At 66.1% G+C, this 115,343-nt stretch carries 92 protein-coding genes and 3 pseudogenes (2 of these 95 cut by a window edge); 40 read left to right on the forward strand and 55 right to left on the reverse strand.

Going from position 1 to position 115,343, the window contains the following annotated elements:
- On the reverse strand, nt 1-12,719 hold the 5' portion of the coding sequence (locus tag NA5_RS41780; RefSeq protein ID WP_157110341.1) for a helix-turn-helix domain-containing protein. The gene continues 4,204 nt to the left of window position 1, outside the view; the window shows 12,719 of its 16,923 coding nt (coding positions 1-12,719); it begins with the start codon at nt 12,717-12,719; its stop codon lies beyond the left edge, outside the window.
- A gap of 9 nt (nt 12,720-12,728) precedes the next feature.
- Nucleotides 12,729-14,276 carry a hypothetical protein gene (locus tag NA5_RS11520; protein ID WP_062984840.1) on the reverse strand — a complete coding sequence of 516 codons (1,548 nt, stop codon included), beginning with the start codon at nt 14,274-14,276 and terminating at the stop codon, nt 12,729-12,731.
- Between the two features lie 243 nt (nt 14,277-14,519).
- Between NA5_RS11520 and NA5_RS11525 the strand changes: the two genes are divergently transcribed.
- On the forward strand, nt 14,520-14,954 hold the full coding sequence (locus NA5_RS11525; RefSeq protein WP_062984842.1) for a hypothetical protein: 435 nt from the start codon (nt 14,520-14,522) through the stop codon (nt 14,952-14,954).
- A gap of 39 nt (nt 14,955-14,993) precedes the next feature.
- Here NA5_RS11525 and NA5_RS11530 read toward each other — a convergent pair whose 3' ends face one another.
- From NA5_RS11530 to NA5_RS11540, 3 genes are all read right to left on the reverse strand, one after another.
- Complete coding sequence (locus tag NA5_RS11530; protein ID WP_062984844.1) at nt 14,994-16,250, reverse strand: tryptophan 2,3-dioxygenase; 1,257 nt, start codon at nt 16,248-16,250, stop codon at nt 14,994-14,996.
- A 31-nt stretch (nt 16,251-16,281) separates the two neighbouring features.
- On the reverse strand, nt 16,282-17,310 hold the full coding sequence (locus tag NA5_RS11535) for an aminotransferase class V-fold PLP-dependent enzyme (RefSeq protein WP_218020077.1): 1,029 nt from the start codon (nt 17,308-17,310) through the stop codon (nt 16,282-16,284).
- Between the two features lie 91 nt (nt 17,311-17,401).
- Entirely contained in the window at nt 17,402-18,136 is a 735-nt protein-coding gene (locus tag NA5_RS11540) for a tryptophan 2,3-dioxygenase family protein (RefSeq protein ID WP_062984848.1), read from the reverse strand.
- Between the two features lie 418 nt (nt 18,137-18,554).
- On the opposite strand from NA5_RS11540, the gene NA5_RS40295 reads away from it, so the two are divergent.
- The 3 genes from NA5_RS40295 to NA5_RS11550 all read left to right on the forward strand — a co-directional run bounded on the left by NA5_RS40295 (nt 18,555) and on the right by NA5_RS11550 (nt 20,424).
- A complete protein-coding gene (locus NA5_RS40295; RefSeq protein ID WP_157110342.1) occupies nt 18,555-18,728 on the forward strand; it encodes a hypothetical protein in 174 nt (57 codons plus the stop codon).
- 137 nt (nt 18,729-18,865) lie between these two features.
- The gene (locus NA5_RS11545; RefSeq protein WP_062984850.1) at nt 18,866-19,264 is read left to right on the forward strand and encodes an ImmA/IrrE family metallo-endopeptidase; all 399 of its coding nucleotides are present in this window, start codon (nt 18,866-18,868) and stop codon (nt 19,262-19,264) included.
- Complete coding sequence (locus NA5_RS11550) at nt 19,261-20,424, forward strand: MAB_1171c family putative transporter (protein WP_062984852.1); 1,164 nt, start codon at nt 19,261-19,263, stop codon at nt 20,422-20,424. Before NA5_RS11545 ends, NA5_RS11550 begins: the two co-directional genes overlap by 4 nt.
- Nucleotides 20,425-20,501: 77 nt before the next feature.
- On the opposite strand, the gene NA5_RS11555 is transcribed toward NA5_RS11550, so the two are convergent.
- On the reverse strand, nt 20,502-21,245 hold the full coding sequence (locus NA5_RS11555; protein WP_245672193.1) for a helix-turn-helix domain-containing protein: 744 nt from the start codon (nt 21,243-21,245) through the stop codon (nt 20,502-20,504).
- 236 nt (nt 21,246-21,481) lie between these two features.
- On the opposite strand from NA5_RS11555, the gene NA5_RS11560 reads away from it, so the two are divergent.
- On the forward strand, nt 21,482-22,744 hold the full coding sequence (locus NA5_RS11560) for an FAD-dependent monooxygenase (RefSeq protein WP_062984856.1): 1,263 nt from the start codon (nt 21,482-21,484) through the stop codon (nt 22,742-22,744).
- Nucleotides 22,745-22,897: 153 nt separating this feature from the next.
- On the opposite strand, the pseudogene NA5_RS11565 reads toward NA5_RS11560, so the two are convergent.
- Nucleotides 22,898-23,227, reverse strand: a pseudogene (locus NA5_RS11565) (transglycosylase family protein); the annotation flags it as partial.
- Nucleotides 23,228-23,409: 182 nt separating this feature from the next.
- On the opposite strand from NA5_RS11565, the gene NA5_RS11570 reads away from it, so the two are divergent.
- Nucleotides 23,410-23,979 carry a hemerythrin domain-containing protein gene (locus NA5_RS11570; RefSeq protein ID WP_062985223.1) on the forward strand — a complete coding sequence of 190 codons (570 nt, stop codon included), beginning with the start codon at nt 23,410-23,412 and terminating at the stop codon, nt 23,977-23,979.
- 46 nt (nt 23,980-24,025) lie between these two features.
- Here the strand turns inward: NA5_RS11570 and NA5_RS11575 are convergent, their stop codons facing one another.
- Complete coding sequence (locus tag NA5_RS11575) at nt 24,026-24,424, reverse strand: hypothetical protein (protein WP_157110343.1); 399 nt, start codon at nt 24,422-24,424, stop codon at nt 24,026-24,028.
- Between the two features lie 142 nt (nt 24,425-24,566).
- The gene (locus tag NA5_RS11580) at nt 24,567-25,343 is read right to left on the reverse strand and encodes a GTP-binding protein (protein ID WP_062984861.1); all 777 of its coding nucleotides are present in this window, start codon (nt 25,341-25,343) and stop codon (nt 24,567-24,569) included.
- A gap of 147 nt (nt 25,344-25,490) precedes the next feature.
- Here NA5_RS11580 and NA5_RS11585 point away from each other — a divergent pair, with 147 nt between their 5' ends.
- From NA5_RS11585 to NA5_RS11595, 3 genes are all read left to right on the forward strand, one after another.
- Nucleotides 25,491-25,913, forward strand: a complete 423-nt coding sequence (locus NA5_RS11585; protein ID WP_174555228.1) for a Zn-ribbon domain-containing OB-fold protein — start codon at nt 25,491-25,493, stop codon at nt 25,911-25,913.
- Nucleotides 25,906-27,108 carry a lipid-transfer protein gene (locus NA5_RS11590; RefSeq protein ID WP_062984862.1) on the forward strand — a complete coding sequence of 401 codons (1,203 nt, stop codon included), beginning with the start codon at nt 25,906-25,908 and terminating at the stop codon, nt 27,106-27,108. The genes NA5_RS11585 and NA5_RS11590 overlap by 8 nt, the downstream gene beginning before the upstream one ends.
- A 164-nt stretch (nt 27,109-27,272) precedes the next feature.
- Nucleotides 27,273-28,778, forward strand: coding sequence for an FGGY-family carbohydrate kinase (locus tag NA5_RS11595; protein ID WP_281201705.1), 1,506 nt, complete (start codon nt 27,273-27,275; stop codon nt 28,776-28,778).
- Between the two features lie 138 nt (nt 28,779-28,916).
- On the opposite strand, the gene NA5_RS11600 is transcribed toward NA5_RS11595, so the two are convergent.
- The 4 genes from NA5_RS11600 to NA5_RS11615 form a co-directional block, all read right to left on the reverse strand.
- A complete protein-coding gene (locus tag NA5_RS11600; protein ID WP_062984863.1) occupies nt 28,917-30,188 on the reverse strand; it encodes a sugar ABC transporter permease in 1,272 nt (423 codons plus the stop codon).
- The gene (locus NA5_RS11605) at nt 30,185-31,009 is read right to left on the reverse strand and encodes an ATP-binding cassette domain-containing protein (RefSeq protein ID WP_062984864.1); all 825 of its coding nucleotides are present in this window, start codon (nt 31,007-31,009) and stop codon (nt 30,185-30,187) included. Before NA5_RS11605 ends, NA5_RS11600 begins: the two co-directional genes overlap by 4 nt.
- A 30-nt stretch (nt 31,010-31,039) precedes the next feature.
- The gene (locus NA5_RS11610) at nt 31,040-32,134 is read right to left on the reverse strand and encodes a substrate-binding domain-containing protein (protein ID WP_062984866.1); all 1,095 of its coding nucleotides are present in this window, start codon (nt 32,132-32,134) and stop codon (nt 31,040-31,042) included.
- A 77-nt stretch (nt 32,135-32,211) separates the two neighbouring features.
- A complete protein-coding gene (locus NA5_RS11615; protein WP_062984868.1) occupies nt 32,212-33,273 on the reverse strand; it encodes a zinc-binding dehydrogenase in 1,062 nt (353 codons plus the stop codon).
- 195 nt (nt 33,274-33,468) lie between these two features.
- Between NA5_RS11615 and NA5_RS11620 the strand changes: the two genes are divergently transcribed.
- A complete protein-coding gene (locus NA5_RS11620; protein ID WP_062984870.1) occupies nt 33,469-34,443 on the forward strand; it encodes a sugar-binding transcriptional regulator in 975 nt (324 codons plus the stop codon).
- Between the two features lie 140 nt (nt 34,444-34,583).
- Here NA5_RS11620 and NA5_RS11625 read toward each other — a convergent pair whose 3' ends face one another.
- Complete coding sequence (locus NA5_RS11625; RefSeq protein WP_062984872.1) at nt 34,584-35,135, reverse strand: dihydrofolate reductase family protein; 552 nt, start codon at nt 35,133-35,135, stop codon at nt 34,584-34,586.
- A gap of 572 nt (nt 35,136-35,707) precedes the next feature.
- Between NA5_RS11625 and NA5_RS11630 the strand changes: the two genes are divergently transcribed.
- The 3 genes from NA5_RS11630 to NA5_RS11640 all read left to right on the forward strand — a co-directional run bounded on the left by NA5_RS11630 (nt 35,708) and on the right by NA5_RS11640 (nt 39,656).
- Entirely contained in the window at nt 35,708-37,072 is a 1,365-nt protein-coding gene (locus tag NA5_RS11630; RefSeq protein ID WP_062984874.1) for a hypothetical protein, read from the forward strand.
- Nucleotides 37,073-37,197: 125 nt separating this feature from the next.
- Complete coding sequence (locus tag NA5_RS11635; protein WP_062984876.1) at nt 37,198-38,436, forward strand: AAA family ATPase; 1,239 nt, start codon at nt 37,198-37,200, stop codon at nt 38,434-38,436.
- Nucleotides 38,433-39,656, forward strand: a complete 1,224-nt coding sequence (locus NA5_RS11640) for a vWA domain-containing protein (RefSeq protein WP_062984878.1) — start codon at nt 38,433-38,435, stop codon at nt 39,654-39,656. The genes NA5_RS11635 and NA5_RS11640 overlap by 4 nt, the downstream gene beginning before the upstream one ends.
- Nucleotides 39,657-39,734: 78 nt before the next feature.
- Here NA5_RS11640 and NA5_RS11645 read toward each other — a convergent pair whose 3' ends face one another.
- Nucleotides 39,735-40,211: a GNAT family N-acetyltransferase gene (locus NA5_RS11645; RefSeq protein ID WP_157110344.1), complete on the reverse strand. Its 477-nt coding sequence runs from the start codon at nt 40,209-40,211 to the stop codon at nt 39,735-39,737.
- Between the two features lie 410 nt (nt 40,212-40,621).
- Between NA5_RS11645 and NA5_RS11650 the strand changes: the two genes are divergently transcribed.
- Genes NA5_RS11650 through NA5_RS11670 form a run of 5 tightly spaced genes read left to right on the forward strand, consistent with a single transcriptional unit; the run spans nt 40,622 to nt 47,807 of the window.
- Complete coding sequence (locus tag NA5_RS11650; protein ID WP_062984882.1) at nt 40,622-41,131, forward strand: hypothetical protein; 510 nt, start codon at nt 40,622-40,624, stop codon at nt 41,129-41,131.
- Entirely contained in the window at nt 41,131-42,507 is a 1,377-nt protein-coding gene (locus NA5_RS11655; RefSeq protein WP_062984884.1) for a hypothetical protein, read from the forward strand. Before NA5_RS11650 ends, NA5_RS11655 begins: the two co-directional genes overlap by 1 nt.
- Nucleotides 42,508-42,536: 29 nt before the next feature.
- Nucleotides 42,537-43,883, forward strand: a complete 1,347-nt coding sequence (locus tag NA5_RS11660; RefSeq protein ID WP_062984886.1) for a vWA domain-containing protein — start codon at nt 42,537-42,539, stop codon at nt 43,881-43,883.
- Between the two features lie 13 nt (nt 43,884-43,896).
- Nucleotides 43,897-45,015 (forward strand): ATP-binding protein, encoded by a 1,119-nt coding sequence (locus NA5_RS11665; protein ID WP_062984889.1) that lies wholly within the window; start codon nt 43,897-43,899, stop codon nt 45,013-45,015.
- Nucleotides 45,012-47,807 (forward strand): DUF5682 family protein, encoded by a 2,796-nt coding sequence (locus NA5_RS11670; protein ID WP_157110345.1) that lies wholly within the window; start codon nt 45,012-45,014, stop codon nt 47,805-47,807. The genes NA5_RS11665 and NA5_RS11670 overlap by 4 nt, the downstream gene beginning before the upstream one ends.
- Here the strand turns inward: NA5_RS11670 and NA5_RS11675 are convergent.
- Nucleotides 47,788-48,396 carry a helix-turn-helix domain-containing protein gene (locus NA5_RS11675; RefSeq protein WP_062984891.1) on the reverse strand — a complete coding sequence of 203 codons (609 nt, stop codon included), beginning with the start codon at nt 48,394-48,396 and terminating at the stop codon, nt 47,788-47,790. The two genes, NA5_RS11670 and NA5_RS11675, sit on opposite strands and share 20 nt — an antisense overlap.
- Before the next feature lie 110 nt (nt 48,397-48,506).
- Between NA5_RS11675 and NA5_RS11680 the strand changes: the two genes are divergently transcribed.
- From NA5_RS11680 to NA5_RS11690, 3 genes are all read left to right on the forward strand, one after another.
- Nucleotides 48,507-49,325, forward strand: a complete 819-nt coding sequence (locus tag NA5_RS11680; protein ID WP_062984892.1) for an MBL fold metallo-hydrolase — start codon at nt 48,507-48,509, stop codon at nt 49,323-49,325.
- 288 nt (nt 49,326-49,613) lie between these two features.
- Nucleotides 49,614-50,273: a class I SAM-dependent methyltransferase gene (locus NA5_RS11685; protein WP_062984894.1), complete on the forward strand. Its 660-nt coding sequence runs from the start codon at nt 49,614-49,616 to the stop codon at nt 50,271-50,273.
- Nucleotides 50,274-50,565: 292 nt separating this feature from the next.
- Nucleotides 50,566-50,814 (forward strand): aromatic-ring hydroxylase C-terminal domain-containing protein, encoded by a 249-nt coding sequence (locus NA5_RS11690; RefSeq protein ID WP_062984896.1) that lies wholly within the window; start codon nt 50,566-50,568, stop codon nt 50,812-50,814.
- 95 nt (nt 50,815-50,909) lie between these two features.
- Here NA5_RS11690 and NA5_RS11695 read toward each other — a convergent pair whose 3' ends face one another.
- Nucleotides 50,910-52,511, reverse strand: coding sequence for a DUF6882 domain-containing protein (locus tag NA5_RS11695; RefSeq protein WP_371856400.1), 1,602 nt, complete (start codon nt 52,509-52,511; stop codon nt 50,910-50,912).
- A gap of 5 nt (nt 52,512-52,516) precedes the next feature.
- Nucleotides 52,517-52,990: a MarR family winged helix-turn-helix transcriptional regulator gene (locus NA5_RS11700; RefSeq protein ID WP_062984900.1), complete on the reverse strand. Its 474-nt coding sequence runs from the start codon at nt 52,988-52,990 to the stop codon at nt 52,517-52,519.
- A 41-nt stretch (nt 52,991-53,031) separates the two neighbouring features.
- On the opposite strand from NA5_RS11700, the gene NA5_RS11705 reads away from it, so the two are divergent.
- Nucleotides 53,032-53,943, forward strand: a complete 912-nt coding sequence (locus NA5_RS11705; protein WP_062984902.1) for an alpha/beta hydrolase — start codon at nt 53,032-53,034, stop codon at nt 53,941-53,943.
- Between the two features lie 48 nt (nt 53,944-53,991).
- Here NA5_RS11705 and NA5_RS38780 read toward each other — a convergent pair whose 3' ends face one another.
- Genes NA5_RS38780 through NA5_RS11720 form a run of 3 tightly spaced genes read right to left on the reverse strand, consistent with a single transcriptional unit; the run spans nt 53,992 to nt 58,099 of the window.
- The gene (locus NA5_RS38780) at nt 53,992-55,989 is read right to left on the reverse strand and encodes a serine/threonine-protein kinase (protein ID WP_084484052.1); all 1,998 of its coding nucleotides are present in this window, start codon (nt 55,987-55,989) and stop codon (nt 53,992-53,994) included.
- Between the two features lie 53 nt (nt 55,990-56,042).
- The gene (locus tag NA5_RS11715; protein ID WP_062985230.1) at nt 56,043-56,696 is read right to left on the reverse strand and encodes a response regulator; all 654 of its coding nucleotides are present in this window, start codon (nt 56,694-56,696) and stop codon (nt 56,043-56,045) included.
- Nucleotides 56,697-56,743: 47 nt separating this feature from the next.
- Nucleotides 56,744-58,099, reverse strand: a complete 1,356-nt coding sequence (locus NA5_RS11720) for a sensor histidine kinase (protein WP_084484053.1) — start codon at nt 58,097-58,099, stop codon at nt 56,744-56,746.
- 158 nt (nt 58,100-58,257) lie between these two features.
- Between NA5_RS11720 and NA5_RS11725 the strand changes: the two genes are divergently transcribed.
- The 3 genes from NA5_RS11725 (at nt 58,258) to NA5_RS11735 (ending at nt 61,891) form a co-directional block, all read left to right on the forward strand.
- A complete protein-coding gene (locus tag NA5_RS11725; protein ID WP_062984904.1) occupies nt 58,258-58,611 on the forward strand; it encodes a hypothetical protein in 354 nt (117 codons plus the stop codon).
- Nucleotides 58,612-58,685: 74 nt separating this feature from the next.
- Nucleotides 58,686-59,402: an ABC transporter ATP-binding protein gene (locus NA5_RS11730; protein WP_062984905.1), complete on the forward strand. Its 717-nt coding sequence runs from the start codon at nt 58,686-58,688 to the stop codon at nt 59,400-59,402.
- The gene (locus tag NA5_RS11735; RefSeq protein WP_062984907.1) at nt 59,399-61,891 is read left to right on the forward strand and encodes an ABC transporter permease; all 2,493 of its coding nucleotides are present in this window, start codon (nt 59,399-59,401) and stop codon (nt 61,889-61,891) included. The genes NA5_RS11730 and NA5_RS11735 overlap by 4 nt, the downstream gene beginning before the upstream one ends.
- Nucleotides 61,892-62,070: 179 nt before the next feature.
- On the opposite strand, the gene NA5_RS39200 is transcribed toward NA5_RS11735, so the two are convergent.
- Nucleotides 62,071-64,224, reverse strand: a complete 2,154-nt coding sequence (locus tag NA5_RS39200) for a serine/threonine-protein kinase (RefSeq protein WP_062984909.1) — start codon at nt 64,222-64,224, stop codon at nt 62,071-62,073.
- A 263-nt stretch (nt 64,225-64,487) separates the two neighbouring features.
- Here NA5_RS39200 and NA5_RS11745 point away from each other — a divergent pair, with 263 nt between their 5' ends.
- The gene (locus NA5_RS11745; RefSeq protein ID WP_062984911.1) at nt 64,488-65,375 is read left to right on the forward strand and encodes a serine hydrolase; all 888 of its coding nucleotides are present in this window, start codon (nt 64,488-64,490) and stop codon (nt 65,373-65,375) included.
- Here NA5_RS11745 and NA5_RS11750 read toward each other — a convergent pair.
- Nucleotides 65,372-66,037: a response regulator gene (locus NA5_RS11750; protein WP_062984913.1), complete on the reverse strand. Its 666-nt coding sequence runs from the start codon at nt 66,035-66,037 to the stop codon at nt 65,372-65,374. The two genes, NA5_RS11745 and NA5_RS11750, sit on opposite strands and share 4 nt — an antisense overlap.
- A 140-nt stretch (nt 66,038-66,177) precedes the next feature.
- A complete protein-coding gene (locus tag NA5_RS11755) occupies nt 66,178-67,398 on the reverse strand; it encodes a sensor histidine kinase (protein WP_371856401.1) in 1,221 nt (406 codons plus the stop codon).
- A gap of 168 nt (nt 67,399-67,566) precedes the next feature.
- Between NA5_RS11755 and NA5_RS11760 the strand changes: the two genes are divergently transcribed.
- The 4 genes from NA5_RS11760 to NA5_RS11775 all read left to right on the forward strand — a co-directional run bounded on the left by NA5_RS11760 (nt 67,567) and on the right by NA5_RS11775 (nt 71,937).
- Entirely contained in the window at nt 67,567-68,301 is a 735-nt protein-coding gene (locus NA5_RS11760) for a hypothetical protein (protein WP_062984917.1), read from the forward strand.
- On the forward strand, nt 68,298-69,767 hold the full coding sequence (locus NA5_RS11765) for an alpha/beta-hydrolase family protein (RefSeq protein WP_084484054.1): 1,470 nt from the start codon (nt 68,298-68,300) through the stop codon (nt 69,765-69,767). Before NA5_RS11760 ends, NA5_RS11765 begins: the two co-directional genes overlap by 4 nt.
- 60 nt (nt 69,768-69,827) lie before the next feature.
- Nucleotides 69,828-70,274 (forward strand): SRPBCC domain-containing protein, encoded by a 447-nt coding sequence (locus tag NA5_RS11770; protein ID WP_062984919.1) that lies wholly within the window; start codon nt 69,828-69,830, stop codon nt 70,272-70,274.
- 421 nt (nt 70,275-70,695) lie between these two features.
- Nucleotides 70,696-71,937, forward strand: coding sequence for an SGNH/GDSL hydrolase family protein (locus NA5_RS11775; RefSeq protein ID WP_218020078.1), 1,242 nt, complete (start codon nt 70,696-70,698; stop codon nt 71,935-71,937).
- 19 nt (nt 71,938-71,956) lie between these two features.
- Here NA5_RS11775 and NA5_RS11780 read toward each other — a convergent pair whose 3' ends face one another.
- Complete coding sequence (locus tag NA5_RS11780) at nt 71,957-72,544, reverse strand: TetR/AcrR family transcriptional regulator (protein WP_062984924.1); 588 nt, start codon at nt 72,542-72,544, stop codon at nt 71,957-71,959.
- 107 nt (nt 72,545-72,651) lie between these two features.
- On the opposite strand from NA5_RS11780, the gene NA5_RS11785 reads away from it, so the two are divergent.
- Nucleotides 72,652-73,530 carry an SDR family NAD(P)-dependent oxidoreductase gene (locus NA5_RS11785; protein ID WP_062984926.1) on the forward strand — a complete coding sequence of 293 codons (879 nt, stop codon included), beginning with the start codon at nt 72,652-72,654 and terminating at the stop codon, nt 73,528-73,530.
- A 64-nt stretch (nt 73,531-73,594) separates the two neighbouring features.
- Here the strand turns inward: NA5_RS11785 and gatA are convergent, their stop codons facing one another.
- Together gatA and gatC are read right to left on the reverse strand one after the other, a co-directional pair.
- Nucleotides 73,595-75,067, reverse strand: a complete 1,473-nt coding sequence (gene gatA / locus NA5_RS11790) for an Asp-tRNA(Asn)/Glu-tRNA(Gln) amidotransferase subunit GatA (RefSeq protein WP_062984928.1) — start codon at nt 75,065-75,067, stop codon at nt 73,595-73,597.
- Nucleotides 75,064-75,363, reverse strand: a complete 300-nt coding sequence (gene gatC / locus NA5_RS11795) for an Asp-tRNA(Asn)/Glu-tRNA(Gln) amidotransferase subunit GatC (protein WP_062984930.1) — start codon at nt 75,361-75,363, stop codon at nt 75,064-75,066. Before gatC ends, gatA begins: the two co-directional genes overlap by 4 nt.
- Nucleotides 75,364-75,624: 261 nt before the next feature.
- Here gatC and NA5_RS11800 point away from each other — a divergent pair, with 261 nt between their 5' ends.
- Entirely contained in the window at nt 75,625-76,275 is a 651-nt protein-coding gene (locus tag NA5_RS11800) for an ACT domain-containing protein (RefSeq protein ID WP_062984932.1), read from the forward strand.
- A gap of 68 nt (nt 76,276-76,343) precedes the next feature.
- On the opposite strand, the gene NA5_RS11805 is transcribed toward NA5_RS11800, so the two are convergent.
- From NA5_RS11805 to NA5_RS11815, 3 genes are all read right to left on the reverse strand, one after another.
- Entirely contained in the window at nt 76,344-76,853 is a 510-nt protein-coding gene (locus tag NA5_RS11805; RefSeq protein ID WP_062984934.1) for a GNAT family N-acetyltransferase, read from the reverse strand.
- A 41-nt stretch (nt 76,854-76,894) separates the two neighbouring features.
- A complete protein-coding gene (locus tag NA5_RS11810; protein WP_062985235.1) occupies nt 76,895-77,239 on the reverse strand; it encodes a hypothetical protein in 345 nt (114 codons plus the stop codon).
- A 104-nt stretch (nt 77,240-77,343) separates the two neighbouring features.
- Complete coding sequence (locus NA5_RS11815) at nt 77,344-78,588, reverse strand: AAA family ATPase (RefSeq protein ID WP_062984936.1); 1,245 nt, start codon at nt 78,586-78,588, stop codon at nt 77,344-77,346.
- 174 nt (nt 78,589-78,762) lie between these two features.
- Here NA5_RS11815 and NA5_RS11820 point away from each other — a divergent pair, with 174 nt between their 5' ends.
- The gene (locus tag NA5_RS11820; protein WP_157110346.1) at nt 78,763-79,128 is read left to right on the forward strand and encodes a hypothetical protein; all 366 of its coding nucleotides are present in this window, start codon (nt 78,763-78,765) and stop codon (nt 79,126-79,128) included.
- Here the strand turns inward: NA5_RS11820 and NA5_RS11825 are convergent.
- From NA5_RS11825 to NA5_RS11870, 9 genes are all read right to left on the reverse strand, one after another.
- Nucleotides 79,115-80,206 (reverse strand): S-adenosylmethionine:tRNA ribosyltransferase-isomerase, encoded by a 1,092-nt coding sequence (locus tag NA5_RS11825; protein ID WP_062984944.1) that lies wholly within the window; start codon nt 80,204-80,206, stop codon nt 79,115-79,117. The two genes, NA5_RS11820 and NA5_RS11825, sit on opposite strands and share 14 nt — an antisense overlap.
- Nucleotides 80,203-80,901, reverse strand: a complete 699-nt coding sequence (locus tag NA5_RS11830; RefSeq protein ID WP_062984945.1) for an SDR family oxidoreductase — start codon at nt 80,899-80,901, stop codon at nt 80,203-80,205. Before NA5_RS11830 ends, NA5_RS11825 begins: the two co-directional genes overlap by 4 nt.
- 82 nt (nt 80,902-80,983) lie before the next feature.
- Nucleotides 80,984-83,098, reverse strand: a complete 2,115-nt coding sequence (gene ligA, locus NA5_RS11835; RefSeq protein ID WP_062984946.1) for an NAD-dependent DNA ligase LigA — start codon at nt 83,096-83,098, stop codon at nt 80,984-80,986.
- Between the two features lie 89 nt (nt 83,099-83,187).
- Nucleotides 83,188-84,222, reverse strand: a complete 1,035-nt coding sequence (locus NA5_RS11840) for a methionine synthase (protein WP_245672194.1) — start codon at nt 84,220-84,222, stop codon at nt 83,188-83,190.
- Nucleotides 84,219-85,340 (reverse strand): tRNA 2-thiouridine(34) synthase MnmA, encoded by a 1,122-nt coding sequence (gene mnmA / locus NA5_RS11845; RefSeq protein ID WP_062984947.1) that lies wholly within the window; start codon nt 85,338-85,340, stop codon nt 84,219-84,221. The genes NA5_RS11840 and mnmA overlap by 4 nt, the downstream gene beginning before the upstream one ends.
- Nucleotides 85,340-86,566, reverse strand: coding sequence for a cysteine desulfurase family protein (locus NA5_RS11850; protein WP_062984948.1), 1,227 nt, complete (start codon nt 86,564-86,566; stop codon nt 85,340-85,342). The genes mnmA and NA5_RS11850 overlap by 1 nt, the downstream gene beginning before the upstream one ends.
- A gap of 1,017 nt (nt 86,567-87,583) precedes the next feature.
- Nucleotides 87,584-89,992, reverse strand: coding sequence for an FAD-dependent oxidoreductase (locus NA5_RS39210; protein WP_169811282.1), 2,409 nt, complete (start codon nt 89,990-89,992; stop codon nt 87,584-87,586).
- A gap of 81 nt (nt 89,993-90,073) precedes the next feature.
- A complete protein-coding gene (locus NA5_RS11865; protein WP_063813310.1) occupies nt 90,074-91,234 on the reverse strand; it encodes a polyprenyl synthetase family protein in 1,161 nt (386 codons plus the stop codon).
- Nucleotides 91,218-92,630, reverse strand: coding sequence for a family 2B encapsulin nanocompartment shell protein (locus tag NA5_RS11870; protein ID WP_062984953.1), 1,413 nt, complete (start codon nt 92,628-92,630; stop codon nt 91,218-91,220). The genes NA5_RS11865 and NA5_RS11870 overlap by 17 nt, the downstream gene beginning before the upstream one ends.
- A gap of 396 nt (nt 92,631-93,026) precedes the next feature.
- Here NA5_RS11870 and NA5_RS11875 point away from each other — a divergent pair.
- Nucleotides 93,027-93,402, forward strand: a pseudogene (locus NA5_RS11875) (IS3 family transposase); the annotation flags it as partial.
- A gap of 269 nt (nt 93,403-93,671) precedes the next feature.
- A pseudogene (locus tag NA5_RS42155) lies at nt 93,672-93,860 on the forward strand (hypothetical protein); the annotation flags it as partial.
- On the opposite strand, the gene NA5_RS11880 reads toward NA5_RS42155, so the two are convergent.
- The 6 genes from NA5_RS11880 to NA5_RS11905 all read right to left on the reverse strand — a co-directional run bounded on the left by NA5_RS11880 (nt 93,857) and on the right by NA5_RS11905 (nt 101,095).
- Nucleotides 93,857-94,822 carry an antibiotic biosynthesis monooxygenase gene (locus tag NA5_RS11880; RefSeq protein ID WP_062984954.1) on the reverse strand — a complete coding sequence of 322 codons (966 nt, stop codon included), beginning with the start codon at nt 94,820-94,822 and terminating at the stop codon, nt 93,857-93,859. The pseudogene NA5_RS42155 and the gene NA5_RS11880 sit on opposite strands and share 4 nt — an antisense overlap.
- A gap of 10 nt (nt 94,823-94,832) precedes the next feature.
- The gene (locus tag NA5_RS11885) at nt 94,833-97,547 is read right to left on the reverse strand and encodes a molybdopterin-dependent oxidoreductase (RefSeq protein ID WP_062984955.1); all 2,715 of its coding nucleotides are present in this window, start codon (nt 97,545-97,547) and stop codon (nt 94,833-94,835) included.
- The gene (locus NA5_RS11890; protein ID WP_062984956.1) at nt 97,544-98,371 is read right to left on the reverse strand and encodes an FAD binding domain-containing protein; all 828 of its coding nucleotides are present in this window, start codon (nt 98,369-98,371) and stop codon (nt 97,544-97,546) included. The genes NA5_RS11885 and NA5_RS11890 overlap by 4 nt, the downstream gene beginning before the upstream one ends.
- A gap of 297 nt (nt 98,372-98,668) precedes the next feature.
- A complete protein-coding gene (locus NA5_RS11895) occupies nt 98,669-99,955 on the reverse strand; it encodes an MFS transporter (RefSeq protein WP_084484056.1) in 1,287 nt (428 codons plus the stop codon).
- The gene (locus tag NA5_RS11900; RefSeq protein WP_062984960.1) at nt 99,942-100,487 is read right to left on the reverse strand and encodes a flavoprotein; all 546 of its coding nucleotides are present in this window, start codon (nt 100,485-100,487) and stop codon (nt 99,942-99,944) included. The genes NA5_RS11895 and NA5_RS11900 overlap by 14 nt, the downstream gene beginning before the upstream one ends.
- Before the next feature lie 134 nt (nt 100,488-100,621).
- A complete protein-coding gene (locus NA5_RS11905; protein ID WP_062984962.1) occupies nt 100,622-101,095 on the reverse strand; it encodes a cupin domain-containing protein in 474 nt (157 codons plus the stop codon).
- Nucleotides 101,096-101,181: 86 nt separating this feature from the next.
- Between NA5_RS11905 and NA5_RS42835 the strand changes: the two genes are divergently transcribed.
- Nucleotides 101,182-101,316 (forward strand): hypothetical protein, encoded by a 135-nt coding sequence (locus NA5_RS42835; RefSeq protein WP_281201706.1) that lies wholly within the window; start codon nt 101,182-101,184, stop codon nt 101,314-101,316.
- 13 nt (nt 101,317-101,329) lie between these two features.
- On the opposite strand, the gene NA5_RS11910 is transcribed toward NA5_RS42835, so the two are convergent.
- The 3 genes from NA5_RS11910 to NA5_RS11920 all read right to left on the reverse strand — a co-directional run bounded on the left by NA5_RS11910 (nt 101,330) and on the right by NA5_RS11920 (nt 104,721).
- Nucleotides 101,330-102,334 (reverse strand): lysophospholipid acyltransferase family protein, encoded by a 1,005-nt coding sequence (locus NA5_RS11910; RefSeq protein ID WP_245672195.1) that lies wholly within the window; start codon nt 102,332-102,334, stop codon nt 101,330-101,332.
- A gap of 5 nt (nt 102,335-102,339) precedes the next feature.
- The gene (locus NA5_RS11915) at nt 102,340-103,167 is read right to left on the reverse strand and encodes a GNAT family N-acetyltransferase (protein WP_062984964.1); all 828 of its coding nucleotides are present in this window, start codon (nt 103,165-103,167) and stop codon (nt 102,340-102,342) included.
- A 282-nt stretch (nt 103,168-103,449) separates the two neighbouring features.
- On the reverse strand, nt 103,450-104,721 hold the full coding sequence (locus NA5_RS11920) for an NAD(P)/FAD-dependent oxidoreductase (protein WP_062984966.1): 1,272 nt from the start codon (nt 104,719-104,721) through the stop codon (nt 103,450-103,452).
- Between the two features lie 111 nt (nt 104,722-104,832).
- Here NA5_RS11920 and NA5_RS11925 point away from each other — a divergent pair, with 111 nt between their 5' ends.
- Entirely contained in the window at nt 104,833-105,690 is an 858-nt protein-coding gene (locus tag NA5_RS11925) for a LysR family transcriptional regulator (RefSeq protein WP_062984968.1), read from the forward strand.
- Nucleotides 105,691-105,727: 37 nt separating this feature from the next.
- On the opposite strand, the gene NA5_RS11930 is transcribed toward NA5_RS11925, so the two are convergent.
- The 5 genes from NA5_RS11930 to NA5_RS11950 all read right to left on the reverse strand — a co-directional run bounded on the left by NA5_RS11930 (nt 105,728) and on the right by NA5_RS11950 (nt 110,192).
- The gene (locus NA5_RS11930) at nt 105,728-106,489 is read right to left on the reverse strand and encodes an ABC transporter permease (RefSeq protein WP_062984970.1); all 762 of its coding nucleotides are present in this window, start codon (nt 106,487-106,489) and stop codon (nt 105,728-105,730) included.
- Entirely contained in the window at nt 106,486-107,508 is a 1,023-nt protein-coding gene (locus tag NA5_RS11935) for an ABC transporter ATP-binding protein (RefSeq protein ID WP_218020080.1), read from the reverse strand. The genes NA5_RS11930 and NA5_RS11935 overlap by 4 nt, the downstream gene beginning before the upstream one ends.
- Nucleotides 107,509-107,564: 56 nt before the next feature.
- Complete coding sequence (locus tag NA5_RS11940) at nt 107,565-108,185, reverse strand: PadR family transcriptional regulator (protein WP_063813312.1); 621 nt, start codon at nt 108,183-108,185, stop codon at nt 107,565-107,567.
- 155 nt (nt 108,186-108,340) lie between these two features.
- On the reverse strand, nt 108,341-109,297 hold the full coding sequence (locus tag NA5_RS11945) for an electron transfer flavoprotein subunit alpha/FixB family protein (RefSeq protein ID WP_062984974.1): 957 nt from the start codon (nt 109,295-109,297) through the stop codon (nt 108,341-108,343).
- Nucleotides 109,298-109,406: 109 nt separating this feature from the next.
- The gene (locus NA5_RS11950; RefSeq protein WP_062984976.1) at nt 109,407-110,192 is read right to left on the reverse strand and encodes an electron transfer flavoprotein subunit beta/FixA family protein; all 786 of its coding nucleotides are present in this window, start codon (nt 110,190-110,192) and stop codon (nt 109,407-109,409) included.
- Nucleotides 110,193-110,384: 192 nt separating this feature from the next.
- Between NA5_RS11950 and NA5_RS11955 the strand changes: the two genes are divergently transcribed.
- Genes NA5_RS11955 through NA5_RS11965 form a run of 3 tightly spaced genes read left to right on the forward strand, consistent with a single transcriptional unit; the run spans nt 110,385 to nt 113,976 of the window.
- Nucleotides 110,385-111,188 (forward strand): class I SAM-dependent methyltransferase, encoded by an 804-nt coding sequence (locus NA5_RS11955; protein WP_245672196.1) that lies wholly within the window; start codon nt 110,385-110,387, stop codon nt 111,186-111,188.
- Nucleotides 111,185-112,711, forward strand: a complete 1,527-nt coding sequence (locus tag NA5_RS11960) for a 1,4-alpha-glucan branching protein domain-containing protein (protein WP_062984979.1) — start codon at nt 111,185-111,187, stop codon at nt 112,709-112,711. The genes NA5_RS11955 and NA5_RS11960 overlap by 4 nt, the downstream gene beginning before the upstream one ends.
- Before the next feature lie 11 nt (nt 112,712-112,722).
- Nucleotides 112,723-113,976 (forward strand): glycosyltransferase family 4 protein, encoded by a 1,254-nt coding sequence (locus NA5_RS11965; RefSeq protein ID WP_062984984.1) that lies wholly within the window; start codon nt 112,723-112,725, stop codon nt 113,974-113,976.
- A gap of 3 nt (nt 113,977-113,979) precedes the next feature.
- Here the strand turns inward: NA5_RS11965 and NA5_RS11970 are convergent, their stop codons facing one another.
- Together NA5_RS11970 and NA5_RS11975 are read right to left on the reverse strand one after the other, a co-directional pair.
- Entirely contained in the window at nt 113,980-114,525 is a 546-nt protein-coding gene (locus NA5_RS11970) for a DUF1697 domain-containing protein (protein WP_062984986.1), read from the reverse strand.
- 88 nt (nt 114,526-114,613) lie between these two features.
- Nucleotides 114,614-115,343: the 3' portion of an acyltransferase gene (locus NA5_RS11975; RefSeq protein WP_062984988.1), read on the reverse strand. 20 nt of this gene lie beyond the right edge of the window; the window shows 730 of its 750 coding nt (coding positions 21-750); its start codon lies beyond the right edge, outside the window — the gene reads right to left on this strand; the stop codon is at nt 114,614-114,616.

A 115,343-nucleotide genomic window follows, 5' to 3' on the forward strand; every position in this document is an offset into this window, starting at 1 on the left:
AGGATCTCTTCGACGACATGGGCGCGCACCTGCGGATGGTCGAACCCCACCATCGTGAGATACGGATACTTCAGGTTGAACACCTCGACCAACCGCGCCTTGGCCGCCACATCGTCACTGCGCCATTCGTCGTCGAGCCCCGCACGATGCAACATCTCCCAGGGGGTGGGCACGGCGTGCCGTTCGATCTGTGCCAGCGCTGCCAAGTACCCGCGGTGCATGTCGAGCAGCACATCTCGGTGTTTCTCGGGAGCCGGATAGCTTTCGATCCACGATTCGAGGTAGGTCACCCGCTCGCGAATGTCCTCGACCGCCCACCTCGGCACGGTGTTGTCCAACCACACCTCGCGGCCATCGACACGTTTGACGAACTTCGCCGCGAACACGCCGGTCGGCGTGGCGTCGACGTCGGATCGGGCGCGCCCGCCCATCACGTCGTCGTGGGGACCCATACTCCACTCTCGCCCGGTCCGATTCGTTCTGGTCACCGCATCGAACAGGCCGAGCAGCACGGCCGAGGACGAGTCCAGAATCTCCGGGGACAAGACATCGAAACTATGCCCGGGCCGCCCGTGGGGCGTGAGTTCCCGATAAACGCGGTCGTCTTCCAGATTCAGCATCGCGTGGGCGACCGGAGCACCCATGACAGCGGCGAGCTTGGCCTGCAATACCTGGATGTCCGCTTTCAGCGGATCGGAATATGTCTCCGCGAACACCCGCAAGCCGTTGCAGAACGTTATCTCCTCGACCCGCAGCCCCAGCGCATCCTCCACCAAGAACCGTTCCGCGATACCGGAATCCAGACCCGCCAGCACCGACTCCTCGAACCCGGGACCAGCAAACGCACGCTCACCAGGCGAACCCTCGAACGGCCTGCTGCCGACGAAACCGCGCTCATCACCTCCCACCGGCCGGTTGCCGATCAGACCACCCGGGTTCGGGCTGCCCTCGCCCGACTCGGGATCAGCGCTCTGTACCGGCAGCTGATCCTGCTCCGCCCCCGCCTCGGTCCCCGGAGTGAGCGTTGCCGGACCTCGCTCGCTCGCGGCCACCTCCCCCGATCTCCCCGGATCGAACGCATCGCGCAGCCGCGCAACAGCATCGGCGAAAACCGCACCCGCGGTCGCGACCGGCAACGCCACTCGTTGCGCAACCTCGGCCAAGGGCACGCCCTCGACCAGATGCAGCATCACCAACCGCTCAGCGGCATCCGGATCAGCCATATCAGCAAGCGCGGCACGAACTGCCGTCGCGAAATCGGTATCGGAAGGCCCGATGGCAGCAGCCGGATCGTCCACTCGGTGCACGGTGGGCCGAGTCAGAATCGTCCGCGCCAGCATGACATCGGCCATTTTCAATCTTGTCGCGCGGGCAATCTCGGTGTTGTCGGGAGCCGCACCCGCGGCAACCATCCGGTCGATCTGTGCTCTTACGGCGATGACTTTCCGCAGGGTGCGATCGTTCAGCTCCGCGAACTGATGCTTGTGGTGGTATCGCCGAATTGCTCTGTTACCGCTGGCCCACGCATGGGGGGCGAACGGCGCGGCGGGGACGTGGTCGTCGATCGCGCTCAGAATCCCCATCCACGCGGCCTCCCCCGCCTCGTCTCGGGTATCCGGAGACTCACGAAGCGCCAAGGCATTCCGTACCCAGATGAACCTCTTGCAGATCTCGTCCCGGACCTCGCGCTCCTCCGGCGAACCCACCCTGCTGACGACATATCGATTGAACAGATCTACTTCATATCGATCACCGGACGGCACGAAACGATCGCGATCGTAGAATCGCTCGACGGCCTCCAGCAATACATCTCCCCCGACACCCAACGCCGCACAGAGCTGCCGAAACTTCCGCAACCGTGGACGAAACCGTTGGTTTTCGATCTGGGAAATGGAATCCCGCGGCATCCGCGCTCGGCGCGCAAGCTCGCCCCCCGACATACCTGCGTCATTGCGTAGCGCCGCAATCCAGCTTCCGGGCGACCCAGGGTCGTGCGCGGCGGGCTCGATATCGAGATTGATATCCGAATAGAAGTGACGGGCGGCGGCCCGCAGCAGTTCGTCACCGACCCCCAGCACATCGCAGATTCGCCGGAATACCGCGAATGTCGGCCTGTTCCTCCCGGATTCGATTCGGTAGAGATGGCCCTTACCGGAACCGATCGCCTTCGCGACCTCGCTCTGGGATATGTCCCGGTCATGTCGCAGCGCCACGAACCAACTGCCGGGCGATGCGGGATCGTGCGCGGCGGGATCGAGGTCGAGGTTGAGCTCCCGATAGAAATGGCGTGCGGCGGCTGCGAGTACTTCCGGCGCAACTCCCAGTGCCCGGCAGATCCGCAAGAAGACGAACGAATTCGGAGTGTGTCCGCCCTCGATTCGGCTGACAGATGTTTCCGGTATGCCCGCGATCCGGTCCAACTCGGCTCGAGATATGTCCTGGTCATAGCGCAGTGCCGCAATCCAACTTCCGGGCAACCCAGGGTCGTGCGCGGCGGGGTCGAGGTCGAACTCGATGTCCCGATAGAACTCGCGAACCGCCTCCGCCAGCACTTGCTGCTCTACCCCCAGAACTCGCGCAATGCGCAAGAAGAGACCAGGGCGCAGACTCTCCCGGTTGTTCTCGTAGACCCCGATGCGCACGGGATCCACACCGACCGCGTGTGCAAGGACCGACTGGGTCATCCCCTTGCTGTTACGAACAGCGCGCACCCAGTCACCGGGCAACCGATGGGCAGCTACACCGGTATCCAGCGGGACATCCGAATAGAACTGTCGGACAGCGTCATTCACCGCGTCGTCGTCCAGTCCGAGTGCTCGGCAGATACGTTGAAAGGAGCCGACCCGCGGCTTCCGCTGCCCGCTCTCGATAGCGGGCAGCGCGCTGTTCGCCAGGCCCGCCGCTTCCGTGAGCTGTTTCCGCGTCATCCCCCGCTCGAGTCGCAACGCCTTGATCCACGCACCCCGCGCGGCATCCGAATGCGAATCGTCCTCATGTGGCCTGCTACCGATCAGATCACTCGGACCGCCACTCTCACCCGTCGCACGTTGGTCGTCATCTTCGTCCGGCTCGGTATCGTTGCCGCGCGTCGACCGGCCGGACTCCGTCGTCGACACGGCCCACGGTGTCGACAGTGCCGGGTGCGCTTCGCCCGCGGGGACTTCCGCGGATGGACTGTGGTTGAAACCATCACGCAGCCGCGCAACAGCATCAGCGAGAACCTTGGCCGCGTCCGCAACCGATATCCGCAACCGTTCGGCGGCATCGGCCAGGGGCACACCCTCCACCAGATGCAGCATCACCAACCGCTCCGCAACACCGGGATCAGCCATATCGGCCAGCGTGGCACGAACCGTCACCGCGAAATCGGTGTCGGAAAACTCCGCGGCAGCAGCCGGATCGGCCAAATCCCGAGGAAGCGACCCGTCCGTGCCTCCGGTCGGCATATTCAATTGCACGGCGGGCCGAGCCAGAATCTCCCGCGCCAATACGACATCGGCCACCGTGTAATTCACCGCGCGCGCAATCGCCGCATCGTCGTACGGCTCGCCCGCGGCAATCATCCGGTCGATCTGCGCTCTTACTGTGCTGACTTTCTTCAGGGTGGGGTTGTCGAGATCCGGGAACGCACGCGCGAGACGGTAGCGCAGAATTGCTCTCTTACCGCCGCCCCAGGCATGGGCGGCGAACGACGCTGAGGGGACGTGGCTATCGATCGCGCTCAGAATCCCCATCCACGCGGCCTGCACCGCCTCATCGCGGATATCTGGAGATTCACGACGTGCCAACGCATCCGGGACCCACGCAACCGTGGCGCAAATCTCGTCCCGGATCGTCTTCTCGTCAGGTGAACCCACCCGGCTGACCACATATCGATGGAAAAGAGCTACTTCCTCCGGGGCACCGGAACGCTCATAGCGATCCGCATAGAATTGCTCGAGCGCCTCCAGCAGGACATCACCACCCACACCCAACGCTCCACAGAGCTGCCGCAATCTCCGCACCGGCGGAAAGCGCGTCCCGAGTTCGACGGCGGAAATGTAGGGTTGGGACATCCGCGCGCGACGCGCAAGCTCTTTCTGCGTCATCCCGCGCTCGAGTCGCAACTCCTTGATCCAACCACCCAGCAATGTGTGCGGAGGAGGATTGATGTCGAGCTCCGGATAGAAGTGGCGGGTGGCGGCTCGTAGGAGTTCGTCACCGACCCCGAGCACATCGCAGATCTGCCGGAACAGCGCGAATTCCGGCCTGTTCCTTCCAGATTCGATATCAGACAGATCCGAGCCGTACCCGATCGCGTTCGCAACCTCGCTTCCGGACATGCCCTGATCGTGTCGCAGCGCCATGAACCAGCTACCGGGCAACGCGGGATCATGCGCGGCGGGATCGAGATCGGGATTGACACCTCGATAGAAATGACGAACGGCGGCGGCGAGTACTTCCGGCGCAACTTCCAGTGCCCGGCAGATCTGAAGGAAGACAATCCAGTTCGGAGTGTGTCCACGCTCGATTCGGCCGACAGATTGTTTCGGTATGCCCGCGGTCCGGGCCAGCTCGGCCTGAGACATGTCCCGGTCATAGCGCAAGGCGGCAATCCAGCTTCCGGGCAACTCCGCGTCGTGCGCGTCGGGATCGAGAGCGAACTCGATATCCCGATAGAACTCGCGAACCGCCTCCGCCAGCGCTTGCTGCCCTACCCCCAGAACTCGGGCGATCCGCAAGAACAGACCAGGCAGCGGGTACACGCCATTCTCTATTTCCGTGACGCTCGTCGGCACAATATCGACCGCACGTGCGAGATCAGCCCTGGTCATACCCTTGCTGTTACGAAGAGCCGCCACCCAGCCACCCAGCGAATCATGGGCGGCCACAGCGGTTTCCACGTCCACGTCCCGATAGAACCGCCGGATGGCCTCGGTCACAGCTTCACCATCGAGCCCGAGTGCCCGGCAGAGCTGCTGAAAGTTGCCGAGCCGTGGCGTCGACTTCCCGCTCTCGATCATGGACAGCGCGCTATTCGTCAGGCCCACAGCTTGCGCAAGCTGTTTCTGCGTCATCCCCCGCTCGAGCCGCAACGCCTTGATCCACGCACCCCGCGCGGCATCCAGCTGCGCATCGGGCTCATGTGGCCTGCTGCCGATCAGCCCACCGGGGCCGCCCGAATCCGGATGATCCTCATGCGGCGGGAGATCGACCTCGAGATCCGCCGTGACCCGCGGCGGCCGACCGGTGGTCACGTACTCATGAATCGCCCACTGCGGCGACCCGGCCGCCGCGCTGTGAATGTCGGCCTCGGCGAACCCGACAGCGAGCGCCTCCACATCATCGAGAACCGTCTTGGCTTCGTTGACGAAGGCGTATCTCGGCAGTCGAGTGAGCCAGGTCCACCAGGACTCCTCGATCAGTCCGTCATCGGACAGCTGTCCCCAGGTCTGCGACAACATCCGTTGCAAATTCTTCGACAGCCCCTCCACGGCATCGATCGCGTGCACGAACTCGTGCACGGCGTTGTGGTGAAATGGCCTGTCGCCGACCGGGTTCAAGCCGAATTCGAGAAACCGGATTCCGCGTTTCACAGTCTGTGCCGGGTTGGCCGCATCGCGCAGGCTGAACCGCATACTCAGCGTCCGGCCCGCCGCTGCGGGGTCCGCATAGTTGTGCGTTCTGGGGCTGTTGGCCTCCCAGTCGGTGTAATCGATCCGCAGTTCGCGGATATTGGTCCGGCCCGGGAACCTGGTGAACATCTCATCCAGCCCGCCCAGGATCTCCGCGACGACATCGGCGGGCACGTCCGGATGATCGAACCCCACCACCGCGACGTGCGGATAGTCCAGAGCGAACACTTCGACCAACCGCGCCTTGGCCTGCGCTTGCGCATCGAGCCCGGCGCGATGCGCTCGCTCGCCGAAGGTATGCACGGCATGCCGTTCGACCTGCGTCAGCGCGGCCATGTATGCACCGTGGATATCGAGCAGTGCCGCTCGGTGTTTCTCGGGCATCGGAAAATTCGAGATCCAGGTATCGAGGTGCGACACCTGCTCCCGGATGGCCGCGACCTCCCACGTCGGCATGGCGTGGTCCAACCACACCGGACGACCGTCGATACGCCGCACGAACGACGACGCGAACACACCGGTATGGCTGGCGTCGACATCGGATCCGGAACGTCCGGCCATCACCTCGTTGTCGGCCATACTCCACTCGCGCGCCGTCCGGTGCGTCCCGGTCACCGCATCGAATAGGCCGAGCCGCAGGGCCGAGTCCGAGGCCAGAACCTCCGGGTCCACAACCTCGACGCTGTCCCCGGGCCGCCCAGGGGTGAGTTCCCGATAAACGCGGTCGTCCTCGATGTTGAGCATCGCGTGGGCGACCGGAGCACCCATGATGATGGCGACCTTGGTCTGCAATACCTGCACCAGCGCGTCCATCGGATCGGCATACGTCTCCTTGAACACCCGCACGCCGTTGTCGAACGTCAACTCCTCGACCCGCACCCCCCGCGCATCCTCGACCGGGAACCGTTCCGCGATACCGGATTCCAGGCCCGCAAGCACCAACTCCTCGAACTCCGGACCAGCAAAGGCACGCTCATCAGGCGAATCCTCGAACGGCCTGTTGCCGATCAGTCCACCGGGACTATCGTTGCGGCCGATCTGATCATCCGGTGCCCATGCGTCACCGGTATCGGCCGTCATACTTTTCGCGAGTTTGCGCGCGCTGGCCGGGGTTGCTCCTGCCCGGTGGAGGCGGGCGAGGATATCGGGGAGGGGGCGGCTCGTCTTGGTCCACTTGCCTTGGATGTTGTGGATGAGCTGTCGAGTGGCGGTTGCGGCGGCACTATCGATGGCTGCGCGTATGTCGGCTCGGCCGACGAACTCCCTGGCCTGCTGCTCGGCCTCCTCGGGTGGCAGGTCAGCCAAAGCGGTCCGGCGCTGCGTTTGAAAGGCTGCCTGTTGTTTTTGTCGATATTCCTCGTAGCACGACATGACGAATCGTTTCGCGTCCCGTGTGATGTCCGGACTCGATTCGACTCGGTGGATCAAGGCGAATGCGTGCTGCAGGTTCCGCGCGTTCGCCGTATTCGCTTCTGCCAGATATAGATCGGCGAGAGTGCCGGGAAGACTGACCTGTACACGGTCGGCATAATGGGCCATATCGCTGACGAGTGTGGCGGCCCTGCGAGCGGCCGCGGCGTCGATGGCATGGCGCATCTCAGCGCTGCCCATGTATTCCCTACCGGCCTGCTCGGCCTCCTCGGCTGTCATCCCGAGTTCGTTCACCAGGGCGGTCGAGCGCCGCTCCCGTAGTGCCGCTTCCTCTTGCTGTCGGTATTCCTCGTAGCACTTCGTCACGAAACGCTGTGCGTCCCGCGTGATCTCGGGACTGCTCTGGAAGCTGTCGACCACGGCGAGGGCCAGGTGAAGGACCTCCGGTGCGGCCGAAGCCTCGTGTTCCTGCCGGGTTTCGAGTGTGGGCTCGACCGGGTCGGGGATGTCGTGCGGGTGGCCGCCGATGCGGGCGGGTTCGGCCGACGGGGGAATGTCCGACTTGTCGAGCGGGTCCGCGTCGGTCCTCGACGGCAGATCAGCTGGGCCCTCGCCATCGACCGGCCAGCCCGGCTGTATCGCGTTGATTTCCTGCACCAGTTCCGCACTGACCTCAGCCTCCTGGGATCGGGGCGGGGTTTCGGTGACGAGTGCGTCGCGGTGCGAACTGCCGACGAGGTTGCCATCGACGTCGAATTCGATGGTCTCGAATCTGCGTTTGTCGGCGGGCAGTTTGCCGATGAACTTCTGCTGCTCTTGGCGCCAGGTGTCGAACGGAACGGCCTTGGCCAGCAGCGTGCGGCGGTTGCGGAGGTCTTTCGGGCCGTAGTCGGTGCCGATGTCGCCGTCTCGCGAGGCCGCGAGGTCGACCACGACCAGTTTCGGGGCCTCGCCCGGCTCGCTGTCGTTGACCACCAGCACCATGTGGTCGTCGGCGATGCCCGTGGCGTTGGGGCTGCCGGTGGCCGGGGTGCCTTTCCATTTGTAGACCAGGACGGTGATACCTCCCGGCCGAGCTCTCAGCGATTCGGCCACACCATCCAGCGATCCGGCATTCTCGAGTGGGGCGCCGAACACATTCGCGACCGCATCGCGGCCGTGGCCCGCCAGTGTGCGGGACGGCATCTCGATGTCGCGTCCGCTCAACACCCGCATGCCGGTCACAGCATTGTTGACGCAACTGTTGGGGCTGCGGCGGTGGATCCGCATGACCAGGTCGAGCAGGGCCGCAGTGGCCAGATAGTGCGATGCCGCGGCGATAACGTCCTGGGCTACCGGATTCTCGGCTACCCGGTCCGCCGATACGGGGTTCGCCGAGATGGAGGCGGCATCGTCGCGGGCGGCATCGTCGCGGGCGGCATCGTCGCGGGCGGCATCGTCGCGGGCGGCATCGTCGCGGGCGGCATCGTCGCTGGTGGCCGACTCGGTGGTGGCCTCGGCGGACAGGTGGTGATCGACTGCTTCGCCCAGGATGTCGCGGGCTATGGCGGGCGTGATGTCGGAGGCGGGATAACCCAGTGTTTTCGCGAGATTGTTTCTGGCTTCGGTCAGCGCGGGGTCGATCGTGCGCATACCTTCGGCGCCCTCGATGGCCTCGGTGTCCCAGCCGAGTTTCTCGGCCAGACGGTCCCGCTGCGGCACCAACTGATCCAGCGCCTGCTCGTCGGTGAGCCCCGCGTACTGCTCAACCGTTCCGCGTGCGGTCGCCTCGACATGCTGCCGCAACGCCTCCACCGCGGCGGGCGGCAGGCCCGTCCGTTCCAGCAGACCGCCCAGCGGGTCGGCAGCGCCGTCCTGTTCGAGTGCGGCGATGGCTGCGGCGGGGATCCCCAGCACCCCCGCCAGGCGCGCGGCCGGGCCCGGCGAGTAGTCCGGCTGACCGACGTCCGTACTGCCCTGGTAGCGGAACGCCTCAGCGGCGGCGAGAACGGCGGCCGGGTTCTCGGTGAGGTAGGCGTGGTGGCGGATGAAATCGGCGGTGGCGTGGCGGAGCGCGCGCTGTTGCAGTTCAGGCACCAACGAGCCGAGGTCGTGGCTGGCCTCGACGAGGTTGTGATGTTTTTCCGGGGTGGGGTCGCTGCGATGAGCGGCGGCGGCTTGGTCGTAGCGGACCGCCGCCTCGCGTACCCCGTGCAGGTGCATTGCCTTGCGGATCAGCGCGTCCTGCGGCGACATCAGCGCCTGCGCGGCCCCGCGGTCCCCGTTGCGGGCGGTGCGGTTCTTGGCCTGCTCATGAATGTAGGACTGCTCGGGGACTTCGGTCATCCACACGAACATGCCGCCCTTGGCCTGCACCGCCTCCGATACCGCGATATCGACACCGCGCTGGCCCTGCCGGTTGATCACCAGGATCTTGCCCTGCTCACCGGCGGCATCGAAGACCTTCTGCAACTGGCCTTCCCACTCCGCGCCCCACCCGGCGATCCGGTCGGCGTCGACCGCCTCGATCGCCTCCCTCGGCACCCCCTTGCGCACCAACGCCTGCACCTGCCTGTCGACCAGGTCGTTGCGATGACACAAGATTTCCTGGGACCTGCCCCGGCCTCCCTGCCACACTCTGTGCGCGCCTTCGGCGATCGCGCTCAGCTTGGCGCGGGTATTCGCCACCACCTCGGGGGCGCCCTCCATCAACCGCTGCTCCTTTGCCCGGTCGACTCGGTGCGCTTCTTCCAGACCGTAGATCTTTTCCAGCACGGGGTTGAGGTCCGCGAGCGTGCCGGAGGCGCCGGTGACCTCATCGAAAAACCGGTCCTGCGGGCGTCCTCCCGTGCGATAGATTTCCACCGCGTTGATGGTCTTGGCCGAGTCGGCGTCGGCGCGCACCACGATCTGATGCTGCTCGGCGCTCATGTTGATGGCCTCGGCCGCCCGAATCTCCTTGGCCTCCACGGCCTGAGCCAGGCTCGCCTTACCCTGCTCGGCGCTCCACCGTGATTCGCTCGAGGTCGTCGGGTTGCGTTGCAGACCGTGTTCGCCCTGATCGATGATGACGATCTTGCCCGCATCCATCACGTAGTGGGTGCTCTTGCGGCAGGTGAATTCCGCAGCGGCGGCCATCTCGAGCCGCGACAACCCCATCCCTGCCAACCACTGTTTCCCGCCGGGAAGCGCCTCGACCTTCTCCCGTCCCCCCGGCGTCAATTCCGCCCGACCGTCGTACCAGAACTCGTGCTCAGGAGTTCCGTCTGGATACTCGCCGACTTCTTCGATGATCCGCGTGAGACCGAAATCCTCATGCGACAGCGTCCCTTTCGCCAGCGCCTCGGCGAGGAAATCGTGCGCGGCGAACACCTCGCGTGCCGTCGCCTCTGGCGCGGCCCGCTCCACCCCTTCCGACCGGAGGAACTGCCTCTCACCACGGTCGATGATCCCGTCCATCTCATCGATCAACGCGTGGCGCGGCGGCCGGTGACCGGCGTTGCACAGATGCCCGACCGTTTCGCCGGTGGCCACCACGACGGCCGGGCGACCGTCGGTGACCGGCCCGAAACCGCGCTGCTGGTCGGCACGGAACACGTCGATCCCGAAATCGGCCAAAAGCTGTCGATACCTGGTGAATTCGCGGTGGGCCAGCCCATCGGTCGTCGTCACCAGAAGACAGTCACCGTGACGCACCGCGCGCTGCATCGCCGCCGCCATGAACATCAGCGACTTGCCTTCGCCCGGCTTCATCTCCACCGGACGCCTGTCCAGCGCGTGCAACCCCTCCGCCTGCTCGACCCGTAATACCATCCCCCCGGGTACGGCGTCGCTGATCGTGCCGCGCCGAATGATCTCCGTCGTCGCGATCATCGACTTTCGCGCGTCGGTGTCGAACAATCCGGCCCTCAACACCTCGTCCGGAAGGTTGCACAGCCGCAGCTGCTCCGGAACCTGATCACCAGAACTGGCGTGGAAGTCGGCCAACAACTCCACCGCGTGGTCACGCGCGCTCGGCGCAGGCGAACCGGCACTGTCGACCGGATCCGCGGCCGGGGCGGCCGACACCTCGTCGCCCGTTGCATCAGCCAGGACGCTCCGCTCCGCCGTGAGAGCGTGCTCCTCGTTGCCCGGCAACCGGTGTTCCCCCGCGGCAGGGGTTTCGGCGTCGCCGGTGCCCGTGGCCGGGCGGGCGTCAACCGGGGTCTGGTGGCGGGTTTCATCCTTCCCGGTGTTGCCTTGCTCGTGGTTCGCTGATGATCGGTGTTCGGCGGCGGCAGGTGTTTCGGGCCCCGTGCCGACCTGACGGGTCGAAACCTTCTGCGGCGCAGAGGTTTCCGCGCCTGCCCTGATCGGTCGTGGCGCTGTCGCATTCGTGTGGGCAACCGGTTCGCCCCGCTGTGGACCCGTCTCAGAACGCGCCGCCGACCCGGCCGCAGAGTCGACTCCGACCTGAGGACGGCCAGTCGCCGCATTGTGTGGCATCGAGCTCGATGCCGCGGGCGGCCGCGATTCGCCGGACTTGACCGGCGCGGTGTTTTCGCGCACTCCGGCCGCTGGCACTTCCGGCCGCGTGCCCGCGGCGGCCACCGGATCCGGAGTCGACGCCCACGCCGCCTTCGCAGCCTCCCACGCCTGCTTCGATTCCGCGGATACCTCGACCGGCGGCAGAGCCGCGGTGTCCTCGCCGCGTACGGCTGCGGGCCGGTCGGGCCGGGTGAAAGCGCCACCGCCGTCGATCATTGCCCCCGTCGGCGCACCCGATCCCGGGCGAGCCAGGGCGTGAGCGTGCACGACCCCAGCGAAACCGCCGTTGAGCAACGGTGCCAGCACATGATCGAAATGGTCCGGCCAGCCGGTCACCAACGCCGCCGCACCCAAACCGGCCACCGCGCCCGCAGTGCCGTGCACCAATCCGAGCGCCAACCGGCTGCCCTCGATCCGGGGAATCATCTTCGGCGCGAACCGGCCCGCGACCATGCCGCCCACCGCACCACCCGCACCAGCCAGGGCCGCGACTTTGATCGATGTCAGATCGATGCCAGTCGGATTCTCGCCGTTCGAGCCGATCACGGCGAGGGTTCGATCACCGGAGGCGGCCTGCAGCGCCTGCACACCCGCGTCGACACTCACCGGAAGCGCGGCGGCCTTGGCCAACGTGACAGGCAACTGCAGCGGCCCCAGTGCCGACAGCCGGGCGGCCGTCCGCGTCGCGCCGGTTCTGAACGCCTGGTCCAGGCCCGCACGCATCACCGCGACAGTGCCGCGCCCCTCGATCAGCATCGACTCCGCCACCGGCACCGCCGCCACTTCCCCGGCAGGACCAGCCGCCGCGGCAGCGGACAGCACACCGAAGATCCGCCACGCCAACTCGATACCGAAAACGAACATCACACACAGCGTCTTCTCCGCATCGTTGGCGGCCGCCTGCACCTGATCGGCCAGGGCCAGCGCGTCGTCACCGAGCCTGGCCGCACCATCCCGGTGTAACCCCAATGTCTCGCGCAGCCGTTCGCCGAGGATGCCCACCGAGTCCTCGTGTGCCAGAAGCTCTTTCGTATCCTCCGAGCGATCGCTCAGCGCGGCTGCCTGCGCACGGAACTCCGCGGCCATCCGACGCATCCCGGAAATATCGGCACGCGGCAGCTCTCCCCCGAACACCACCATCTCGATCGGACGGCGCACCACAGCAGGCAGGCTCTCGAACGAATTCCGCAGCTCCACAACAGGGTTCAGCGACAACGAACCGTCCACCGGCACCGCCTACCCCGGCCGAGAAGCCGCGTCGACCAGTACCGCGTGCAGTGTCTTCGCTTGGATGCGGGCCGCAGTTCCGCGCAGCACCACCTCGGCGAATGCGGCGCCGAATGCCCTACTCACGTCGAACCCGCCTGCGGCCGTGGGATCCCCGGTCAACTCGGCACGCCAGTGCTGATAACCGCGCACCACCTCGGCGAGTGTGCGGTGTCGTCCCGGTTCCAGACGCAGGTACTCCGCCACCAGGACGCGCTGCGCCCGCCTGCGCGCGAAACCGCCACCGGCGCCATCGAGTGCCGGGCCGAACTCACGTAACGTCGCCGCGTAGATATCCGACTCGGTTCCGGTGACTTCGCTCGGCTGCTGCGCGGTCCGCTGGTCGAGAGTGATCGAGCGAGCTGGGCCCCCGGGGCCGTGTGGTTCGGAACTCCACCGCACCAAGCCCGCTTCGGCGCCGAGTTCGGCCACCGCGACGACATCCAGGACGATCACCGGGTAGTCGGTAAGCACCCGGTCCACCGCGGCCACGAACTCACGCACCGCCGACACCTGCAGGCCGGGTGTATCGAATCCGGCCACCCGCACACCGTGGTGATCGGCCAATCTGCGTGCCAGCCATCCGACCACGGGATCGGAAACCGGTCGGCCTTCGGAACCGCGCCGATCACGCCCGCGCGGTTCGTCGGTGGGCTTGTTCGGTCGCGGCGGGGAACCGTACCGAGGGCTGGGGGAACTCGGCTGAGCGCCCGCGGCCGAGCCGGGTGTCGGGGGCCGTTGCCCGGTCCACGGGGTATCTCGCCGCCCGACATCGGCCGCTGGCCACGGTCCAGATGCCGCGCCCAGGGACCGGGCGGCGTTCCGGGTGGCAGCCGGGGGCAACGACCAAGAGGACGGGGGCGACACCCGGCGACCGGACTCACCGGCTGGGTCGCCGGGTTTGCCTCTGCCCTCTCGACCTGCCCGATCCGACCCCTGGGCTGTTCGATCCGAAGAATCCGGGCGCCGCGGACCGCCCTGCGGTGTTGACTGTTCCGCGGCAGCCTCGGGCGACCGCCGCCCGCCGGGCGCGGACCGTTCGGTCGGCTGCGCCCGGTCCGTGGGATGCGCTTGGCCTCCCACTGCCGAAGAGGTCGCCGCCGGATCGTATGTCCCGGATGAATGCTCGTCGGCGACCGCTGGCGTGCCGACGGGGTCATCCGACCGCTGCGCAGCAAGACGCCCGATGTTCGGCTCGATGTCCCCGGCTGTGGCGCCTACCCGGCTGGCAAGATAGGCGTCCTGCGCCTCGAATTGGCGTGCGGCGTCGATGATTCCGGCGGCCGTGCCGTGCAGGCTCTCCGCCATTTCCCGCACATTCGCCAGCAACTGCTCGGCGTGCGGCTTGAACTCCTTGGCGAATGCCAGGCCGATATCGTCGTCGCCCCAGCTGCCTTCGGACTGCACCACACAGTCCCGCAAACTCGCATAGGTCTGCCCCACCTGATCACCGAGTCCGGACAGCCGCTCTCCCCGATTTCGCAGACTATCCGGATCCAACCGGACCTCAGCGTTCACGTCCCACCCCGTCGGTCAGACTCGGCCGCTGCTACGCATTCGGAACCGTCGCGGTTGCCCCACCTGTTCTCCCTTCGGAACCCCCGCCCGCGCATGACGCCAACCACGTCAACATATGTGACGGTGGCGTCGAATCTCATTCACACCAGTTGATACCCCGATTGCACCATGCCTGTCATTGTCTGTCAACGGGCGTCAAGCGATAATGGTTGGGAACCATTCCAGTTGACGGAAAGGCGATCGGTGGAGGAAGACGAAGCACCCTCGACGTTGGCGTCGAAATTGACCCATCTGTTCGACGTCGTACGCAGGCCCGACGGTCGCGAGTTCAGCAACGAGGAGGTCGCCACCGCGGTCACCCGCGACCAAGAGGTGAAGATGTCGGGCTCGTATGTCTGGTATCTGCGCACCGGCCAACGAGACAACCCCACCTTCCGACACCTGAGCGCACTGGCCCGATTCTTCGGAGTTCCCCCCGCCTACTTCTTCGACGACGAAACCAGCCGCGAAGTCGATGCCGAGCTAGGCCTACTGGCCGCCATGCGCGACGCGGGCGTCCGCGATGTGGCACTACGAGCCGCCGGACTATCCGCCGAAAGCCTGGCCGCGGTCACCGACGTCATCAACCGATTCCGCCGATTGGAGCGACTACCCGCAGGCCGTACCAACGACCAATAGCTGCCATGCGGACCCGGGGGGTCGGCGAATCGTGAAGTGTCAGACCACAATCGGGTTGTCGGGAGCCACGTTGTCGACGGGCTCGACGGTGGTGAAAACCGGAATCGTGCGCGAGGCCGCCAAATAGGGGGTGCCCTCGGTATATCCGGTGCCACTGGCACCGCCGAGCATGCGCACTGCCAGTCGATAATGAGTGGTGCGCCAGCGGAGCAGAGCGGCCGAGAAGTTTGCCATCACTTCCGCCAGCCGGGCCAGCTCGGGTCCGGCGATGTCGCCCGAGCGGCTGGCAATGGTGAAGGCATCGTCGAGCGTGCATCCCTGACCGGCGAGAACCCGGTCGCGAACCTCAGGCACCGAGTGGTATGCGGGTGACTCGACCCGCTCGGCGTCCGGACGCCGACACAGCGACTCGACGAGCTTGTAGCTTCGCGACTGGATCGCGCTGGCGCCCTCGGTGAACTGACGGAAAGTCCGGAAGGACTCGATCTGCATCGTGGCAAGCATCGAGAACAGCGGTGCCGCCTCGCGCAGTGCAGTCGTCGAGTTGCTGATGAAGTGGATAGCTCGGCTCACGTCGCCGGCGGTCAGCGCTGCCACAGCACCGCGCAGGTGCATGGCCACAAGCGTGAAGATTGTCTCGAAGGTCTGCAGCACCCGAAGAAACAGGTACTCGTCGTGCATGGTGTAGACCGGCAGGATACTCAGCTCGAGCACCCGCCGCTCGGCAAAGGACATGTCGGCGTGCACGAATGCGCTGACTTGCTGCGCCCGCTCGACTGGCTCGTCGGCGGTCAACCCGCGATCCAGTGCCAAGCGCGTCAGCGCTGGCCGGAGCGCACGCAATCCATGCCGAATCCGCTTGTCGACCACATTCCGTGGCGGACGCATCGTCGGCAGCAGTGTGGTTCGGTCAGCTATCGCGGCCAGTTCGAAGGCCAGAACATCCGCGAGAAGTTGCACAGTGCGCCGATCACACCGAGACCGCGCGAAAAGCGCCTGCTCTATCGGGTCATCGATGACGGGCAGTTCGAGCAGCCGCAGCGCCAGGTAAGTCGGATAGCTATATCGGTTGTCCCGTTTATCCAGCGCACAGTCCAGAAATGCGGTGAGGACTCGTATCGGTGGCCAAGGACCACCGAGCCGGGGCAGTACCGCGCGGGCCTGGTCGAGTAGTTCCAACGTGTCGGTGGGCACGAAATGCTTGCCGACACTGTGATACCCGCCGAGAACCGCGTCGTAGGGGAATCGTTCAGCGGCTGGCACGCATAGCCACGACTCGAGTTCAGCGGTCGACATCAGAGCCTTTCCGTCTATGCAAAAGAAAAATTCAGAACGTACGCCGGATTTCGCGCAGGGCTGCACATAGGGCGGTGATGTCCGCATCATTGCTGTAATAGTGAAATGACACCCTGACCACGTCATGACGTGGGCTGACCGCGATGTCATGTCCGGCCAGTCGGCGACCCAGTCCGGCGGGATCGCCGTCGATAATTCCTATATGTGCTCCACGGCGCTCGATCGGGACGGCGCACACACGCTCACCTTGTGCGCTCAATTGCTCGCGAGCCAGTTCGCCCAGGCGCCCTACATGATTGCGAACAAGTGCGAGATCCAGATCACCGACAAGCTGTAGCCCCGCCACGGCGGCATAGCATGCCGACACGGCCGGTGTACCGGTTTCGAATCGCGCCGCCGATGCCGGGAAGTCCAATTGGAAGGGGTTGAAAGCATACGGGTCGACTCGCCCGAACCACCCTGTCAGAGTCGGTATGCGGTCGGAATTCTCAGGCGCACGGGCGTAGAGGAAAGCGAGGCCGGGCAAGCCGAGTAAGTACTTCGAAGTCCCCGCAACGAGGAAATCGCAGCCGAGGCTTCCGACGTCCACGGGATCCACACCGATCGCCTGATAGGCATCGACGAATACTTCGGCACCGGCCGCGTGCGCAGCCTGGACCACTTCCATGACCGGTAGCCGGGCGGCGTGCTGATAACTGATCAAAGGCACCGAAACCAAGCGGGTTGTCCGGTCGATGAGCGCCGTGAAACTATCCACGGTATGACCGGCGTCGACAACCTCGGCGCCGCATTGCCGCTGGGCACGCCAGACATGGGCAATAGACGGAAATTCGGCTGTTGTGGTAACGATACGAGGGCGAGCTTGCCAGCTTCGCGTAGAAGCGACCTGGAAGGCGCCGATCGATGCGTTGGGAACTACCGCCACTTGGTCCAACCGCGCACCGATCAGTGCCGCAAATCGCTTTCTTGCCATACTGATCTGGTTCTCGAATGCCTCCCAGGCCGCGCCGGGACGGGTCATCTCCTCCAGCATCCGCGCCAACGCACCATCGAGCTCCACCGAACGAGCCCCAACGCTGCAACTTGCCAGATGTACTGCGCGTCGCAAAATCGGAAAGTGAGATCGGAATTCCTCGGGAGCGATCGGCCGACTACTCATCGCCGAACTTCCCGGGCAGATCGGCATTCGGCTGCGCCATCGGCCCGGTCTCCGTGAGGAAACTTCTGATTTCCCATAGTTCGGGAAAAAGCCGGTGCGAGATCAGTTTGGTCAGCATTGCGACCGGCGTGCCCTGCGTGCCGGTGGCATGATGTCCGATCAACCGTGCGGTGATCTTGAAGTGCCGCACCCGCCACAAAGAAACCCGCTCATCCCATTCGATCATGGCCTCGGCCAGGCGGTGTATTTCGGAATGCTGCTCGGCCCGATATACCTCGATAAGTTCGATACCCCGATTCTGCACGAACGTGGTGAACGATTTCCCGATAGCCCGACTATCTCGCCGCACCGAAAGCCAGCCCGGAGAATCGGATCCCGAACCGTGGCCGAGAATGGTACGGATAGTTTGGAAGTCCCATGGTGACAGATGGCGCATCATCTCCAACTGGTCGGTAATGAGATCCATTGCCAGACACGCTCGGGTCAATAATGCGATTGCGTTGTTCAGATCGGCATTATCGATATGGTCGGCTGCCTTGCGTAACTCGGTGCAGGCCAGCTTCAGCCACAACTCGGTCGACTGATGGACGATTTGGAACAGTAATTCGTCACGGTGCACCATCTCGTCCGGACGACGCTGCAGATCCAGAAGTCGATCGGTACGCATATAACGGGTGTAGTCGTTATCGCCCTCGCCACTCAATATCTGCCGGGAGTAGTCCTTCATCGCCACACCTGGATGCCACACACGGCGCCGACGCATCGCCGTCCAGGCTGATTTCCACCTGGTGTTTTCCAGGCGATCGAGTCCAGCTCGAGCTGCGGCCGGTCCTGCCCGGCAGCGGCGCGGGACTGTGTCGCATCGGGTGGACAACCAGGACCGCGACCTTCTCGCGCCGGTGACGAGCAATGTCGCGATGAACCAAGGACCTGCCGACGATCGGCCTCCGGGGTGCTTCTGCCCACTGCCGGTCCTCTCGCCAACACATAACGCATCTATCAGAGTGTCAACCGGTGTGATTGCGATGGGCGAACCATCTTCACATCAGTTGACGCGCCTGATTATTGCCACGCTTGGCGTGTCCTGTCAACGGTTGTCAAGCGATAATGATTCGCAACCATTCCAGTTGACGGAAAGGCGATCCGTGGACGACACAGCCTCGACGTTGGCGTCGAAATCGACCCACCTGTTCGATGTCGTACGCAGGCCCGACGGTCGCGAGCTAAGCAACGAGGAGGTCGCCACCGCGGTCACCGACGTCATCAACCGATTCCGCCGATTGGAGCGACTACCCGCAGGCCGCCCCAACGACCAATAACACACGAACAACCCCAACCAGCAAGGACTGCCATGCGGACCACTGATTTGCGGAAGCGCTGCGAAAGGCGAATCGACGCACTCGAGCTACCAGTTCGTTTCGGTATCGGCGAAGTGTGTGAGCGTCTGGAGAGTCATGTGGGCAGACGGATCGAACTGATCCCGATGGCCTTGCCGCCAGCGAGTCCACTCGGCTTGCTGATCACCGACGAACGCGGGCATTCCGTCATCTATGAGGAGTCCGCCAGCCCGATTCACCGCCAGCAGATCATCTTCCACGAATTCGCGCATCTACTCTTCGGTCACCGCGGTCAGCCGATCGGCGATGATCGACAGCACTGCATGTTCGTGCACATCGCCCAGGAGATCCAAGGACAGGTGCTCGCCAGATCCTGCGGATCGACCGAGCAGGAAACCGAGGCCGAGATGACGGCGACATTGCTCCTGCAACGCGCGCACCGGTCGAGCCAGCCGATCACCGTCGCTGCCGATCCGGCGATCGCCGACATAGTCCGCCGCTTGGACAAGTCACTGTGACCCCCGACCCGATTCTGCTCATCCTGCTCACCGCGTTCGCATGTGGCGCCGTCCTGGCTATCAAGGCTCGCGACATCATCCGGGATCCGGACAACGGGATGCACCGTGCGAGCGCGCTTTTCGCCGCCGCGATCCTGGCGACCATGATGCTATGGCTCGAATCCGACGCCATCGACCAGCACACTCACGTTCGAACAGTCGGCATCCTGCTCAGTGACATCACGGCGATGCTCGCGGTGTGCGCGAGCCAGATATGGTTTGTGTACCTTACGACACGGACCGAGATCGCGCGGCGCAGATCCCCGCTGTGCTACGCGGGATTCGTAGTTGTCGTCGGCGCTGTCGTCTTACTGTTCGCCGCCTTCCCACCGGCCTCCGCGAATGATGCCCGATACCGGTATCTGTTCATCTGCTACGTCGGTGTCAGCGCCGTCGCGGCGGTAGTGTTCGGGTTCCGCTACGCCGCGCTCACCGCGAAACCCTGGCTGCGCATCGGATTCCGGGTAATCGCATTGGGCGGCATCGCCGTGATCGCACGCCTGGCCTTCCTCGGATACGTACTGGTCGCAGCCGATCTCGGCCACGCACCCCGGCCCGTGTATGCCACCGTGGACGGACTACTCACCGTAGCCGGACTGCTCATCGTCATCACCGGGATGGCACTGCCATCGGGGGGCGAGTTTCTGGGAGCGCTGCTGCACGCTTACCGATGCCACCGAGCCGAACGACAACTCAGTGCGCTGAGCGGGCACCTGACATCCGCGACCGGCACGACGTGCGTTGTGCCGCTGCCTGCCAGCCGCGAATGGAATCCCTTGCGGGACGCCGAATTTCGGCTCTGTCGCCGGGTCATCGACATTCGGGACGCGCAACTGGCGTTACGCGGGTATGCCGATCCACGGGCGCGACAACTCGCCGCCGATCGATACGACGCACTCGGCTTGCCGGACCATGAGCGGGGCCCGATGATCGAGGCGGCCGTCATCGCGTCCGCGATCACGGCGAAACAAGCAGGCCACCCGCCCCGCCACAACACGACGATGACCCTGTCCACTGAACAAGGCGGCACCGACACGTTGCTCGACGAAGCCAGATGGCTCGGACGTGTCAGCCGCGCCCTGCGATCTGCCGAGATCGTTAGGCGCAACGCTGAGGTCTAGCTGCCGCGTCCGAGAACGGCGCAACCTCAGCTTCATCGGCTGCGCTCATCGGCGAACGCGCCACCAGGCCGCTGATTTCAATTCGTCTGAGGCAGGGCAGCTCGTTGCGGCCATGCGAGGTCGTCGACGGCCAGCCAGGATTCGCGGGCTACGGCCGTCGGCGTGACGCCCGCGAACGCGACGATATCGCGGTGCAGGTGGGATTGGTCGGCGTAGCCGCCCTCGGCCGCGACCCGGGCCGGGTCGATTCCGGCGGCGAGGCCATGGACGGCACGGTCGAAGCGAATCAATGTCGCCGCTCGCTTGGGCGGCAAACCGACTTGCGCTCGGAATCGGGACCACAGGCGTTTGCGGCTCCAACCGACCTCATCGGCCAAGGCATCGATCCGGACCAGTCCGTGCCCTGCCCGGATCCGCCGCCAGGCCCAGATCACTTCCGGCTCGGCCGACGGTTCGGCCGCCCAACGGCTGGCCAGCAACATCTCGATGAGCGCGAAACGCTCTGTCCACGAGGGAGTTTCAGCCATCCGCTCGCGGATACGCGCCGCCTCCCGGCCCCACAGGTCGTCCAGAGGTACAACGGCGTCGGTCAATTCGGCGAGGGGGGCGCCGAGCACGGCACCCGCGATCAACGGTGACAACCGCACTTGCACGCATTCCATCTGCTCGCCGCGCACGCGCCGCGTCCGGGCTCCGAGACCGGTGGCGAGGCTGCCCCGCCACTGTCCGGTGCTGTCGTCCACGACGGGCGAGCGGGCACCGAAATCCAATACCAGTGTCGCAGCGGGATGCGGAAGTGTCCGCTGGTCAACAGGATTCACCCCGTGATCGCGGAACCCCGCCATGACTACGCCGGGGATCCTGCTGGGTCGCGACGGACAGACGACATCCCACACAGGTTCCGGCCGTGTGAAGCGCACCCTCACATGCTGGAGGCTCGGGAGCATTTGTTCAAGACATTGTTCCGCACCAGCGGCGACAGTCGAAGCGCTGGTGATCTTCGGTGAACAGGATCGCCGGTGGCGCTCCCCGACCTCGACCAAATAAGGAAATACTCATGCGGATTCTCATTTCCGGTGCCAGCGTCGCCGGTCCGGTATTGGCATATTGGCTCACCCGGCACGGCTTTTCGGTCACCGTCGTCGAGCGCGCTCCGGTGCTGCGCAAGACCGGCGGCCACGCGGTCGACCTGTTCCGGCCCGCGATGGACATCTCGGAGAAGATGGGCGTGCTCCCACGCGTCGAGGAGCGGGCGACCGGCACGAAGCGGATGACCCTGTACCGCGAGGGCGCACGACGTTGCGTCGGGGTGGACTTGGCCAAGATCTTCGGCGCCACCTCCGACCGGCACGTCGAGATCATGCGTGACGAGTTGAGCGAGATCTACTACGACGCCGCGCGCGACGACGTCGAGTATGTCTTCGGCGACTCGATCACCGCGATCTCACCCGATGGCGAAGTGCGGTTCGAGAACGCCGCGCCGCGCCGCTTCGATCTGATCGTCGGCGCGGACGGGCTGCACTCCAACGTGCGCAGCCTCGTCTTCGGCGACGAGTCCCGCTTCAGCGCCTTCATCGGGGCCTACCTCGGTGTGCTGACCCTGCCCGAGGCCTTCGGCCTCGACCGTGAGGTCCGCATCCACGTCGGCGTCGGACGCACCGCGGGCATCTACGGCGCACGGCACCTCGACGACGCGCGGGCGTTGTTCCTGTTCCGCAGCGAGCACCAGCTCGACTACCACCACCGTGACGTGCCCCGGCAGAAAGACCTGCTGCGCAATGCGTTCGGCGGCATGCACGCCGACGTGGACCGCTGGCTGGACGAACTCGACCGCACCCCCGCGTTCTACTTCGACTCGATCACCCAGCTCCGCATGGACAGCTGGTCGCGGGGGCGGGTGACACTCGTGGGCGACGCGGGCTACTGCCCCGGCCCGGCCGTCGGCGGCAGCACCACCCTGGCCGTCGTCGGTGCATATGTCCTCGCCGGGGAACTGGCCCGCGCGCGCGGCGACCACGAGCGCGCCTTCCCCGCCTACGAACGCGCGATGACCGAGCACGTGCGCGGCAGCCACGCGGGCGCGCTGAGCGCGGCGAAGACCCTGATCCCGACATCCCGCCTCGGCGTGTCAGGGTTGGTCCAGGGCACCCGCCTGATTTCCGCGCTGCCCGCGGGGCCTAGCCGCGCCTTCGTCCGTCTCGCCACCAAAAGCGCGCGCCTATACAACTCCATGACCGTCGACGACTATCCGCCGTCGTCCGCCCCGACAGATCGGGTCGGCCACGCGGGCGACCCCGGAAGCGGGCTCGGGGTGGAGTAAAGAGCGCTCACCGGTATCGCTAGGGCGGTCGCTCTTCCCACTGACCGTCGTGGCTACTCCGCGAGGTGTCGACCGTGGCGGGCGGCGTTCACGTGGACCTACGACAGTGGCATCGCTCGGTCGGACCCGATGTACAGCTGGGCTGTCTCACCGGAGGCCGAGCGCTGCCGAACAACCTGGCCACGGCCCCCAGCCCTGAACGGCGAGTATCCGCTCGGCGACGGCGATCTGCTGCTCACGGGTGGCTTTGTCGGCGGTCTGCCCATACGCGGCACCGCCATATGCAGCCCATGTGCCCGGCGAGAATTGCAGGCCGCCCTGAAATCCGTTGCCGGTGTTGCTGGTCCAATTACCACCCGACTCACATGCGGCGAGGCTGTCCCATTCCTGATCGGTAGCGGCAGACGCTTGGCCGATGTATGCCATGCCGGTCCCGCCGATAATCGCGCTGGTGATGACGATTTTCTTGAGTGGAGTGCCCAGAGTGCCCAATTCACAGTTCCTTTCGAGTCAGCAAACCTATACAGGTGTCCAAGCATGAAAGGTGATCACTGGATCTTTGGAGCCGTTCGAGTCTGTGCCGGGCGCGGTGAGCCGAAGTGACAGTCCTCGATATCGTGTCCACATCGAAATACAAACCCGCGTGCGGTATCAGGGAGGAAATTATGGACATTACCGAGCTGATCCTCGATGACCACCATGAACAGCGGCGGCTATTCGCGATACTGGAACAGATCGATCGCGCGGAGACCGGCGTGCTTTCCGCGATTTGGGACAGGCTCGCCGCCTTCCTCGAGCTGCACGCGCAGGCGGAGGAGGAGATCTTCTACCCCGCACTGCTGCAGGCGGGTATCGCGGCCCGGCGCGCGGCTGGGGTGGAGGACGAGACGCTCGACGCTATCCACGACCACAACGAGATCAGGGACGCGATCGCCGAAGTGGCGCGTCATCAGGTCGGCACCGATGACTGGTACGCGGCCGTGGCGGCGGCGAACCTGGCCAACAGCGATCACATGGCCGAGGAAGAACGCGAGGGCCTCACCGACTTCCGCCGCCTGACGGGGCTGCCGCGCCGCCATCAGCTGGCCGTGGCATTCGCCGCTTACGAGGCGCGCAACTACGCCGGAGTCCAGCCCGTGGACAAGGATCCCGTCGGCTACGTTCGTGCGGAAGAGAAGAAGCTGCGGACCGCTGCGAGCGGATCGCTGAGTGTCGGCACCCTGAAGCGGCACTGACCCAGATGCGCTGTGGCTCAGGACTTCCCGCTCATGCCGACCTGGGTCAGCGGCCAGGGTAGAGATTGCAGAAATCTTCGGGTTGGAGAAGGCTGCCCTCGCGGGCGATGCGAGCCTGCTCCTGGCTGATGCACTCCTGATACCGCAATCGCCGATCCAGATCGTTTTCGGGGTTCTCACTGAAAAATCCGGCGATGAGCCAGGCCAGCACGAAGACCACTGCGCACACGATGGCGACCAACCGTGCCGTCGGCACAGACGCCAGGGGTGCGGGCACCTTGCTGTCCTGCAGTGGCGAACCATCCGTCGACAGTCGGCGGTCGGATGTATCGCTTGCTGTCACCACATCGTCCGGGCGATCCGAACCATTCGTTGGGTGGGAGTAGGTATATCCGTCGACGTCTCGATCCTGATGTTCGAAGTCATCCATCGCGATGAATCCCATTCGCCGATTCCGTTGTGCCGGAATCACTATCGTGGACTCGACCTGGAAAATCCTGAACAAAACCTTGTTAACCCGAGTCATAACCATTGAATGGCAGTCGATCTCGCGGAAGTGCCGAAGTCGTCGCCGATGACAGCGTCCGTCAATGGTCGAGAGCGTGTTCCGGTTGACAGACGTGCAGGGGAGACGGCAGATATCGGACGATGGCGTCCAGCAGCGGGGCGACATCGTCACTCCATGGCGCCGCATCACAGAGGACGGGCACAGCGTCGCCGAGGCGTGTGCGGCAGCGGATGCGCTCGTGCAACTGTTCGGGTGGGATCTCTCGCAGGCCGAGCGAATCCGCCGCGTCCTGTTCCAGCACCGCCGCCACGAGGTGGCGATACCACTGCTCGGCGACTTTCCAATGGCTGCCGTAGAATTCGACGGCCATCGGTTCGAGCGCCCACATCGGAACCAGATCGATGACGCCTTCGAACTCGGTGCCGATGCCGATAGGAATCTGCAGCGTCAACGGCACCGCCCCGCGCGTCTGGGCGATCGTGCGGACGCAGCGGTCGAAATCGGCGGCGGGATGGTCGAGTGCGGTCACCAGACACAGCCGTGCGACCTGGTGGTCGTCGGCAACCCGCAGTATCGTCTCGAGCCGCGGGGTGCTCCGCACGGCAGCGTTCACGACCGCGATCACCCCGTCGGCTACCCGGATCGACTGTTCCAACTCCGCGATGGGCGCGTGGCTCGACAGCTCGGCGATATGGATTGTGTGATCGACGCGGCCCATCACCCAATGGACCGTGTCCGCCGCGCCGGTCCTGGCGAAACGGCGGCACAGGCGGTGGGCGACTCGTGTCGTCTCGTCGGGGTCCCCGATGATCATGACGTTGCGGATCGACTGCGGGTGAATGGCTTTGGTGCCCATCGGTACTCCAGGTCGACTCGAGGTCTCGTCGCGTCCTCGATTCGCCTCACCGTACCGCCGCGGGTACATCGCCGGTGCCGAGTTCCGCGCCAAAATAGAACATGTTCCTATAACGTCGGGTTTGTGCAGAAAGAACAACGCCCCGCGGTGACGGATTGGTTCACCGCGGACGACGGCGCGGTACGTCTCATGGGAAGTCGCTGCGATGTGTGCGGCACACCGTATTTCCCGCAGAACACGCTGGCCTGTCGCAACCCGCGGTGCGCAAGTCCGAAGGACGGCTCCGAGCTGGTCGAGTACCTGTTCTCCACGCGTGGCCGGATCTGGTCATACGCGGATGCCCGGTACAAGCCGCCCCCGCCCTATGTCTCCCCCGACCCGTTCGAGCCGTATGTGGTCGCGGCGGTGGAGCTGGAGGTCGAGCAGATGGTGATTCTCGGGCAGGTTGTGCGTGGCCTAACGGTGGACGACCTGGCCGTCGGCATGCCGGTGGAACTGACCGTCGGCGTGCTGTACGAGGACGAGGAAGCCGAGCACACGGTGTGGATGTGGAGGCCGGTCGATGCCTGACACGAATGATCGCGACATTGCCGTGCTCGGTGCGGGCATGCACCAATGGGGCAAATGGGGGCGCAATTTCGTCGAATACGGGCTGGTCGCGGCGCGCGCGGCACTGGCAGATGCCGGGGTGGACCACCTCGACGTCGGCTACATCGCCGGTGCGGACACGATCCGCAACGGATACCCCGGTTTCGTCTCCGGTGCGACATTCGCCCAGGCGTTGGGCTGGTCGGGTGCGCGGATCTCGAGCAGCTACGCCGCCTGCGCCTCCGGTGCGCAGGCCATCGCCAATGCGCGCGCCCAGATCCTGGCCGGGTTGACCGATGTAGCGCTGGTTATCGGCGCGGATGCCGCCCCGAAGGGCTTCTTCCAGCCGGTCGGCGGTGAACGCCGCGACGACCCGGACTGGTTGCGCTTCCACCTGCTCGGTGCGACCAACCCCATCTATTTCGCGCTCTATGCCCGCCGACGGATGGCTCTGCACGGCGCCACGCTCGACGATTTCGCCGCGGTCAAGGTGAAAAACGCCAAGCACGGACTGAACAACCCGTACGCCCGCTACCGCAAGGAGGTTTCGGCCGAGGAGGTCGCTGCCTCGGCGATCGTCTCGGACCCGCTGCGGCTGCTCGACATCTGCGCGACCAGTGACGGCGGTGCGGCACTGGTACTGACGTCGATGGAATACGCACGCCGCCACGGCGTCACCGACCCGGTCCGTATCCGGGCGCTGTCGACGGTCACGCCGACATTTCCGAAAACCGTCCTCGACCTACCGGATTTCGCGACGGACTCCGCCGTGGCCGTCGAGGCACCGCCGCACACGTTCCGTTCCGCCATCGCGCACGCCGCGTACGAGGAGGCCGGGCTCGGGCCCTCCGATCTGTCCTTCGCGGAGGTCTACGACCTCTCGACCGCCCTGGAATTGGACTGGTACGAGGACATCGGAATCTGCGACACCGGCGACGCCGAGGGACTATTGCGCAGCGGCGCAACAACTTTGGGTGGACGCGTGCCGGTGAACCCCAGTGGTGGCCTGGCCTGCTTCGGTGAGGCGATCCCCGCGCAGGCGATCGCTCAGATCTGCGAGCTCACCTGGCAATTGCGCGGCCGAGCCGATGGCCGCCAAGTGGAGAACGCCCGTGCGGGCATCGCGGTGAATCAGGGCCTGTTCGGTCACGGCTCGGCAATCATCGCCACCCGCTGAACCGAGGCCGATCCACGCCGCGAGAGGCCCTGGCTCGCGCGCAACGGGCCTGAGTGTGCACGACGAAGTACCAAAACAGAACTGGACGACCGGAACCGTCCGCTATCGGCCGCCCGACTCCATTACCCTGATGCCGAACGCGCGGGAACGATGTGGAAGTGCGGGTGACTGGGTTGTCGGATCTGCTGCTCGGTGTCGACATGGGTACGGGCAGCACCAAGGGGGTGCTGACAACCAGCGACGGCACGATCCTCGCGACAGCGGTCCGAAAACACGGCATGAGCCTTCCTCGGCCGGGCTGGGCAGAGGTAGATGCAGAGACCGTCTGGTGGGGCGATCTGGTCGAGGTATGCCGGGAACTCGTTCCCCATATCGCAGAGCATCGTCTAGCTGGCATATGCGTCAGTGGCGTCGGTCCATGCCTGCTGCTGTGTGACCAGGATTTGCGCCCGGTCCGGTCGGCGATTCTCTATGGAATCGACATGCGAGCTACCGCGGAGATCACTGAACTCACCGACCGACTCGGTGCCGACAAAGTGCTGCAGCGTTGCGGTAAAGCTCTGTCGACCCAAGCAGTGGGACCGAAAATGCTGTGGGTGGCGCGCAACGAGCCCGACGTGTGGCGGCGGGCCAGCCGGTGGTACAACTCCAGCTCATATGCCGTGGCGAAACTGACCGGGGCCTATGTGCTCGACCACCATACGGCCAGCCAGAGTGACCCGCTGTATGACCTGCGCGGCCAAGATTGGGCCCAGGATTGGATCGGCGATATCACCGGGCATCTCGAGATGCCGCAAATCGTGTGGCCACATGAGGTGGTGGGCGCAATAACGTCCGCCGCCGCACAGCAGACGGGTCTGCCCGCCGGGACCCCCGTCTGCGCGGGCACCGTCGACGCCTGGAGTGAGGCGTTCAGCGCCGGGGTCCGGCGACCCGGGGACGTGATGCTGATGTACGGCTCGACGATGTTCTTCGTCCAGGTTCTGCCGACGCTGCAAACCCACCCGCTGCTATGGACGACCTCTGGCATCGAGCCGGGGCAGTTCACGCTCGCCGCGGGAATGTCGACCTCGGGGTCGCTCACGTCATGGGTTCAGCAGCTGACCGGGGACGTGCCGTTCGAACAGCTCATCGCCGAGGCCGCTGCTGTGCCGCCTGGATCCGACGGCCTGGTACTGCTGCCGTACTTCGCTGGTGAGCGCACGCCGATCTTCGACCCGAGAGCGCGTGGGGTCGTCGCCGGACTCAGTCTGCGGCACGGGCGCGGCCATCTCTTCCGTGCCGCATACGAGGGCATCGCCTACGGCATCCGGCAGATCATCGAGTTTCTCGACAGCGAGCAGACCCCGATCGAACGGCTCGTGGCTGTCGGCGGCGGAACGCAGGGTGGCTTGTGGACTCAGATCGTCAGCGACGTCGTCGGCCGACCCCAGGTGGTGCCGACCCAAACCGTAGGCGCGAGCTACGGCGACGCACTGCTCGCCGCGATCGGAACCGGCCTGGTCCCACCGGAGACCGACTGGGCGACAGTCGGTCAGCTCATCGAACCCAATCCCCGCACCCGGGCACTTTACGACGACCTGTTCGGCGTCTACGACAGCCTGTACGGAGCGACGAAGCCGCTCGTGCACACGCTGTCCGCCATCCAGGAATCCCCCTTCACGGAGTGACTCCGCGCATGCCGGACGGATATTCGCGGAACATGCATGACGGGGCCCTGCTTACCTCTGCGGAGGATTCCGGACACTGGCGCGGATCTCATGCCTGTCCGTGCGAGACGCGGGATCGTCGCGCCAATGAATCGATCCTCACGCCTGTCCGTGCGAGACCCGGGATCGTCGCGCCAAGGAATCGATGAGTACCGCCAGGGCGAGCACAGCACCGGTGATCATGAACCGCGGCGCCGACGACAGATTCAGCAATGTCAGTCCATTCGAAATGGACTGGATCACAAGGATTCCCAGCAGAGCCGAATACGCCGATCCTCGACCGCCGAACAGGCTGGTGCCGCCGATGACGGCTGCGGCGATGGCATTGAGATTGACGTCACCGGTGCCAGCACTCTGGCTGGCCGAGGCCAGCCGAGCCGCCATGAAAATACCTCCGAGCGCCGCGAGCGTGCCGGTGAGGACGAACGCAGACATATAGACCCGGTTGACGTTGATACCGGCCCGGCGCGCGGCCTCGACGCTACCGCCGACCGCGAACATATGCCTTCCCCAACGGGTCCGAGTCAAGCCATAGTTCGCCACCACGACCGCGATGACGAAGACCATGAACATCCACGGCACTCCATTGTCCTGGTTGAGGTACCAGGCGGCGGCGAGCAAGACGACCAGGAGCGCACCGCTGTTGATCAGCCGGGATTGCACGGACGGCCGGGATAGATTGGCCCGGGCCCGTTCTCGGATGTTCGCCAGACCCGCGACGAGCACACCGCCCGCGGCGACGACGCAGATTACATAGGCCACAGCGGGTGGGAGGAACTGCTGCTGGCCGAAGGTCACCAGCTGCGAACCGTACGGAAGGTTGATCGACCCATGGCTGCCGAGCAGCTGAAGCTGAAGTCCGAGGAAGGCGAGCAGGCCAGCCAGAGTCACAACAAAGCTCGGCATACCGAATCGGGTATAGACCAGTGAATAGAGCAGCCCGATCAGCGCACCGCTGAGCAGAGCCGCTAGGACGGCCACCGGCATGGGCCAGCCCTTGTTGACCCACAAGACCCCGAGGAACGCCGCCGACAGACCACTCAGGGAACCCACCGACAGGTCGATTTCCCCGAGAATCAGGACCAGCACGATGCCCAGGGAGATCATGCCGACGGCCGCACTGTCGTACAGCAGGTTGACCAGGTTCGTCGAGGTGAGGAAGACCGGGTTCAGGGTCTGGAAAACAACGGCGATGCCGACCAGACCGACGAGGACAGGCAGCGCTCCCAGATCACCGGAGCGCACGCGGCGACCGAATCCGGTGATCATCGCGCCGACCCCGCCCACACCGACGGTTACTCGGCTGTCCTGGCGGTCGAGTTCAGTGCGCTCGGCCGCCTCGGATTTCGTGGACGTTTCCGTCTGACTCATGACAGCTCCTCTGCGGTGTTCGCCACAGCCGCGTCGACCGCGACCGCTCGCCGGGCCGATCGACGAGCGACGACATTGTCCGTGGCGCCCGTGATCGCCGCGACGAGCTCGTGGTTGCTCGCATCCGGACCGAAGGTTCCGCTGTTGCGACCGAGCCGCAGCACCACGATCCTGTCCGCGACCGCCCGAACGTCCTCCATGTTGTGACTGATCATGATGACTCCGAGCCCCTTGGCGCGCACCCGTTCGATCAGGTTGAGGACTTCCGCGGTCTGTGCCACCCCCAGGGCGGCAGTCGGCTCATCGAGCATGATGAGCCGCGGGTTGACCAGCAGCGACCGGGCGATAGCGACGGTTTGGCGCTGACCACCCGACAGCGACGCGATGGGGACGCGAACGCTCGGGATCCGAGCCGATAGCTCCCCGAGCAGCTCCCAGGACCGGGTCTCCATCTCGACCTCGCTGAGCCGCGTCCTACCGAGCTCTCGACCGAGAAACAGGTTCGCGACGACGTCGAGATTCTCACAGAGCGCCAGATCCTGGAACACAGTCGCGATGCCGAGTTCGAGTGCCGCGTTCGGCGAGGGAATCGTGACGGGCTTGCCGTCGAAGAACAGCTCACCGGAGTCGGGCTGATGGACACCGGACAGAACCTTGACCAAAGTGGACTTACCGGCCCCATTGTCACCGACGAGGGCGACCACTTCACCGGCGTGGACTTCCATGTCGATGTCGGCCAGCGCGGAGACCGCGCCGAAAGTCTTGCCGATACCGCGAAGGCTGAGCACCGGCGTCGTGGGCGATGTTGCCGTGGCTGTCATAAGAACTCTATCGATGAGGTGAAGGCGGTTTCAGGAGATCCCCAGTGCCGTGCATCCGGCGGCATAGGCACCAGTGCACAGCTCCGCCGCAGTGTTGATCTTGGCGTCGACAATATCGGCCTTCAGGTTGTCCCGCGTGACGACCTTCGGCACGAAGAGCATGGTCGGGGCCGTGAAGACGGTTGTCAGATTGCCGCCACCGACGGCCTCGACCGGCTTGCCCTCGACGAGATCCACGACGACTTCAGCTGCTGCGGCAGCAACGATCTCGCTCGGCTTGGAGATCGTGTTGTACTGGTCACCCGAGATCACCAGCTGCAGCCCAGCGTTTGTCGCGTCGTTACCGGTAACCGGTGGAATAGGCTTGACGTTCGCAGCCTTCAACGCGGCAATGGCGCCACCGGCCGTCCCGTCGTTGGCCGCGACGATCCCGCCGATCTGCCCACCGAACCGGGAGACCTGGCCCGCGACCCACTGCTGAGCAGCGGTCGGCGCCCAGTCAGGGGTGTCGTACTCGGCGAGCGTCGCGTACCCGCCGCTGGCGAGGCCTTCGTGAATGCCCTTCTTGATCAGACCGGCTGCCGCGTCGGTCGGTGAACCGTTGACCTCCAAGATCCCTTTGTCGGTCGGGACGCCGGTGTCCTTCATATGCTTGACCAGCGATTCGGCGATCGCCTTGCCGATGGCCTCGTTGTCGAAGGACACGTAGTAATCGACCTTCGCATCCGGGATGGGCCGATCGTAGGCAACGACCTTGATTCCCCTGGCCTGCGCACGTGACACCATGGAGGCCGCGGCCGTGGAGTCGACCGGATCGATCACAATGGCCTTGACGCCCTGCGAGATGGCGGCGTCGAACTGCTGCTGCTGTTTCGCCGCGTCAGCGTTGGCATTGTTGTAGAGCACCGTACAGCTCGCGCACACCTTGCCGAGCGCAGCCTTGAAGCCCGGCGCATCGTGCTGCTCATACCGGGTCGATGCCTGGTCCGGCATGAGGAAGGCGACCTTCGCGCCATCGATACCGCCGGTAGCGGTTTTGGCGTTCTTGCCCGAGCTACACGCCGCGAGCGGCAGGGTGAGGGCAAGAGCGACGACAATGGCGGCCCGGGTGGTCTTAACGTTCATAACGAGGTCTTTCCGATCTGATGTGATGTCCGGGTGGCAGTGGGCGAGCACGGTTCGGCCAGTCGCGAGCCGACCGATCAGGGAATGAGTGAAACCTTGATCGACTCCTTGCCCGACGCGACTAGGTCGAGTCCGCGCGCGAACTCCGCGATCGGCAGCTGGTGGGTGCAGATGTCGTCGAGCGGGAGCTTGCCGCCTTCGATGAGTCGGATCGCAGCAGGCCAGCAGTTCGGTCCTAGATGGGCACCGCGCACGTCGAGTTCCTTGTCATCGCTGATGATCGTCCAATCGACGGTCACCGCCTCCTTGAAGACGCTGTATTCGATGAAGCGACCGAGCTTGCGCAGCAGGTTGAGGCCCTGGATCACCGCCGACGGGTGCCCGGTCGCCTCCAGGTAGACATCGGCGCCATATCCACCGGTAAGTTCACGAACGCGGGCAACGGGATCTTGCTTGCTGATGTCTATCGTCATCGTGGCCCCGGCGCGCGCCGCAAGTTCCAACTTGCGCGGCTCCATGTCCAGCGCAATGACCTGGGCCGCAGACTTCGCCGCCGCACCCGCGACCATGCCGAGGCCGATGGGCCCGCACCCGGCGACGACAACCACATCGGAGAACGTGATGTCGGCCCGTTCGACGGCGTGGAGTGCGCACGACAGCGGCTCCGCGAAGGCCGCGTGCGCGGGGGGAATGTCAGCGCTGATCCGATGGACCAGAGAACCCGGCGTGATGACCATGTACTCCTGCATGCCGCCGTGGGTTGCGCGCTTGAAGCCATAGATGTCGTGCACCTGACACATGTGGTAGTTGCCCTCGGCACAGTAGCGGCAGTTCCAGCATGGAACGATCTGCTCGACGACGATGCGATCGCCTACCTCGACGCCCCAGCGCTCGCGAGCGGCATCGTCGAGCTCGACGATCCGCCCGGTGATCTCATGCCCCGGTACGACCTCGGTCTCCGCCCATGCCGCCCGGTTTTCGTCACCCCAGAACTTCGATGCGCCGTGGTAGCACTTCAGATCGCTCGCGCAAATGCCGACGGCCTCGACCCGGATGAGTGCCTCTCCCGGTCTCCGCGACGGGACCGGTAGCTTCTCCAGCCGGTAATCAGCGGGACCGTGACACACGACTGCCTGCATCGTGTCACCAGCGCCAACGGCTGACCGGGTGTCTTGTCGATCAGTCACGAGTGACTCCTTCTGCCTGCCGCCTCCCGAAGGGAGCGTGTTCTATGTCACTATAGACATCGGTGAACAAATGTACAGCACAAATGTTCAGACTCGATCCAATACTCTGAACATCTGCACACCGATTCGCACGGAAGGAGGATGCCGATGAGAGACCGAGCAGCCGGGAGTATCGATGCGGCCACCCGCCGCCGGTTTCCTCCCGGGCTGGTGTACCAGGCGGCGCGGCTGTACTACCTAGACAACGCGACTCAGGCCGAGATCGCCCACCAAATCGGCACCAGCCGTGCGACCGTGAGTCGTCTCCTCGCCGAGGCACGCGAGACCGGCATCGTCCAAGTCACAATCCGTAACCCGGAGAAGCGGGCGCTGACCGACCTCGAACACGATCTCCGCCAGGCGCTCGGACTAACCGCGGCATACGTGACACCGGAGTCCCCAGGCGTGGAATTGGGGACGCTGCTCGCTCCCCGCGTCGCCGACGCGCTCACCGAATCGCAACTGCGCCCCGGCGATACACTTCTAGTGTCAACTGGCGCAACGGTATTCGCAGTCGCACGGCACGATCTCCCGCCGCTGCCCGGCGTCGTACTGTGCCCGACAGTCGGCGGTATGGAAGAGCCGGAGGCGCACTACCAGTCGAACGAGATCACCCGAGCGCTGGCGCTGCGGGTCGGCGCGGTCCCCGTCATGCTGTACGCCCCGGCCATGCCGACCCCGACCCTGCACGAAGCGTTGATGAGTGACCCACAGATCCAACGGGTCCAGCAACTGTGGCGGTCCGCGCGCGCCGCACTACTCGGGATCGGAGCGCCACCGCTGCACCGCTCGTCGTTGCCGAGCGTCATCTCGGCGCGGGAGGCAACGCTCGAGCACGCCGTCGGTGACATCTGCGCCCGGCCCTACGGACCCGACGGAGCGCCGATCGAGTCCAGTGGGTTCGAGCGCCTCATCGCCATCCCGCTAGAGGACCTCCCGCGCATACCGCACACGATCGGCGTGGCCATCGGCCAAGACAAAGTGGATTCCATCCTCGTGGCGGCGCGCGCGGGCTACGTGAACACCCTCGTGACCGACAGCCCGACGGCGGAGGGTCTGCTCAGAGCGGCTGCCGTCAGATAGACGACGGCCACGACGGCACATCGGTCCGAAAGGTTGCCCGAACAGTTCGTGCACACGTTCGGATCTACTTTGTGGACCTCGACGATCGCACCGCTGCGGTGACGGTCGCGCTCGAAGGGGCTGCTGCGGTTGAACGGACCTCAATCGGCGAGGTAGCGCAGCATCACCACGGTGTTGAAGTGCCTCGTCTCGGCCAATCGGAGCTGGATGCGCTTGTCCAGTGATGGGAACAGCGGTGTGCCGCCGCCGAGTACCACGGGCGAGAAGAACAGCTGGTACTCGTCGATGAGCCCGTGTGGCATCAGCGAGGCCGCCAGGCTCGCGCCACCGACCTCCATGACGCCATCGCCTCCGGCCTTGAGCCTGCGGACCTCCTCGACCGCGTTGTCACTGACCAGGGTGCTGTTCCAATGCACCTCGGTGAGCGTCCGGGAGAAGACGACCTTGGGTTTCTCCGTCCAGAGCGCGCCGAACTCGCGCTCGATGCGCGACGCGTCCTCGGGCACGTGCGGCCAGTACTCGGCCATCAACTCATACAGGCGACGACCGTGCAGCGAGACCTCGATCTCGCGATACCTGTCGTTGTGGAACTGGTGCAGCTCCTCGTCCGGGACAGTCCAGTCGATGCTGCCGTCACGGTCGTTGATGTAGCCGTCCAGGGATACGCCGAACGTGTAGATCAGTTTCCTCATGACCGAGTAGACCCCCTACGCCCTCCAAACTCATCGGACCATACCCGGCGTTCAGCCATATCCGTTGGTTTTCGGCGATCTCACCAGTCGGCGACCCATGTCCGACAGCCGGGTACGGCAGATTCCGGCGAGGTCGTCGGCCCCGTCCCGCGCCAGCTCGCATAGTGCAGGGACCGCCGGTAGTCACCAAATGACCAGCGCACAGCCTCCAGCGATATCGACCACCAAGCTAGCGGACTGCCGTGCCCTTGGCAGGCCGCGACGGCGGCACGAATATTCCCAAGACTATGCATACACAGCGCTGAAAGCCGCTGCGGCACTGATGAAGTCGCCGTAGTGGCAATGCGCCTCGAGGTCGAAATCGCCGCCACGGACCAGGTCACCGGCCAATAGGAACCGCCGACGATCTGCCTGCCTGCACTCCTTTGTCCACGCACGATACGAAGTCTGTCCGATGGTGACCGGTCGCGAGCCCGTGTTTGGCGAGGTTCGGCGACACGCTCTATGATCGGCGCGATGATGATTCCTTGCGATCGCAGATTGGGGGTCCCGTTCGTCCAAGGTGAGTGCTGATGCTCGCTGCGAAGACGAATGCGGACGATTCCCGCCTTTCCTTCTGGCCGCGCGTGCGCGAGTTCGCCGTGCCGCCCTCCATGATCGAGACAGCTACCGCTCGGCGTCGCGCCGGAGATTGGGCCGGGGCCTGTGCGGCCGCCGGTTTCGATGTCGATCTCGATTTACGTTCTATGGCAAGGGCTTACGGCCGGGAGTTGGTGGCCGAGGTCCGGTCCGATCTCCGGCATTTGGCCCCGGATCTACTGCGCTGGCACCTGCCGAGGGTTGCTCCGGATGGTTTGCTCCGGCCGGGATTGACGATCACGCTCGCTCGTTACCCCCGTGGCAGAGCCGGTTTCGTGCATCTAGTGGTCCGAACCGCGCCAGCTTGGGCGGATGCCGGGCAGCGGGTCGGCCTTGCGCTGTGGGATGGGCCCGGAACCGCAAGCGGCTTGCATCCGCATCCCCGGCCGGACCGGCGTTTCCGGATGGATCTGCACCGTCACCTCTGGGATGCGCGCAGGGCCGACGAGCTGAGAGTACGGTGCGGAGCCGAACCGGGCGCCGACCGGTCGGCGCTGGACCCGGCTCTCCTGGAGATTGTGCCGCCCGATCGCGGCTACGCCGTTGATCGCTGGGGCGCCGAGGCGCGAATCCTGCTCGATTCCGAAGCGCGGCAGGAGAATACGTTTCTGGTGCGGCTGGGTGCCCGACAACGGGTGATCGCCCAACTGGGGCCTGCTGGCGTGCGGATCGCGGCGGCATATCCGGCCGGAGCTGTCTCCGCGCTTCCGGTGCTGCCCGACGCCGCGACCTGGCAACCACCCGACCTGGAACTGCTTCGCACCGACGTGATCTCGCTCGATCCGCTGCATCCGCTGGTCGCCGCGGCGCTGGCGCCGGACTATTCGCCGAGCGAATTCCTCCGGGGACCAACCCGAGCGGAGCGAACGCACCTGGTGGAATGCGGCGGCGAGCAACATCGAATCGGCCTGGTCGACGGTGCGCTGACCGCGCTGGACCACGACCCAGGCGAGATCCGGCGCGAGGAACTCCTGGCCGCCTTGACCGGCACCCCGCTGCCCTGCCTGCAGGCCATCGATCTGGCACACCGCCAACCGGACTGCCTCACAGGCGTTCGCGAACGTCTCGCACATGGCGACGTCGCAGGCGCGATCTGCGTCGTCGAAAGCCTGCTCGGTCCCCAAGCGATCCTGCGCGACGGCGCTCTCCGGGATGAACTGACAGCCACCGCGCAACAGCGAATCACCCACGGGCTCTATCGATCCGGGCTGTCCGAATCGCAACTCGCCCCGGACTACCCCGGCGCTCGCCGTCCACGGGATCGCCGCGCGCACCCGCGCAACGCGACGACCTACTAACCGCCAGAGCAAAGCGCTCCGGACTGCTTCCCGATCTTTGCGACTACTGCGCACCGCCGCGCGGCACGACCGCCTACTTCTCACAGCCGTATCCGTTAATCCTCCTCCAACACAAGGTGATTCATATGTCTGCTGCTGTCACGCCCGCCACCAACTGCGCGGCTCACGCCTCCCAACTCGATATCGCCGCCGATCTGCTGACACTGCTCGGCGAGGCCACCACCGAACCGCGCCTCAACATCCAACTGGAGGCCCTAACCCTGGCGGTGGCCGCTGACCTGCCGGTGCTGCTGTGGGGTGAGCCGGGAATCGGTAAGACCGCGGCCCTCACGCAGCTCGCCGAAACCTTGGATCTTCCGCTGACCACGGTGATCGCGAGCGTCCATGAGCCGTCGGACTTTTCGGGCCTGCCGATCATCGGCGACAACCCGTCGGAGCACGGTGTTCCGATGGCGCCACCGGACTGGGCGGTGCGATTGGTCCGGGCGGGCCGGGGCCTGCTGTTCCTCGACGAGCTGTCCACCGCGCCGCCCGCCGTGCAGGCTGCCCTGCTGCGGCTCGTGCTGGAGCGGCGGATCGGTGCACTGAAGCTGCCGCCCGGCGTACGGATCGTGGCCGCAGCCAATCCGCGCACCTCGGCGGCCGACGGCTGGGAGCTGAGCCCGCCGCTGGCCAATCGGTTCGTGCACCTGCAATGGGTGCACGATCACGATGTGGTCGTGCGGGGTCTCGGCGGCACCTGGCCGCGTGCGACACTGCCGCAGCTCGACCCGGAAAAGCTCACGGAGGCAGTGGCATTCGCGCGTCGCGCGGTGTGCGTGCTGCTCGCGGCGCGCCCGAAGCTCGTGCATCAGATGCCGAGCAGTGAAGCGCGCCGGGGTGGCGCCTGGGCTTCGCCGCGCAGTTGGGAGATGACCCTGCGGCTGATCGCATTCGCCACCGCCGCGGGGTCTTCCAGGGATGTGCTGTCGCTGTTGGTCCGGGGCGCGGTCGGGGATGGACCGGGTTTCGAATTGCTGACCAGCATGGACCGGATGGACCTCCCGGACCCGGAGACGCTGCTGGCCGATCCGGCGGGCGCTGAGCTACCCGAGCGCGGGGATCTGCGCCAGGCCGTGCTCGACGCTGTGGTCGCGGCGGTGCGTAAGCGCCCGGAGCGATCCCGCTGGGATGCGGCGTGGGTGCTGCTGGTCAGGGCGGTCGAAACCGGCGCGCCGGATCTGGTGGTCATCCCCGCGACCACGCTCGCCACACTGCGCCAAGGAAATTGGGAAGTCCCCGCGGCGATCGAGAAGCTGGCGGGCGTGGTGTCGGTGTCGCAGCGCGCGGATCGCGCCGCCGATCTCGTGCGGGCGGCCCGATGACGGTTCAGAAATTGGATCTGGAGAAGCTCTTCGCCGCCCGGCTGTACGCCGTCCGCGTCCGGCCTTACTTGGCGACCGCCCTGTTCGCTCTGCACATCGTCGAATCGCACCGCGTCCCGACCATGAGTGTGGACCGGTACTGGCGCTGCTACGTTTCGCCCGCGTTCGTGAACAGCATGCCCGTCGAGGAATTGGCCGGGGTCTTGGTGCACGAAGTCTCGCACCTGCTGCGTGACCATCACGGCCGCGGTGAGCGCTTCGCCCGCGAGCACGAGCTCAGCGGCCCTGGGGAACGGCTGCGTATGAATATCGCCGCGGATTTCGAGATCAACGACGACATCTTCGGCGACGGACTGGTCCGCCCGGAGGGCGCGATCCTGCCCGCCGACATCGACTTGCCCGCAGGCAAACTCATGGAGGAGTATCTGCGGGAGTTCCGGTTCGGGTCATACACGCCGGGCATGGCGTGGCTCGATTGCGGCAGCGGTGCCGACGGCCTGGAACGCGAATGGGAGCTGGGCCCACTCGCCGCGGATGGCCTCAGCGAACAAGAACGCGATGGCGTGCGCTTCCGGGTCGCGCAGGGCATCATCGGCCGCCCGGGCAACGTGCCCGAAGGGTGGCGGCGCTGGGCGCAGGAAGCATTTCATCCACCGCAGCCGTGGCGCGACCTACTCGGCGCGGCACTTCGGTCTGCCGTCTCCGCGCCCGGGGTCGGCGAGGACTACACCTACGGCCGACCCGCGCGACGCTCGGCCGGTGTTCCAGGTGTCATCTTGCCGAGCCTGCGGCGCACGCCACCTCGCGTAAGCGTGATCATCGATACCTCCGGTTCGGTCAGCGACGCCGAACTCGGCAGCGCCCTCCTCGAAGTGACCGCCATCTGCCGCGCCGCGGGCGGCCGCCGCGACCTGGTCACCGTCTTCTCCTGCGACGCGGCCGCCCGGATCGCACACCCGCTCTGCGCGGCCGAGGGCATACCGCTGGTGGGCGGCGGCGGAACCGACCTACGCACCGGCTTCGCCAAAGCCCTTCGCGCCCAACCTCGTCCGGATGTCGTCGTGGTCCTCACCGACGGTCAAACGCCCTGGCCCGAGACCAAGCCGAGTTGCCGCACCGTCGTGGGCCTGTTCCGCCGGGCCGTGTCGTGGAGCGAACGCGATCCCGACTACGTTCCGGACAGACCACCAGCGTGGGCGCGAGTCGTCGAAATCGGCTAGCCCGGTACTGCTACATCCGCGGCCCCGAGGGCATCATCATCGGGCTGGTCGAGGAGCTCAACTGAAGTAGATTGCCAGTCAGCGCAGGACGAATATGTTGTACTCGGCGCCGTCGGTGGTGGCGTTGAACGTGGAAACGTACTCGAAGCCAAGGGATTCCACGACGCGGCGGGCGCGGGTGTTGAAGGCCGCCACTGTCACGCGAAAGGCCGCGGGGCAGAAATGCTCGCGACCATAGGCCAGCCCTGTCGCGATCGCCTGCCTGCCCAAGCCCCTGCCGAGGCCGGTGAGGTCGGGCCGCAGGCCGCCGCCGGTATCGAGGGCCGAGTCGTCGTACGCGCCGCCAGGGACGCGGCCGTCGAGGCCGAAGGAGCGGAAGCCGAGCAGCGCGCCCTCGTCGTTCACGAGCGCGCGGAAGCCATTCGCGGGATCGGTGAAGTAGGCCGGATCGGCACCGATGAGGTCATAGGAACGATACGGCGGTGGATAGCGCCACGTGGTCATCTCGGCCGCGAACTCGGAGGTCATCTGGACGATGCGCACGCGCTCAGCCAACCCGCTCTCATTTCTGCCCGTCAATGCCTTTCCACCTTCTTCACGGTGCGTGGACCGGGTAGCCCAAGGCTGCGCCCTTACCCAACTCAGTGCTGGACCAGCCCGCCGACGGGAACAGCTGTGGTGCGTGCGAGTGATCCCCGTACCCCGGCGGACGCACCGGATTTGCGGGGTCGTCCCACGGGTGTGCTGGTCGGGCGGCGCGGTCGCTGACGCCACTTGCATCGCAAATGCATTGCGGGGAACGGGAATAGGGCATTTTCGTGCGCGACGCTCGCAGTTCATCGTGATCCGGCAAGTAGGCCTGGAGGGCGCGAAGTGTTGCTCACCAGCCGATTCGGGCTTGGGACCGCACTTGTCGGTGCCCTCACCTATCTTGGGCGCATCGTGATCGATCGGGAGGGAGAACGATGGCCTCGAATCCGAGTGCCACGCCGGATGATTCGGCATGGGAAAGCGTTTCTGTCGTGCGGGTTCTGCCCGCCGTCGCACCGCGCAAACTGAACAAGGTGCCGTTCGTGGAGCTGGCCGACGGACGCCTCCAGGGTGTGGTGTCGAGTGGCTCCGATATTTCACGCGTGTACGTGGCGTCGGTGACGGCTGCGACGCATGGGCTGAGCTGTAGCACCAATAACAACCGGCCGTGCGGTGGGTTGAACCAAGGGTGGGTCTGCAAGCATCTGGACGCACTCATCGACGAAGCGGTGCTCCAGTACGGGCAGGACCGGGTGGCGCGCTTCCTGCGTGTCGAGGTCCCTGAGGGCGTCCGAGTCGCGCACTGCCTCAATGGAACTCGGGACCCGGCTCCGGCCGCCGCGGTGTTCAGCCGGTTCCTGCGGCATCTGACCTACCTGGAACTGCCGGGTAGCGCGACGCCGATCCCGGAACTGCACTGGTTCCCGGCGGGGGTGGGTCGCTGATGCAGGCTGTACAGCTAGCCGCACTGGCGGATGCGCCCGCTGGCGTCGCGGCGGCCCTTGACGCGGTGAGCGGCTTCGATACCGCGCTGGTCAACGGCTTCGCCCGGGTTTCCGAACCGCAGCGCGCGGCACTGGCGGCGCTGGCCGCAGCCGTGGCGGGTTCGCCACTGGCCGAGGCGGTGGCGGCGGCGGTGTCGAAGGTGAACACAGGGGCGATCGGCACGGATGAGCTGTCGGGGCTGGCTGCCGCCCGTGCCGCCCTGCTGGGCGCGGTGCACGACGCATTGGTCGACCAGGCCGATAAAGCACTGGGCCGCAATCGATCCGAGTGGACATCCGCGCCGGAGGTCGCCACCCCGAGCCCGCTCGCGGCGGGTTCCCGCGCCTGGCTGGGCGAACTGGCCATCGCCGGATGGCGCGGCGTGGACCAGGACCTGGTGGCGGCCGCCGACCAAACCGTGGAGTCGCTGCTGGCAGACCCCGAGCTGCGACGGCTGGCGACGCTGCTGGACGGCTTCACCGCCGAACTGGGCGCCTGCACACCGATCGCCACCATGGACCGAGTGCCCGCGCGACGCTGGGCCGATCTGTGGACGCGTGCACTGCTGCTGTCCTGGCGCGGCGCGGAATCCGCTGTGACCGAGTCGGTTTCAGGTCGGCTGCTGCCGCTGGGCGTGGACCTACACGAGCACGGGACCGCCATCCAGGCCCAGGTGCACGGCGTGCTGGAGATCGCGGGCGCACCGGCCCGTCGGGTGCGGGTATCGGTGGCCGCAGCCAAAGTGGACACCATTGTGGGACCGGCGGTTTGGCAATTGCTGGGTGCGCACCGGCAGTTGCTCACCGCGCTGGCCGAGCAGCGGGCACTGGAACTCACCGACATGCCGCTGACGGCGACCGGTGACCTGCTGTGGGATGACGATCGGGCAAAGGCCGGGGAGGCCGCCGATCCGTTCGTCACCGCCACCGTGCAGCTGCCGCAGGCGCAGGCCCCGGCCGTCGCGCCGCTGGATCGCGATCCGGTGCACATCGCCGAACCGGTTCTGCTCGAGGGGTACCGATTCCGCGATGGCACAATGGAATTGGGCGAGCAGCGGATTCGAGTGGAACTGGACGCGCTGCCATCCGCCGGTCCGCTCACACCAGCCGCGGTGACCGCCTCCAGCACTCTGATCGGATTGCTGCGCTGGGATACCGGCGGCTGGTCGGTGCGACCGCTGGCCATGCGGCGCAAGGTCAAGAGCGCACTCACCGCCTTCCACAACGGTGACTGGGCGCTAGGACCGACCGATCCGAAAGTCGCCAAGGCACAGGCCAAGTCGGGCGATGCCGTGGCGGTGTTGCGCGAACGCGCGGGACGGTTGCTGCGCAATTGACTACTACATCGCGAAGCGATTCCATCGGGATGACGGCTGGGCCGAATCACGAGACGCGCCGACAGATCCTGTACTGGCGTCTCCTGGCCGGTGTGTTCACCGGGGATCAGCAACCGACGCTCGAACAGGCGAGCGCGGGCATCGTCGACGATCTGGGGCTACCGCTGGCCGTGCTCGATCCGGGCATTTCCATCGACAATGTGGTGCAACGCTATCCGGAGATGAAGGCGGAGTTCGAAAGCCTCGACTTCTCCGAGGCCGTCGACTCCGCAACCGAGACCGTAGATTCCGCAGCCAGGACCGATGCCGTGGCCGATTCGCCCCGGCGCGTTGGCGTGGCCGATGTCCGTACCGCCGCACTGGTTTCCAAGCTGCTGCTGAACGTCTTCGCCACCGGCTCCGGCCAAGTCAGCGCCACCCAACTGGCGGGCTGGCAGTCCGACGCCAACTGGCTGCGCCGCAGTCTGGGCGAGGAGCAGGCCTGCGCCGTGCAGGGCGTGCTCACCGGTCTGGAAGGCGAACTGGTGTCCCGCATGCGGCTGCGCGAAGTGCTGGCCGATCCGCACCTGGCCGCCCAGCTCACTCCGAGCATGTCGCTCATCGAGCAACTGTTGCGCGACAAGCATAATCTGTCCGGCGTGGCCCTGGCCAATGCCAAGCGCCTCATCCGCCGCTACATCGACGAGATCGCCGAAGTCCTGCGCACCCAGGTGCAGCAGACCAGCGTCGGTTCCGTCGACCGCACGGTCGCGCCCAAGCGGATCCTGTCCAACCTGGACGTGGACCGGACCATCTGGAAGAACCTGCCCAACTGGAATCCCCAGGACGAGCGTCTCTACGTCGACCGGCTCTACTACCGCCAGACCGCCAAGCGCACCGTCCCCGCCAGGATGGTCGTGGTGGTGGACCAGTCCGGTTCCATGGTCGACTCCATGGTGAACTGCACCATTCTGGCGTCGATATTCGCAGGCCTGCCCAAGGTGGACGTGCATCTCATCGCCTACGACACCCGCGCCCTGGATCTGACCCCGTGGGTGCACGACCCGTTCGAGGTGCTGTTGCGGACCAATCTCGGCGGCGGCAACGACGGCCCGGTCGCCATGGCCATGGCTCAGCCCAAGATCATCGACCCGAAGAACACTGTGCTGGTGTGGATTTCGGACTTCTACGAGTTCGACCGCTCCCAGCCGTTGTTCGAGGCCATGGAGGCGGTGCACCGCTCCGGGGTGAAGCTCATCCCGGTTGGCTCGGTGAACAGCTCCGGCCACCAGAGCGTCAACCCGTGGTTCCGTGAACGGTTCAAAAACCTTGGCACCCCGGTGATTTCCGGACGCATCCAGAAGCTCGTGCACGAACTCAAGAACTTTCTCGACTAGGAGACCAGCCATCATGAACGACGTTTTGCGCGCGCCCGCCGAGGTCAAGTACGCCGAGGAACTGGATTGGCTGGAGTCCATCGACGACGGCCCCAAGCCGTTCGCGTGGCGGCTGAGCCCGAAGATGGTGCGGCTGTTCATTCTCGGCTCCGAACGCGCCGACGGACTGGACCGCCAGGTGGAGCAGAAGTGGTTCGGCGACCGCAGCTTCGTCGAGCGCAGCATCGTCACCCTGGCCTCGGACCGGGGCCTGCTGCTCATCGGTGATCCGGGTACCGGCAAGAGCTGGCTGGCCGAGCTGCTGTCCGCGGCTATCAGCCGCAACTCCACGCTGGTGGTGCAGGGCACCGCAGGCACCACCGAGGACCACATCAAGTACTCGTGGAACATCTCCATGGTCATCGCCAAGGGCCAGTCCCGGGAGTCGATGATCCCGTCCCCGATCATGACCGCGATGGAGCAGGGCGTGATCGGCCGCTTCGAGGAGCTCACCCGCTCCACCAGCGACGTGCAGGATGCGCTGATATCCATCCTGTCGGAGAAATACGTCTCCATCCCCGAACTCGACGACGACAATGTGGTGTTCGCGCAGCCGGGCTTCTCCATCATCGCCACCGCCAACAGCCGCGACCGCGGTGTGAACGACCTGTCCTCGGCGCTCAAGCGACGCTTCAATTTCGTGCGCATTCCGGTGGTGTCCAACAAGAAAAGCGAGGCGGAGATCGTGCGCTTCCGCACCGCGGAACTACTGGGCCGCCATTCCATCGAACTGGAACTGCCGCCCACGCTGCTGGACATCCTGCTGGAGAGCTTCGCCGATCTGCGCGCCGCCGCGGCCGCCGCCACCAGCGACGAGGACAAACTGGAATCGGCGCTGTCCACCGCCGAACAGATCGGCGTGCTCGAGGACGCCATCCTGCACAGCCAGTTCTTCGGTGCGAAGGAATTGCGCGCCGAGACCCTCGCCGGTTCGCTGGTCGGCTCCCTGGCCCGGCGCACGCCCGAGGACCTGGCCATTCTCAACAAGTACCTGCACGGAGTCGTCGAGCCGCGCACCAAGGACAAGAAGGGCAATGCCGCCTGGGGCGAATTCCTGGCGGGCGGCCAGGCGGCGATCGCGAGGCTGTCGTGATCGTCTCCGATGCCCGGCCCGCGCCGAATACCTTTGCCGCGCTGCGGGATCAGCTGACGGACGCGGCCGTGGCGTTCGCCGGGGCGGCGGGCGACATCCTGGCGGGCATGGTCGACGATGTCGACCGGGCGCTGTCGGAGCGACTGGAGATCTTCCCGGTGTGTCACCACTCGCCCGCCTCCGGTCTGGCCATGGTGCGGCGGCTGCGCGAGAAGCAGCCGAGCGTCATCTACCTGGAACTGTGCGAAGACATGCGGCCACTGCTGGAGGAAGTGCGCAACTGCCGGTTGCCGGTTGCCTTGCAGGCCTTCGCCACCGATATCGATGGCTTCCCAGCGGAATGGGCGCCGCTGTCGGTGGTCGCGCCGATCACCGAATCATCGGCCGAATACCAGGCCATCGCCTACGCGCTCGATACACCGGGCGTCGAACTGGTGCTGGTGGATCGGTCCACCGATCACGTCTTCCAGTGGGCTCCCAAAGCGGCGAAGTCGGAAACATCCCCTGACGGCGAGCAGCCCGAGGACGACGGCCTGCACGGCGAAGCGGTCGGCATCGAAATCGGTGATCTGCGACCGCGTTTCGCCGAGCTGGAAGAACATCTGCTCCACCACGGCAAGGTCCGGCACTGGTCGGAATGGTGGGACCAGTACGTCGAGCAGCCCCTTGTGGACGCCGACTACGACACCTACCGCCAGGTCATGGTGATGATCGGCAGCCTGTTCCGGCGGCTGCGGCGCGGCAGCACCGTCGAGGACGAGGATCGCGAGCGGTACATGTGGACCCGCATGCGAGAACACCTGGCCGCCAACGGCATCGATCCCGCACAGGCGTTGTACGTATGCGGCGCGGCCCATGCGGCCAGCCCGGTCGACCAGTTCGGGCTCGGATCGGACGCTCCGTTCGAGATCTCGCCACGTTCGGCCACCAAGTGGCACTACGGGTTGATCCCATCCAGCCACTCCGCCATCGAGGCGCAGTTCGGGCTGGCGGGCGGCGCGGTGTCGATCGCGGCGGCCACCTGGGCGAAGGGATTGCGACGCGGCAAACTGCAGTCGTTCCGGCTGGAAGGCCAGCAAGGGACGAAGAAGCGCGCCAAGAAACTGGCACTGCCCTCGGGAGAACCCGAAGTCGAAGTGGCAGACCGGCTTTCGATCTTCCTGTCCCGGCCGCCGGTACTCGACCCACTCGATGAGGCTGAACTCCTGGAATGGTCGGTGGATATCGTCCGACTGGCCCGGCGCAACGGCTACCTGGCCAGCACCGCCGACGCCATCGCCATCTTCGAGACCTCGATCCTGTTGGCGGGCTTGCGCAATCGTGCTCGTCCGACGCCGTACGACTTCCAGGACGCGGCCGTCACCTGCCTCGAGAAGGACCGGGTGCCGGGGCGGCGCGATGTGCGGCGGCTGTGCGAAATCCTGCTCGGCGGCGACCGCATCGGCCAAGTCGGCTACGCGGCGCTGCCGCCGCTGGCCCGCGACGCACTCGACCGGCTGCAACCGCTGGGATTAGACCTGTCCAAGCGGACCCTACAGCGCGCTCTGCTGGACCTGAAGGCGAATCCGGACCTGCGGCCGTGCTCGGATCTGCTGTGGCTGCTGCGCAGGTTGCTGCCGCAGGACGCGCTGCGGCCCATTATGGGCTCGCGCGGACTGGGTGAGACCTCGATCCAGGAGAGCTGGGATATCGGGCTAGGCAAATATCAGCGCTCGCTGGTGGAGCTCGGCTACGAGGGTGTGTCGGTGGAGCAGGTGCTCGAGCAGCGCCTGCGGCGTGCGGTCGCCGCGCCGGACGCGACAGCGGCCGTGGCGCTCGGCGCGGTCGAGGATGCGCTCGTTTATCTGAGATCGGTCCGGCTCGCCGACGAGCTGGGCAATCGCGCGGTCGAACTTCTCGCCGCCGAACGAACAGTAGACGACGCGCCCGTGGTGCTACGACGTATCCGGTTACTGCTCAACTACTTCCGCTCCACCGAAGACGGCTTGCCCTCCTGGTGTGAACGTTTCGTGACCGCCGGGTATGCGCACTACTGCACACTGCTGCCCACCGCCTTCGCCGCCGAGGAGACCGGACCGACGCAGGTGGCGGCCATGCTGGGCTTCCTGTTCGGGATGGAGAACCTGGCGCTGTCGCTGGGCTGCGATCACACCCAGTTGGAACTGGCAGTGCTGCAATCGCATCCGGAGGTGCCTGCCAAGGTGGCCCTGCTGTGGGCGGCCCGGTTCCAGCTCGGCATGCTGACCATGGCCGAACTGCGCGAGCGGTGCGACGGGATGCTGACCAATCCGCTTGTGCTGCCGACGGTTCCGCAGTACGTAAGCGGTTTCGTGCAGGCCATCGACCCCGCTCCCGCCCTGAAACCCTTTGTGGTGGAGCTGTTGTCGAAGGCCTTCGGCACGCTGCCGGACACGGTGCTGCTGCCGTGGCTACCGAAGCTCATCACCACACTGAAGGACCAGGCGGGCGACCTGATCCCGGGCCTGATCCGGGAAGCGGGCCGCACCTTCCCCGGCGCACTGCCCGCCGTGGACACCTTCGTGCCGCCCTGGTCAGTCGAATCCGCCACGGCCGCAACGCCCGTGGCGGCGGCACCGCGCGGACCGGTCACCGAACTACTGGCCGCCCACCCCACCGCCTGCGGCGCGCTCGCCGGACTGCTCGGCGTCGAGGGCGGCTGGCAGGAGACCGGAAACCGCGAGGTAGCCGGTTTGCTCGACCGATTCCCCGCGACCGCCGCCGCGCTGGCTGCGCAGCGATGGCTGCAGCCGATCAGGTTCGGCGCGAGATGACCATGATGTATTCACAGGGAGCGTTCGTTCGGTTGGCGAAGCCGTGGTCCGCGTCGGCCTGGAAGAACAGGGAGTCGCCTGTGTTCAGGGTCTCGCTGATCCCGCCGATCGCGACGGTGAGGGTGCCTTCGAGCACCACGAGTTGTTTCTCCGTGCCCGGCGGATACGCGGGCAGCAGCCCGGTAGAGACCTGCGCGGGGAGGTAGTGGACGACCATCTCGGCTCCCCCCGCGCCCGGGGCCGCTGACACCATGTGCCGTTCGAAGCCCGTTTCCGGGTCACGGAAAACGGGGCGATCGTTCTTGCGCATGACAACGGCCACACCAGACGCGGCAGCAGCCGCCCCACCGATCAGGTCCGAGAGCGACGCGTCGAGCGCGTGGGCGATCCTGGACGCGACGCCGATCGTCGGGCTCTTCTCACCGCGTTCGACCTTGGACAGCATCGCCCGGCTGACCGACGACTGTGTGGACAGCTGCTCCAGCGTCAGGCCCGCCTCCTCGCGGCGTCGCCGCACGTTACCGCCGAACGCGCCGGCCAGGTCGTCACCGTGCTGTGGTTCGGTCGCGTTTCGGTTTTGCTCGACCACCGTGCTCCTCGATCGATTGGTATTTCGCTGCCCACAGTGTATGTTTCTCCTAAAGAAGAAAACGTCTTCCATCGGAGACGAGCCGTAGGCGCCAACACGACGGAGGTTCCATGCGTTTGATCTCGAGTGGCCAGCACCATGCCACGTTCGAATTCGGCGATCTGCAGGTGATCTCGTTGCGAGACGGGTACATCGACATGCCGCCGACCCGGCTCCGCGACGAGGATGGGCGCGCGCTCGATGAGCTGCCAGCCGCCGTGCCGCTGGCCGGTGACAACTTGCGGCTGTCGGTCAACGCCTTCTTCGTCACCGACGGCACGCGGTCGGTTCTCATCGACACCGGCGCGTCAAACGCCTGGCACGACCCCACCATGGGATTGATCTACGACGCGCTCGACGAAGCGGGAATCGACCGCGCGCATGTCACCGATGTGGCCATCACCCACAAGCACGAAGACCACGTGAGCGGCCTGATCGCGCCGGACGGTTCAGAGGCGTTCACCAAACTCGAGCGCGTGTGGATCGGCGCGGGCGACACCTCGGTATTCACCGGACGGCTCGAGCCGATCCGCGACCGGGTCGTACCTGTGTCGGAGCAGATCGCGATCAACGACTGGACCACCGCGATCCCGACACCGGGCCACACACCCGGTCACACCGTCTACGACGTCAGGAGCGGCACCGGCCACCTTCTGGTCTGGGGCGACACCGTTCACGTTCCCACGCTCCAATTCGATCAGCCGAAGGTGTCCTGGGAGCTCGACGGCGACCAGTCCCAGGCCCGCACCGCGCGAGCCGCCCTCCTCGAACAACTGACCCGACCACACCACTTCGTAGCCGGCGCCCACCTCGACTCACCCGGCATCGCCCGCGTAACCCGCTCCGGCGATGGTTATGCGCTGGAATACCTTGCACCACCGATCGGCTGATCGAGCTGTCGGCTCCGGGCTGCGCTCGCGATGGCAGCCAAGGCTCGTAGCCATCCAGGTAAATGAATGCCGCATCCGCCAGTGGCGACAGGTCGGCACGCTCCAAACTGGCGACAACGCCCGGCAATTGGGCGAACCAGGTGCGGGTGTGCTGGTCGCCAATGCCGTTGGCAATCAGCAGGCAGAGCGGGTGGCATCGGCGGCGGGCATCACCAGGCCGCGCGCTTACCATCGGCACGGCGGGGGCACAGTGAACCAGGGGGCGGGCCTGAGCGAAGAGGACAGAGCATGAGCGGACGTACCCCCAGCCAGTGGGAAGAGCTCACCGCCGCCGACCCCGCGCATTCGACGTGGTACGTGGAGCGGTTCCGAGCATTGGCGGCCGAGGGCACGGATATTGTCGGGGAGGCGCGGCTGGTCGACGCGATGCTCGACCGCGGTAGCCGAGTTCTGGATGCGGGGTGCGGTCCGGGGCGTGTGGGTGCCTACCTGCACCGAGCTGGCCACGTCGTGGTCGGTGTCGACGTCGACCCGGTGTTGATCGCTGCGGCGGAGCAGGACTATCCGGGTCCGACCTGGATAGTCGGCGATCTCGCCGAACTGGACTTGCCGGGCAGTGGGATCGCTGGCGACTTCGATGTCATCGTGTGCGCGGGGAACGTGATGACGTTTCTCGCGCCGTCCACCCGGGAGTCGGTGCTGGCCGGGTTCGCCCGCCATCTCGCCCCAGCCGGTCGGGTGGTTGTGGGGTTCGGCGCCGATCGTGGTTACGAGTTCCCGCAGTTCCTCGCAGACGCCGAGGATGCCGGGCTCACGGTGGATTTGCGGCTGTCGACGTGGGATCTACGTCCATTTACCGACGAGTCCGACTTTCTGGTGGCGGTGTTCTCGCGCGCCGTATCACCGCATATCACCGAGAACTCGGCCTCGACCCAACCGCATGGCTGACAGCACGGCCAGCACCACATGTGGGATGTGGTAGCGGTCGCGCACTCTTCGACGCCGCAGCGTCATTGCCTGAGCACATCGAGATCATCGGCTTGGACCTCGTCGACTACTTCGCCGGACCCGCCCACCCAAAAGTCGAGCTGATGACCGGCCGGTGCTGACATGGCAGCCGCAGGCGCCCGTGGACCTCATCACTGCCGTCCACGTCGCTGGACGCCCTGGCAATCAATCGAGCGAACTCCCCTCCCTTTCAACATATATCGCTTGTGGCAAGAGCCGGTGGTGCCGCACAATGGGCAGCCGATGCCAGGACCTGCGGAAATCCGGAATCACCGAGACCGCGTACACACGCGGCCGCGCGCTGACGACGGGGACGCACGGCGACTGGGCGGCAGAGAATGGATGTATCACCGATCCCACTGCGGCACTGGATTTTCCGGCGATCTTGCTACGCCCCGACGGCCACGTCGGCTGGATCGGCGAGCACCAGCAGGACCTCAACGACCACCTATCCCGCTGGTTCGGCAAGCCCGCCAACTGATTTCACCTGCGCAACCGAAAGCGCAGGCGACCACGCCTGTCTCGGGGTGAGATCGGCGGCATCTCGGTCCACCGGACTCGCTCACGTCCGCTGGGCTACCGCTGCCCGGCGAATGCCTGCCCGATCAGACCATATCCGGTACGGCTTACCGCGCCATCGACATCGAATTCAACACGTACTTCGTAGAGGCCGAAGTGACCCATCAATAGCTGCGGTTCACCCATGAAAAGCGTTGGGATGCCATAGTGTCGGAAATAGCCGACCACCATCTCGCGCATTGTGCGATATCGGTTCTCGGGATCGGTCAGCGGATGCAATAGATTCGCTGTTGCGTCGAATACTGCGCAGGCTTTGTCCGGGTCCGGTCGGGGCACGGTGATGCGTTCGTCGGTCAGGGCCAAGGCGCGGTAACCATCGTTGTCGGGAGCGAATGCCCAACCGACCCCGCCGCCCAGCTGTACCGCCGCGGACGATAGGAGGTCAGCGATATTCTCCGGGGCAAAGGCCACGGGGGTGAGGTCCACGTGGTCCGAGGCGAGATGTTCGGCACCGTATTCGTGTGCCATCCGACGGACCTCCGCACTGCCCCGCCAGTTGTTGTCGGCCCACGTCCACACTCGGGTGCCGCGGTCGTACCGGCCGATCTCCGTAGCGGCAATCGAGAGTTCGGGCAATTCTACGAAGCCGAACCGACCGTGCATCGGGTCCCAGGTCGAATGCGGTCGCTCCACATCACGTAGTCCCTCTGCGAAGTCGAGCAGTCCGCCTTTGAGCCCCATGGCGACAGCCGTGGCAGGGCCGAGTTCGGCGAGTAGGGCGTCGGGGATGAATGGAGGCAGACGTCGAGCGGACTGGTGTGGCGCAGACCCGGCCGGTTCGTACGGAGCCCCGTCCGGGCCGACCATCCTCATGTCGAGGATGTTGTCGCGCGCAGTGATTCGCGCGATCAGTTGGTAGCCGCCCGGCAGAATCAGCTCGATCCCATCCGGTATCGACTGAGTCGACAACCCATGCAACTGCGCGTATCCCGTGATCACATCCCGGGTGCCGTCGCCGGGCAGTAGTAGGGCAGCGATCCGCAGCGACTCGGCCACTCGCTCCGGAATGGGTTCGGCGTATGCCAAGTCCTCGTCATCGGTGACCAGGTAGGTGTACGCACGTCCACCGTGATTGAACTTCAGCGACCCGCGCGCCCTCAACACTCCGAGCGCGATGAGCGACAGATGATCGGCGGCGAGTTTCGGATCCGGAAATCCCTTCAGATCGAGCAGGCCCTCGGTGAATTCCGGAATTCCCTGCAGCACACCGATATCCCGCAGCCGTATCGAATGCTCGACGCCGGGCATCCCGGCGAGCTCAAATTTGGCCCAAGCCCACATAAAGGTCAGATCTTCGGCGAAAGTCCCCAACTCCCCGGACCGACCGAGCGCACGATCCCCGACCCACGCCGTCCCGGTCTCATGGTCGATACGCATAGGCCCGTTGGGTACCTGCGTCTGAAACACCGAATATTGATCGATTGCCCCACCCAGATATCCCCGTGCAAAGGACAGCAACGCATCACTGAAAGTGTCCACGCCACAAGCTATCAGAGCGTTGCAATCGCTCCGGCGCTTCAACGCGTCAAATAGAATCCATCTGCTGGCATTAGTTTGGGCAACCCCGGACCGACTGTTGAGCTGCGGGTAGGTGGCCATGCCGATCAACCTGCGGGCAGGCCGACCTGGTCACGTTCCAGCGCGCCCCGCAGCTGCGAAAGGGCCTGCGCGACAGTCGATAACGAGGATTCCGAAAGAGTGCTGCCGAGCAGTTCGTTCAGCCGCTCGGTGAAGGTTGCCTCCGCCGCCTCGACCAGTCGCGCACCGTCGTCCGTCAGCGCCAGCAAGGACGACCGGCGGTCCGATGGATTCGGTTGCCGCGCAACCCATCCCTGGTTCTCCAAACGGTCTACACCCTTGCTCATCGCACCGACACCCGCGGCGAACTCGCTCGCGAGATCGGCCACCCGAGCCCCGGGGTGCTCACGCAGAAAGCGCAGGGACTCGAACTGCGAGGTGACGATTCCATGTCGCTCACGGAGGTGGTCGTTGAGCGCGTTGTACAGCCGCGTCTCGCACCGGACGAGATCGGCGAACAAGCCCGGCGGGACGATGGCACCGCCCGATTTATATTCCATGGCATATACTGTAACGGAAGATACTTCTTGGGAAGGTACACATGAGCAAGAAACAACGGGCGAAGATCGACGCACTGCTGCGACAGTCGCGCCCCGCAGGGCCTCGATCGGTGGAGGAGATCCGCGCGGGATTCCGAGCGCTGATGGCCCACATGAACGTGCCGCCCGAGGTACGCACCCGGACCACGTCCCTCGGCAGCCGCCGCGCCGCGCTCGTCGAACCGGCGAACAGTGCGCGAGCCGGGACGATCCTGTACTTCCACGGCGGCGGCTTCGTCTACGGCTCGCCCGAGACCGCGATGTCGCTGACCGCGAACCTGGTGACCCGCACCAGATTCCGCGCCTTCTCGGTGGACTATCGGCTAGCGCCCGAACACCCGTTCCCGGCCGCGATCGAGGACACGCTGAGCGCCTACCATGCCCTGCTCGACAGCGGCGAACACCCCTCGTCCATCGCGTTCGTCGGCGACTCCGCGGGCGGCGGCCTGACCATCACCACCTGCCTTGCCGCCCGCGACGCGGGGCTGCCCCTCCCTGCCGCGATCGTGGCGTTCTCACCCGGGCTCGACATGACCCGGGCGGGCGAAAGCATGGACACCAAAGCGGGCGTCGACCCGTTGTTCACCCGGGCAAGCCTGGAACACACCGGTGCGATGTATCTCGCCGGACATGACCCGCACCAACCCCTGCTCAGCCCGGCGACCCTCGCCGACCTCAGCGGCTTCCCTCCGATGCTCCTGCAGGCAGGCACCAACGAAATGATCCTCGACGACTCCACCCGGCTGGCCGCCCGCGCGCGAGCGGCAGGCGTCGACGTCATCCTGGACATCACCGCCGAGGTACCCCACGTGTTCCAGTCCTTCACCGGCATGCTCGACGAAGCCGACGAGGCCCTGGACCGCGCAGCACACTTCCTCGGCCAGCGCATCCGGCATCGGTACACCGAGAAGTAGCCGGAAGCGGGAAATAGGCCGCCGCCGCTACGACACCGGTTGCCCGCGTCAATAGACGTAGACCACCGCGTTTTCACCGCCGGTGCAGGTGACCAATTGCCCGTCCGCTACACAGTTCATGGTGTAGGTGCGGCCGGTGACCGGGCTTGTGGCGACCACTGAGCGCGATGAGCGTGAGACGTTCGTGGCGGCGGATTCGGCGTAGGCCTTGCGCACTGCTTCCGCGAAACCGCAACTGGTGACCGCGGATCCGGTGGCGGATTGGGTGTAGCTGCCCGAAACGGGTTGGCCGTTCGTGCAATTCGTCGCGCCCGCGGGCAGAGTGACCGAGGTGGGGGCGGCCTTGGTGGTCGAGGTCGACGGCGGTCTGGTCGCACCGCCGGTGGTGCCGGTGGCGGCCGTCGTGGTCACCTGTGCGCCCGCCTGAACATTCGAATCCCCGGATTTGCCGGAACTGAGCACCTGCCAGCCTATGGCGCCGCCGACCGCGAGCACCACAATGACGAAGACGGTGACCATGATCGGCAGCATGACCGATCGATCCTGTCGATACGGATCCACGGCGGGATCCTGCTCGTAGTAATCGTCTTCGTGGTCGGGCGCGACATAGCCCTGCGGCGAGTACTCGGCCGGTTGCGGCGAGGGCCGGTAGGGGTTGGGCGTCGCATGGGCGGGGCCGCGCGGCGGCTCGAACGGCGGTGTGCCGGAGAAAGACTGCGGCAACGGGACACGGCGTGTCTCCGGAGCGGACGAATCCTCTTGCACGCCATACTGTTCCGCGTACCCAGCCGACTCCGGATACCGCTGGGTCCGCTCGGCCTGCGAGTACGGCGGTTGTTCCGGGTAACGCTGGGTCGGCGGAGCCGCCGGATCACCCGGGTACCGCGGTGACGGCAAATGCTGCGGAACCTCCGGCGGGGACTCCTCGTACAGATGCGCATCCGGAAACGGGCGCACCGGCCGACCGACCCCGGGCGTCCCGAACGCCGGACCGGCGGGCTGCTGCGGTGGCAACGGGGTGAACTGCAGATCGGCAAGCGACACGACCGTCGGCGCGGTCGGATGGATCACCGCGGGAATCGTTCCCGTCGACTCGGCGGGCGCCGCCGGACTGCGGTGCACCACAGCCTGATCCGACGGACCCCGCGACGGATCGGGCGGCCGCACGATCAGTGTCGGCGTATTGGCGGCGGGCGCCGTGCCGAGTGCGGCTCTGGCCGCGCGCGCCAGATCAGTCGCGGTCGGGAAGCGATCGGCGGCCTCCTTGGCCATGCCGCGGGCGATCACCTCGTCCATTGCCGGGGGAACTCCCGGTCGCTGCACGCTCGGTCGCGGCGGCGCCTCGGTGAGATGCGACCGGATCAGCACACTCATGCTCCCGGCCGGGAACGGTGTTGCCCCGGTGAGGCATTCGTGCAGTACACAGGCGAGCGAGTAGATATCGGCGCGACCGGTCACCGGTCCGGAATCGAAGCGCTCGGGGGCCATGTAGGTGTAGGAGCCGATGGCCGTGCCCGCCTGGGTCACGGCGCTGTCGCCCTCGGTGTGGGCGATGCCGAAGTCGACCAGGTAGGCGAAATCCGCCGCGGTGACCAGGATATTGGCCGGTTTGACATCGCGGTGCACCAGACCGTCGGCGTGCGCGGCGTCCAGAGCGGCGGCGATCTGCTCGATGATGCCGATCGCGCGCTCGGCGCTCATCGGGCCCTGATCGCGCAGTATTTCGCGCAGATCGGTGCCGGGCACCAGTCGCATATCAATGAACAACACACCGTCGATCACGCCCCAGTCGTGAATCGGGATGATGTGCGGTTCGGCCAGCCGGGCGGCCGCCTGCGATTCGCGACGGAAGCGCACCTGATAGACGGGGTCCCTGGCGAGTTCGTCGGACAGCAGTTTCACCGCGACCACGCGGTCCTTCACCGTGTCGTACGCCTCGTAGACCTCGCCCATACCCCCTTTGCCGAGCAACGCTCGCAGCTCATACGGCCCGAACCGACTACCGACTCTCCATCCAGGTCCGTCCACCCCGTCAATCCTCCACATCCCGGGCAAGATCGCCCATCACCAGCTCCGGGTATGCGCGATCCGGCTGCCCGTCAACCCGTGGATTGTCCTGGTGCAACCACCCCGTGGTCAAACGCGAACACGATCGCGGCGGCCCGGTCCCGCAGCTCCAGTTTGCCGAATATATGCCCGACATGGCTCTTGACGGTGACTTCCGAGATGCCGAGTTCGCGTGCGATCTCGGCATTGACGCGGCCGCGGCCGATCAATTCGAGCACTTCGTACTCGCGCGCCGTGAGTTCGGCGAGTCGGCGGTCGTCGCGAGCGACGGCGGGGCGAACCGTCCGGTAGGCCGAGAGCACTCGACCGGTGACCGACGGGTCCAGCCACGCCCCGCCGACGGCGACCGTTCGGACGGCCCGGATGAGATCCTCGGCGGGGGAATCCTTCAGGATGAATCCGGCGGCTCCGGCCCGCAGCGCGCCCGACAGCAGCTGGTCGTCGTCGAAGGTGGTCAGCACCAGCACCGGCGGTGCACCGTCGCGCGCACGCAGCATCCGGGTCGCGTCGATGCCGCCGACGCGCTTCATGCGCAGATCCATCAGCACGACATCGGGTCGGTTGGCCGCGATCGCGGCGGGCACTTCATCGCCGTCGGCGCATTCGGTGACCAGGAAACCGTCACGCCGTCGCAGAATGCGCCGCAGCCCGCCGCGAACGAGTTCCTGATCGTCGACGACCAGCACGGTGACGGGCTCATCGCCACCGGCCGCAGCCCCTGTCGTCACGCGCCCTACCCCACCGCGCCGTCGCGGCGCATCGCATTCGCGGCCCCGTGGATCACGTCGGGCAAGCCGCACGACATCGACCAGGCCCGCGCGCCGCTCAGCGGGAATTCGGCTCGTACCGTCCAGCCGTCGTCGTAGGGACCGGTCTCGAGGCGGCCACCGAGCAGTTCGGCGCGCTGGCGCATACCGGATAGTCCCATCCCGCCGCCGAGATCCGGCGGCAATCCCCTGGGCAGCGAATTGTTCACGATGAGCCGGGCCACCGACGAGTCCACCTCCAACAACACGGTCGCGGTCGCGCCGGGCGCATGTTTGATCACATTGGCCAGGGACTCCTGGCCGATCCGATAGAGCGCGAGTCCGACCGCCGCGGATACCGCGGACAGATCCTCGGTGCGGGTGTAGTGAACATCCAATCCGGCTCCGGCGAAGTCCCCGACCAGGTCATCGATATCGCGGATACCGGGCTCCGGAACAAGTTTGGACGGCCGGGCATCGAGCAGGCCGATGGTGCGGCGGATATCGGCCATGGCCTGCCTGCCGAGTCGCTCGGCGTCGACCAGCGCGTCCACCGCTTCATCCACGTCGCGGTCGGTCTGCAGCGCATGCCGGGCGGCGGTCAGATGCAGCAGGGTGATGCTCAGCGAATGTGCGATGACATCGTGTACCTCGCGCGCGATCCGGCTGCGTTCCGCGTCGGCGGCGCGTTCGGCACGGATCTGTTGACTCTGGCGTTCCTGATAGAGGAATTTGCGCTGGTACTGCAGCATCACGCCGACCAGCCAGCCGAGGGCGATCCCGACGATGTACATCTGCAGGCCCTGCAACCGCTGACCCGTGACGCTCCACATCAGGTGACCGGCCGCGTCGAAGGCCATCAACTCGAGCACCGCGATCACCGCGAACAATGCGCTGAAGCGTTTTCGGACGATGGCCGCAACTTCGCCGACCATCACCACCAAGATGAACGGGGAGAAGTCGGACGAGACCGGCTGGGTGAGCATTATCGCCGTCGCGACCAGGCCGGAGACGGCGAGCAGGACCGGGCTCGGTGTGACGCCGAAGAAGCAGAACAGCGGCACCGAGGCAAAGACCAGGACGAGCGCGAGAATCGGCAGTGCGGTCGGAAAATATTCGTGCCGCTGGATGACCGCGCCGACCCCGACCACGAGCAGCGCCGCATCGGCGCTGATCATCACCGACGGCGGGTAGTCGAACGGCAACTCTTCGAGATTGCGGCGCAAGACGGCGACCGGGCTGCGCACAAAGGCCCCGAACCGATCCCGGACGCGCCCACTCTCGCGGAACGGTATCGCCGGTTGGGCGCCCGCCGACGAGCCGATGGCGTGGGTCACATCCATCTTGTAAGGCTAACCGCCAGGTCGGGGGCGGTGCATCGTGCTCGGAGCGGGCCGCGGCTCCTACCGCGGTAGGAGATCGATTCGCTTCCCTGGCACGAAGACACCGAATTTTGCCGTCCGTAGCGTGAGATCTACCAAATCACGGAAGGGCATATGCGATGTCCGAACAATTCGAGCGACACGTCAGTCGCAATGGATGGGAAGATCACCACCGTCGAACCGAGGTCGTGCACACCGTGCTCACCCGCGCGGCCATCGACCCGGCCAGTCCCGACCTGTTCGCGGAGATCCCGGAACTGGACCGGCTGTTCGGCGGACCGGATGGCCTCTTGCTCGCGCTGCGATATCGGTGGAATATCCACCTCGACGTGAAATTGGACCAGGCGCTGGTGCAGGGCCAATCCGCGGTCGAGGCCTATCTCGAACTCGCTGCCGAACAACCGGTCCTGCGCGCCGTGCTCGACGCGCAATATCGCCGCAAGGCGCAGGCAGCCGAGGCGATGGCACGATAACGCGCCGGTGCGACACTGCGGTGCAGCACAATCGACCAAGATCGAATAGTTGAGAAAGAGGGTGGGGGACCGCCATGTCGAACCAGGCCATGCTGGAACTGACGGATATCACCAAGGAATATCGCGTCTGCGAACAGGCGGTGCGCGCACTGGACGGCATCAGCCTGCGCATCGAATCCGGTGAATTCACCTCGATCATCGGACCGTCCGGCTCGGGCAAGAGCACGCTGCTGCATCTGCTCGGCGCGCTCGATACCCCCGACTCCGGATCGATCCGCTTCCAGGGCGAGGAGATCGGCGGCCTCGACGATGAGCGGCAGTCCGAATTCCGCCGCCACCGTGTCGGTTTCATCTTCCAGTTCTTCAATCTGCTGCCGACCCTCACCGCCTGGGAGAATGTCGCGATCCCGAAGCTGTTGGACGGCACCGGATTGCGCAAGGCCAAGCCGCGCGCACTGGAACTGCTCGATCTGGTCGGGCTGAGCGAGCGCGCCGCCCATCGCCCCGCCGAATTGTCCGGCGGTCAGATGCAGCGGGTCGCGGTGGCGCGGGCGCTGATCATGGATCCGCCGCTGATTCTGGCCGACGAACCGACCGGCAATCTGGATTCCAAGACCGGTGCGTCCATCCTGAAACTGCTCGGCGATATCGCGGGCAACGGCAATTCGGTGGTGATGGTGACCCACGATATGGGCGCTGTCGAATATTGCGACCGGGTTATCACGTTGCGTGACGGGCAGCTCGGCTCCAATGACAAGGTCGATATCGCCACGCGGACGGTGCGCGCATGATAGGCGCGGCATGGGATCGGCTGCGGCTGTTCAATATCGGTGAACTGCTCGCCCACCGCGGCCGCACCATCATGTCACTTGCGGTGATGTCCATTTCGGCATCGCTGCTGGTCGCGGTGTTCAGCATTTCCGGTTCGGTCACCGGTTCGGTGGATCGGCTCACCCACAGTCTCGGCGGCAAGGCCGTGCTGGAGGTCACCGGGATCACCGACGCGGGCTTCGATCAGCGGGAACTGCAACGCGTCGCGACCACGCCCGGCGTCGACAAGGCGGTGCCGATGTTACGCGCACAGGTCGGATCCGGAGCGGATAAGGCGCTGCTCATCGGCGCGGACGCCAGCATTACCGCACTCGGCAGTGATCTGGGCGGGCCGATGGCCGCGCAGGCGAGCAAGTTGCTCACCGTGCCGAACGGCGTCCTGGTCGGATCCGGGATGGGTCGCGCCGAGGGTGAACAATTCCCGCTCGGGTCCGGAACTGTCACCGTCGCAGCGGTTCTCGATAAAAAGACCTCCGAGCAACTCAACGGCGGCCATATCATCGCCGCCCCGCTCGGGCTCGCGCAGAAACTCACCGATCGCGTCGGGCGCCTGGACTCCATTCAGATCATCGCGGCCGATGGCACCGATGTCGACCGGTTGCGCGAGACGCTGACCGAGGTGGTCGACGGCCGCGCCGTGGTCGCCGACCCGGGGCTGCGCACCGCACAGGCGGGTGGCGCCATCCAGATTGTGCGGTACTCGACACTCATGGCCTCGGCGGCGGCGCTGATCGTCTCGGCATTCCTGATCTACAACGCGATGAGTATGGCGGTCGCCCAGCGCAGGCCGGTGTTGTCCATGCTGCGGGCGATCGGCGGCAAGCGCGGGCCGATGGTGCGTGATCTGCTGGTCGAGGCGGCACTGCTCGGCGTGCTCGGCGGCTTGGGCGGCGCGGTGGTCGGCGCCGCGATGGGTGGTGTCGCGATCGATAGACTTCCCACCGCCATCATGCAGTCGGTGGAGGCGCGCACCGAATATATGGTGCCCGGGTACGCGATTCCGATGGCGATCGGCGCCTGTGTGTTGGCCAGCGTGCTGGCGGCCGCCATCGCGGCGCGGCAGGTGTACAAAGTCGAACCGATCGAGGCGCTGGCGCCGGTGGGAGTGGCGCGCACCGACACGACGAGTGCCGCACTGCGCTGGTCCTCGATCGTGCTCGGCGTCGGCCTCATTGTCGGCGCGATCGTCATCGCCGAGGCCGATCTGGGCCGCCTGTCGCTGGCGTCGATCTCGATGTCGTTCGCCGGGGCGGTGACGCTGTGCTTCGCCGCCACCGGACCGCTCGTGCGGGGCGCCGCGGCGATCGCCGGACGCTTCGGCGCACCGGGCACGCTCGGTGCCACCACCCTCGAACGCGCACCGCGGCGGGTGTGGGCCACCGCGATGACGGTGATGATCGGTGTATCCGCCACCGTCGCGATGGGCGGGGGCTCACGCAATATGGTCGATTCGGCCACCGCTTCCTTCGCGGGCTTCGGCGATACCGATCTGTTCGTCAGCACCAGCTCGATGGAGCAGTTCCCGACGGGTCCATTGCTGCCCAGTGGATTACGCGAGAAGATCGCCGAGGTGCCGGGAGTCAAGGAGGTCGGGCCCGCGCAGATGGCCTTCGCAACCCTCGGCACCGGTCGGGTGATGTTGCAGGGGTACCCGAGCGAGGCGAACGAATCCGAGACCGGCTCGGTGAGTCGAGAAGTCATGGCCCACTTGGCCGCCGAGGACGGTGTGGCGATCTCGCGGGATGTCGCGCGATCGCTCGGCGTCGGCGCCGGGGCCGAATTGACCCTGCCGACCCCGACCGGCAACCACACCGTGCGTGTGCTGGATGTGATTCCGTATATCTCGGCCATCTCCGGCGTGGTCGTGATGAATCTCGACCAGATGCGCGCGTGGTATCAGCGACCGGGTGAAACCGTGCTCGCGGTGCATTTCCAACCGGGCGTGGACAAATCGGCGGTGCGGGCCGCGGTACGGCGCGTGGTGCCCGCCGATATCCATGTGGATACCGGCGCAAAGGCGGTCGTCGCCATCTCCTCCAGCCTGCGGCAGGGCTCCGCGATCAGTTACGCCATTCTGTGGATCGTGGTGTTGGTGTCCACCGTGGCACTGCTGAACACCCTGATGCTCTCGGTCCTGGAACGCCGCCGCGAACTCGGCGTACTGCGGGCGATGGGCACCAGTCGCAAATTCCTGTTGCGTTCGGTGCTCGCCGAGGCTGTCGGCATCGGATTCATCGGCGCGGCAATAGGTCTCGTGGTCGGCGCGGCCATCCAGTATTTGGCGACCGTCGCCGTCGGGCATGCGCTGACCATCGATATCGCGTACCAGCCGAGTCCGATGCTGCTGGTGTACGGCACCGCCGCACTGGCATTGGCGCTGCTCGGATCGATTCCGCCCGCATTGCGTGCGGCACGGATGCCGATCGTGGAGGCGTTGGCGGTCGATTGAGTTCGATAGGACTTTCGCATTTGCTGCGAAGCCTGATCGCCTGTCGGATAGGCAATTACGCCCGCACGGCGGCGAGCACGAATCGAGCTTCGGTCGATCTCGTCTCGAGGGCGTCGTCGAGTCAGCTGCTCATCTGCCGGAATTCCGAGACGAGACCAAATCAGGTGCGCGGCAGGTGATTACAGCGGCGCAGCGTCCCACCACGCAGTCAGCGCGTCCTGGGCCGTTGGGGTCGGCGGGACGGTTTGCACTCCCCCGGCGGTGCCGTGATTGCTCACGTACACCAGGAAATTCGCGCGGGCGGGGTCGGATTCGAAGCTCACTACCAGTTTGGCTGTGTGGTAGAAGGGCTGGAGCGGGCCGGGCGGGTCTTCCACGGTCCAGCGGTGGGTGTTGACCGGGATTCCACTTTTCTTCCCGGCCGTTGCGACGTTGGCAGGTAGGGCCTGGACCACGGCTCGGGCGTCGGCGGCGGAGGCGTATTCGATGATGGTGTAGCTCATCTGGGTGGTGGTCTGGGTTTCGCGATGGCATTCCCATGCGGTGACCCAAGGACTGGATTTGAGGGGTTCGTCCTCGATTCCCAGCGGCTCCCCGGCCTCGGATGCCATGCAGCGCGCGTCTTGATAGGCCTCACCGAAGTCTTCCTTGCCCTGCGGCACCAGATTCGGAAACAGCCTGCGGCTCTTGGCAAGTGCATCGGACGCAGCGGCCGCCGTGGTGGAGGTAGCGGGTGGCGGCACGGCGGCATCGGGCGGTCCTTCCGACTTCCAGCCGACGACCACGAGCGTGCCGAGCACCACGACCACCGCGACCACGATCCCCACGGCGATCCAGCCGACCAGCACCGCCGTATTCCGGCCATGGTCCGGAGTCGGTTGCGGGCCAACGGCATTCGGGCCGAACGGATGCGGTGCCGCGCCAGGCGGCTGTTGCGTCGGCTGTCCCGGCATCGGTGGTCCCTGAGTCGGCTGAGCCGGAATCGGCGAGCCCTGCGCCGCTGGAGCCTGCATCGGTTGGCCCTGCGCCGGTGGCCCCTGTGTCCCCAGCTGCGGCGGAACTGCCTGCTGCGGTGCCGCCGGATATGCCACAGCCTGCGGTGCCGCCGACTGAGGTGAAGCCTCCGGATACGCCGCGGCTTGCGGTGGCCCCTGCGTCGTCGCCACATCTGGCTGCGCCGGTGCCATCGAATACCCCGCAGCCTGCGGTGCCCCTTGCGCCGGAGACCCCTGCGCTGGTGCACCCGGCGGCGCCTGCTGCGCCGGGTAACCGGCAGGTACCCCAGGCCCCATCGGTTGCTGTACCGGTGGATAACCCTGCGGCGCACCATATCCAGCGGGCCCGACCGCCTGCGTGGACTGCACGAAGGCGCCCGGATCGGCGCCACCGAACGGCGCGGACCCAACGGCCTGTCCCGGATACCCCGGCGGGAACCCGGGATTCACCTGCACGGTGGCGACCGGCGGCGCGGTCAACGCCTTGCGGGCCGCGGCGGCGAATTCGGCACAGGTGGCGTATCGATGCTCGGGACGTTTGGCCATCGCCTTGGCCAGCACCCCGTCCAACGCCGGATTCAACCCCTGCCGTCGGGTCGCCAATGGTGCGGCGACATGTTGCAGATGCCCACGGATGATGTCGTTCGGATCGGGCGCGTCGAATGGCGCCATGCCGGTGAACAGCCAATACAGCGCGCAAGCCAGCGAATACTGATCGGTGCGGTTGTCCAGTTCCGCGCCGGTCATCTGCTCAGGCGAGGCATAGGACAGGGTCGCGCTGAACATGCCGGTCTGGGTCAGGTGGGTGGAGTCCTCGCGTAACCGGGCGATGCCGAAGTCGGTCAGGAAAACCCGCTCGCCCTGCCCCCCGCTGGAACGGGCAAGCAGGAAGTTGGCGGGCTTCACATCCCGATGCAGCACGCCCATGCCGTGCGCGTAATCCAGTGCCGCCGCGACACCCTCGATGATCTGCACCGCCCGCTCCGGCGGCAGAGTCATCGGGTCGACGGTCGCCGCGTCGACGCCGTCGATGTACTGCATGGAAATCCAGAGCTGATTGTCCTCGGAGCCGCGGTCGTAGACGGCGACGATATTCGGGTGGTCCAGATGCGCGGCCAGATCGGCCTCCCGCTCGAAGCGCGCACGCACCTCGGCGTCGGCGAACAGCTCCCTGTTCAGCAGCTTCAGCGCCGTCTGCTTACCGAGTCGGGGGTGTCTGGCCAGGTACACCGAGCCCATTCCCCCCTGGCCGAGCAGCCGCTCCACGGTGAACCCGGCGAACACCTCACCGCTGTTCAGCAACGCGACCCCCTTCAGGTGACTGCGGCCATCGGACATCGGTCGTCCGAGCGCGTAAACAGAGTTGTGAGCCTACCGGGTAGCCCCTTGGCCACGCCGTTTCGAATTCTCCGGGAAAATCGGCGAAACTATCAACAGCGCGTCATCACCGTGTCAGCCGCTGGCATGACCCGGTGCTGATCGCGCGACGTCCGGTCACCGACCGGGCGGGTGTGACGAGGATGTTTTTCGCACCACCGATGGAACAACGGGTGTCAGGTTGTGGTGGTGCGACGAACGCGGCGGTGAGGTCTACAAGAACGATGGTGAATTATCGGGTGGCGCTGCGCGGCGCGGCACTCACGGTTTTGGTCACACTCACCTCCTGTTCCCTCTTACCAAGCATCCACGACGCACCCGCGGAGCCGACGCTACCTGTCGAACGGCCCGGATCCTGGCATCCCGGCTGGTCGATCTCGCGACCCGATTCGCTGGCCGCCGATTTCACCCAGTTGCAGCCGAATCTGCTCGGACAGGTCGGGATGGCGATCATGCCGGTCGGCGGCGGCCGGATGACCATCTTCGGCGACTGGACCAGCGGCATCGCCTGGTCCACCATCAAGGTGCCATTGGCCATCGCGGCGCTGCGGCACGACCCGACCGGCGTCGTCGAATACGCGCACGAGGCGATCACTGTCTCGGATAACGATGCGGCAGAAGCGCTCTGGGAGTCCCTCGGTGACGGCGAAGAGGCCGCGCGGGCCGTCCAGGGAGTCCTCGACGAGGCCGGTGACGCGCTGACCAATGTGTACGGACCCAAGACCAGTCTGGATTACACCGCATTCGGCGCGACCGAATGGACGCTGGCCAATCAAGTGCGCTTCGCCTCGCAGCTGCCGTGCCTGCCCGAATCGGCCACCGTGATCGAGCTGATGGAACAGATCACGCCGGAACAGCGTTGGGGTCTCGGCACCATCGAGGGCACCGAATTCAAGGGCGGCTGGGGGCCCGACGACGAAACCGGCGTCTACACGGTCCGTCAGTTCGGCATCGTGCCGACTCGATCGGGCGGTGTCGCGGTCGCGCTTGCGGCGCAGGCGGATTCGGGCACCTTCGAGGATGCGACCGCCCTGCTCGACCGGCTGGCCCGGCTGCTCTCGCGACATCTCGACGATCTCAACGGCGGTAAGTGCCAGCAGCAGCCGCGCTAGCCAGGGGTGACCAGACCCGATTCGTAGGCGAGTACGACGGCCTGCGCGCGGTCGCGCAGATTCAACTTCGAAAATACCTTGGAGACATGGGTTTTCACGGTCTGCTCGGCGACGAACAGCGCGGTGGCGATTTCGGTATTCGACATGCCCTTGGCGATCAACTCCAGCACCTCGCGTTCGCGCGGGGTCAGTGATGCCAGCGCGGGTGTGGGTTTGACGCGGCTCGCGGTGCGACGGCGGGTGACATCGGCGATCAGGCGGCGGGTGACCGTCGGGGCGAGCAGCGCTTGGCCGTCGGCGACCACACGCACCGCGCGCACCAACTCCTCGGCGGGCGCGTCCTTGAGCAGGAAGCCGCTGGCGCCGATGCTCAGCGCCTCGTAGACGTAGTCGTCGATATCGAAGGTGGTCAGCATCAGCACCCGCACCGGCGGGTCGAATCCGGCGGCGAGGATGGCGCGTGCGGCGTCGAGGCCGTTCATCTCCGGCATGCGCACATCCATCAGCACCACATCCGGGCGCAGCCGCTTTGCCTCGGCGACGGCGACCTTCCCGTTCGGCGCGTCACCGACCACGCTGATATCGGATTGCGCGGCGAGCAGGGCGCCGAAGCCCTGGCGCACCATGGCCTGGTCATCGGCGATCAGAACAGTTATTGCCACGAGCAGAGCCTATCCGCCTACTCGGGCCGTACGAGCGGGGTGCCACATGAGCTCAGGTGCGCGGCAAGTCCGGGCGTAGCCGATCAGGTGGCCATGTCCGTTCGAAATCAATTGCACTGCAGTAATTTTCAGATATATACTCAATTGTCTTCGGCGGCAGTGACCGTGGCGATCAGCGCCGGATCCAGCCCCGCAGCGATCGGCAGCCGTGCCCGGACCTCGAAACCGCCGTCCGCACGGGGTCCCGCCGATACCTCGCCGCCGACCGCGAGCGCACGCGCCCGCATGCCCGCGAGACCGTGGCCACCGTTACCGACCGGGCGGGCGACGGTGGAGCTCAGGGCATTGCTGACGGTCAGCCGCAGTGCGTCGCCGCCGATCACGATCGAGACCCGCACCGGTGCGCCCGGAGCGTGCCGGGAGGCGTTGGACAGGGACTCCTGCACGATCCGGTACAGCGCGAGACCGACCGAATCCGGTACCAGATCCAGCAATCCGTCGACGGTCCAGTCGATGCGGACACCGGCGCGGCGGGCTCCCTCGAACAGCCCGACTACATCGGCGGCCTTCGGTTGCGGCGCGTGTTCGGGCAGTTGGCCGTCGCTGCGCAGTACGCCGAGCATGCCGCGGATCTCGTTCAATGCCTCGCGGGCGGTCGCGCCGATCGATTCGAATTCCGCGCGGGCGGCGGGAGTCACGCCCTCGACCCGATACGGCGCGGTCTGGGCCTGCACCACCACGAGGGACATGTGGTGCGCGACGACATCGTGCAGGTCGCGGGCGATGCGGGCCTTCTCCTCCAGGATGGCGCGCCGGGCCCGCTCCAGTTCGTTCTCCTCCTCCTGGGCCAGCAACTGCTTGCGCGACTGCACCAGCCAGCGCACCAGCATCGCGAACAGCACGACGGCTGCGAAGGCGATGGGCCAGGCCCATGCGGCGCCGGAGATATCGCCGTCGCTGGTCATCGTGGTGGCCAGCAACAGCGAGGTGGCACCCCAGGCGACCGCGACGATCGGGACCGCCGCGCGCAGGGCCACCGCGAACAGCAGCGCGAACAGGCAGAGGATGTGCACCACCTGGATCGGGATCGCATTGTCCGGCTGATTCGGTATGGCCATGGCGATGAGCAGGGCCGAGCCCGCAGATATCGCCCAGCCCAGCGCCGGGTTGAGCCGGATCAGCAGGATCGGGAACGCGGCGAGCGCGGCGATGAACGGCTGCACCGCGATCGGTACGTCATGGGTGATGTGCAGGGTCGGCCACGCGACGGCGTAGCAGATCACCGCGACCAGCACGGTGCACGCGTCGAACCACATCCGCGCGTTCATGCCCTTGACCCAGCTACGACGTTCTTCCCGCATGTCTACGACAGTAGGAAGTCGTGCGGTCGGGGTCCTCATACCCACGGGTGAATTCCGCTCCAGTACCGGAGTGGGAGGACCCGCGTGCGCTCCCCCGGCGGCACGTGCCGGTAAACCGCTCCGCGGCGTGAGGTGGCGTAGCGGCGTGCATTCCTAGCGTCGAGCACCATGAGCACATCGACCATCGATGCCCGAACCCGATCCATCGCACGACGCTGTGCCGCATCGACCGCCGCCGCGCTGACCACCATGGCGGCCACCATCATGCTGGCGCCCGCGGCGCATGCCGCCACGGTCGAGCGGCCGGTGGAGAATGCCTCGGCCGGTGCGGCGGTGGTCGAGCTGACCTCGGGGGCGGGTTCGACCGCTGTGATTCCCGCCGATTTCGCGGCGGGGTTCGGTTATCGGCCTGCCGTCGTCGATGGGCTGGTGGTGAATCCGGGCGGGGAGTGCTCGTCACCGGTGACACTGCCCAACGAATTCGAAACGGCTTGTAAGGCCCATGATTTGGGGTACGACCTGCTGCGCTACGCGGCCGCGCGAGACCAGCCGTTGGGCGGGTGGGCCAGGCAGGCGCTGGATGCGACGTTGGCCGCGCATATGCACGAGGCGTGTGCGGCGAGGGAGGACGGGCTTTCGCGGGCTCGGTGCGACGTGATGGCGAGTATCGCGAGTACGTTCGTCGATCTGAATTCGCGGCGGCAGGACTATGGGGCGCCGGTTGTCGAATCCACGTTCGGGGCAGGGGATTCCGGGCGTAGCGGGTGGATCGTCGGTGGCGGTCTGATCGGGCTCGGGGCGGCCGGATTCCTGCCGTCCGTCCGGCGGCGGCTTGGCTCTGCGGGAGCGCGATGTGCGGGTGGATTCACGAATCACCTCGGCACTCTGATGGTTCAGAAATGACCGCGACCAGAACGTTGTCGGCCCGGGAGGATTCGAGCACGAAGGCATCTCCCGGCACCGCCGACAGCCGCACCAACGAGACATATGGTGCCGGTTGGCTGGTCCACTCATGGAAGATACTTATCGCCAAAGGTTTTCACTGTGCTACGCGGCCGCGCATCGGCACAGCACTCGCGATCAGCATCGCCACTGCGATATCGCTGACGCCCAGCCTGCTTCCACGCACTCCGAGTGCCCAGGCCACACTGACCGGGCTGCTCGTCGTCGTTGCACTGGCCATTGCGGGATTGCTTCGATTTGCCTTGCGGCGCTTCGATATCAACAGGCGGCTGTACAAATTCCGCAGGCCATTGGCCGGTTTTGCCGCGCTCGCGGTCGTCGGCATGGTCGCGCAGGCAAACCATTGGCAGAATCAGTTGCGTACAGCGATGGATACGGCATTGATCGGTCCGGATTATTGGCTGTGCTGGGCAGCCATATCCGCAGTAATCGTCGGTGTATTCATCGGAATCGCCCGAGGAACTGGATGGTTCGTCCGGAAGTTGGGTTGGGCGCGCAGCATCGCAGTGGGCGTTGCGGCGGCGTCGGTGCTCTACCTCGTCGGAGTGCCCGCGACGATCGACTGGCGCCGCAGCGCCTATGCCGCCGCCAATGCGGAGATCGATCCCGCCCTGGTACAACCGGTTTCGTATTCTCGGTCCGGAAGCGCCGAATCCGCGATCGACTGGTCGTCGCTGGGTGCGGAGGGGCGCAAGTTCGTCACCGGATCGCCCGCCGGACCGATCCGGGTGTATGTCGGACTCGACTCCGCGCCCGATCTCGATTCCCGTGTGGCCCTCGCCATTCGAGAGCTGGAGCGGTCCGGCGGATTCGAACGGTCGAATATCGTGCTCGCGGTCCCGACCGGGTCCGGGTGGATCGATGCGAATGCGGTTCGCGGCTTCTCCGAACGCTTCGGCGACGATGCCGCCCTCGTCGGGATGCAGTACTCCTATGCCCCGAGTTGGGTGAGCTTCGTCTTCGGGCGCGACGATGCGGTCGCACATGCACGAGCGCTGTTCAATGCTGTGGAGCGCCGCATCGGCACGCTCGAACACAAGCCCAAGCTATACGTGTACGGGCAGAGCCTCGGCGCGCTCGGCGGCAGCTCGATATTCGCCGATGACGCCGACCAGGACCGTCGGACCTGCGCGACGCTATGGGCGGGCCCACCCGCCGGTCAGGTGCGTCGGGCGGGGGCGACGGTACTCGCCAACAGCTCGGATCCGGTGGTGCATTGGTCGCCGTCGCTGCTGTGGCGCGCACCCGAACTCCGCGATGTCCGAATTGATGCCCCTGTGCCGCAATGGCTTCCGGTGATCAGCTTCCTGCAGACCAGCGCCGACCTGCTCGCCGCACTGAACGCGCCGCCGGGCCACGGCCACCGCTACGGCACCGATCAGGGCACCGCTATGGGCACATGCTGACCCGCGACTTCGCTGCTGAGATGCTTGATCGGCTTTAGAACTTGTTCTAATTTGCTAACCATGCCCTTTGTCATCGATGCCACCGTCGAGATCGACGCCCCCGCCGAACTGGTGTGGCAGGTGATCACCGACCTCCCCCGCTACGGCGAGTGGAACCCCTTCTGCATCGAATGCCGCAGCACCCTCGTTCCCGGCGAACCGATCGATATGCTGGTCGCGCTCTCGAGCGCCAAACCGCGCCGCCAGCGCGAATGGATGGTCTCGCACACCCCGGGCACCGAACTCAGCTACTCGATGAAGCCGGTCCCCCTCGGCGCCCTGCACAGCCTGCGCGCACACCGAGTCACCCCGCTCGGCCCCGATCGCACCCGCTACGAATCCCACTTCGAACTCGGCGGCTGGCTGTACCCCGTGGTAGTGGCCGCCCTAGGCAAAAACCTCCAGCGCGGATTCGCGGGCATGACCGAAGGCATCCAAACCCAAGCCGAATCCCTCCGCGCCCACTGACCGCTCACCTCCCAAACAACGGTGCGCTGCTGCCGCACACTTCCGAGCACGACGCACAACGACACGCCGCACGACACGCCGCGTCCCGCATACGAACTTATGCGGGAACGCGTGCGTCGGTTCAGCCGGAGGCGCGGCTCGAAGTCGGCACTGAACCGCGCGGCGTGGCCGGGCCATGCTCAGACGAATTCGGTTGGGAGGGATGGACTAGTGAGCACCGTGGTGGTGGATCGGGGGTCATGCGCGGCGTCACCACAGGCGATGTGCCACGGACGCGCGTGAGATGTGCGGAGGTTCGGGGTCGGTTGGGTGAAGTGTGGTCGGGTGCTGTTCGGGGTATGGGGGGAATGTGGATTCGGGCTGGGTGGTTGTGTGGACGGTCCGGTGATACGGATCGGACCGCAACAGAATGGGATTCGTCTTGCGTAGAGTTCGCGCCCTGGTAATGATGCTGCTGTTGGTGTTGCCCGCCGCCGTTGTCACCGCGAGCGCGACGCCACCGGAACACTGCGTTTGGACGACGGTCTGGGCGACCTCGGCGCACCGGCCGAGCAAGGCATTCGTGGCCAATTGGGCCGAGACCGGATTCGCCAATCAGACTGTGCGCCAAGTGGTCCGGGTCAGTGACGGCGGTCCCGCCACGCGGGTCCGGCTGACCAACCGGTACGGGACGACTCCGCTCGCGGTCGCGGGCGCGACCATTGCCCGCAGCGCGGCCGATGGCGCGATCCGTCCGGAAACGGTGCAGCATCTGACGGTCGGCCTGGCACCGTCGTTCCACATCGCACCGGGAGCCGATCTCGCGACCGATCCGGTCGCCCTGCCGCTGGCGCCGCTCGAGTCGGTGACCATCACGCTGTACCTGGCCGAACCGACCGGCCCGGCCACCCAGCATGCCCAGTCCTTCGCCACCAGCTACCGGGCCGCTGGCGACCACCGCGCCGACGCGACCGCCGCGGCGTTCACCGAGACCAGCCAATCCTGGTACTACCTGGACGCGGTCGAGGTCGCCGATGTCGCGCCGCCGCGCTCCGCCGTCGTGGCCTTCGGTGATTCGATCACCGACGGTGTCGGCTCCACCGGTAACGCCGACAACCGCTACCCGGACGAACTCGCCGAACGCCTCGCCGCCGCGGGCACCCCGCGTGCCGTGCTGAACGAGGGCATCGGCGGCAACCGCGTCACCGTCGACTCCACTTGGCTCGGTGACAGCGCCCTGACCCGGTTCCGCCACGACGTGCTCGACCACCCCGGCGTAGGCACCGTGATCATCCTGGAGGGCACCAATGACATCGGCCTCAGCTCGGGACTGGCCGCGCTGGACACCGTCGTCGACGTCTCCGCCGAACAGCTCATCACCACCTACCGCGACCTGATCCGCCAGGCCCGCGCCGCCGGACTCCGCGTGCTCGGCGCGACCATCCTGCCCTTCGGCGATTCCCCCTATTTCAACGCCGCCGCCGAAACCAAACGGCTCGCGGTCAACGAATGGATCCGTAGCGCAGGCGAATACGACGCCATCGTCGACCTCGACGCCGCCCTCGCCGACCCGGCCAACCCGCACCGCCTGGCCCCCGCCTACGACAGCGGCGACCATCTCCACCCCAATGACGCCGGGTACCGAACCATGGCCGCCACCATCAACCCCGCCGACATCCGCTGAGCCGACCGCGACCACCAGGTCAGGGCGCGAGGTGGTCCAGCGCGGCTTCGAGGGTGGCGTCGGCATAGGAATCGGTCAGCCCGGGAAGGCCGAGGGACCACCGGGTTTGGATCGGCCCGAGGAGTAGATCGATGGCGAAGTCCGAATCGATATCGGAGCGCAGTTGTCCGGCTCGGACGGCAGCAGCGAGGCGTTCGGCGATGGCGGCACGCTGTGGCAGCAGGAGTCGCTCGCGGTAGGCGGTGGCGAGTTCGCGATCCTGTTGGATCTCGATGTACATCGCGCGCAGGAAGGCCTCGAAGCTCGGATCGGTGAGCTCGGCGATCGCACCCCGGAGCAGTTCACGCAGGTCCGCGCGGACGTCACCGGTATCGGGAAGGACGAGACCATCCGGGCCCGAATAGAGTTCGAGCATCGCGTCGAAGACGACGGCGCCCTTCGACGGCCACCACCGGTAGATCGTCTGCTTGCCGACTCCGGCACGGGATGCGATGGCCTCGACGCTCAACTTCGGGTAGGGCAGCTCACGGATCAGTTCGGTGGCGGCGCCGAGAATCGCAGCTCGGGCGCGCTCGCTGCGCCTGGCTGTGCTGGGAGTTTCGACCATACGCGACTCTACCAATTACGAGACGAAACGTCTCGTCTTGACAACACGGGTTGCGACTGACATGGTCGTCGAACGAGACGGAGCGTCTCGCGACGAAGGGATCGACAATGACCAGAACCTGGTTCATCACCGGCGCGAACCGCGGGCTGGGACGGGCGTTCACACTCGCCGCCCTCGCCAGCGGCGACCGCGTTGTCGCGACCGCCCGCGACCCACGATCGATGGCCGATATCGACGACGACCGATTGACGGTGCTGCCCTTGGATGTTCGCGACCGCGACCGCGCGATCGCCACGGTGGACGAGGCATTCGCGCTCGCGGGCAGTATCGAGGTGATCGTGAACAACGCCGGATACGGTTTGGTCGGTGCGGTCGAGGAACTGACCGAAGCCGAGATCCGCGCCCAGATGGATACCAATTTCTATGGCGCACTGTGGGTTTCGCAGGCCGCGGTGCCGCATCTGCGCGAACAGGGCTCGGGACATATCGTGCAGATCTCGACCGTCGGCGCGGTCGGCAGTCTGCCGCTGTTCAGCATGTACAACGCGAGTAAATGGGCGCTGGAAGGTTTCGGCGCATCACTCGCGGATGAGCTGCGGCCCTTCGGAATTCACGTCACGCTGGCACAGCTCGGCGGGTTCGACACCGATTGGGCGAAGTCGAGCATGAAGTTCGCGACGGCGCTCCCCGCGTACAAAGAACTGCGTACCGGCATCCTTGGCATGCCGGACTACCCGGATCCGACCGCCACACCGCCGGTGACCGATGCGGCCGCCCACGCCGAGCCCACACCGGACACCGAAACAACGGAATGGGTGGAAGCGGCGCCGGAAGTCGCCGCCGCGGAATTGATCGCGCTGGTGAATATGGCGAACCCACCGGTACGCAAGGTAATCGGACCCGGTGCACACCACATGGTCGCGATGGCATTGGACCAACGCCGCCAGGACTACCTCAGCGATCCGGAATTCGTCTGGCCCGCATAGGGATGTCCGGAGCGCGCATTCCCGTCGGGATCGAGACGGGAATGCGCGCTCAGACCAACACTTCTCAGGCGATCGGCCCGCGCGCGGCCTCGTACGCCGCACCGACCCGATACAGCCGATCATCGGCAAGCGCGGGAGCCATGATCTGCAGACCCACCGGCATCCCGTCGTCCTTGCTCAATCCGGACGGCACCGACATCGCCGGATGCCCCGCCAGATTCGTGGGCAGCGTGCACAGGTCGGAGAGGTACATCGCGAGCGGATCGTCGACCTTCTCACCCAGCTTCCACGGGGTGAACGGGCTGGTCGGGGAGACCAGCACGTCGACCTGCTCGTAGGCCTTGTCGAAGTCGCGGGCGATCAGCGTGCGCACCTTGAGCGCCTGACCGTAGTAGGCGTCGTAGTACCCGGCCGACAGCGCGTAGGTGCCGATCATGATGCGGCGCTTGACTTCCGGGCCGAATCCGGCGGCCCGGGTCGCGGCCATGACCTGCTCGGCGCTGTGGTTGCCGTCGTCGTCGACGCGCAGTCCGTAGCGCATGGCGTCGAAGCGCGCCAGGTTCGAGGACACCTCGCTCGGCAGGATCAGGTAGTAGGAGGCGAGCGCGTATTCGAAGTGCGGACAAGACACTTCGACGACCTCGGCGCCCAAATCCTTCAGCACACCGACCGCCGCGTCGAAGGATGCGATGACGCCCGGCTGGTAGCTGTCGGAGTGCAGTTCCTTCACCACACCGACTTTCACGCCGCGCAGATCGCCGGTGGCGCCCTCGCGTGCGGCGGCGACCACCGGCGGCACCGGCACATTGCGGGAGGTGGAATCGCGCGGGTCGTATCCGGCGACCACCTCGTGCAGCAGGGCGGTATCGAGCACGGTGCGACCGCACGGACCGCCCTGATCCAGCGATGACGCGCACGCGACCAGACCGAACCGCGACACGGTGCCGTAGGTCGGCTTGGTGCCGACGGTCGCGGTCACCGCGGCGGGCTGCCGAATCGAGCCGCCGGTATCGGTGCCGATCGCCAGCGGCGCCTGATGTGAAGCCAGCGCGGCCGCCGAACCACCGCCCGAACCACCCGGAATCCTGGTGGTATCCCACGGATTCCGGGTCGGACCGAATGCCGAGTTCTCGGTGGAGGAGCCCATCGCGAACTCGTCCATGTTCGTCTTGCCGAGGATCGGGATGCCCGCGGCGCGCAACCGGGAGGTCAGCGTCGCGTCGTACGGCGCGACCCAGCCCTCGAGAATCTTCGAGGCGCATGTGGTCGGCATATCCGTGGTCGTGAAAACATCCTTGAGCGCCAACGGAACTCCGGCCAGCGGCGATGCGGGTGCATCGCCCGCGGCGAGCGCTGCGTCCACCGCGGCGGCCGCGGCGAGCGCCTCGTTCCCGGCCACATGCAGGAAGGCGTGGTACTCACCGTCGACGGCGGCGATCCGATCCAGATGCGCCTGGGTGACCTCCACCGAGGTCACCTCGCGGCCGTGGATCTTCGCCGCAAGTTCGGCGGCCGACAGCGCGGTCAAATCAGTCATTCGCCCTCTCCCAGAATCTGCGGAACCAGGAACCGCTGGTCCTCGACCGCCGGGGCACCCGAGAGCGCCTCCTCCGGGGTGAGGCACGGGATGACCTGATCCGGACGCGTCACATTGGTCGCCGGATTCGGCGACGCGGTCGCCGGGACATCGGCGGCGGCGACCTCGGAGATGGTCCGCACGTGACTCAGGATCGAATCCAACTGACCGGCGAACTGATCCAGTTCGGCTTCGGACAGGGCGAGCCTGGACAGCCGGGCGAGGTGTGCGACCTCGTCGCGGGAGATGGCGGGCACCGCGGACCCCTTTCGGCATGGTTGAGCTTGGTGAACGGCCACCGAACAGCCTAGCGACTCCCCACTCCACAACTTTCACAGGAGCCGCGCATGCAACGACACACCCCTCCGGCTAGCGTGACACGCCGCTTCCGCGCGAATTCGCGCTGTGGCATCCGTCACTGGCCGCACTTCGAGTCGATAACCGGGACTTGTGGGTGTAAGTATTGCGTGACCCGGGTATTCGTTTCAGAGCCTCGGCCGCCAAGGAAAGGAACGCGCGTGTCTTACCTGCTCCGCGTGCAACTTCCGGATCGACCGGGAAGCCTCGGTGCGCTCGCGCTCGCACTGGGCTCCGTCGGCGCGGACATCCTCTCCCTCGACGTGGTCGAGCGGGGTGCGGGATTCGCGGTCGACGATCTCGTTGTCGAGGTTCCGCAGGGTGCGCTACCGGACACCCTGATCACCGCCGCCGAATCGATCGGCGATGTGCACGTGGACTCCATCCGCCCGTATTCCGGTGTGCTGGATACCCATCGCGAACTCGAGCTGATCGATCAGGTCGCCAGTGCGCGCGACGATCGGCTGCAGGTGCTCGTCGACGGAGTACCGCGCGTGCTGCGCGTCGGCTGGAGCACCATTATCGATATGGGTCCGCAGGGGGCCTATCGCCTGGTCGGCAGCCAGAGTGCGCCGCAGACGCAGGCGGGTTCGGCGCCGTGGATGCCGTTGGAGAAGCCCGCCGTCCTGGATCCCGAGGGCGATTGGGTGCCGCAGATCTGGCGCGATATGGACACCAAGCTAGCGGCCGCGCCGCTCGGAAATACCGGCAAGGTGTTGCTTCTCGGCAGGCCAGGCGGACCCGACTTCCGCCCGTCCGAGGTGGCACGGCTCGGTTACCTCGCGGGGATCGTGGCGACCGTATTGGGCTGAGAACGCCCGGATTTTCGACCGCCGCGCCGATCCCCGCTCGTTGGATGCAGGTCGGTGCTGTCGGAGATTCAGGCTGCGAGATCCAGCCGTAGCACCGACAGCCACTCGCCATGGTCGGTCTTCCAATCCCGTTCCGGCGCAGGGACGAAACCGAATCGGTCATAGATCCGTCGCGCGTCGACCATGGCGGGCATCGTGGTAAGTACCACGGCGGCAAAGGATTCCGCGCGTGCGGTCTCGATGACGGTGCGCACCAACGCCGTTCCCGCACCGAGCCCGCGCGCCGACTTCGAGACGGCGAGCATCCGGAACTCCAACTCACCCGGCCGGGCGATCTCGGCATACGGCGTTCCGGGCCGAGCCACCGCCAGCGAACCCACCACCCGATCCTCGTGCACCGCGACCAGCACCTGCGCCGCACCGGCGCGATGGGCGATATCGGCGAGTTCGGTGACATACGGGCTACCGGGACGCACATAGCCCTCGCCGACATAGACCTCGACCGTCAGGTCGCCGACGGCGTCGTATTCGTCCGGGTGAGCGTCGCGAATGACGACCTGGGAGTCCTGCACATCCATACCCGCATCCTCCCACCGTCCGAGCTGGCGCAACCGGTCGGTCAGGAGCCGAGCCCCGGACGCGCGCCGGGATGCGAGATCTGCCAGCGTTCCGGCTTGCCGGACGGGTAGACGACCGGGATGAGATCTCCGATGGCAGGCCAGTTGTGCACGTCCCAGACCAAGCGGCCGTACACCACGGTGCCGGGCACCGACGGGCCGGTCAGATTGCCGGTGATGGTCACGTACTGCTCACCGGTCGCGTCGGGCCGCGGGCTCACCCCGGTGACATACAGCGTCCCCGTCTCCGGATTCGACAGCCGGACACCGTTGCGCCCACGCAGGTGGAGCATGACCATCGCCACCAGTGCGCCGACCATGATCACCAGCATCCCGAACTCCACCATGGCACCCATGCTATTGCTCCGGGCAGGCATATTGCGGTGCTGCTTGGCACGGCGGCAACCGATGCCAGCACAAACCGGGAGCCACCGCTGACCCTCATGCTGAACTACAGCCCGGCGAGTTCACTGGTGCCGTGCTCGGTGCGGCGGATCTGCCAGACGGCCGTGCGGGTGCGCTGTGAGCGCCCGTTCGCCCGATCGATCAGCGACCGGTTGTTCGTGGTGAAGATCAGTTGTGCGCCACGGGAATTGGTCTCCGGATTCTGGAACAGCTGGATCAGGCGGTCGGTCTCCTCTACCGGCAGGTGTGCGCCGATATCGTCGATCGCGAGTACCCGGCCGGAGTCCAGTGCGTCGAGCATGGTCGGCAGCAAGCGCAGCATCGAGACGGTGGCCGTGGATTCGTCGGTGATATCGAAGGCGGAGTCGATGCCCGCGTGCACAAGTCCCAGGCCGACACCGCGACGCTCGACCATCCGGGTGTAGAGGGCATCGCGGGCGGCCTTCAGATTGCTCAGCTCGCGCTCGAGCATGACCTCGGTGATGCCGTTCTCCCGCAGCAACTGATCAGCATGCGCGGGCGAGGTCGCACACAACTCCACCTGTTCGGCCGTCCCCGCGATATCGGCGTCGAGTTCGCGCAGATAGTCCGCGTACATCGGGTCCGGCTCGGCGATCAGCAGATCGGTAATGCCGAGCTCGGCGGTGCGCAGCAGCATGAGCAGTCGTACCGCGTGGTCCGGGGCCGCGGACAGATGACTGCCGAGCCGATGCGCGACTGCCGTCGCATCCGCGGCACCGCGCTGTACTTCGAGCATCGCGGAGAACCATCGATATGCGGGCACCAGCGCCTCGGCATACATCTGCCCGGCGAGACTGAGCAGCAAGGCATTCGGCCGCACCAGCGGCAACAATGCGGCAATGCCATAGCGTGCGGCCTCGAACATCGGGCCGATCTTGATTTGTTCGCCATTGCGCTCGAAGACAATTCGTTTGCGCGAACGTGGATGCGTGTAGAGCCACTCGGCTGTCACATCCGCGTTGTCCAGCCGGAACCCATAGGTGTACGGCACACCCTCGGCGAGGAAGCTCGCCACGAATTCCGAAGGGCGATCGGGGAATCCGCGATGCGGTGCGCGCACCGGTCCGGCATAGGGATCCCAGCCGGTCACCGAATTCAGCACCGCATCGCGCATATGCCCCAGCGCATCGATCAGGCTCGTCTTGCCCGCGGCGCTCGCACCGTGCACCGCCGTCACCGGCACCGCGACCGGTCCGCTCCCCCGGCTCAAACGCAAGTCCTGCCGTTCGGCCAGCGATCTGTGATTGGTCACCTGAAAACTGCGCAGCATCCCGCCATCCTGTCGGTTCGCCCGCCGGACCGCGACACCGCACCCGTCTCATGGCCTGGACGGACGGTGCTCGGGCGGCTTCGGCCGGACAAATGCGCACGTCACGCGTTATCATGCAGGCGCCGCGGCTATCCGCTGGCATCTGCCGGAAATGTATTGATGAGGGATTCAACGATGGAACTGACGATTAGTCGTCTAGTGGCCCGCAGCTCCGTCGCGGCCGCGCTCGCACTCGGCCCGCTGGTCGTGCTCGGGCCGCCGCAGGCCGCCGCCGAAGCGCCCTGTCCGGACGGCACCGCCCGGATCTTCTTCCACGACGAGACCAACACCTGCCAGAGTGGGGGCACCTACAGCTTCGATGGCAAGCCCGCGCTCGTGAAGGTGTGCTCGGTGGGCAAGGTCCAGGTCATCGTCGACACCACCATCCAGAAGAGCCGGACCAAGACCAGGAACGCCCACCTCGATCTCAGCAACGGTCAGTGCGGTCGGGTCGAGGTCGGCGGCCAGCTCGACTCCACGGTGAGCATCACCCCCTCCTAGCGTCGGGACCGAACAGCAGCGCGCTGTCGCCGAACTCGTGCCAGAGATATCCGGTGTCGAGTGCGGTGGCATACGCCTGATGGACGGTGGCCTCGCCCGCAACCGCGACGAGTAGATCCAGATGCGACGCACCGGGTGCGTGCCAGCCGGTAATGATGCCGTCGACCACCCGAGCGGGACGTCGCGGTCCGAGGACGAGTTCGGTCCACCCTCGGGCCGGGTGCACGATTCCGTGGTGGTCGGCGGTGGTTTCCAACGCTCGCGTCACCGTGGTGCCGACCGCGATGATGCGTCCGCCCGCCGCCCTGGTGTCGTTCACCAGACGTGCGGTCGCCGCCGGTACCGCGAACCGCTCCTGGCTCGGGGGTTCACCCGCCTCGGGTGAGGAGACCCCGGTGTGCAGGGTGATCGGCGCGATCGCGATGCCCGAGGTCACCAGATCGAGCACCAGCCGTTGCGTGAACGGGCGTGCGGCACTGGGCATTTCGGCGCTGCCGGGGATACGGCCGAAGACGGTCGTGTAGTACGACGGCGACCAGCGTTGTGGCACGTACGAATAGGTGATCGGATAGCCGTGGGTCCGGAGCAGCCAGGTGGGATCGGCACTGAGTTCGGCGATCCAGAGTCGGCGCGCATCCGGTAGCCAGGGTTCACGCAGGGTGGCGACGGCCCCTTCCGGAAGCCGAATCTCGCTGCCCGGGTGAAGATCACGCGGATACGGCGTGCGTTCGCGGGTGCGCACCTCCACCACCCACAGTCCGTCGCAACCGCCGAAGGTGTCCGGTGGCCCGCTCGCCCCGTCGACGGCCGCATTGAGCCAGGTGGACAGATGCAGCGTGACCGGCAGTTCGTCGAGGGTGCCGTCGACCGCCGCGGCCAAGGTCGCCGAATTGTTCACCACCACAAGGTCACCCGCATTCAGCTGCTGCGGCAGTTCGCGAAATATGTTGTGGGTGAGGCGATCCGCGGCCACCAGCATTCGGACCTCGTCGCGGGCCAGTCCACGAGCCTCCGGCGGAGCGGCGGCATTGCGCTCGGGCGGCAGGACATCGGCCCATTCATTCAACGCTGTTGTCATCTGCCGACCCCCGCGGCGAAATCGGCGGCGGTATAACGACCGCTCCTGGGGCGCTGCTCGATCAACCGCAGCAGCGCGGGCACGACGGTCTCGGGCTCGGGACGATCGGAGATATCGTCGCCGGGAAATGCCGCCTGATGCATTTCGGTGCGCATATCGCCGGGATCGAAGGCGTAGATCGACAGCTCCGGATGTTCGGCCGCCAAGATGGCGGTGAGCTGATCCAGGGCCGCCTTGGCGGAGCCATAGCCGCCCCACTCCGGATACGGTTCGACGCCCGCATCGGAGCTGATATTCACCGCGACACCATCGGGATCGAGCAGCGGCAGCGCGAACTGCACAACCGCGAGCGGTGCGATGACATTGGTCCGATACACCAGCTCGAGCTGATCGAGCGGATAGTTCGCCAGTCGCGGCATCGGACTCGGCCCGAGCCTGCTCGCGTTGTTCACGAGCAGATCGAGGTGGCCGAACTCGCCTGCGACCTCGGCCAATTCGGCGCGATGCGCCGGATCGGTGATATCGCCCGGCACCGCGAGAAATGCCGCGCCCAGCTCGGCCGCCACCCGGGCGAGCCGGTCCGCGCGGCGGGCGGTGCCGATCACCCGCCAGCCACGGTCGATGAGCGAACGCGCAAGAGCCAGACCGAATCCCGCCGAAGCACCGGTGATCAGAGCGGTTGAGCGGTGAGTCATAACGAATCTCCTGATAGTTACCTACCAGTCGATCGTCATACCTGAAGTCAGGTTCAGGTCAAGGAGTTCGCCGACGGCATATCTACTCCTCGGCTTCGGCATCCTCCGCGGCCGTCTCCGGCGTGACCGCCGCCGGACCCTGCTCGAGCAGCTTGCGGAATCCGTCCTCATCCAGGATCGGCACACCGAGTTCCTCCGCCTTGGCAGCCTTGGATCCCGGCGAATCACCGATCACCACGAACGCGGTCTTCTTCGAGACCGAACCCGCGGCCTTACCACCACGCACCAGGATCGCCTCCTTGGCGCCGTCGCGGGAGAACCCTTCCAGCGAACCGGTCACCACGATCGATAGCCCCTCGAGCGTGCGCTCGATGGATTCGTCACGTTCATCGGCCATCCGCACGCCCGCGGCGCGCCACTTGTCGACGATCGCGCGATGCCAATCGACGGTGAACCATTCGGCGACCGCGGCGGCAATGGTCGGCCCGACACCGTCGGCGGCAGCGAGTTCCTCGGCCGAGGCATCCTGGATCCGATCGAGACTGCCGAATTCCCTGGCCAGCACCCGCGCCGCGGTCGGACCGACGTGCCGGATGGACAATGCGACCAGTACCCGCCACAGCGGACGATTCTTGGCGGTCTGCAAGTTGTCCAGCAGTCGCTTGCCGTTCGCGGACAGGCCACCGTTCTTATTGGCGAACAGCGTGGTGGTGAGCAGCCGCGCCTCGTCGAGGTCGAACAAATCGCCCTCGTCGGTGATCACGCCCGACTTCAGCAGATCATTGGCGGCCTCGTAGCCGAGCGATTCGATATCGAAGGCACCGCGACCTGCCATATGGAATACCCGCTCGCGCAGCTGCGCCGGGCAGAACTGCTGGTTGGGACAGCGGATATCGGCGTCCCCCTCCTTCTGCGGCGCCAGTTCGGTGCCGCATTCCGGACAGTGCGTCGGCATGACGAATTCGCGCTCGTCGCCGGTGCGTGCGTCGACCACCGGGCCGAGCACCTCGGGAATCACGTCACCGGCCTTGCGAATGGTGACGGTATCGCCGATGAGCACGCCCTTGCGCTTCACCTCGGAGGCATTGTGCAAAGTGGCCATGGCGACCGTGGAGCCAGCGATGGAGACCGGCTCCATAACCGCGAACGGGGTGACCCGGCCGGTGCGCCCGACATTCACCTCGATATTCAGCAGCTTGGTCGTGGCCTCTTCGGGCGGGTACTTGTACGCGATCGCCCAGCGCGGGGCACGCGAGGTCGAGCCGAGCCTGCGCTGCAGCGACATCTCGTCGACCTTGATCACCTGGCCGTCGATTTCGTGCTCGATATCGTGCCGATGCTCGCCCCAATAATTGACGCGCTCGATCACCGCATCGATGCCCTGCACCAGCACGGTGTGCTCGGAGACCGGCAGACCCCATGCGGCGAGCGCGCGGTAGGCCTCGTGCTGTGAGGTCGGGGTATAGCCCTCGATGCGTCCGAAGCCGTGGCAGATCATCCGCAGCCGACGCCGCGCGGTGACCGCCGGATCCTTCTGGCGCAGCGAACCCGCCGCGGTATTGCGCGGATTCGCATACGGCGGTTTGCCCTCGGCCACGATCGCCGCATTGAGGGTCTCGAAATCCTCCAGCCGGAAGTAGACCTCGCCGCGCACCTCGAGCAGCTCCGGGACCGGGAACTCCGCGGTCGCGGTCAGCTCGGTCGGAATGTCGTCGATGGTGCGCGCGTTGAGCGTGACGTCCTCACCGGTGCGTCCGTCGCCGCGGGTCGCGCCGCGCACCAGCCGTCCCTTCTCATAGACCAGGTTCAGCGCGACACCGTCGATCTTCACCTCGCACAGATAGTGCAGATTCGACCCGGTCTCGGCCTCGACCCGGCTCGCCCAGGTGCGCAGCTCGTCGAAGTCGAAGACATTGTCCAGTGACAGCATTCGCTCGAGGTGGTCCACCGCGGTGAAATCCGTCGCGAATCCGCCGCCGACCAGCTGCGTCGGCGAGTCGGGCGTGCGCAGATCTGGATGCGCGTCCTCGAGCGCCTGCAATTGCCGCAGCAGCTTGTCGAACTCACCGTCGGAGATGATGGGCGCGTCCCGCACGTAATACCGGAACTGGTGCTCCCGAACCTCGTCCGCAAGCCGCTGCCACTCCACCCGCTGCTCCGCCGTAGCCGGGTCCGCCGCAATGTCGCTGTCACTCACCCATCGCACATTAGTCGAGCCCACCGACAAGTCATCGCCACATTCCCGCACGTCGCGACGGATATCCGGGCAACGGCACCGTCCGAGCGTCAGGAGAAGTCGAGCGATTCCGGGTCTTCGGCGTAGGCGCGTGCTACTTCGGTGGACAGACGGAGGGCTTGGCGGGCCCATTCGAGTGGGGCACCGGCCAGGCCGCAGGCGGGAGCTACCAGGATCTGGGTGGCCAGCACGGTGCGACGCAGGCCGAGGCGGTCGATGAGGCGGACACCGGGTTCGGCGATATCGCGCCAGGTCGGTTTGTCGGGCGGTGTCGTCGGAACCAGGCCGAGGACCAATTGCTTTCCCGCGTCCAGGGTTTCGCCGATATCGTCGAGTGCGCGGGTGGTGATGGTGGCCATGTCGAAGCCGATGGCGGCGGCCGCGCTCTGGCGGAGGAAGGACACGGCGTGCGCGTCGGCGCAGGTGTGGACCAGGACCGGGACAGCCTGAGCGGTGATGACCGCGTCCAATACCGCCAGTGCCTCCGGTTCGGGAACCGCGCGCACCGTGTCGAGCAGACTGACCCCGCGCAGAGACCCGTCGAGCACATCGGTCAGCGACGGTTCATCCAGTTGCAAAACGACTTCCGCGCCGAGGCGTTTGCGCACCTCGTCCACATGTTGGGCAAGACCTTCGGCGAGGGATTCCGAAATATCGCGCACCGCACCGGAATCGGTGAGCACTCGGTGTCCGACGGGAAGTTCGAGTCCGGCCGCAAGGCTCAGCGGGCCGGTGGCCTGCAGTTTGACCGTGCCCGCCGAACCCGCGCTCGCCCAGGCCTCTTCGAGCGCGTCCAGATCCGACCTCAGCAGATCGCGCGCACGCCGCGAGACCGCACCGGGCCGAGCCGCCAACCGATAACCCCGGGTAGTGGTGTCGAACCGCATATCCACCAGCAGTGCCGATACGCGGCCGATCATGTCCGAACCCACACCGCGCCCCGGCAATTCGACCAGATGCGGCAGACCCGGCAACTCACCGATGATGGTGGCCGCGGCCTCCCGCGGATCCGTCCCGGGCCAGGAACCGACGGCGGTCGCGATGCCGCCCGGAATCCGCACGGGCCCGATGTCGGCGGCACTCACTGCCGTGTGCTCGCGCCCGCGCTACTCACAGAATCCGACGCTTCGCGCAATGTGCCGGTGATGGTGCCGCTGCCGATCACCTGATCTCCCAACGCGTCCGGGCGATACAGCACAACGGCCTGGCCGCGGGCCACACCGGTCAGCGGCTCGCGCAGTCGCACGATCAGCCCGTCACCGACCGCCTCGGCCACGGCCGGTGCGGTACCACCGTGCGCGCGCACCTGCGCCACGCATTCGATCGGGCCTTCGGGCGCCGCGCCGGAAGTCCAGATGGCGCGCTCGGCTTGGACGGTCCAGACCTGCAGGTCCTCGGCCGAGCCGACGCGCACCGTGCCCGAGTCGGGATCGATCTCGGTGACATAGCGCGGCTTACCGTCGGCGGCCGGACCCGGCAGTCCGAGCCCCTTGCGCTGGCCGATCGTGAAACCGTGCACGCCTTCATGATTCGCGAGCACCTGCCCATCGGCATCGACCACCGCACCGGGCCGGATGCCGATCTTCGCGCCGAGGAAGGCCCGGGTATCGCCGGAAGGGATGAAGCAGATGTCATGACTGTCGGGCTTATTCGCCACCGCGAGCCCACGCTCGGCGGCCTCGGCGCGAATCTGCGGCTTCGGGGTGTCGCCCACCGGGAACATGGCCCGCGACAGCTGCTGCGCGGTCAGCACCGCGAGCACATAGGACTGGTCCTTGTCGGCATCGACGGCGCGGCGCAGCACACCGTCCTCGAGCCGCGCGTAATGGCCGGTGACCACGGCATCGAAGCCGAGGGCCACCGCGCGATCGGCGAGGGCGGAGAACTTGATCTTCTCATTGCAGCGCAGGCAGGGGTTCGGCGTTTCACCCGCGGCGTAGGCGGCGACGAAATCGTCGATCACGTCTTCCTTGAAGCGGTCCGCGAAATCCCAGACATAGAAGGGGATTCCGAGCACGTCGGCCGCTCGCCGGGCGTCGCCCGCATCCTCCTTCGAGCAGCACCCGCGTGAACCGGTGCGCAAGGTGCCCGGTGTCGCCGACAGCGCCAGATGTACACCGACAACCTCATGACCAGCGTCGACGGCACGTGCCGCCGCCACGGCCGAATCCACACCACCACTCATCGCGGCGAGTACCCGCATCAGACACCTCCCTTCGCACCGGCCAGACCCGCGGCCATGGCCCTTTCCACAATCTGGGGCAAAACATTCAGCACCGCGTCCACATCGGCGCGAGTCGAGCTGTGCCCCAACGAAAATCGCAATGATCCGCGTGCCTGCCACGGCTGCACGCCCATGGCGATCAGCACATGACTCGGGGTGGCCACACCCGCATTGCAGGCCGACCCGGTAGAGCATTCGATCCCGGCCGCGTCCAGCAGCATCAGCAGCGAATCCCCTTCGCAGCCGGGGAAAGTGAAGTGCACATTGCCCGGCAAGCGTCGCTCACCCTCCGGCCCGCTCAGCACCGCATCCGGAACGGTATCACGGATACCCTTGATCAATTCGTCCCGTAGCGCGGTCAATTCCTTTGTGCGCGAGGGCAACTCGGCTGCGGCGTAGTTCAGTGCGGCGGCGAGGCCAACGGCCGCGGCGGTATCCGAAGTACCGGAACGCAGATCGCGCTCGTGCCCGCCACCGTGCATCAGCGGCACACATGGCACCTGCCTGCCGAGCAGCAGCACGCCGACACCATGCGGGCCGCCGACCTTGTGCCCGGCGAAACTCGCCGCCGAAAGCCCACTCGCCGCGAAATCGATCGGCAGCTGCGCGGCGGCCTGGATCGCGTCACTGTGCATGGGCACACCGAATTCTTGGGCCACCGCGGCCAATTCGACGATCGGTGCAATGGTGCCGACCTCGTTATTGGCCCACATGATGCTCACCAGCGCGACCTCGTCGACATGTTCGGCCAGCGCCGCCCGCAGCACCCGCGGCGACACCACGCCGTCGGGGTCGACCGGCAGCCAGGTCACCTGCGCGCCCTCGTGCTGCTCCAACCATTCGACGGCATCGATGACGGCGTGATGTTCGGTCGAACCCGTGATAATCCTGGTGCGGCGCGGTTCGGCATCGCGACGGGCCCAGTAGATGCCCTTGATCGCCAGATTGTCGCTCTCGGTCCCACCCGAGGTGAAGATCACCTCCGATGGCCTGGCGCCCAGATCGGCGGCGATCGACTCGCGAGCCTCCTCCAGCATCCGCCGGGCCGCACGTCCGGAACCGTGCAGCGACGAGGCATTTCCCGTCATTGCGAGCGCGGCCGTCATCGCCTCGATCGCGGCAGGCACCATCGGAGTGGTCGCCGCATGATCGAGGTAGACCGTCTGGGGCGCCCCATGGACCGAACCCGCAAAAGCCGACTTCATGACCGTCAAAGCCTATCCCACCGTTGACCTGCATATCTTCGGGGTATCCCGCCGCTGTCTACGATTTGTCTACGATTCACCCACCACATGCAAGCCGAGCCGGGCACGACGGTATTCCCTCAACCCCGCGCCAACGCCTCTCCCAGCATCAACGCCTCCGCCTGCTGTCCGTCGACCAGGTGCGTGTAGACGTCCAGGGTGGTGGTGTTGTTCTTGAGACGCATCCGCCGTGTCACATCGCCAAGCTGTAGGCTCCTGCGGCCAGCAGCGAGCCGTACAGGTGCCGCAATGAGTGGAACCCCATCCGCTGGCGCATCTTGCCGTCCGGCCCCCACGGCATCAACCCTATGCTCTCCTGCAGAAGCCCCTGTTTGCCGCGGAGGACGGCGCGTCCACACCGATGCTGATGGCGTTGTCCGGTCATTCCTCCGTGCGGTCGCTGGCCAAAACGCCCGCCCGGCAAGGACGCGCTACTGGCCTGGCAGTCCGAGGTGACCGCCTCCGATCCATGCGCTGATCGCGATGTGCGCCACGTAGACGTTTTGGGCTGCCAGTGCGTTGTGGAGGTTCAGGGTCCAGTTGCGTAGCCCGGCGGCGCCGATGTTGATGTTCGCGAGCGGGGGTATCGGGGTGATCGATCCGCCGCTACCACCATCCGGACGACTGCGTGGTGCATGCGGAGGCGGCGTACCTGCTCGTGTGCGAGGACGACTCCTGAACGATGCCGCCCCTCCTGATCGCCATGCTGTGGGGCGGGTGCGACATGTGTATGTGCCTGGTTCGACGGCGTCGTGTCACGCCTAGTTCCAGGCGACATCGGGATGTCCGGCGCCTGTCCTCGCGATCGCGGACTCGATCGGGGCCCAGCTGTCCAGGCAAGTCATGGTGTGGAACCGGGCGGGTGCGCTCTTTGTCTCCGATTCAAGCGAATACAGTAAGCGACCGTTCTCAACGGCGACTATTCCACCGTCGTGTCCGGGTTCGAAGGCGATGATAAGTATGATCGCGATTCCTTGTTCATCGATGAGGCGCTGAATCGGATTGATCGTAGATGTCGATCAGGGGCAGGCCAGGGTAGATGTCCTGCCAGCGGCAGCGGCGGCAGACGAAGTGCCAGTACACGTAGCCGATCAAGTAGCGGTCTAGGTGCGGGCGTTGCTCGTCAGTGGCGAGATCCAGGATTCGGCGGTAGGCGGCCCGGCCGCTGTCGAGGCTCCGGCGGTAGGCGGCGAGGTAAGGAATGTTCTCCTTTACCGAGCGGCGATAGATCCTGCTGACGAGGAAGTCCTCACCATGCACCGCCTCCTTGTAGAAGGACAGGACGTCATTCATGTCGCTGAGAAACGCCTCACCGGAGCTCAGCGCCGCCGACCAGAATGCCCGATTGCGGTGGGCGCTCAAGCAGGGGTCGATGAATTGAAGTGAGGTGAACCAGAACTGGCCGTAGCCGTTGAAAGTGCGGACGAAGTCACTGTCGATCTCGTCGGACGCTTCCGGCGTGAACTCTGCCTCCATGAGGACGCCGGTAATCGCGTTGTAGAAGAAAGTCTTGTAGACGGCAAGGAATGTCGGATCACAGAACCGCGCGACTTCGGTGAACATGTGCTGGATGTATCCGGTGTACGACGATGATGCGGACTGCCCAGCCAGCATGCCGTCCTGCATGATGGCTTCGGCTTCCACGGGATCGTGGCAGCACACATCGTCGACGTTGAGGGTGAATACCCAGAGGCGGTCGAGGGCAAGGGCGAGCGCGTCGTCGGCGACGGGCACCAACAGTGCGCGCATCATCGTGAGGTCCCTGGTGGTGGCAGCGGGAACGGTGACGCCAAAGGCCTCGAACTCGGTGGTGAGCATGTTGACGTTGGCGCGGACCTGCGCGAGGTTGATGGGCGGGTCGAAGTCCGCAGTGCGGGCGATCATTTCGTCGACCAGGCCGGAGGCCAGGACGCTGGCGACCATCGCGCGGTGGCCGGCGTCGGGGACGGCGGCAAGGGCGCGGCGCCCGGAGAAGTGAAGGACGTCAAGGCCGGGCGGTCGAAGGTGCCTGATCGGAGGGCGGCCTGTCGACGGGAGGCGTACCGCGCGGCCCCGTGGCTTGGGCCGGGACCGGTCCGGGGTTCGATTCGCGGTGTGCACGCTCGGGGATGCTGATCCCGTGAACACTGCTTCCTTGAACAGGGTCTCGGCATCCTTGCCGGTGAGTGCCTTCGCCGCCGCGACCCCCGAGGCGCAGCCGGATTCGTGGAAGCCGTCGCCATGGTAAGAGCCCGCGAAGGCGAGGACGTGATCGGACAGCGCGGGCAGGCGGCGTTGGGCCGCGGCGGACCGCAGGGTCATGGTCGGGTGGCGGAAGACCTCACGGGCCAGCACACTGGCCGGATTCACCGGAGTGAAGGGGTCGTAGGTCACCCAGTACGTCGTGGACGATGTCTCACCGCGCATTCGATTCATGTTTGCGTGGGCAGTGAGCGGCGGCAGATGTGGGTTAGTACAGGACAGTTGGATCGCGACACCGGCGCTGCCCGATCCGGTGGGCAGCATGCTCTCGTCCGTGTGCAGCACCGCCTCGAGCGGCGTGTAGTCGAACGCGTTGAGTACGGACCGTTGCTCGGCGGTGGGTTCGGTGAGCAAGGCGAGCGCCTGCGGGGCGTGCAAGGCCACCACGGCCTTGTCGAAGTGGTGGATGTTCCCGGCGGCGTCCCGGATGGCGATTCCGTCGCCGGTACGGCTGACCGCGCGTACCGGTGTCGAGGTTTTGATCGAGGTCACGGTAGCGGCGATGCGCTCGATGTAGGCCGCACTACCTTCGGACAGCACGTACCAGGATCGGAATGCCTCGGCACCGCCGAGGAGCCCGTAGCGGTCCAGCACGTTGGTCAGATACCCGATGGGGGTGTACCTGAGGTCCGTCAGGAGCCATACCCGCAACCGGGGGTAGACGAAGTGCTCGGCGAAGTAGGTGGAAAACTCTTCCTTGAGCAGAAACTGCTCGAGGGTGGTGTCCGGCTCGGCGTGAATGGCCTCTCGCAGGTGCGACACGAATCGCTTGGAGTCCTCGACGCATCGGTGCCAGACGTGTTCGCTGACGCCAGGTGGGCGGCACGGGAGGCTGGCCAGCTCCATGGGATCGTCGCTGCGGTGGGCGAATCCACAGTCGGAGCACGACACCTCCGTGGACACGTCCACTGGCTTAGTCGCCACTCCGAGGTCCTTCACTAGCCGGGTGAAGTTCGGGTAGTGGATGGTGCTGGCAATCGCGAACGCCATCTCCGCAGGCCAGCTGGGTTCGGGATGCCGGGTGTCGACGTGACCGCCCAGGCGGGAGTCTGCCTCGAACACGGTGACCTCGAACTTGTTGCGCAGCAAGTAGGCCGCAGTCATACCGGACACACCGGAGCCGATGACCGCAACACTCGGAGCCATCTGTATTCCTTCCATATCGTCGAGCGCGATGGGGGTCGCGCGTGAGCGGATATCGGCCCGATCAACGAAACCCACGCCGAACTACAGAGCAGAGGTAGTCACCGTCGCGCGCCTGCTAACAGCTTGTCGTGCGGTGGCGGTGCCGAAACCGTTGGGGCGCACGGGGATCGCCCCAGTGATGTCGGTGATATCCAGTGCCGTCGTGTTGGGCCCAGTCGTGTTGGGCACAGTGCTGAGCCGTTGCGCGATGGACATTAGTTCCGCTGCGGCTTTCGGCTCCGGATTCGCCGCGCGTAGACACTTCAGGGCCGCATCGAGTTGGCGCTGCGCTTCCGCACGTGCCCAGGAGTGTCCCCCAGCCTGCTCGATGAGCTCGGCGCAGGTCCGCAGATCGGCATCGTCCAGCGGATCGGCGCGATGGTACAGCTGGGCCAACTGCCTGGCGGCGCTGTTGCCAGTGACCAGGGCGGCCACCACTGGCAGTGACTTCTTGCGGGTACGTAGGTCGGACAGTACGGGCTTGCCGGTGGTGGCCGGATCGCCCCAGATGCCAAGGAGATCGTCGACGAGTTGGAACGCGAGGCCGAGGTGTTCGCCGAACTGGTGTAGCTGCCGGACTCGTTGCGGCGTGGCTCCGGCCGCAATCGCGCCGAGCTCGCACGCGGCGGCGAACAATGAGCTGGTCTTGTCGCCTGCCATCTTGATGCACTCGTCGAGCCGCACGTCAGACCGGCCTTCGAACGCCATGTCGGCGACTTGGCCGTCAACGACCCGCAGCAGTGCCGCATTGAGTCGAGGCACCCCCTCGGTGGCCAGTGGCGGCCTGTCGGCGATGAGAGCCTCAGTAGCCAGCGTTACCAGGGCGTCACCGGCGAGGATGGCTGCGGGTATGCCGTAGACCGTCCACGCGGTGGGGCGGTGGCGCCGGGTGCGGTCGGAGTCTATGACGTCGTCATGCAGCAATGAGGAGTTGTGCGCCAGCTCGACCGCGATGGCCGCGTTGGTCGCGCATTCGGCGGTGCCGCCGACGGCCCGCGCCGCGAGCATCGCCAAAGTGGGCCGCACCGCCTTGCCCGCACCCTCTGCCTGGGGACGGCCTTGCTCGTCCCACCAGCCGAAGTGGTAGCCGATGACCTGGCGCGTCGCTGGGTTCATCTGGTCCACCGCTGCCTGTAGGCCGGGGGTGATCAGCTCACGGACGCGCGCGAAGGGGTCGGCGGCTGTCTTAGCTGCGGCGACCATTTGTGCTCCCGAGCTGAACGTTCTCCAGCACGCCCAGGGCGTCCGGCACCAGCACGGCCAGCGAGTAGTAGCAGGTGATCAGGTAGTTGACGACCGCCGTGTAGTCGATGCTCATGAACCGCACGCTCAGGCCGGGCTCGTACTCGTCGACCAGGCCGGTCTTGCGCAGACCGATGACGCCCTGGTCTGCTTCGCCGGTTCGCATCACCATGATCGAGGTAGTGCGCCGATCGCTGATCGGGATTTTCCAGCAGGGATAGATGGGTACTCCGCGCCACGCGGACAGCCGACCGCCGGGGACGTGGATGGTTTCGGGGGAAATTCCCTCCCGGGTGCACTCGTCGCGGAACGCGGCGATAGCCTCTGGGTGCGCCACGATGAATCCGGGGTTTTTCCACACGGTGTTGAGCAACTGATCCATGTCGTGCGGCGTGGGCGGGCCGCTTCGGGTGTAGATCCGCTGGCTGAAGTCCGCGTTGTGCAGCAGGCCGAATTCCTTGTTGTTGACCAGTTCGTATTCTTGACGCTCACGCACCGCTTCGATGGTAAGTCGCAGTTGCTGCTCGAGCTGGTCGATCGGTTCGTTGTAGAGGTCGGATACGCGGGTATGCACCCGAAGAATGGTCTGAGCGATGTTCAGTTCGTATTCGCGGGGTTGGAGTTCATAGTCGACGAAAGTGCCGGCGATGGGCACCTCTCCACGATGACCGGACATGACCGCCACGTCGGCCTCACCGTGGGGGTTCTGTGATTTGCCGGTAGTTGCTCGATAACGGTCCAGCTGGCCGCGCAACGTTTCGGACTGCTCGAGCAGTTCAGCGAAGGCCGACTTCGGCAGCGCCATGACGGTACAGGCCGTAGCGGCCTTGACCGAGTAATTCCAGGTGTCGTCGGGGCCGACCAGTGCCTCGGCACCGAAATAGTCGCCGTCGGCGATGATTTCCAGGATCGACTCCTCCCCGAACTCGCCCGAACTGAGTTTGGTGAGCCGTCCGTGTACGAGCAGATAGAGTTGGTCGGCTCGGGCCTCGGCCGTTACCAACACCTCTCCCGGTTCGTATTCGTGTTGCGTGAATCTGTCGGCCAAAGCCTGCAATACGTCGGTGTCGTCGTAGTTCCGCAGCCACGGGAGTTCGGTCAGCTCGGCCGGAATGACCTGAACCTCGTTGCCGGTGGCGAGGAAGTTCAGCCGCCCGTCGCCCAGCGTGTAGTTCAGCCGCCGGTTGACCCGGTACGCACCACCCCTGGCCTCCACCCAGGGCAACAGATCGAGCAGCCAGCGCGGGGTGATCCCCTGCATCTGCGGTACGGACTTGGTTGTCGACGACAGCTTGCGCGCGGCCGCTGTGCTCAGACTGAGCTGCCCGGCGCCATTGTCCCCGTTGAACTCTGGCACGAATCAACCACCATTCACAATAGACGGATATAGACAGGGCAGACGGTGTCACAATGACGTGATCTCAGCAAGATCGCCGGTGTGTTGCAGGCGATTCGAGCCGATCCCATTCGGTGTCGGTGAACCGCCCTGGGTTTGGTAGCAATGCCGTTAACTTTGGAGGTTTGCTCAGGTCAACGCCGTTGACTGGTGCTGATTCGGTCGGCATGTGAGATCGGCTGTGCAGCAGTTGGTTTCGGACTATGGTGCCGGTTCGCGGCGGAGTTGGAGGCGGCCGGTCGGCTGACTGATCGGATCGGTCTGGGTGTGCTGACGAGGGTTGTGGGTCCGGATCTGGTCGATGAGGTGCTGGTGGCGACCGGGCGGACCGAGAGGCGGCGGCGACTGTTGCCTAGCGATCTGGTCAGCCGGTCGTTCACGCGATCGCGGCCAAATCAGTTGTGGGTCACCGACATTACCGAGCATCACACCCCGGGAAGGCAAGGTGTACTGCGCGGTCGTGCTCGACATGTTCTCCCGCCGGGTCGTCGGCTGGTCGATCGACTCGACCCAGACCGCCGCGCTGGTGACCAACGCGCTGGGAATGGCCATCGCCAACCGTTCACCGCGGGCCGGGACGATCATTCATTCTGACCACGGGGTGCAATTCACGCCCTGGGCCTTCACCGACAGGGCCCGCCAGTCGGGGCTGGTCCCGTCGATGGGCTCGATCGGCGACTGCTACGACAACGCAGTCATCGAATCCTTTTGGGGCAGAATGCAAACCGAGCTACCGCCCCTATCGCCCTTGGCCAGGAATCTGGTTCTTCGTTCCAATGCGCCTCGAACTTCGGGTTGGTGAACAGCTCCGAAGCGACCCGAGGCGGCCCGCCCCGTTCAGGCGCCGCATTCAGCAACCATCGACCGTGCCCCGGGCCCTGGTGATCAGAACAGCGAGATTAGGCGGCCGGGGACGAGCTGAGCGTTTGATGTGACCGCCGAGCGACCACCCAACGTAACCGACGACGCTCCGGCCGGCATCATCGACTGCTGTGTTGCGCACCCGCGAATAGCGGTGTTCGGGTCGGAACCACGAGTACGACCTCCGGCGCGGATCTGCTCGTCAGCGGACCGGACGAGATCCGAAAGTTCGGACTGGACCGGGCCGACCCGCACGCCACCACCCTGACACCGACGCTGTTGAGCACAATTCCCGCACCGACGCGGCCCGCATCGCTGGGCGGGCGTTAGGGCAACGACCAGAGCTCGGTCGTCACCACGTAGAAGATGACAACCCACGTCAGCATGACGGCGATGACAATGGCAATGCCCCGCAGGTTCGTCTTCGACGCCGGTACATCCGCGGGCGGGCGCAGCCACCGCCGCAGCAACCGGTTCACGTAGTACGGCATCGTGACGTAGCTCATCGCGAAACTGGACAGCAGGTTGCCGATCAACAATCCCAGCCACAGCGGCATCCGCAACGGCGAAAGGGCGAGGGTGAGCAGCACGACGGTCGGGTAGAGGCCAACCCATACCGCGATCGCGGTCTTGGTATCCGACGGCGTCTCGTTGCCGTTCTCGTCGAAGGCGAACCAACTGCCGAACGAGTTGTCGATGGTGCGCAACTCGAAGTCGCTGAACTTCTCGCCCTCGGCGAGGAGCTCCTGACGCCGCTTGGAGGTGAGCCAGGTGGCCAGATTCGCGGCGGTGTCGAAACGATAGAGCGCGGTCCACTCGTCCTGCACACCCTCGATGGGGCGGAAGAGCTCGGTGCCGCGGAAGCCTTCGAATTTCGCCTCCTCCCGGCTCAGATCCGCTTGCCACGCAAGGAAATCCGCGACACTATCGGGAGCCACCCGATGGGTGACGACGACCGTCACGAGCGGATCCACGGGTCGCGTGCCGCCGCTGATGACCTGCTGGGTGGCGGGGCCGTCGAAGTACTGCTGCCCGCTGTCCAGGAATTCCTGACGGGTAGCGCTGTTTATCCAGTCCTGTAGATGACCGACCGAGTCGAATCGGTAGACCACGATCCATTCGGGCTGCACCTCGGTGGGGGCGGCGATCTCGGCGCCGACGAATCCCGGATAGCCCGACGCCGCGGCGTTCAGTTCCTGCTGCCAGGACTTGAAGGCTTTCTCGAAACCCGGGCGCACCTTTTGGCCGATGATGACCGTCGCCGAGCTATCGGTGAGTTTCCCGGCTTCCATCGCAATCTCCTCACGGGTTTCGAGCCGGAACCGGTGTGAGTCGCCGATAGATGCGCTCTGGTGTGAGCGGCAGCGCGCGGAATCTGATGCCCGTCGCGTCCTCGAGCGCATTGGCCAGCGCGGGCGCGACCGGGTTGATGCAGCACTCCGCAATGCCTTTCGAGTGCATCGCACCGACGGAATCCGCGGAGTCCACCGTCAGTACTTCGGTGCGGGGAATATCGGCGTAGGTCGGGATGCGGTAGTTGCGCAGGTTCGGGTTGACCATCGCGCCGTTCGAGTCCACGTGGAAGTTCTCGGTCAGCACGAAGCCGATGCCCTGTGCGACGCCGCCCTCGATCTGGCCACGCACCTGCGCCGGGTTGATGAGGACTCCGGCGTCGGTGGCGTGCACGCTGTAGAGGATGCGGATCTCGCCAGTCATCCGGTGCACCGCGATCCGAAAGCCGTGGGTGTTGAAGATGACACTGCGCGGCGAACCGAAAGCCTTACGCGCCTCGGTCAATCGGATGCCGCGGCGGTGCGCCACCTCGATCAGTTCCGACAGCGATACGTGGCTGTCAGCACAGACCACACCGTTGTCGTCCATCGCGCACGAAGCGATATCGACCCGCGCATATTCGGCCGCCAAGAACAGAATGCGATCGCGCAGCGCCTCTGCTGCTCGCAGCACCGCGTTCCCGGCGACGAAGAGACCCGCGCTGGCGAACGCGCCGGTGTCGAAACCCGTTCGGTCGGTGTCGGATTGGATAAGTCGCACCCGTGACGGTGTCGTGCCGAGCCGGTCGGCGGCGATCTGCACGTGGGCGGTCGAGGTGCCCTCGCCGAATTCGACGGTGCCGACGGCGAGTTCGTAGATGCCGTCGTCACCGAGGGTCAGCCAGGCCTCGGAGAAGTGATCGGTCGGTGGCGCGGTTTCGTGCAGCGAGCTGGCGGTGCCGGTGCCGACGAGCCACTCGTCGCCAGCTGGTGGCTCGGTGGTGTTGCGCCGTAGCGCGTCATCGACGAGATCGATGCATTGGACCAGGCCGTCCTCGCCGAATGTGACGTCGTCCGGGCCGTCGTCGAATGCGACTAGAGCATCACCGGGACGCACGATATTGCGTCGCCGCAGCTCGAGCGGATCCATATCGAGCGCGACCGCCAGCTCGTGCATGGCCGACTCCATCGCGAATGCGGGCTGGGTCATGCCGTAGCCGCGCAGCGCGCCGCTTGGCACGCTGTTCGTATAGACCGAATACGCGTCGAACTTCTTGTTGGGACAGCGGTAGGTCGCGACGGCCGTCCCACCGGCGAACAGCGTCTCGCCACCATGGTTGCCGTAGGCGCCGGTATTCGACACATTGCGGACCTGGATCGCGGTGAGCGTGCCGTCGGCCCGTGCGCCGAGCTTCACCGTCAGCGTCATCGGATGCCGCGGTGAGGCCGTCGTGAACTCCTCCGCACGCGTGAACTCCAAACAGACCGGCCGCCCGGTGTCCAATGTGGCCAGAGCGACCAAATCCTCGGTGATGACCTCCTGCTTACCGCCGAACGCGCCGCCGACCCGCTTGCAGAACACGCGCACCTGATCGGGACGCAGATCGAAGAGATAGCCGAGCTTGTTCTTGGCGATCGAGGGCGACTGCGAACTGGTGCGCACGTGCAGGCGACCGTCCTCGAGCCACGCGATCGATCCGTGCGTCTCGAGATGCGCATGCTGGACCCGCGGCGAGAAATACGTGCCCTCGTGGATCACATCGGCCTCGGCGAAGCCCGCCTCGACATCACCGACCTGACCGTGGATCTCGAGCAGGATGTTGTGTTCGGGATCGCGCACGAACGGGTCGTGTGAACCGTGCAACTGGGGAGCGCCGTCGGCCATCGCCGCTTCCGGATCGAAGACCGCGGGCAACACCTCGTACTCGACGACCGCCTTCCGGCAGCCCTCCTCCGCGGCACCGACAGTGTCGGCCAGCACCGCGACCACGCGTTGACCGACGAAGCGCACCACGTCGTCGAGGATGTAGGTATCGCTCGGATCGACGAGGTGATCGGTATGGATCGCGGTCGTGAAGCGCTTGCGCGGCACGTCTTCCCAGGTGTAGACGCGATGCACACCGGGAACCGCGAGCGCCGCGGACTTATCGATCGACACGATGCGGGCATGGGCGTGCGGTGAGTGCAGCACCTTCAGGTGCAACATGCCGTCGATCGCGGTGTCCATGGTGAATTCGGCGCGACCGGTCACCACCTCGGCGCCCGACGGAGTACCGACGCTCGTGCCGACGACTCGGCCCGGATGGGCCTCCTCGATCCCGGCGACACCGTGCACCGCGTCTTCGATCGCCCGGTAGCCGGTGCAGCGGCAGAGGTTGCCCTTCAGCGCGCGCGAGAGGTCTCGCCGCTGGGCGTCGGTGAGCGCCACCGCGGTCATGATCATGCCCGCGGTGCAGAAGCCACATTGGAAGCCGGGAGCGTCACGGAACTGCCGCTGCATCGGGTGCATATCCTCGGGCGAACCGAGGCCCTCGATGGTGGTGACCGCATGCCCCTCGGCACGGAATGCGGGCGTGATGCAGCTGTGCACGGGATCGCCGTCCAGCCATACTGTGCAGGCGCCGCAATCGCCCGCGTCACAACCCTTCTTGACTCCGTGACAGCCAAGCGAGCGCAGGAAGGTGCGCAGGCATTGTCCAGGATTCGGCTCGGCGTCGAAGCTCTTTCCGTTCACGGTGTAGGTCACGGCCGACCGCCTTCGGTGAGCTCGACGCGGATCTCCTCGGCGAAGTACCCGGCCAGGTGTCGACGATGGTCGGGCGTGCCGTTCGGATCGCTGAACCACAGGTCTTCGGGGATGGCGTCGATGCGCTCACGCAGCGTGTCGGCATCGGGCATGCTGTCGAATGCCAAGCGGACCGGGCGGGTGGTGCCCGCGGTGATGGTCAGCAGCAGGTCCGCGGTTCCCGGCGACTGGGTAGCGATCAGGAACACTGTCGAGCGGCCCAGGCGCGTCAGGGTGAAGCGCCGGTGCGTGCACCGTTTGCGAAGTGCGGCGACCGGGATATCGATGCGGCGCAGGATCTCGCCGGGGCCCAGGATATTGCGGTGATCGCCGATGACGAAGTCGGCTGCGTCGATGGTGCGTTCGGATCCGTCGGCGGCCCACACGGTGTAGGCGGCTTCCAGCGCGACCGTCAGCGTGATCATCGGCCCCGCGGGCAGCGACATGCAGATATTGCCGCCGACCGTCGCCGCATTCCAGACCTTGAACGAGGACAGGAACGCCTCACAGCACGTGCCGAACAGTGTCGCTGCGGGCCAATCACCAGGCGGCGCAAAGGCATTCAGCTCGCGGATGGTGCACGTCGCGCCGATCTCCAGTCCGGCGGCGCTCGGCATCAGACTGTCCCAGCCGAGTGCGGTGATATCGATAAGACGGCGCAGCTGCGGCTGTTCGGTCGAGAACAACCACGTTCCCCCGGCCAGCCACGCGTCGCCGTCGCGCCAGAGCACGCCCGGTCGCTCGGAAGGACGCCGAACGATATCGGTGATCGTATTGAGATCCATAGCGCCGCTCCCTCTGGGAAGGTGCCGCCGATCGCCGCCGAGTTCGCTCACGCGATGAATCCGCCTTTGTTTGCGGCATCGCCGATCACGTACTCGCCTTGGAGTCAACGTACCCGACCCGACTACGCCCCGGCCAGCAATCCCACAGCGACCGTGCGCGACGCCGGACCGACTCGTGCGCGAGCTGTCGCCCCTTGCTTCCCGCTCGCGGCCAGCTGCAGGTTTCCCATGCGCCACCGGAGTGTTCGAGGTGGCGGCGACCATTCATCGCGCTCATCCCGCCGCGTTATCCGCAACTCAGCTGCGATGCTCGACCCGGCTTCCCTCGCCCAACATTCCCCCGACCCGCACGTCGGCATCGGCGGACAGCGCGGTTTGGATGCCACCGGATACCCGCCGAACAGCGGGAACAGCAACAGTCGCGAGACTGGCGGCGACCGCGACAAGGGTGAGCAGGACCATTCCCCCGTGTAGCCCTGTGTAGACCACTAGTTGGCCGGTGGCGAGATAGGCGACGGGGGTGAGCAGCGTCGAGCCGAAATCATCGATGGATCTGACGCGGGAAAGCACCGCGAGCGATATTCGCTCCGGTAAAAGCGTGCGCCAGTACACCATTGCCATCGATACTGCGACTCCCGACAACGCGCTGTACGCGCCGATGATCGGCAAACCGAGCCCGCTGACCAGCAGTGCTGGACGCAGCGCCGCAACGGCCAGCAGCGCCGCGCAGACCGCGGCCGGGCGGGCTACGGATACGCGCAGTGCGACCGCGCTTCCGAGTACGGCACCCCCGGCGAACGTCGCCATGATCGTCGCCCAGCCGTCCGGACCGCCGAATTCCAGCTGCGCGACCTGCGGCCCGAGCACGAGTACGGCGGGCACGGCCACCGCGCTGAATATGGTGAAATTCGCGATCGAGGCCCACAGCCAGGTTCGGGACGCCACTTCGTGCCAGCCGGTTCGCAGGGCGATCAGCGGAGGTTCGGGTGTCCTCCGCTCGGTCGCGGCAGGTCGGTGCACCCCGAACAGCACAATCGCGCTGATCAGGAAGGTGACGGCATCGACGGCCACGGCCGCACCGAGTCCGGCCGCCGCGATGAGCACCGCACCCAGTGCTGGACCAGCAATACGAAGCAGGCTGCTGGACATGGCGACCAACGCATTCGCGGCGCGCAATGACTCGACGGGAACCAGTTGCGCGACGATGCCACCCAATGCCGGTGTGAACAGTGCCTGCGCAGCGCCATAGATCGCCTGCAACGCCATGATCTGCCACAGCTGAGCCGCTCCGAATACGAGCAATACGGCCAGTACGGCCTGACTGGCCGCGCGGGTAAGGTCCGCCGCGATCATCAGCTCCCGACGCGGAAACCGGTCCGCGAGCACCCCGCCGAGCAGGAGCAGTCCGGTCAGCGGCAGAAAGCGGGCGGCGAGGACGCCACCGAGCGCCGCGGGTGATCCGCCGATCTGCAACACCACGAAAGTGATCGCGAGCACGGCAGGGGCATCGCCCGCCATCGATACCGTCTGACCGACGAAGAGCAATCGGAAATCGCGCTGCCGCAATATATTACGCGCGCTCATCGAACCACTCGCGGACGATGACGGCCGCTTTGTCCGGCGGAACCATCGACACGCCGTCGCCGCGCGCTCCGCGCCACATCTCGTACACGACACGGGATTCCGGGTCCACCACCGTCTCACCCGCCGCCCGCAGGCTCGCCACATGCCGCTGGATCACCGGCTTGTCCCACATGACCTTGTTCATATGCGGGAACCACAGGCAGGGTTGCGGCGCGGCGAGCAGTGTGGTCGTCGCGGGCGTCGACGCGAGTCCGAGCGCCGCCGTGGCGACCAGGTGCGCGGTGGCCGGAAGCACCACGATGCCGTTCGAGGTCAGCGCGAGTTCGACCGGATTGAGGGTCGGACTGTCGGAGGTGATGACTTCGTCGGCCAACCAGCCGACCACCTCCCGTGGCACGAATCGCTCAGCGCTGCGGGTGAGCAGCACGACGATCTCGCCGGGCTGGGTCTTGCGAAGTTCGGTCAGATAGAGCGGCAGGACCAGGGCTGCGCTGGAGCCTGCGGCGATCACCACGAGCGCGCCATGGCGCATGACTGATCTCCTATGGATGGAAGCGGGGATCGCCCGCACACGCGGGCGATCCCCTCGGGTTCAGCAGGTCGGGCCGTCGTCGACTCCTGTCTCGATCATGGGATTACCTCCTTTCACTTGTGCGAGTCGGGTTTTCAGAACCGGCAGTTGCCGGGGTCCGTTTCGCTGACGCCGGATGGTCGACCGGCGGGCGTGATGAGGACGACATCGAGGGTCAGCGGTTTATCGGTCTCGTTGCGCACGGTGTGCACGTGGTGCGGGTGCTCGACCCAGCCCTGCCCGACGCCGAATGTGGTCGGCGCGCACTGCCGATCATCGGCCTCGTAGCGAGTTGCGGCGCCATCGGCGACATTGACGAGTACGTCACCGGGATGCGAATGCCAGCCGACACTGCCGCCGGGTGCCACGGTGAGCACGGAGAACTGGACATCGACCGGGCCGTCCGGAGTGATATGGATCGGCTCGGTGACAGTCGCCTTGCTGAGCTGCTCGCCGGTCACTCCGATATTCGGTGTGGCCACGGCGGGCCGTATCGCAGCCGTCGACAAGAGGGCGAGACCGGTTGCCGCACCGATGAATCCGACGCACCGACGGATGCTGCTGGACATGGATATCCTCCCCGTGAAGTCGAGTTCGCCGCTCCGCTCCGGCTCCTCCCAACCGATCGGTGCGGTTGCGAACAAGCCTGCGGGTGATGCCTTTCACCGGCATCTCATGTGCGTTTCACGGGGTGTCCGCGCTGCTCACCACACCGAAAACTCTTGCGGTGGAGCGATTTGGCGGCGAAAAGGCGGAGGCCGACCGGGCGATCGCCCGGTCGGCCTCGTGACGGTGCCCTTCGATCAGTCCGTCGACACTGCGACCTGGTGTCCGGAACCCCTGCGCCGGAACGGTCGCAACCGCCGCGACGGCCGTTGCGGCTGCACCTCGGTCGACTCCGGATCCCGCACCCTGGTGGCCGTCGCCTCGATCCAATCCGATGCCTCGATGGCCCCGTGGCGCGACAGATCGGTGCCGCGCACCGCTTGTTCGCACCGGCGAGCCAGATCACGGCGGTCGAGTCCGGGATACTCGATCGGCTCGAGCACCACCTCGGCGACCATGCCGCGCGAACGCAGGACCCGCTTCGCCGAGGTGCCGAAGCTGTCGTCACCGACGAATCCGGGAATGGTCGATTGCGTGCCGTGCGCATCCAGATACCGCAGACGCACCGGCTGCACAGAGGTTCCGGTGTCCACCGCCGCCTGGAAGAGCGCGGGCCGCATGGTGCCGTAGGCGCGGCCACACCAGGTAGTGCCCTCGGGGAACACCGCGACCCGGTCCCCCGCCGCCAGCCGTTCACCGAGCCGCGCCACCACACTCGGCAGTTCACGCAGCCGTTCGCGCTCGATCGGAATTACCCGCATGAGTTTGGCCAGTCCACCGAGCAGCGGCCAATCGACCATATCGGCGCGGGCCACGAAGCCCAATGGCTGCACCGCGGCCAGGACGACCACATCGGTCCAGCCGATATGTCCGGCCACGATCAGCAGCCCGTCACCCGAATCGCCGAAGCGCGCATCGGCCGAATCCCCCGCACCGGCGCGGTTGTCGACAATGCGCAACCGAATCCCGAGACAGCTCAACACAGTCCGCGCGTATCGGCGCCGCAGCTGTTCGCGCCGTCCGCGCGGCGTAACGACATTGACAACGGGAAAGCTGACCAACAGCCCGACCACACCGAATAGTCGGCCGATCACCCGCGCGGTGCCGATCTCGTCGACCGGATCGATACAGCCGGGCCCACATGGGCTAGACGGCATCCAGGCGTGTGCGGTGCGCTCTGCGGGAGGCGCGTCGAACACCATCCGAATCACCGTCCCCCGTCGAGTGCATTGGCCGCGTCTTGTAATCGGTTGAGGTAGCGGGTGTTTATCGTGTCCAGGCCGAGCAGTGCGACGAAATCGGCGACCGCGAAGTCCGGATCGTGCGCGGGTTCACCGCAGATCTCCGCGCCGAGGCGCAGGTATCCGCGCAGCAGCGGGGGCAGCTTCGGGCGCGCGGGCGGTGTCATCTCGTCCAGCGTCAGCCCGTCGACGACCACCGGGCGGTAGGGATGCACCCGCCGCTCGGGATCGGATCCATGACGGCCGAGCAACATATCCCGCACGCCACGCACATTCACACCGGCCGGATCGGCAGGGGTGTCCTGCATGGGCACCGAGACACAGCCCATCACCCACTCGTATCCGGTGAGCTGGATGTAGTGCAGGATGCCCGCCCACATGAGGGTCAGCACCGAGCCGTTGCGGTGGTCGGGCACCACACACGCACGACCCATTTCCACGATCCGGTTGCCCGCCGGATCCAGTTGGGCCAGATCGAATTCGGTGGCCGTGTAGTAACCGCCCGCGGCAGTCACCTTGTCCGGCGGCAGCATTCGGTAGCAGCCGACGAATTCCTCGGTCCGGTCGTCGCGGACCAGCAGATGATCGCAGTGCTCGTCGAAACGGTCCGCGTCGAGACCCGTTCCGTTGTCGGGGATGTGGAAGCCGGGCTCACTGGCGAACACGCCGTAGCGCAGGCGCTGCGCGGCCAGCCGATGCGCCGAATCGGAAGAGACGACCAGCGAATACCGAGACCGTTCCGCCCCGGAGTCCGTCGGTCGAGCCGGGGCTGTCAGCACGGACGAAATAGTCATATCCGTGATGAAGCCAGTCCGAAACTGCGCCGGAGCAACCTCGAAGTGTCGCCTCGATGCCGGTTCGGTGAACGAGGCGATGAGCTCGTCCGCCTCCCCGAGTCTTCAGGCCAGATTCAGGCGCGTGTAACCGTGACGTTGGCGGCTGACGGTAGAGCGGCGGCTGAGTTAGCCCGTACCCGGTGAGTTACCCATGTACACGAGAAATCAGTCGTTACGGTGCCACCCCGAAGATGCAGGACCGCGCCGGATCGCATCGACCCGGCGCGATGTGGGAGTGGATCAGGCCGCGTCGCGCTCGGCTATCCGCACCGGATCCCGAGCCGCGTCCACCTCGGCGAAGCCGGGGCGACCCGTGCCGATGAAGGCGACCAGCCACGAGGCCACGGCGGCGAAGCGGTTGCGGAAGCCGACCAGGTACAGCAGGTGCACCGCGAGCCACATGGTCCACGCGATGATGCCGCGGAAGGTGATGTGCTCGTTGAGTTTCACCACCGCGCTGAACCGGCTGATCACCGCCATGCTGCCCTTGTCCCAGTACTTGAACGGGGTGCCGGGAAGCTTCTTGCGGCGGATGATGTCGGCGGCGTGCCTGCCCTCCTGCATGGCGACCGGCGACTGTCCCGGATAGCCGTTGAGCGAGGTCATATCGCCGATGGCGTAGATATCGGCATGTCCGCCGACGGTCAGGTCCGGATTGATCAAAAGCCTTCCGGCCCGGTCGGTTTCGCAGCCGGTGGCCTCGGCCAGAATCTGCGCGAAGCCGCCCGCCTGCACACCCGCCGACCAGACCACCGTCTCGGCCGCGATCCGGCGCTCATGGCCCTGCTTATCCTTGACGGTCACCTTGCCGTATTCGATATCGGTCACGAAGGTGCCGAGCAGCACCTCGACGCCGCTCTTGGTCAGCGACGCCTTCGCGTATTCCGAGAGTCCGCCACCGAAGGGTGGCAGCACCTCGCCCGCACCCTCGACCAGGGTCACCGAAACCTCTTGATGGTAGTGCCGTTTCGCGAGCTCCTTCAGCTGCCCGGCGACCTCGACACCGGTCGCGCCCGCGCCGACCACGACGAAGCTCAGCAGTCGCTTCCGTGTCTCCGCATCCGCGTTCTCGGCCTCGGTGAACACCCGCTCGATCTGTGCGCGCAGCAGCTTCGCATCGTCGATGGTCTTGAGCGAGAACGTCTTATCGGCGAAATCGTCGCGGCCGAAATACGACTGCGAGGCGCCGGTCGCGGCGATCAGCGAGCCATAGCGGATCTGCGTGCGCGTGCCGTCGTGCTCGTAGGTGAGCACCGCGTTGTCGGCGTCGATGGCGACGACCTTGCCGAGCCGGACGTCGGCCTCCTTGTGCCTGCGCAGTACCGAGGCGATCGGCGGGGCGATCTCGTGCGAGGCCAGCACACCTGTCGCGACCTGGTAGAGCAACGGCTGGAAGAGATGCTCCGGAGTGCTCGAGATGAGAATGTAATTGATACCCGATTTGGCCAACTGCTTAGCGGCGGCAAGCCCCCCGAATCCCGATCCAACGATGACAACATCTGCGTGTTCCATGACAGCCTCCTTCTCTCATTACCAACCGTCATTCGAACCGCAGATATTTCAGGTGTTCAGGCGCATAATAGAGATGACTCTTATCTGGATTGCTCATGAATTGGAGATCACGTGGAGCTTCGCCAGCTCACCTACTTCGTCGCGGTGTGCGAGGAGTTGAGTTTCAGCAGGGCCGCGGCCCGCTGTTACATCTCCCAATCGGCGATCAGCCATCAGATCGCCCGGCTGGAACGTGACCTCGGCGTTGCCTTGTTCGAGCGCTCGACCAGGGCCGTTGTGCCGACCGACGCGACCATGCGGCTACTTCCCCTGGCTAAACAGATGCTCAGTCTGGAGTCGGCCATCCGGGCAACCGTGCGCACCTCGGGTCACCGTATCCGGCTGGCCGCCAATATGTCCTTCGCGACCCGATCCCTGTCCGCGATCGCCGGAGCGCGCGCGGCGCATCCGGACGCCGAGATCGAATTCGTCATCAAACCGTTCCGGCAGCGGATCACCGCGGTGGCCGACGGCGACTGCGATCTCGCACTCATCCGCGGCAGCGTCGACGAGCCCGGACTCGCGGTCGAGAAGCTGTGGATCGAGGACCTCGTCATCGCCACCTCCGCCGCCCATCCGCTGGCCCCGCGCGATCAGGTGACGCTGGCGGATCTGAGCCAGTATCCGCTGCTGCTCCCGCCCGAGCAGGAACAGGTCCTGCTGCACAATGTGATTCGGGCCGCCTTCGCCGATCTGGCCGCGGGCCCCACCTTCGGTCCGCCGATTCCACCGGACCACACCGCGACCATGGAGCTGATCAATCGCCCGGACGCCTGGACCGTGCTCTACGCCGACAGCCCGACCGAGGGGCTGGTCGTGCTGCACCTGGCCGAGCACCGGCTACGGATTCCGGTCTCGGCGGTCTTGCGCAGCGATGCGCGCCGCTCGCCGATTCTCACCACTCTGCTGTCCGGGTTGCACCGTCGCTGAGATGCGCTGCCGCCGAGCACATCTCGTGGCATCGGCATCAGGCGTTCTCGCGGGTGAAGCTCCGTGCGCCGATCAACATCGCGACCGCGGCGACCGCCAGCGTGAGCCCGGTCCCGAGATACACCTCGGACGCGTCGAAGTCACCGCGGAACAGGGCCCTGGCCGCATCGACGGTGTGTGAGAACGGATTCACTGTGCCGATCGTGCGCAACCAACTCGGCCCGACGCTCAACGGCAGCAGAATGCCGGACAGCAGCATCAGCGGCACCGCGAGACTATTGAGCACCGACGCGAGCACGTCCTCGGATTTGGCCCACAGCCCCAGCGCATACGACGCCGCGGCCAAACCCGCTGCCATGACCGCGATCAACAGAACCGACAGCACCACACCGAGCGGATCCGGCCGAACCCCGAAGGCAGCCATGGCAACTCCGACCAGCACCAGTGCCTGCACGACCAGCACGACCATATCTTTGAGCACCCGTCCGGTCAGCAGTGCGCCCCGGCTCGCCGGCGTGACCCGCTGCCGTTCGACCACGCCCGCGCGCAATTCCGCCACAATGCTGAATCCGACATAGATCGCACCGAACAGCCCGGTCTGAATGACCAGTGCGGGCGTGAGCAGCTTCCACGGGTCGGCATCCGCGCCGAGCGCTGGTGCGATGCCCTTGACCAGCGGGCCGAACAGCACCAGATACAGCACCGGCTGCGACAGACCGATCAAGACCCACACCGGATTTCGCAGATTGGCCCGCAGTTGGGACCAGAAGATCAGTCCGGTCTCGCGCATGAATCTCATGAGTGACTCGCCTCCCGCAGCGAACGCCCCGTAATGGTGAGAAAGACATCGTCGAGGCTGGGACGTTTGACAGTGAGCGCGCCTGGCACGAGTCCACGCTCGTCCATGGCACGCAACAGGGGTACGACCGCGGCGTCGCCGCGATCCACGGTGAGGTGCACCAGCGTCGCACCGATCCGGTCCGCACCCGCATCCTCCGAGCGCACCAGTGAGCGCACCTCGAGCACCGACTGGGCGACCTGGAGTGCGAGATCGGCATGGCCGTCATCGATTTCGAAGCTCACCACGTCACCGGAGATGCGGCGCTTGAGTTCGTCGGGCGAGCCCTCGGCGACGATGCCGCCGTGGTCCATGATGAGAAGGCGATCACACAGTGCGTCGGCCTCGTCCAGATAGTGGGTGGTGAGCACGACCGTGGTGCCCCGCTCACGCAGCCGCCGGATGTGCTCCCACAGATTCGCGCGGCTCTGCGGGTCCAGGCCACTGGTCGGCTCGTCGAGGTAGATCAGCGTCGGGCCGTGCACCAGGCCGAGTGCGATATCGACGCGGCGGCGCTGACCGCCGGAGAGCTGGTTGCATTTGCGCCGACCGAGTCCGTCCAGGTCGAGCGCGACGAGCAGTTCTTCGGCATTGTGCACCGCCTGTGCCTTGCTCAGTCCGAAAAGCCTTGCCTGCAAGACCAATTCGTCGATGACCAGGGCATCGTCATTGGTCGATCCGCCCTGGGCGACGTAGCCGATACGCGAACGCACGGTCCGCTGGTCGGCCCGTAGATCAGCGCCGGAGATGACCGCTTCGCCCTCGGTCGGGGCGATCAGGGTGCTGAGCATGCGCAGCGTCGTGGTCTTACCCGCGCCGTTGGGGCCGAGCAGGCCCAGTATCTCACCCTCGTACACATCGAAGTCGACGCCCGTGACCGCTTGCACGGGGCCGCTTTTGGTTGCAAACGTCCGCGCCAGCCCGCGCACCCGGATCACCGAGGTGCGGGTGCGATCGCGAACGGAGTCGATCGTTTCCACCTGAACCACGGTAGGAACAACCGACCAAATAATCAAGCTTTACTATTCAGTCTTGATCAGTCGATGATGGCGCTGCGGCCGTCCAGCCGCGTCGGGAACCGGTCCCATACCTCCAACTGGCCACTTTCGATGCGCTCCAACGTTTTCTGCGACCAGCGCAGATCGGCCCGGATATGTTCGGAGGCCAACCGGATCGCGTCGGCGACGTGATGTGGTTCGGTCTCCGCCGGATCGCCGCTACCGGCCATCACCCGACGCTCCTCGCGATCCAACTGCTCGAGTTCGGCCTCGAATTTCTTGATCCGACTGCGCAATGCGGCGATGACCTCATCCCGGGGCGCCTGCGGCAGCAGCGCGACCGCCGCAGCGTATGGATGCTTCGGCTGCTCGGCATCCCACAGTGCCTCGCGCAGCAGTTGTGCGAAGACCTTCTCGCCCTCGGCGGTCAGCCGATAGGTCGTGCGCTCCGGTCGCGCACCGTCCTGTCCAACACCCTCCACCGCGATGAGCCCGTCGCGCTGCAAGGTATTCAGCGCGCCGTACACCGAGCCCGGCTTCACATTCGCCCAACTGTCCGCCCGCCAGGAAAGCAACTCACGCCGAACGTCATAACCGTGCACCGGCGCCAGCAGCCGCACCACGGCAAGCACCAGCATCCGAGTCGTAGGAACAGCCATATCCGCAGGTTATCCCACCCCCACGCGGCCGCATCGAACACAAGCGGCCCTGCTGTTACCGACCTGGGGCGCTCGAACAGCGGTGCGCTATCGAAACACCCGTGGCCCCGGCCGTTTCCAGCCAGGGCCACGGGGCGGCGTCGGTGCGCGAGCGCTCAGCCCTTGTGCGCCTTCACAGCTTCGGTCAGCTGCGGGGCGACATTGAACAGGTCGCCGACGATGCCGTAGTCCGCGATCTCGAAGATCGGGGCCTCTTCGTCCTTGTTGACCGCGACGATGGTCTTCGAGGTCTGCATACCGGCGCGGTGCTGGATGGCGCCGGAGATGCCGAGGGCGATGTAGAGCTGCGGGGAGACCGTCTTACCGGTCTGACCGACCTGGAACTGGCCCGGGTAGTAGCCCGAGTCGACCGCGGCACGCGAGGCGCCGACGGCGGCGCCGAGCGAATCGGCCAGCGCCTCGACGACCGCGAAGTTGTCGGCGGAACCGACACCGCGACCACCGGAGACGACGATGCTCGCCTCGGTGAGTTCCGGACGGTCGCCACCGACGACCGGCTCGCGCGAGGTCACCTTCACGACGCCCTCTTCCTGCGCGGGCACCTCGACGGTCACCTTCTCACCCGCACCCGCCGAGGCGGTGGCCTCGACGGCGCCCGGACGCACCGAGATCACCGGCACGTCGCCGGTGGCCTTGGCGTCGACGGTGAACGCGCCACCGAAGATGGAGTGCACGACCGAACCATCGGACTTGACGTCGATGACATCGACGAGCAGGCCGGAGCCGATGCGGGCGGCGAGGCGGCCCGACACCTCCTTGCCCTCGGCGGTGGCGGCGACGATCACGGCGGCCGGGGAAACCGACTCGACCAGACCCGCGAGCACGTCGACCTTCGGGGTGACCAGGAAGTTGTCGACATCGTCGGATTCGGCGATGTAGATCTTCGCGGCACCCGCGGCGGCCAGCGCGTCGGCCAGCTTCTCACCTGTACCGGCCGGGCCGGTCACGACGGCGGCGGGCTCACCGAGCGCGCTCGCGGCGGTGAGCAGTTCGGTGCTGACCTTCTTGATCGCACCGTCGGCGTGCTCGACGAGCACAAGTACTTCTGCCATTTGTGTTCTCCTGAGTCCAATTTGCGATGTTCGCTACGCCCTGCGTGGTCACGCTTCGCTACCGCCTCCGGGCGCTGAGCTCACACCGCGGGAGCAGTCTCGGGCGGGATCAGATGATCTTCTGACCGACCAGGTACGCGGCGATCTTGGTGCCGCCGTCGCCCTCGTCCGCGATCTTCTCGCCCGCGGTGCGCGGGGGCTTGGGGGTGGCCGCGGTGACGGCGGTGCCCGCGTTGGCGACACCGACGGTCGACGGGTCGACGCCCAGGTCGGCCAGCGTGAAGGTCTGCACTTCCTTCTTCTTCGCGGCCATGATGCCCTTGAAGGAGGGGAAGCGTGGCTCGTTGATCTTCTCGGTGACACTGACGATGGCCGGGAGGGTGGCCTCCAGCTTGAACACGCCCTCGTCGGTCTCCCGCTCGCCGGTGATCTTGTCGCCGTCGACGGTCAGCTTGCGCAGGTGCGTCAGCTGCGGCAGGCCCAGGTACTCGGCGATGATGGCGGGGACGGCACCGGAACGACCGTCGGTGGCCTCGTTGCCCGCGATGACCAGCTCGACACCCTCGACCTGGCCCAGCGCGCTGGCCAGCACCCAGGCGGTCTGCACGGCGTCGGAGCCGTGGATCGCCGGATCGTTGATGTGGATGGCCTTGTCGGCGCCCATGGACAGCGCCTTGCGGATGGCCTCGGTGGCCCGGTCCGGTCCGGCGGCCAGCACGGTGACCTCGCCGCCCTGGGCCTCCTTGATCAGCAGCGCTTCCTCGACGGCGCGCTCGTTGATCTCGTCGAGAACGGCGTCGGCGGCTTCGCGATCGAGGGTGAAGTCACCGTCGGTCAGCTTGCGCTCGGACCAGGTGTCGGGAACCTGCTTGATGAGTACGACGATGTTCGGCATCGGTCTTCGTCGACCTCCTGTTCTGGTTACACGTGTGTGGTGGTCGCACGAGCTGCGCCGTACGTCCTTGTTAGTAGCTCAGGGCGTGACACTACCCTACGTTAAGTTACTCATGGGTAACTTAGTTGCTTCTCTCTCACAACAGCGATCCTGGCGATAATGTGCGGCCGCCGTACCAGTAACGTCGGAGCGATGAGCGAGGCTGTGATCCCTGCCGCAGTGGGCACCACCCCGGGCATTACTCCCGAGACGGCCGTCGAGCCGTTGCCGCTGACCGGTGAGCGGACCGTACCCGGCATCGCCGAGGAGAACTACTGGTTCCGTCGGCACGAGATCGTCTATGCACGCCTGCTCGAGCGATGCGCCGGAAAGACGGTTCTGGAGGCCGGATCCGGCGAGGGTTACGGCGCGAACATGATCGCCGATGTGGCCACCAAGGTGATCGGTCTGGACTACGACACCAGCGCGGTCGAGCACGTGCGCGCCCGCTACCCGCGCGTGGAGATGATCCAGGGCAATCTCACCGCGCTGCCGCTGGAGGACGAGTCGGTCGATGTCGTGGTGAATTTCCAAGTGATCGAACATCTCTGGGACCAGGGCCAGTTCATCCGGGAATGCCTGCGGGTGCTGCGACCCGGCGGCGAACTGCTGATCAGCACGCCCAACCGGATCACCTTCTCCCCCGGCCGCGACACTCCGCTCAACCCGTTCCACACCCGCGAACTCAATGCCGACGAACTCACCGAACTGCTCGTCGACGCGGGTTTCCGGGTCACGCTCATGACCGGTGTGCACCACGGGCCGACGCTGAAGGCGTTGGACGCCAAGCACGGTGGTTCGTTCATCGATGCGCAGATCGAGCGCGCGCTGGCCGGACAACCGTGGCCCGCCGAGCTGACCGCCGATGTCGCCGCCGTCGCCATCGACGATTTCGCACTGATCACCGAGGACATCGATGCGAGCCTCGACCTGGTCGCCATCGCGGTGAAGCCGTGAATGAAGTTCCCGGCCAGTTCACCCTGGTCCTGCATTCCCATCTGCCCTGGCTGGCCCACCACGGCCGCTGGCCGGTCGGCGAGGAATGGCTATACCAATCCTGGGCCGCCTCCTACCTCCCGGTCGTCGATGCACTGAGAACCCTTGCCGCCGAAGGCCATTCGCATCTGCTCAGCCTGGGCATCACGCCGGTGCTCGCCGCCCAGCTCGACGATCCGCATTGCCTCGCGGGCATGCATCACTGGCTCGGCAATTGGCAGCTGCGCGCCGACGAGGCCGCGATGGCGGGCAATATCGCGCTCGGCAGACATGAGCACCGGTTGGCCGCGGCGGCACTCGCGGAATTCGAACGGCACTGGCGTCACGGCGCGGCGCCGGTGTGGCGGCAGCTCATCGACGCCGAGGCAATCGAACTGCTCGGCGGCCCGCTCGCGCACCCGTTCCAGCCGCTGCTGCATCCGCGACTGCGTGCCTTCCAGCTCAGCGAGGGCTTGGTCGATGCCCGGCAGCGCTGGGGCCATACCCCGACCGGCATCTGGGCGCCCGAATGCGGCTACACCCCCGGCATGGAGACCGGATACGCGGCCGCGGGTGTGACGCATTTCATGGTCGACGGACCCGCCTTGCGCGGCGATACCACCCTCGGCCGCCCGGTCCGGGAATCGGATGTGGTGGCCTTCGGGCGGGATCTGCAAGTGAGCTACCGGGTTTGGTCGCCCAAGTCCGGCTATCCGGGCCAGAGCGCCTACCGTGACTTTCATCACTATGACCATGCGACGGGTCTCAAGCCCGCCCGCGTCACCGGCAAGACGGTCGCCGGTCCGGACAAGGCCCCCTACGACCCGGAACTGGCGGCCGCGGCGGTGGTCCGCGATGTCGAGGATTTCGTGCGAACCGTGCGCGAACGGCTGATCGACGAATCGGCGCGCATCGGACGTCCGGCCCTGGTCGTGGCCGCATTCGATACCGAATTGTTCGGGCACTGGTGGCATGAGGGTCCGCAGTGGCTTGCCCAGGTGTTGCGGGCACTGCCAGCGGCGGGCGTCACCGTCGGCACCCTGGCCGATGCCAGGGCGCGCGGGTTCGTCGGGGAGCCGGTGCCGCTGGCCGATTCGTCCTGGGGTTCGGGTAAGGATTGGCGAGTGTGGGCTGGTGACCAGGTCCAAGACCTGGTCGAACTGAACGACGACATAGTCCGGCTCACCCTCGATACGGTCGACAAAATGCGCGCCGCGGACGGCGGCACCGCACTGCGCGACCCGGTCGCCGATCAGCTGCTGCGCGAGGCCATTCTCACTGTCTCCAGCGACTGGGCATTCATGGTCAGCAAGGACTCCGCGGCGGGCTACGCACGCGACCGCGCGCACCGACACGCCCACGCGGTGCGGGAGATCGCGGCCGCCGTCGGCGCGGGTCAAGTCGCCAAAGCACACCAGTTGGCGGCAGGATGGGGGGCGGCCGACGGGTTCTTCCCGAGTTTGGACGCACGGCGGCTGGCGATCGCGGACCGAGATTCCGCCTGATAAGGACATTCATGAAGATCTTGATGGTGTCGTGGGAGTACCCACCGGTTGTGGTCGGTGGGCTGGGCCGCCATGTGCATCACCTGGCGGTCGAACTGGCCGCGGCCGGTCACGAAGTGGTCGTGCTCGCCCGCCGACCCTCCGGCACCGACTCCGTTACCCACCCCACCCACTCCTTCATCGCCGAGGGCGTGCTGGTGGTCGCGGTCGCGGAGGATCCGCCGTGCTTCGACTTCGGCGAGGACATGCTCGCCTGGACGCTGGCGATGGGCCACGCCATGGTGCGCGCGGGTGTCGCGCTCGGCAAGCCCGGCATCGGCGACGGCTGGGTCCCCGATGTCGTGCACGCGCACGATTGGCTGGTCGCGCATCCGGCGATCGCGCTGGCCGAGTACTACGACGTGCCGCTGGTGTCCACCATCCACGCCACCGAGGCCGGGCGGCACAGCGGTTGGGTCTCGGGGCGGGTCAACAAGCAGGTGCATTCGGTCGAATGGTGGCTTGCCAATGAATCGGATGCGCTGATCACCTGCTCGACCTCCATGCGGGACGAGGTGGAGCGGCTCTACGGGCCCGAGCGGGTGCCGATGACGGTGATCCGCAACGGAATTGATGTGGGCGCGTGGACCTTTCGGCCGCGGGCACCGCGCACCGGTCCGCCGCGGCTGCTCTATGTGGGTCGGCTGGAATACGAGAAGGGCGTGCAGGACGCGATCGCCGCGCTGCCGCGCATCCGCCGCGCCCACCCCGGCACCACACTGACCGTCGCCGGTATCGGCACCCAGTTCGAATGGCTGCGCGAACGCGCCCGGGTGCATCGAGTCGCGCGCGCGGTGACCTTCGCTGGTCAGCTCGATCACGAGGAGCTGCTCGGCTGGTTGCACGGCGCCGACGCGATCGTGTTGCCGAGTCGCTACGAACCCTTCGGCATCGTCGCACTCGAAGCGGCCGCCGCGGGCACCCCGCTGATCACCTCCACCGCAGGCGGTCTCGGCGAGGCCGTCATCGACGGTGTCACCGGCGCCTCCTTCGAACCGGCCGATGTGGACGGCATCGTGGAAGCCGTGCGCGCCACCCTCGACGATCCCGCCGCCGCCCAGGACCGCGCCTACGCCGCGCGCGAACGCCTCACCGCCGACTTCGCCTGGGATGTGGTGGCCGCCGAAACCGCCCTGGTCTACACCTCGGCCAAACGCCGCGTCCGCAACCCCCTCGGCCGCCCCACCATCATCGAACGTCCGCTGCCCGAGCGCGATCCGAAGTAGCGCCTAGCTCTCCATCTTCTTGACGATCTTCTGGATGGTGAGCCAGGTGCGGGTGGTGATTTCCTTGCTGTAGGTCTTCTCCATCCAGGCCATGAAGTTCGGGGTGCGCGGTTCGGTGTTGTCGATGACCGCGAGAACGACGCGGGCGGCCGAGTCGTAGCCGACGATCCGGACGCCGGGCTCGGAGTGTTTACGCAGCTCTTCGGCGACATTCGGCGGGGCCTGTTTGAGGAATGTCGCGGTGAGATAGGTGCCGCGGCCGTGGGTGAGGCCCGGAAACGGATCGGTGTCGAGCAGGCCGCGCAGTTCGTCGTAGGTGCGCACGATGGTGCCGCCCGGGATGCCGAGTTCGCTGTTCAGGGCGTCCTGGATGCGGGCCTCCAACTTCGCGATATCGGTGTCCGCGGTACGGAAGACCACATTGCCGCTGGCCAGTACCGTGGCGACCTTCTCGAATCCGAGCCCCTCGAATACACCGCGCAGCTTCTCCCCCTTCATATTGGGGTTCGTCGGCATGATCCCGCGCAACAGCGCCGCGTACCTGTTCATGCCGTGACCGTACCGACTGCCACCGACGCGCGATGTCCGAAAAGGCGCGAGCCCCGGGTCCAGTCCGGATCCCGGGGCTCGACGCCGCTCATGCCGACTGGGTGGCGCCGTTCTTCTTGCGCTCGATATCTTCCAGCGCGGCAATGTATTTGGCGCGCTCCTCGGCACCGGCCTCCCAGGTCGCCTTGCGATTCTTGACGACCTTGGCGGGCGCGCCGACGGCAATGCTGTAGTCCGGAATCTCGCCCTTCACCACCGCATGCGCGCCGAGCACACAACCGCGGCCGACGCGGGTTTCGCGCAGCACGGTCACCTTGGCGGCGATCCAGGTGTCCGGACCGATGCGGACCGGGCTCTTGACGATGCCCTGATCCTTGATCGGCATGGTGATGTCGTCCATACGGTGGTCGAAGTCGCAGATGTAGCACCAGTCCGCGACCAGAGTGGATTCACCGATCTCGATATCGAGGTAGGTGTTGACCACATTGTCCTTGCCGAAGACGACCTTGTCACCGATGCGCAGCGAACCCTCGTGGCAGCGAATGGCATTGCCGTCGCCGATATGCACCCAGCGGCCGATCTCCATCCGGCCCAGTTCGGGGGTCGCGTGGATTTCGACGCGCTTGCCGAGGAAGACCATGCCACGCAGCACGATATGCGGATTGGCCGCCTTGAATTTGAACAGCCGGTAGTACCGCACCAGATACCAAGGCGTGTACGCCTTGTTCGCGAGCACCCAGCGCAGCGACGCCAGCGTCAGAAATCGCGCTTGCTGCGGATCCCGGCGGCGCGAGCCGCGCCACCGCGAGCGCAACGGT

The sequence above is a fragment of the Nocardia anaemiae NBRC 100462 genome (assembly GCF_001612725.1).
Classification (GTDB): Bacteria; Actinomycetota; Actinomycetes; order Mycobacteriales; family Mycobacteriaceae; genus Nocardia; species Nocardia anaemiae.

Excerpts from the sequence above, each read along its gene's own strand:
- NA5_RS11810 (WP_062985235.1), bottom strand. The coding sequence starts at position 77,239 with ATGGTGGAGTTCGGGATGCTGGTGATCATGGTCGGCGCACTGGTGGCG.
- NA5_RS11625 (WP_062984872.1), bottom strand. The coding sequence starts at position 35,135 with ATGAGGAAACTGATCTACACGTTCGGCGTATCCCTGGACGGCTACATC.
- NA5_RS11590 (WP_062984862.1), top strand. The coding sequence starts at position 25,906 with ATGCCTGACACGAATGATCGCGACATTGCCGTGCTCGGTGCGGGCATG.
- NA5_RS11900 (WP_062984960.1), bottom strand. The coding sequence starts at position 100,487 with ATGCGCCATGGCGCGCTCGTGGTGATCGCCGCAGGCTCCAGCGCAGCC.
- NA5_RS11725 (WP_062984904.1), top strand. The coding sequence starts at position 58,258 with ATGTCCGAACAATTCGAGCGACACGTCAGTCGCAATGGATGGGAAGAT.
- NA5_RS11865 (WP_063813310.1), bottom strand. The coding sequence starts at position 91,234 with ATGGTCGCCGCAGCTAAGACAGCCGCCGACCCCTTCGCGCGCGTCCGT.
- NA5_RS11615 (WP_062984868.1), bottom strand. The coding sequence starts at position 33,273 with ATGCAGGCAGTCGTGTGTCACGGTCCCGCTGATTACCGGCTGGAGAAG.
- NA5_RS11905 (WP_062984962.1), bottom strand. The coding sequence starts at position 101,095 with ATGTCCAGCAGCATCCGTCGGTGCGTCGGATTCATCGGTGCGGCAACC.
- NA5_RS11755 (WP_371856401.1), bottom strand. The coding sequence starts at position 67,398 with ATGCGGGAAGAACGTCGTAGCTGGGTCAAGGGCATGAACGCGCGGATG.
- NA5_RS11655 (WP_062984884.1), top strand. The coding sequence starts at position 41,131 with ATGCAGGCTGTACAGCTAGCCGCACTGGCGGATGCGCCCGCTGGCGTC.
- NA5_RS11650 (WP_062984882.1), top strand. The coding sequence starts at position 40,622 with ATGGCCTCGAATCCGAGTGCCACGCCGGATGATTCGGCATGGGAAAGC.
- NA5_RS11825 (WP_062984944.1), bottom strand. The coding sequence starts at position 80,206 with ATGACAACAGCGTTGAATGAATGGGCCGATGTCCTGCCGCCCGAGCGC.
- NA5_RS11610 (WP_062984866.1), bottom strand. The coding sequence starts at position 32,134 with ATGAACGTTAAGACCACCCGGGCCGCCATTGTCGTCGCTCTTGCCCTC.
- NA5_RS11955 (WP_245672196.1), top strand. The coding sequence starts at position 110,385 with ATGAGCGAGGCTGTGATCCCTGCCGCAGTGGGCACCACCCCGGGCATT.
- NA5_RS11745 (WP_062984911.1), top strand. The coding sequence starts at position 64,488 with ATGGTGAATTATCGGGTGGCGCTGCGCGGCGCGGCACTCACGGTTTTG.
- NA5_RS11920 (WP_062984966.1), bottom strand. The coding sequence starts at position 104,721 with ATGGAACACGCAGATGTTGTCATCGTTGGATCGGGATTCGGGGGGCTT.
- NA5_RS11760 (WP_062984917.1), top strand. The coding sequence starts at position 67,567 with ATGAGCACATCGACCATCGATGCCCGAACCCGATCCATCGCACGACGC.
- gatA (WP_062984928.1), bottom strand. The coding sequence starts at position 75,067 with ATGACTGATTTGACCGCGCTGTCGGCCGCCGAACTTGCGGCGAAGATC.
- NA5_RS11770 (WP_062984919.1), top strand. The coding sequence starts at position 69,828 with ATGCCCTTTGTCATCGATGCCACCGTCGAGATCGACGCCCCCGCCGAA.
- NA5_RS11540 (WP_062984848.1), bottom strand. The coding sequence starts at position 18,136 with ATGAAGGACTACTCCCGGCAGATATTGAGTGGCGAGGGCGATAACGAC.
- NA5_RS11940 (WP_063813312.1), bottom strand. The coding sequence starts at position 108,185 with ATGGCTGTTCCTACGACTCGGATGCTGGTGCTTGCCGTGGTGCGGCTG.
- NA5_RS11780 (WP_062984924.1), bottom strand. The coding sequence starts at position 72,544 with ATGGTCGAAACTCCCAGCACAGCCAGGCGCAGCGAGCGCGCCCGAGCT.
- NA5_RS11705 (WP_062984902.1), top strand. The coding sequence starts at position 53,032 with ATGAGCAAGAAACAACGGGCGAAGATCGACGCACTGCTGCGACAGTCG.
- NA5_RS11805 (WP_062984934.1), bottom strand. The coding sequence starts at position 76,853 with ATGGATGTGCAGGACTCCCAGGTCGTCATTCGCGACGCTCACCCGGAC.
- NA5_RS38780 (WP_084484052.1), bottom strand. The coding sequence starts at position 55,989 with ATGTGGAGGATTGACGGGGTGGACGGACCTGGATGGAGAGTCGGTAGT.
- NA5_RS11630 (WP_062984874.1), top strand. The coding sequence starts at position 35,708 with ATGCTCGCTGCGAAGACGAATGCGGACGATTCCCGCCTTTCCTTCTGG.
- NA5_RS11785 (WP_062984926.1), top strand. The coding sequence starts at position 72,652 with ATGACCAGAACCTGGTTCATCACCGGCGCGAACCGCGGGCTGGGACGG.
- NA5_RS11635 (WP_062984876.1), top strand. The coding sequence starts at position 37,198 with ATGTCTGCTGCTGTCACGCCCGCCACCAACTGCGCGGCTCACGCCTCC.
- NA5_RS11575 (WP_157110343.1), bottom strand. The coding sequence starts at position 24,424 with ATGGGATTCATCGCGATGGATGACTTCGAACATCAGGATCGAGACGTC.
- NA5_RS11730 (WP_062984905.1), top strand. The coding sequence starts at position 58,686 with ATGTCGAACCAGGCCATGCTGGAACTGACGGATATCACCAAGGAATAT.
- NA5_RS11815 (WP_062984936.1), bottom strand. The coding sequence starts at position 78,588 with ATGCTGCGCAGTTTTCAGGTGACCAATCACAGATCGCTGGCCGAACGG.
- NA5_RS39210 (WP_169811282.1), bottom strand. The coding sequence starts at position 89,992 with ATGGCTCCGAGTGTTGCGGTCATCGGCTCCGGTGTGTCCGGTATGACT.
- NA5_RS11695 (WP_371856400.1), bottom strand. The coding sequence starts at position 52,511 with ATGGCCACCTACCCGCAGCTCAACAGTCGGTCCGGGGTTGCCCAAACT.
- NA5_RS11605 (WP_062984864.1), bottom strand. The coding sequence starts at position 31,009 with ATGACAGCCACGGCAACATCGCCCACGACGCCGGTGCTCAGCCTTCGC.
- NA5_RS11680 (WP_062984892.1), top strand. The coding sequence starts at position 48,507 with ATGCGTTTGATCTCGAGTGGCCAGCACCATGCCACGTTCGAATTCGGC.
- NA5_RS11640 (WP_062984878.1), top strand. The coding sequence starts at position 38,433 with ATGACGGTTCAGAAATTGGATCTGGAGAAGCTCTTCGCCGCCCGGCTG.
- NA5_RS11910 (WP_245672195.1), bottom strand. The coding sequence starts at position 102,334 with ATGGTGTTCGACGCGCCTCCCGCAGAGCGCACCGCACACGCCTGGATG.
- NA5_RS11660 (WP_062984886.1), top strand. The coding sequence starts at position 42,537 with ATGACGGCTGGGCCGAATCACGAGACGCGCCGACAGATCCTGTACTGG.
- NA5_RS11890 (WP_062984956.1), bottom strand. The coding sequence starts at position 98,371 with ATGGATCTCAATACGATCACCGATATCGTTCGGCGTCCTTCCGAGCGA.
- NA5_RS11915 (WP_062984964.1), bottom strand. The coding sequence starts at position 103,167 with ATGACTATTTCGTCCGTGCTGACAGCCCCGGCTCGACCGACGGACTCC.
- NA5_RS11720 (WP_084484053.1), bottom strand. The coding sequence starts at position 58,099 with ATGGATGTGACCCACGCCATCGGCTCGTCGGCGGGCGCCCAACCGGCG.
- NA5_RS11950 (WP_062984976.1), bottom strand. The coding sequence starts at position 110,192 with ATGCCGAACATCGTCGTACTCATCAAGCAGGTTCCCGACACCTGGTCC.
- NA5_RS11765 (WP_084484054.1), top strand. The coding sequence starts at position 68,298 with ATGACCGCGACCAGAACGTTGTCGGCCCGGGAGGATTCGAGCACGAAG.
- NA5_RS11965 (WP_062984984.1), top strand. The coding sequence starts at position 112,723 with ATGAAGATCTTGATGGTGTCGTGGGAGTACCCACCGGTTGTGGTCGGT.
- NA5_RS11830 (WP_062984945.1), bottom strand. The coding sequence starts at position 80,901 with ATGACTCACCGCTCAACCGCTCTGATCACCGGTGCTTCGGCGGGATTC.
- NA5_RS11600 (WP_062984863.1), bottom strand. The coding sequence starts at position 30,188 with ATGAGTCAGACGGAAACGTCCACGAAATCCGAGGCGGCCGAGCGCACT.
- NA5_RS11685 (WP_062984894.1), top strand. The coding sequence starts at position 49,614 with ATGAGCGGACGTACCCCCAGCCAGTGGGAAGAGCTCACCGCCGCCGAC.
- NA5_RS11530 (WP_062984844.1), bottom strand. The coding sequence starts at position 16,250 with ATGTCGACCGCTGAACTCGAGTCGTGGCTATGCGTGCCAGCCGCTGAA.
- NA5_RS11820 (WP_157110346.1), top strand. The coding sequence starts at position 78,763 with ATGGAACTGACGATTAGTCGTCTAGTGGCCCGCAGCTCCGTCGCGGCC.
- NA5_RS39200 (WP_062984909.1), bottom strand. The coding sequence starts at position 64,224 with ATGTCCGATGGCCGCAGTCACCTGAAGGGGGTCGCGTTGCTGAACAGC.
- NA5_RS11930 (WP_062984970.1), bottom strand. The coding sequence starts at position 106,489 with ATGAGATTCATGCGCGAGACCGGACTGATCTTCTGGTCCCAACTGCGG.
- NA5_RS42835 (WP_281201706.1), top strand. The coding sequence starts at position 101,182 with ATGCCTTTCACCGGCATCTCATGTGCGTTTCACGGGGTGTCCGCGCTG.
- NA5_RS11895 (WP_084484056.1), bottom strand. The coding sequence starts at position 99,955 with ATGAGCGCGCGTAATATATTGCGGCAGCGCGATTTCCGATTGCTCTTC.
- NA5_RS11620 (WP_062984870.1), top strand. The coding sequence starts at position 33,469 with ATGAGAGACCGAGCAGCCGGGAGTATCGATGCGGCCACCCGCCGCCGG.
- NA5_RS11690 (WP_062984896.1), top strand. The coding sequence starts at position 50,566 with ATGGGCAGCCGATGCCAGGACCTGCGGAAATCCGGAATCACCGAGACC.
- NA5_RS11945 (WP_062984974.1), bottom strand. The coding sequence starts at position 109,297 with ATGGCAGAAGTACTTGTGCTCGTCGAGCACGCCGACGGTGCGATCAAG.
- NA5_RS11665 (WP_062984889.1), top strand. The coding sequence starts at position 43,897 with ATGAACGACGTTTTGCGCGCGCCCGCCGAGGTCAAGTACGCCGAGGAA.
- NA5_RS11580 (WP_062984861.1), bottom strand. The coding sequence starts at position 25,343 with ATGGGCACCAAAGCCATTCACCCGCAGTCGATCCGCAACGTCATGATC.
- NA5_RS11880 (WP_062984954.1), bottom strand. The coding sequence starts at position 94,822 with ATGGAAGCCGGGAAACTCACCGATAGCTCGGCGACGGTCATCATCGGC.
- NA5_RS11700 (WP_062984900.1), bottom strand. The coding sequence starts at position 52,990 with ATGGAATATAAATCGGGCGGTGCCATCGTCCCGCCGGGCTTGTTCGCC.
- NA5_RS11560 (WP_062984856.1), top strand. The coding sequence starts at position 21,482 with ATGCGGATTCTCATTTCCGGTGCCAGCGTCGCCGGTCCGGTATTGGCA.
- NA5_RS11735 (WP_062984907.1), top strand. The coding sequence starts at position 59,399 with ATGATAGGCGCGGCATGGGATCGGCTGCGGCTGTTCAATATCGGTGAA.
- NA5_RS11570 (WP_062985223.1), top strand. The coding sequence starts at position 23,410 with ATGGACATTACCGAGCTGATCCTCGATGACCACCATGAACAGCGGCGG.
- mnmA (WP_062984947.1), bottom strand. The coding sequence starts at position 85,340 with ATGCGGGTACTCGCCGCGATGAGTGGTGGTGTGGATTCGGCCGTGGCG.
- NA5_RS11850 (WP_062984948.1), bottom strand. The coding sequence starts at position 86,566 with ATGAAGTCGGCTTTTGCGGGTTCGGTCCATGGGGCGCCCCAGACGGTC.
- NA5_RS11970 (WP_062984986.1), bottom strand. The coding sequence starts at position 114,525 with ATGAACAGGTACGCGGCGCTGTTGCGCGGGATCATGCCGACGAACCCC.